This is a genomic window from Pseudoalteromonas obscura (assembly GCF_030135505.1).
Lineage (GTDB): Bacteria > Pseudomonadota > Gammaproteobacteria > Enterobacterales > Alteromonadaceae > Pseudoalteromonas > Pseudoalteromonas obscura.
In genome coordinates this window covers 1-109,500 of sequence record NZ_JASJUT010000015.1, presented here as the reverse complement: position 1 = coordinate 109,500, position 109,500 = coordinate 1, and the positions used below count along the sequence as shown (strand labels likewise).

The window sequence follows — 109,500 nt, the reverse complement described above, 5'->3', positions numbered from 1 at the left end:
CGTATACTTTTGCAAGTACGTTAGTGATTGCTGCAGTTAGAGTTGTTTTACCGTGGTCAACGTGGCCGATTGTACCTACGTTTACGTGCGGTTTCGAACGTTCAAACTTTTCTTTTGCCATGACGGAACCTATAAGTTTTTGTGTATCTAGATTACATATAAAAATAATCCACGCGCGCGCGGATTAGGTTTATTCTTTACAATTATAAATGTTTTTGTGACAAATCAAAGGAAGTATTTGGGAAGATCCGGAGACTGGTGCTGATAGGCAGATTTGAACTGCCGACCTCACCCTTACCAAGGGTGCGCTCTACCAACTGAGCTATATCAGCACACCAGAAATCTGGAGCGGGCAGCGGGAATCGAACCCGCATCATCAGCTTGGAAGGCTGAGGTAATAGCCATTATACGATGCCCGCTTTAGGAACCTGTTCTTAACTACCTCAGAACCGTCAAGAATAAAGTGGTGGAGGGAGCTGGATTCGAACCAGCGAAGGCTGAGCCGTCAGATTTACAGTCTGATCCCTTTGGCCGCTCGGGAACCCCTCCACATAAAAATTCTTTTCTAAAGCGTGTTCTAAATCTTTTAAAGATGGTGCCGACTATCCGAGTCGAACGGATGACCTACTGATTACAAGTCAGTTGCTCTACCAACTGAGCTAAGTCGGCACTGCTTTAGTACGGGGCGAGATATTAGAGCAACCGATGGCACTATGCAACAGTTAAATCAAAAAAAATCGCAATTTCTTGTTTAAATGCTCATATTTACGACAAAACATTCATTATTTAAACGTTTTGCTGATATTTGCGCCAAAACACCAGCCCTTGCATTACTAGATCATCAAAATAGATCCCAGATGGATCAAGATGTTGCTGTATCAACTCGCCGTATCCGCCCGCATAAATCAGCTGTACTTCATCACCCACTCGCTCAATTTGTTCCACAGCTTGTTTAGCCAGTGCCACGGTGGCACTTAATGCAGCATTTTTCACAGCATTAGGCGTGTTAGTTCCCAGCACGGTATCAAACGAAGTAGTTGAATCACTGAATACTTTTTGCGTATTGGCAACCAAGCTTTCAATCATCATGTCCAAGCCCGGTAAAATCCATCCGCCTTGATGCTGACCATCGGCTCCAAGAACATCTACTTTAGTTGCCGTGCCTGAGTCGACAATAATACAGGCTTTATTAGGAAATAAATGATAACTCGCCACCACAGTCAACCATCTATCGATCCCTAAATTTTTAAATTCAGGGTAAGCGCACTTGAGCGCCCCCAGCGAAGCTGAAACAGACGCAAAATAGTGAGGAATTTGGTGCAAGTGAGCATTGTGTAATATCGGTTCAAGACCTTCATTACCACCTACCTGAGCTATCAATACTTCCTCTATTTTCTGCCAAGGTATATGCGCTGCACTAATAACCGAGATATTACCACTGCGCTCTAACGCAACTTTTACTGCCGTATTACCGACATCCACCAGTAATCGCATTAGCCTTCCTTTCGCAGTGATAGTTCACCACCATAATAGGTTTTGCACTCACCATCTTGGCGCAATATCAATCCACCCTGATGATCAATTCCCTCACAGATCCCGCGCCATTGCCTTTGTCCAGTGCTCAAACTAACAGCCTGATCGCGAAATGCATTGAGCTCATTCCATTGCTCAACCATCTCACTTAGACCATTCTTTTGGTACATGTGGAGACGCTTTTGCAAACATAACGTCAGTACCACCACAAGCTGATTTTTATCAATGTCAGCGATGTGCTGGCTTAGGTCAGTCCATGCTTGGTCAATGTATTGCGCAGCGGTATTTGGCATCGCCACATTCAACCCAATACCAATCACTAAATGACATGGGCCCTCCATTTGGCCATCTAACTCCACCAGCACGCCTGCTAATTTGTGTTCACTAATATAGATATCATTAGGCCATTTTAACTGCACGTCCAATTCATACAGGGCTTTTAGAGCATCGTACACAGCTAGACCAACAGCAACCGACACCCCCATCGCTGCTTGCATACCCTCTTCAAAATGCCAGTAATAGCTGTAATACAAATTTGCCCCAAATGGCGACTGCCATTGCCTACCACGGCGACCCCGACCCGCCTGCTGCATTTCAGCAACGAGCACATGTCCCGAGTTTAAATCATCGACATTAGTTTGAATGCGGCGCATTAATTCGCTGTTGGTTGAGTCGATGATAGGTTGTACCTCTATACGACAAGGGCTGTCACTGAGCGCTTGCCAAATGGGCAAAATTTTATTCTGGTCTAACAGCGGTAAACTGTGATTGAGCCGATACCCTTTTCCCGATACCTTAAAAATATCGATGCCCATATCTTGTAATGACTTGATATGCTTAGAGACTGCTGCTCGGCTGATACCAAGCGCCTCACCCAATGCCTGACCTGAAATAAAATGGTCGCGACTTAATGCACTCAATATAGCAAGTTTATTGCCCACAGGTGCTTTAACCATAGTTGTCTCCTTGAACCCATTCACCTTGCTGGGCAACCAGCCTCACCTCAGGTATTAATGCAATGGCAAATTTCTCTGATACTGCCTGCTGAATGTACGCAATCATATTTAACAGTTCCGTCCCTCGCCCTTGTTGATCATTGACCAAAACCAGCGCTTGCTTGTCATAGACACGAATGCCTCCTATTCGATGTCCTTTCAATCCAGCTTGTTCAATGAGCCAACCCGCAGCGAGTTTAACCGTGAGCTCACTCACCGGATACACTGGCATATCTGCATACTGCTCACACAATTTGCGCGCAGTTTCTTTGCTAACCACAGGATTTTTGAAAAAACTCCCAGCATTGGCACATACGTTGGGGTCTGGTAATTTACTGCGTCGTATCTGCATTACCCGCTCAGCGACATCCTTTGCATTCACACTCTGTCCAACGAGATCTTTTAATGGTCCATAATTTAATACTGGTCGCCACTGTTTGGGTAATTTAAGTACCACTTGTGTAATAACAAAACGCCCTTGTAATGCCCCTTTGAAAGTCGAATCTCGATAGCCAAATTGACAAGCAACCTTGTCCAGTGTCTCAAATGCCTTTGTGTCTATGTTGTACCCCGTAAGAGAATCAAACACATCTGCCAATTCGACCCCATAAGCGCCTATATTTTGCACAGGAGCGGCCCCGACAGTTCCGGGGATCAAAGCAAGGTTTTCTAATCCACCAATGCCCATGTCCAGTAGTTTGAGCACCAATTGGTGCCAATTTTCTCCGGCACCTGCTTTCACTGTATAGTGCAGCTCGGTTTCTGTGACTTCAATGCCTCGATTGGCCACCAGCACTACCGTACCGTGAAAGTCTTCTAAAAAAATACAGTTACTGCCCTCTCCCAAAATGAAAAAGGGGGTGTCAAAATCAATGTGAGTTAACTGCTCTGGCACTTCTATGCGCACCAGTTCACGGCAGCGAGAGGGCAAAGCAAATGTATGTAAGGACTGTAAAGAGTGCACTGGCAGCGCCTATCTAAAATACCAACTATTTTCCTTAGTTTACCCGATTGATGTCTCCAACGCATCCGAGTGTCATTTATATACTGAAGTGGTATAACAGGGATAACTCTCAATCATGAGCAAGGATAAAAATGAAACTCTCAGCCTTAACATTTGGCCTCGCATTGGCGGGCCTCTCTCATACTGTTTTGGCGGCAAAAGCCGTCGATGAACACACTTTTGCCAACCTAGACGATGTAGTGAGCACACACTTACACCTGGATTTAGATGTTGACTTTGATGACAAGCAGCTAGAGGGGTTTGTCGAGCACACATTACAGTGGCAAAACAAACACGCCCGTACATTAGTGTTAGATACCCGCGATCTTGAAATTGACCGCGTTATGTACCAAACATCTCAGGGAAAATGGCACCCGGCCCAGTTCACGTTGGCGCCTCGCAATGGGGTAAAAGGCGCGAAGTTAACGATTAAGTTTAAACAACAGGCTACCAAAGCGCGTATTTACTACAATAGCTTGCCTCAAGCCTCTGGCTTACAGTGGTTGACACCGGTGCAAACTGCCAGCAAAACACACCCATTTATGTATAGCCAGTCCCAAGCAATCCATGCCAGAAGCTGGATCCCTGTGCAAGATACCCCAGCGATGCGCACCACTTATACCGCACGTATCCAAACACCCAATGATGTGCGCGCTGTAATGAGCGCTGATAATTCAGAGGCCTTCGTAAAAGACGGCGATTATTGGTTTGATATGCCCCAAGCCATCCCGCCTTACTTAATCGCCATTGGTGCCGGTAATCTCGAATACAAAGAAATGTCTCACCAAACAGCGATTTTCGCAGAGCCACAAATCCTCGAAGCATCTGTGGCCGAATTCAACGATACGCAGGCAATGATAGACAAAACCAATGCCATGTATGGTGAATATGCATGGGGCAGATATGACTTATTAATGTTACCACCGAGCTTCCCATTTGGCGGTATGGAAAACCCACGTTTATCTTTCATTACACCGACCGTTGTAGCTGGAGATAAAAGCTTAGTCAATTTGATCGCACATGAACTCGCCCACTCTTGGTCAGGTAACCTTGTTACCAATGCCACTTGGGAAGACTTGTGGCTCAATGAAGGCTTCACCTCTTACGTTGAAAACCGGATCATGGAAGAAGTATTTGGCCGTGACCGTGCTGTTATGGAACAAGCCTTAGATGCCGCAGGACTGCGCGCGCAGCTCATCAACATTCCAGCACCCGACACACGTCTAAACTTAAAGCTCAATGGCCGCGACCCTGATGATGCATTCAGCAAAGTGCCCTATATCAAAGGCCAGCTATTTCTCATTTACCTTGAAGAAAAGTTTGGCCGCGAAAAGTTCGACGTGTTTGTCAAAGGTTACTTTGATGCTTACGCTTTTAAATCACTGACTACCGCTGAGTTTGTGCAGTATTTAGATAAGCACTTATTGAAAAAACATCCGGGTATCGTATCTCTAGACAAAGCCAAAGAGTGGATATACCAGCCAGGCCTCCCTGCAGACGCCCCAACACCAACCTCTAATGCATTTAACCAAGTTGATGCGCATATGCAGGCTTGGCTAAGTGGAAGTAAACAACTCAATACTTTACCGACACAAAACTGGACAGTACATGAGTGGCTACACTTTTTAAATAATTTGCCAAGAGATCTGTCTTTGGACAAGATGCAGGCGCTGGACAAAGCGTTTAACCTAACAAATTCAAGCAATGCCGAATTAGCATTTGCTTGGTATATGCTCGCAGTCGGTAATGGCTACCAAGCTATCTACCCAGCGCTGGACAAGCACCTAACAGGAATTGGCCGACGCAAATTAATTGTTCCACTATATAAAGCATTGGCTAAGACGGATAAGCGAGATTGGGCTTATCGCGTCTATCAGAATGCTCGCCCAGGTTACCACCCACTGGCGCAGGGAACTGTTGACGCTATTTTTAAATAGACACGCCCTCAGAGATAAAGCACATTGCTTTATCTCTGACAAATTTCCACATTAGAACACACAATCAATGCTGTGCTTCGATGGAGGCTAAAAATGCCGCGCGTTGCTCCGGAGTAGCCTGCTGCCACCAAAATTCAAGCATTGATACTGCATCAGGTTTTCCTGCACTCGGCGCAGGCTTATCATTATCTATTTTTGCAGCAGATGTGTTATTTGGCACAGACACATGTACTGGCGCTGCAACCGACTTTGTCGCTTCGCTCACACGACTAGCCGACACTTTGTTACCTTGCTTAGCTTGTAGCCAAATAGTAGGTGACTTAGCAAAAGCACGAGCTTGCTCTACCGTTTCTATAGACTTAAAGCGTACTTGGTAATCACCGTCCTTAATGTCTACCTCCACCCAGAATGGCTTTGAGTCAACTACCTCATGTTCGTCGTAGTCCAGTTCAAATAAATCTGAATACTTCACCTTGATCCGGTGAACACCTGCCGGTAATTCTAACGTGCGCACTTTGTTAAAAAATGAATGCTCAATTTCTCGGTCATTAACTTGTAAAGGCAGCAATTCTTCTGGGAAATTAACTTCCCCAGCAACAGAAATACCACTATAAAGTGCTATAAAAATTCCAAATATACTATTTTTCTTCATATTTCCTCTTTATTTGATTGCTACCTTGGTGGGGTAAGGTATTTGTGCCAAATTTAGTTACAATTATGAATAAGCATGAATTGTAATTTCCCTTGTATCTTGTTGAGTCCGCGCTATGCTGAACAGCTAAACTAACGTATATAAGGATAAAAGTAATGAGCCAAGAGACGATTTTTACAAAAATAATTAATCGTGAAATACCTGCAGATATTGTGTACGAAGACGACAAGGCGCTTGCATTTAAGGATATTAGTCCACAGGCTCCATTTCATGTTTTGGTGATCCCAAAGCTGCCGATCGCAACAATTAACGACGTGAACGAAGAAAATGCGCACTTAGTTGGGCACTTACATCTAGTAGCAGCTAAACTTGCGAAAGAGCACGGATTTGCTGAGGATGGTTATCGCGTTGTTATGAATTGCAATAATGATGGTGGACAAACCGTATACCACATTCACTTACATGTTCTAGCTGGACTGGAAATGGGTTGGCCTCCGTACCAAAGTAGGAAAAAAGTAGTATCTTAAATTATTCTTTGTTAAAAAATGTAATTAACTAAGCTATTACTCTACGAAAAAAAATTTATAATTTAATCAACCAGTTGAAGCTTTATCTAAATTTGGTCGTTTACAAAATAGGCTATCGTGCCACACTTTATGTCGTAAACTTCTTTTTATTGATGAAATTTCTAATACAAAAGGTCTGATTCACGTGTTAGCATTGCGTTATCAGACAGAATGAGAGTGTTTTTCAAATGAGCAGTACTGCATTTTTATTGCTAGATAAAGAGCCTATCAACACGATAGGAATAAACGTTTTGCAACCCCTGTTAAAAACACAAGGGTTAGACGTCGTCACAGGGACTGATATTTCCGAAGTACCAGAAGATACTCGGTTGCTTTTTATTGAGACAGCAGTCAATGATGCATGGGGCAAGCTGAAAGAGCAGTTAGTTAACCTCAAAGTCAGTTGCGACATCGTGCTGTTCAACTTAGATGAAAACCCTGAATTGGCTAATCGTGCATTACTCAGCGGCATTCGCGGTGTATTTTATACCACAGATAACGCAGATGTATTAATGAAGGGCATCCGCTTACTGATGGAAGATCAGCTTTGGTATCGCCGAGAAATCATGTGTAATGCGTTAAATCGCATGCTGCAATTTAACAAAGATGCGCTTCACAAACTGACTGAAGGTGATATCGAGCCTGTAAAACTCACTAAACGTGAAAAAGCGATCATTTCTTTGATGAGTAAAGGCGCCAAAAATAAAGAAATCGCGGAAGATTTAAATATCAGCCCACATACGGTGAAAACCCATCTATATAGTGCATTTCGTAAAACTAAATGCCGTAACCGTATCGAACTTTTGTCATGGGCACAGCAAAATATCCCTGACGAGATACGTTAATTCACAACGTACACTTCCCTCTTCTGTCAAAAAGCATGCGATTAGCATGCTTTTTGTTTTTTAGACTTATCATGTAACGGTACGACAAGCCATCTCATTAATTTCTCGGTGCATCGCTTTACTGCGCTGAGTCTTCGCTCTATCCTAGGTACGTCTTTTAATTGTTAACAAAGCCCCTATGTTGGACCACAAAACCCTGTATGTAGCCAGTGCAGCAATGACGGCAATGATGACGCTCATTAATTATTTAACGTGGCGTGCAAATAAAAATACACCCGGTGTATTGCTGTATATTTTCTATCCATTAATTCTATTTGCCGCCATATCCATGTTCGCACTGCACAGCTTTCTCTCGCAGTGGCAAACCATCGGCATTGCCAACACCTTACTGTTTCTCGCTTCAATCATACATTGCTGGGCAATAAGTCAATTTCTTGGTCAGCGGGGCGTCGAATTTAGAACTTACCTTTTTGCTACCTTAGCACTACTGTCAGCACTGATCTATTATGCAATGGTGGATGACAATTTGCGCAAACGGATTTTAATCTCCGACCTTCAGCATATTGTAGAGGCAATCCTTCTCAGCTATTACTTTATTCGTTATGCCCGTAAACAATACCCCAACGGCAGTATTGTATATTTAATCGTACTGGGATTTATCTTTACTGCATTCATCGGTCGCACGGTATTTATGGGCGAGGTTGACCAAGTTTCTCTTTTTGATGACCCATGGTTTTCTATTGCCATATTTTTCAACGGTGTACTTGCTCCAATATTCTATGCAACCGGTATGGCGTTACTGTGTAATGAAAGACGCGAGCTCAACCTCAACAACCTCACAGAAAAAGCGCAAAAAGACCTCGAAATTCGCGGCTTGTTTTTATCTACCATCAGCCACGAGATCCGTACGCCACTCAATGGTATTCTAGGCAGTGCGCAATTGGTCCTAAACCGCAGCCATGATCAACACAGCAAAGCCTATTGTGAGGCAATCATTAATTCAGCTGAATCACTCAACTTATTGATTGATAAGGTACTAGACTATGCTAGTTTAGATCAGAGTGACGAAGTACTGTCGTCTGAAGACGTTGAGCTGAAAAGCTGGCTAGACAACTTGTGTTTATTGATGAGCCCACTGGCTGAGCAAAAGAAACTCACCTTTACCCTACTCTACGATTTGCCCGATCAAGTGTGCTACTACTGCGACCAACAAAAACTGCGGCAAATTTTACTCAACCTTGTCGGCAACGCCATTAAATTTACTGACAAAGGCGAAGTTAAACTACGTGTTGAACTGCTCGAAGAGGCCAATATGTCGCATATTGTCCGATTTAGCGTGGTCGACTCCGGTCCAGGTATTGAAGAGGAAGACATCGACAAACTGACCGAACCTTATGTGCAAAGTAACGCAGGTAAAACCAAAGGCGGAACAGGGCTTGGTTTAGCGATAACAGCGCGCCTTCTCAGCAAGCTGGGCAGCCAACTTGAAATCATCAGTGAACTGGGTAAAGGCAGCTCGTTTAGCTTTGACGTCAGCCTACCTGTCGGCGAGCTGAGCTTAGTTGAGCAGCGCCATCACAACCCAGAATACCCCACGGGGCTATCGGTACTGTTGGTCGAAGACTTAGACTTAAACCGCAAGATCGCCATCGAATTTATGGCTGCGGATGAGCATAAAATCAAATTGGCTTACGATGGTTCAAGTGCCATAGAGCACCTTAAAGAACATGTGTTTGACGTGGTATTGTTAGATATGAACTTGCCTGACTTTACCGGGCAAGAGGTACTTAGACATCTGCAAACCATAGAACACAAAAACAAGCGTACGCCATTTTTAGCCTTCACTGCGAGCTTAAGCCCTGAAGAGATTAAAGAATACCTCTCTCTAGGGATCAAAGATGTGGTGGGTAAGCCCATAAAACAAGAAAAACTACGGCAGGCGATCAGTGACTCCCAAAAAGCCCAAAAACCAGATATGCGCGTAGAGTTAAGCGACACTTTATATGATGATACCGCTGTTAATTCACTTAAAAGTGGCTTTAGTGAAGATGAAGTATCCTCAATTTACAATGAATTTGTCTTATCTGCCCGCAATAAGTTGATCCACATCCAACAGCTTCTAAGTGAAGATGAAGAACAATGTATTAAGTCTCTCCACCGCCAAGCCAGTACCGCTTTGCAATTAGGCTTTAACCGCTATGGCCTTGCTTTGAAAAAAATAGAACGTCGCCTGCTAGACGGAAAACAGTGCGACGATGATTTAACACAGGCGATGGCACTGTGGCAAAAAAGCTTAGAGGCCTATTTGCAATTCGTGCGCCAGCAAACATTGAGCTAACCGCAGTTATTGCAGCTCCCTTTGGGAGCTGCAATCTTGCCTAATTAACAAAGTTCTCTTTCTAATTGCTCAAGAATTAATACAAGTGCCTCAAGAGCAGTATAAAAATAATGCAAAGTTGCCGCAAATGAGCGCACTTTTATCGACACATTGTCGACTTTAGTTAAAAAATTCGCCATCCTACCCGGGTAAATAGAAAATAAGCTCACAACAAGACAAGAAACCAAAACTCAGCAACAGACTGAGACTTGGCTTGACAACACATAGGAATACACCATGGCACTATTTAAATCACCTATTGCCGCTGCGATAGGTGCCGCATTGATCGGACTAAGCACTCCTTCTCTTGCCGCCGCAGGCGCAGAAGAAAGCACCGCAAAATGGGATGTACTCAACCCACCAGGTGAAAAACAAACAATCACCATAGATACCAATGAAACAACTTGGAGTAACGTGGATGTTAGCCCTGATGGCCAACACGTGATCTTCGACATGCTAGGTGATATTTACGTGATGCCAATTTCAGGCGGTAAAGCAAAGGCCATTACCAATGACCGTGCTTGGAACTTCCAACCGAAGTTCTCACCTGATGGCAAACATATCGCGTTTATTTCCGATCGCGCGGGTGCTGAAAACCTGTGGGTAATGGATATTGATGGCAGCAATATGCGTCAAGTATCTGATGAGTCACACAATCTACTGCACAATCCATCATGGTCACCTGATGGTCAATATATCGCGGTAAAACAAGGGCAAGTAACTGGCCGTACTATCCCGGGTGGTTCTATTCGCATGTACCACATTTCAGGTGGTAAAGGCGTGCTAGTACGTGAGAGATTGCACGGAGCCAAATCACAAAAGAATATTGCAGAGCCTGCGTTCTCAACTGATGGCAAAAAAATATACTACTCAGTGGACGCCACACCTGGTGTACGCTGGCAATACAACAAGAATGCTCTTACTTCGGTATTTGAAGTTCGCTCTTGGGATCTAGCAACTGGCGAAGAAGAAACGGTTATTCGCGGTGCAGGTGGTGCGATCCGTCCAACGCCAAGCCCTGATGGCAAGTCTCTGGCGTTTGTAAAGCGTGAAGACAATGGCGAGAAGATGATCAGTGCACTGTATATCAAAGATTTAAAGTCTGGTATCGAAACACAGATCTTCACAGGCCTAGATCGAGATCTGCAAGAAGCCAATGGTGCACAAGGTAATACACCAGCGTTTGCCTATACACCAGATGGCAAAGCTTTAGTATTTTGGTCAGGTGGCGTATTCCACAAAGTGGATATTGCTACAAAACAAGCGCAAGTTATACCAACTCGCGTCGTAACGGAAAAAGAAATCACGCCGGCATTAAAATTTGCGGTTGATGTGGCGCCTGACAACTTTAAAGTCAAGCTGGCACGTTGGTCACAGATCTCACCAAACGGCGAAACAGCATTGTTCCAAGCTTTGGGTCACCTCTATGTCAAAGACATTGAATCTGGCAAAGTGCGTCGAGTGACCAAACAAAATGATCACTTTGAATTCTACCCAAGCTACTCACGCGATGGTAAATACATTGTCTATACGACATGGGATGATCAGGAACTAGGTAGCATCCGTGTTGTTTCAGCCAAAGGTGGTAAAGGCCGTGTCATTACCCAAGACCCAGGTCATTACATTTCACCGAGCTTCTCACCAGATGGTAAAAAGGTCTTGTTCAAGAAAGTAACTGGAGGTTACCTATTGAGCGGTGATTGGTCAATGCACCCGGGCATTTACCTAGTCGATGCCAAAGGTGGCGAAGCCAAGCGCGTTGTAAAAAGCGGTGACAACCCGCACTTTGGTGCCGATCCTAAGCGCATTTATTTCTCAGTTGCCAGCAGCGAAACCAGTCGAGAGCTAAAAAGTGTCGACTTAAACGGTCATGAAGAGCGCAGTCATTTCAAAGGCGAATACATCTTTGATTACAAGGTCTCTCCTGATGGCAACTATGTCGCTTTTATTGAGCACTTCAATACATTTGTTGCCCCATTTACTAGCACAGGTAAAACACTATCGATCAACAAAGGCGGTAAGTCTTTCCCTGTAAAGCAAGTATCTAAGTACTCTGGTGACTTCCTAAACTGGAAGGCAGACAGCAGTGCTCTGACTTGGGCATTTGGTCCAAACTTATACCAACGTAAACTGACTGATACTTTCTCTTTTGTAGAGAATGCTGCAGATAACTTAGATGAGTTAACCGCAGAAGGTATTGATTTAAGCTTCGAGCAACCTTCAGACAAGCCAAAAGGTTTGTTGGCATTGGTTGGTGGTAAAGTTGTAACGATGCGTGACGCAGAGAATCAACAAGAAGTGATCGAAGACGGTGTGGTACTTATCGAAGACAACCGCATTATCGCAGTGGGCGCTCGTGGCGATGTCACCATTCCGAACTCTGCAAAAGTGATGGATATCAAGGGTAAAACGGTTATTCCTGGTCTTGTTGATGCACACGCACACGGTAGCTACGGTAGTCGTGAGCTACAACCTGAGCAAAACTGGAACCAATTCTCAAATGTAAGCTTTGGTGTAACCACTATTCACGATCCATCTAACAACTCTAACGAAGTCTTCTCTATGGCTGAGCTACAGCGTGCTGGTTTAACCGTTGCTCCGCGTATTTACTCTGTGGGCCGTATTTTATACGCAGGTGAAGCCCCGGGTTATAAAACGCCAATCAACAATTTAGAAGACGCTCAATTCCATGTTAAGCGCCTCAAAGATGCTGGTGCAATCTCAGTTAAGAGTTACAACCACCCTCGCCGTGATACTCGCCAGCAAGTACTGGAAGCGGCAAAGCAAATGGAAATAATGGTGGTACCAGAGGGTGGTTCGAAGTTCCAGCAAAACATGAACATGATCATCGATGGTCATACTGGCCTTGAACATGCTCTGCCTATTCCGAATATCTATTCAGACGTCACACAGATGTGGAGTCAAACAGAAGCTGGATTCACACCAACTTTCAACGTAGCGTACGGCGGGATCAAGGGTGAAGACTATTTCTATAACACCACTAATGTTTGGGAAAACGAGCGACTAATGAGCTTTGTACCTGAATATGTGGTTAGACCTATGTCTATCCGTCGTGAAAAGGCACCTGAACACCACTACAACCATATCGATGCTGCAAAATCGGCAAAACAATTGCGCGACAAAGGTGTAACGGTTCATATTGGTGCACACGGTCAGCGAGAAGGTTTGGGCGCACATTGGGAGCTATGGTCAATGGCACAAGGTGGCTTCAGTGCATGGGAAGCGCTGCGCAGCGGTACCATTGATGGTGCCAGATACCTTGCGATGGACCACGACATTGGCACCATTGAAAAAGGCAAGCTTGCGGATTTAGTCATCATTGATGGCGATGTTCTAAACGACATTCGTGAATCAGAAAAAGTGACCTACACGATTTTAAATGGCCGCGTATATGACGCAGCAACCATGAACGAAATCGGTAACGACACGCGCAAACGTCAGCCATTCTTCTTTGAAAATGGTAACAAGACGCCAATGCACCCAGATACTGAAGCATACATGGAAGAGAAAGCACATAAGTATCATTGGAAGCACTAATCGTTAAACGATAAATCAGAAAAAAGGAAGCAGCATACGCTGCTTCTTTTTTATAAAAATAAAAAAGTCATCAAAAATTCACAACACAGTTCGCTCATCTCTCATTATTGCAATATTCAGAGTTACCAAGCTACGCATTCAACAATCAAAACTAGCAGCAATTTTTGCTACTCCCCAACGCTAGATCTTATCGGGAAGTGATCTACACTAACGTTAATTCTGTACGTTTATTAGCCACACTTTTTGTATGGTTTATGCTGGTTGAAAACCATTGATAAACAATCAGTAGGCAGAATCATGTAGCAACACTCGCGTCGTACAAATGCCAGAATACAAGGATCGGAGGGCCACTTATGTCTCGTATTCGTCACTTCTTAAAATCTCTCGATTTAGCAAAAAAGCTGATGATCGCTTTTTTACTGGTCGCCCTCATCCCCACAGCTGTCATTATTACCTTTTCGTTGATCCAAGCTTCTAACACGATCAGCGAACAGGTATATGCACAATTGGGTGCTGTCGGGAAGGTGAAAAAACGCGCCATCGAAAGACATTTTAAAACCGTCGAGGATAAACTCCAGGCATTAGCTATCAACCCTTATCTACTTGAAGCAACACAAGATTTGCTAGATGGGTTTGATGAAATAGAATCAACCGACAGCCTACCCAATAATTTACAACGCTTTTACCAGCAAGAGTTTCTGCCTCGTTTCGAGCAGCAAACTAATAGCAAAGTCGCGCTCAACTCACTATTAGATTCATTGTCAGGACAAGGGGTGACACTGCAAACCCGCTATATTGCCGACAACCCCAACCCCATCGGAAAAAAAGACACATTAAAAGCGACTGGTCATCTCGATGCTTATGACAAAGCCCATCAACGCCATCATGAATTTTTCCGAAAGCTCACTGAAGTTTACCAACTTTACGATATCTTCATCGTGGACAACTACAGCGGCAATATTGTCTATTCTGTGTTTAAAGAAGTGGATTTTGCAACCTCGCTTAAAACAGGTCCTTATGCCAATAGTAGCATCGCCGACGTATTCACTCGGGCGCTGATTGAGCAAGATCAAATGCTGTTTGCAGACTATGAACCTTATCTACCTTCTTACAATACTCCTGCCAGTTTTGTTGCTATGCCATTGGACTTCGGGGGTATTTCCCAAGCAACTTTAATATTTCAGCTTTCTATTGATGCCCTCAATGAAATCATGAGCGAACGTCATGGACTCGGCCAAAGTGGCGAAACATATTTAGTCGGCCCAGATGGTTTAATGCGCTCAGACTCATATTTAGATCCGGTCAATCACTCAGTAGAAGCATCTTTTGCAAACCCCACAAAAGGTGCCATAGCTACTGAATCATACAAACTGGCCATGCAGGGCCAGCAAGGGCAAAAGGTCGTTATCGACTACAATGGTAACCCCGTGCTATCCGCATACAGTGATCTTCAAGTCTTTGATGTACGTTGGGCACTGCTGGCCGAAATTGATGAGGCAGAGGCCTTTGCTCCCGTTGTATCACTGCGTCAAACGATGGCAATTGTTATGGTCATCAGTATTGTGGTGATTCTTTTTACAGCACTGTGGTTTGCCAGAAGCTTATCTCGCCCTGTCCATAATCTAGTTACTACCATGCGCGCAGTGCAATCTCGCGGCGACTTTTCGCTCCGCGCCGAGGTAAGCTCTAGAGACGAAATAGGACAAAGCGCTCAAGCATTCAATTCCTTACTCGATGCGCTGCAACTATCTATATCAGAAGCCAATCGCGTTTTAAATCAAATGGCCAAAGGGAGATTCAACGATCGTATCAGCGCGCCATGCAATGGCGAGCTCAAAGAACTAAAAGATGCCACAAACGAATGCGCTGGCTGCTTAGAAACTGCATTGGGCGAGATCAACTTTGTGATGAAAGCGATGGCAAAAGGACAATTTGATCAGCAGATCGAAGCTCAGTTAAGTGGCGACTTAAACACATTAAAATCCAATATTAACCGCTCAGTTACCTCCATTGATGAAACCATGAATGACATTGTGACCGTTATGACCTGTGTTGAGCAGGGCCAATTCAAAATGCAAGTAGAAGTCGCTGCCAGTGGCAGTCTGGCGCGGCTTAAAGATTGTGTGAATAATTCGATCCGCAGCTTAAGTGGTGCAATTGATGAACTCAGTTGTACCATGAGTGCCATTAGCAATGGGGACTTTTCCCAACGGATCACACACCCTTTATCAGGGCAATTGGCGCAACTCAAAGTCGACACGAATCAAAGTATGGACAACCTTGAAGCCATTATTCGAGATATCGGCAACACCATGGAGGCTGTCAGCGAAGGGGATTTTAAACATACTATCTCTACCCCAGCGCATGGCCAGCTCGGGCTGCTAAAAAGTAACATAAACCTCTCTATCTCCGGTTTAGACCAAGCCATCGGAGAAATTTCATCGGTCATGATGGCAATTAGCCATGGCCGCTTTGACCGCACTATAAACTCTCCACTTAAAGGACAGTTATCGACCTTAAAAAATGATATCAATAATACCGTCAATAACCTTGATCAGGTCATCGAGGAGCTTGTCAGTGTTATGGCAGCGATGAGTGAAGGCGACTTTTCTCACAAGATAGAGTCTTCATTACAAGGGCAGCTGCTGTGCTTGAAAAAGGATGTTAACAGCTCCATTGACGCAGTTTCAGACGCAATTCACGCCGTGACAGATAGCCTCAGTGCCATTGCAAAAGGTAACTTAAACAGCCACATTCAAGGCAACTATCAAGGTGTCTTTGCCACGCTACAACAAGACGTAAACACCACCACACAAAAGCTCACCCACGTGATCGAGAGTATTCAAAGTGCCGCCAGTTTGGTTGCTCACAGTACCGAAGAAATAGCAGCCAGCAATGCGGAGATAAGTCGACGCACCGAGGAGCAAGCGGCCAACTTGGAAGAGGCCAGCGCCAGCACAGGTCACATGTTAGAAGAACTCACTCTAGTCGTACAGCAATCAGAAACCGCCGTTGAAAAGTCTCACAATGCAGAGCACATTGCCAAAGAAGGTGGCACACTTTCACAAGATACTGTACGCGCCATTGATGAAGTAAACACCGCCAGCAAAGATATTAATGAAATCGTTTCTGTCATCGACGAACTCGCCTTTCAAACGAATCTCTTGGCCTTAAACGCAGCCGTGGAAGCTGCGCGTGCAGGTGAACACGGTAGAGGCTTCGCTGTGGTTGCCAATGAAGTACGAGAACTTGCCGGGCGCAGCGCGGCTTCAGCAAAGCAAATTAAAGACATTATCAGCAACAGTAACGATAAGGTCCAACAGGGCACCACTTTGGCCAACAGCTCAGGAGAAAAGCTGGAACATATTGTTCAAGCCGTGGCCGATGTAAACGACAATATTGTCAGTATTAATCGCTCGACGTTAACTCAGAAGCAAGCAATCGAAGAAGTAGACGTGGTCGTGCAGCGACTGACAGATTTAATTCAGGAAAACTCCGCAATCACCGAAGAAACCATGTCAGCAGCAAAACGAATGGCAACTCAGGCAATGGAGATGAAAAACTTGCTGAACTACTTTACGCTGGCTGATGAACCACGCACACAGTCACATGAAATGACAGAGCCCAATCAAGCATTGCTCGTACATCAATACAATGTTTAAACTCGGTGGAGCAGCATTGGCTGCTCCACTAACCCTTATAATGTAATCTCAAACCCATCAGCATCTAAATGTGCTGGGAATTGGCTTTTGTATTTAGCCAATTGACTTTTATCCAGTGTGACCGTCACAACGCCCATCTGATCGTCATTCACCTGCTCAATGGTCTGGCCCAAATAGTCCAGTGCTATGGTTCCCCCATTGTGGGCAATGCCATTGCCATCTGGACCTATTCGGTTTGTAGCCAATACAAAACACTGATTTTCGATAGCACGAGCACGCAACAGAGTATCCCAAGCGAAGCGCCTTGCTGATGGCCAGTTTGCAACATTTACCATCACATCATAATCGTTTTTACTGCGTTGAAAGACGGGAAATCGCAAGTCATAACACACTTGTGGTAAGAGCTTAAAACCATTGATTTCAAAAATTTTTCTTTCACTGCCTTGCGTCACATACTGGCCTTCATTGCCAAGACAAAACAAATGACGTTTATCGTATGCTTGCTGCGACCCATCAGGCCAAACCCAATAAAAGCGGTTCGCTTTCTTATCACCGTTGGGAACCAGTACTGAGCCAGCCACCACACATTGCAAACGCGCTGCAAGTTGCTGCATAAAACTCAGCGCTAGTGCAGCCTGTTCTGCGGTGGCTTGTTGAAGCGCAAAGCCAGTGGCAAAGGTTTCAGGTAACAGCAATAGATCACACCCTGTAGGTGCTGCTATCAGCTGATCAATAATGGAAAAATTTTGCTCTGGTGACAGCCAAGCAATGTCGTATTGCACCAAACTAACCGTTAAAGTTGACATAGTTTCTCCGCCGCCGCGATAAGCGTATCGGTCTCTTTTGCAAAACACAGACGAATAATTTTATCTTGCGTTGGGTTTTCATAAAATACACTTAACGGAATAGCGGCTACACCACTTTTCTCAACTAATTGCTGGCAAAATGTCACATCATCTAACGTTGAAATATCACTGTAATCTAGTAATAAAAAGTACGTGCCTTCACTGGGTAAAATGTTAAATCGACTTGGGGCGAGCGCTTGCACTAACACGTCGCGTTTTTGTTGATAAAAGTCAGATAACTCATCGACATGCTCAGGCGCGTCACGCAACATTTCAGCTAGAGCAAACTGTGCCGGCGTAAAACTAGAGAAGTTGACAAACTGGTGAATTTTTCTGAACTCACTCGACAGTGCGGGCGGAGCCACGCAATAGCCCATTTTCCATCCGGTACAATGGAAGGTTTTACCGAAACTCGAGATCACAAAAGCGCGTTCAGATAACGCGGGGTCACGCAATACACTCAGGTGCGATGCGCCATCAAATGTAATATGCTCGTAAACTTCATCACTGATAAGGTATATATCATGCTGACCCAAAAGCGCTTTCAGTGAGTCTAAATCAACTTGCTTGAGTGTTTTTGCACTGGGGTTGTGTGGAGAGTTTATGATAATCGCACGGGTTTTATCGGTAACCTTACTGCTAACCAACGTCCAATCTATCGCATAATCCGGCGCATTCAATGGAATGTGTACGGTTTTACCTCCCGCCAATTCTACAGCAGGTCGATAAGAGTCATAGGCGGGATCAAAGACGATAACTTCATCACCTTCGCGAACCAGCGCTTGAATGGCAACAAACAAAGCCTCTGTTGCACCCGCTGTCACTGTTACCTGTGCGGCTGCATCAATGTCTTGGTGATATCGACGTGCAACCAATGCTGCAATCTCTTGTTGTAGCGCAGGGATACCCGGAGAGGGAGCATATTGATTGTAGCCTGCTAGTGTTTGCTCAGCCAGCGCTTGCTTTAGCTTAGTCGGAGTATCAAACTCAGGAAATCCTTGCGACAAGTTAAGGGCACCATGTGCATTGGCAAGACCCGTCATCTTAGTGAAGATACTGGTACCGACATCTGGTAATTTACTTTCCATATTGTAACTCTTTTGGTTATGGCGTAGGCGATAAAGCGATGCTATCATTGCCAAAGATAGAAGTATAGCCGTCCAAACCTCTTAAGGTAGATCGAATATGCAAACAAAGGCAGCAAAACAAGCACTGATTGACGCTGGACGCTGGGTAAGCCAACAAGGTTGGGTCCCTGCAACAGGTGGTAATTTTTCGATGAAGACAGATGATGGCTTCGTCGTCACCGCCAGTGGCTTTGACAAAGGGTACCTAACCCCTGAGCAATTTTTAGAACTAGACCAACAAGGCAATATTGTTTCGGGTGATGGTAAGCCTTCCGCTGAAACAGCTTTACACTTAAAACTGTATGAGTTGCAACCTCAATCTGGTTGTATTTTACATACACATTCTGTTGCAGCTACAGTACTTTCGCGCTTTATACGTAGCGACAGTTTTGCGGTTACAGGTTATGAAATGCAAAAGTCTCTATCCGGTATTCACAGTCATCTGGATACGCTCTCCATCGCCATTTTTGACAATGATCAAGATATTCCTGCCTTGGCGGAACGCGTAGCCAAGCACCACCAAACACACCCCATTACCCACGGGGTCTTGATCCGTGGTCACGGCCTGTACGCGCTTGGCAACAGTATTTTTGAAACTCGCCGCCACATTGAAGGGTTAGAGTTTTTATTTGCTTGTGAGTTAGAGCGGATAAAACTAGAAGGAGCAGTAAAATGATTAAAGCCATACTCACAGATATTGAAGGCACTATTACCCGCATATCATTCGTGAAAGACATTCTTTTTCCTTATGCCGCAAAACACCTCGCCGACTTTGTCACAAGTGCGCAGCATGATGCGCAGGTAAGCGCTCAAATAGAGGCGGTCAGATCAGAGCTAAATCAACCGAATGCGAGCTTAGAAACCGTCATAGATACCTTGCTGAATTGGATTGAAGCCGATCAAAAAATCACCCCACTTAAACAACTTCAAGGCCTGATCTGGCAAAACGGCTATCAACAAGGCGACTTTACAGGCCATATCTATCCGGATGCATACACCTATTTAACCGAACAGCATCAGTCAGGAATCGTACTGTACGTCTATTCATCTGGTTCGGTCAAAGCGCAACAACTGCTTTTCGCGCATTCAGATTTTGGTGATATGCGACCGTTATTTAGCGACTATTTTGATACCCGGGTAGGCGCTAAGCAGCAAGCCCAGTCATATCACAACATCCTTCAAAGTGTCCCCTTTGCTGCACACGAAATCCTTTTTTTAAGTGATGTAGTCGCAGAGCTTGATGCAGCGAAAGAAGCGGGAATGCAGACATTACAGTTGTGGCGCGATGAGCAAACAAAAAGTCCTGAACATGACTTCATAACCGACTTTGAGCAAATAAAAGATGAGAAACCGTCATGAGTTACTTACATATCTACCAAGAACACCAGCCAAATACGGCCACGTTTCAAAGTGACGATGTTAAACAAATTACCCAGCAACTCGCAGAAGTGGGGGTACGCTTTGAACAGTGGCAAGCAACACAAATACTGGCACTCGATGCTTTAGAAGCAGACATCATAGAGGCATACCAGCAAGATATCACACGCTTAAAAGCACAGGGTGGATATCAAACTGTTGATGTGATCGCGCTGCAAAAAGGTAATCCGAATGCAGCACAATTACGCGAGAAATTTCTTTTTGAGCACACCCACAGCGAAGATGAAGTGCGCTTTTTTGTCGCAGGACAAGGTTTATTTTGCCTACATATTCAAGACAAAGTGTATCAAGTGCTGTGTCAACAAGGCGACTTGATCTCCGTGCCACAAAACACCCCACATTGGTTTGATATGGGCAGCGATCCTGAGTTTACGGCCATTCGTCTGTTCAATAATACCGAAGGCTGGGTTGCCAAAGAAACGGGGTCGAACATTGCAAAACAATTTCCAATGTTAGACTAAGAGCCAATCTCAAAGTGACACACAGGGCAAACATCACCCGCTGTGTCACTTCACATTACAGCGCTGAAAACGCCGGTCTGGTGTACACACCACTATCGAATACCCAGCCAGTTACCAGCTTTGCCGGTGTCACATCAAAAGCAGGATTATAAACATCAGCTTGCTTGGGTGCCCACTGACAGTCACCAAAACTGCCACTCACACCTGTCACTTCAAGTGCACTGCGCTGCTCTATTTCAATGTCTTGTCCACTGGCACACAGTGGATCGAAAGTCGTTTTTGGCGCCACCACATAAAAAGGTATCTGATGAAAATGTGCTAACACAGCTAGGTTATACGTGCCAACCTTATTTGCAAAATCACCATTTGCCGCCACCCTATCTGCACCGACAAATATTTTGTCCACCTTGCCAGCAGCCATCAAAGATGCTGCCATGCTGTCGCACAATAAAGTGTACGGGATCTGCCAGCGAGCAAGCTCATACGCAGTCAACCGCCCACCTTGTAATAAAGGGCGCGTTTCATCTACCCAGACATGAATATTGCCATGGCGCTGTGCTGCTTGATAAATCACGCCAAGTGCAGTGCCAATTCCCGCTGTAGCCAGTGCTCCTGTATTACAGTGGGTTAATATATTATCCCCGGTATTGACTAGCTCAACACCATGCTCCGCAATACGTTCACACAGCGCAATATCTTCTTCAAATAATTGTTCAGCGACGGCAACAACCGACTCAACATATCGCTCATCGTTTACGACCGCTCTCAATCTATCCATACAGTGTTTGAGATTCACCGCCGTTGGACGCGTAGCTTCTAAATCATCTATCGCCTGACCTAATTCTTGCTGTGATCCACCTTGCTCAGCCAGATATGCCACCAATAACGTTGCCGCTAGGCCAATTAAAGGCGCGCCTCGTACTTGAAGGTTATTGATCAGACCCTGCATCTCACTGACCGTTTGACATACATGCCAAACCTCTTGATGTGGCAATAAATATTGGTCAAGCACCTGCACTTTACCATCTTGATATTTCAAACTTTGAGCGATTAGGTCTTTCATTTTGTTTAAAGGATAGGCAGTTATTGTTGTTACTCATTCTACATAAAGATCTAAAGATGTATAGACATCTAAACATTTAAAAATATAGAATGCCAAAAGTTACTTTAATTTTTGGTGAATAACAGTGAGCAAATACGTTGCCTTTAATAACGACACCGCCTTAAGTTACGTCCAAGAACTGGGGCAATTCTTTCCTACAGACTCCGAGCTTTCATGCTACGAGTTTGGCGATGGGAATCTCAATTTGGTGTTCCGTATCCAAGATACAAACCAGCGAAGTATCATTTTGAAGCAAGCCCTGCCCTATGCACGTTGTGTCGGTGAAAGTTGGCCTCTCACCCTAGATAGAGCCAGGATTGAAGCAAGTGTTTTGCAAAAGCATGGTAAGGTCTGCCCTGCGTTAACAGTAAAGGTGCTCCACCACGATAGCGAACTGGCAGTGACTATTTTGGAAGATCTCGGCGATTTGGCTATTTTGCGTGGTGAGCTTAATCAGGGGCAAACATTTCGCCAGCTAGGCTCAGATGTCGCAACTTACCTTGCAAGAACGAGCTTTTACCACTCAGACTTTTATTTATCACCAGCAGATAAAAAAGCCTTGGTACAAGAGTTCACCAACCCAGAGCTTTGCTCTATCACTGAAGATTTATTTTTCGACGATCCCTACCGAGTACATGAGCGCAATAACTTTCCAGCAGAATTAACGGAACAAGTTCACCTACTGCGACAAAACAGCACATTGCTGATCAATATCGCTCGATTGAAAAGCAAATTCTTTTCTTCGCCTCAGACATTGCTGCATGGCGACGTTCATACCGGAAGTATCTTTGTGTCGCAAAACCAAACCAAGTTTATTGATCCTGAGTTTGGTTTTTTTGGGCCAATTGGTTTTGACCTAGGTTCCTTTATCGGAAACTTATTACTCAATTACTGTGCGCACAATGGTCGTGTTGCCGAGGCACCCAGACGTCGTGATTTGCACACCTACTTACTCAATACCATCTCTACTTGCCTACAAGTATTTGAGCAACAGTGGTTAGCACTGGCGAAAGAAGAAAGCCGCGATTTAGCGTTGCAAGCACCCGGTTTCAGCGAGCAATTTTTACAAGAAGTCCTGCAAGACGCTATGGGCTATTGTGGGACAGAGCTTATCCGCCGTACCATCGGATTGGCGCATGTTGCTGATATTGATGAAATCGAAGCTGCTGACAAGCGCTTAGCGGTTCAAAAACAAACTCTGTTGTTGGGGGAGCAATTAATCCTCAATGCAAAAAGCTGTCGCTCTACTGATGATTTTTATCAGCTCATTATCAGCTTTGTCCACTAATAAAAAAGCCGCCCAATGGCGGCCTTTTCACCGAGATTATTTTTGCAGTTGCGCCTGTTCAATATACTTGGCAATTTGTGCTTCAAGAACAAACAGGGGCACTGAACCATTTTTCAAGATTTGATGATGGAACTCGCGGATTTCAAACCGCTCACCTAGCGCTTGCTCTGCTTCAGCTCTAAGACGTCTAATTGTCAATTCACCCACCTTGTATGACAGGGCTTGACCAGGCCAAGAAATATAGCGATCAGTTTCTGTTTTCACGTTATGTAGCGACAATGCCGTGTTATCTTGCATGAACTGCATCGCTTGCTCACGACTCCAGCCAAACATATGCATTCCCGTATCGACAACCAAACGGGCTGCACGCCACATCTCATAGGTTAACCGACCAAAGTCACTGTAGGGATCTTGATAAAACCCGGCTTCAATACCGAGATACTCTGAATAAAGTCCCCACCCCTCACCAAATGCCGAAATATATTCACTTCGATATTCGGGTAATTGGGTTAACTCGTCATTCATGGAAATTTGTAAATGGTGCCCTGGCACGCCTTCATGAAGGGTCAACGCTTCTAATACATACAGAGGCCTTTTATCCAGTGCATAAGTATTTACCCAATAATAACCCGCGTCCGTTTCCGTTGATGGGCTGAGATAGCGACCCGTGGTGTACTTAGGTGCTAAGCTGTCTGGCACTGGCGCAACCCCATATGGCACCCGCGGCAACGTCGTTGTATAGAAGAACTTTGGTAACTGCGCATCCATCTTTTTCGCGATAAATGAAGCTTCTTTTAACAGCTCCTCAGGTGTCTTGGCATAAAATTGTGGATCTGTACGTAAAAATTCGACAAATTCCGCAAAAGTACCGTCAAAACCGACCTTTTCGATGATTTTGTCCATTTCAGTACGAATGCGCTTCACTTCTTGCAGCCCCAGCTCATGGATCTGCTTGGGTGTCATAGACGTTGTGGTGAAATGCTTAGCGCGATTTATATAAAATGCCTTGCCATTTGGAGAGGTAGACCAAGCAATATCATCCTTCGCAGCAGGTCGATACTCATTGACGAAAAAGTCATAGTAGGACTGATAAGCTGGATTTGCATATTGGAGAATGGCCGCTTTTGCTTGCTGCTGCAGTTGCTTAAATTCGGCATCAGGCAAACCCGCTTGGTTAACTTTAAATGGCGCATAAAATGGTGAACGCTCAACATCATCCACTGCTATATAAGCTGTTATAGAAGACTCAAACCCTTTCAACACCACTTTAGGTTGGGTTAAACCTATTTTCATACCTTCTCGCATCCATGCCATTTGCTGAGAAAAGTACCTTGGCAATTGTTTGATGCGTTCAATCAACAGCTGATAACCAAGTGCAGTGGTAAAGTCATGTTCTCTGATCTTAAACATCAGCGACGTGTGAAATCCAGATTCAGATAACAGCGGTACATAGTGGTGTTTAAAGTGATACAAATCGACTTTATTTTGTACCTGTGCCCGTAAAATCGCAAAGTTGATCTGATTTTCAGTACTTAGCTGAGACTCATCAATTGCATCGAACTGTGCTAGCAAAGCCAACCTGCGCTGATTTCTGTTGGCCAAGCCTTGTGCTGACATATCTTCCAGCAAAAATTCCGCGTCCAGCGACGTAATGGCAGAGCTATCTATCTCGGCACGAAACGCCATTACCTGTTCGGACAATGCCACAAAGGTTTGATCTGGGCTAGATGATGTCGTCTGACACGCTGACAGACTTAATGCCAGTGCAATGGCACTGAGTGGTTTAACAATGGCGTTCAACACAGGGGTTCCTTAACGTTCGCTGGGATAGCGCACCATAACGAAGGCTCCTATCTCGATGCAAGTATATTCGACCAAAGATCTGCAAATGCACTCACCAAAATCTCTCTACAGGGAGGATAGTATAAAGTTGTTGATAAAATCGCCTAAAGAACATAAACGGGTAACTTTTTACCGTTTAATAGGCAAATTTTACTTTCAAAAAGTCGCATTTACGATTAATGTAGCGGGGCTTCAGATAGGATGAAATCATGACTTGTGCCGAAGGACATTAAGGCTTAAAAAATAACTTTAATGTGTGGTGTATAAGTAGATGACGTTCCATGATCCAATGGCGATAGCCCAAGAAAAGATGACCAAAGTATGTCATTTTTTGGAGCTACATTCTCTACCGCCAACACCACTCAATTATCAAGTGGCCTATACCTTTATCAGTCGTAGCAATGAACCTCTCACCTCTCGTTTGGAGCGGGATCTACGCAACAGCACCACCATCGACACGGTATATATAGAGCAGCTATATTTCGAATTTATATACACCGAGCATCAAGAAGAACTCGCGGTACTCAAAGAAGTTGATAATGTCATTGATGAGCTATCCACATCCTCGGCGCGCGCTCAGCATAATATTTCGCAATTTACACAAAATATTCGCAAGTACACCAGCGAACTAGATACTCAAGATATCGCGAAAAGTAAACAAGTACTCGGTGAATTTGCCAATCAAACGGAACGTTTTCTCGAACAGCAACAGCGTTTCAAAAACGGCTTACAAAAAGCCAGAGCTTCGCAAAACCAGCAGTACATAGCACTCAATAGAATTCGAAAACAACGTTTGATCGACCCACATACAGGCTTGTATAAACGACACTATCTCAATCAAAAGACGCAGCTTTGGTTAGATCAAGATAAAACCTTGTGTGCTATTTCTATTCAAGTAGATAACCTCAGCGATTTTACAGCTAGGTTTGGGGATATGATTGGTGAAACTGTTTTGCAACGCGTTGCGAACAAAATCAAAAAATATGTCTTAGAAAGTGGCGTACCCGGGCGTACCGGTAAGCAAGAGTTCACCATTTTACTTGCAGATATTGAGCCCGAAACAGCCAAGGTCATTGCGGCTAAAATCCGCAAAGGCGTTGAAAAGCTAAAATTTATCAGCAATAAAGGCAATGTACAATTTCCAGAAGTCCAACTGGCAATTGGAATTGCAAAAAGGCAAGCTGAACGCGATTTTAATGAATTGGCAGGCCAAGCATCGTACGCAGCTCAAAAGGCACATGCTTTGGGCCGTGACTGCTATATTTCAGGCGCCATCTAAGCACTCTTTTTCTATAAAAATTTTGCGATTAGCTGCCACTATAAATTGCACCTAAGTGTCGCTATCAAGTACACTATACCCATCTAAACTGTGTCACCAAGGCCAACATGAAAGAAGAAAATCGCGATACCACACACTTTGGTTATAAAACTGTAGAGTCCAATCAAAAAGAGTCACTGGTTGCAGATGTTTTTCACTCTGTCGCAGCTAAATACGACATCATGAATGACTTTTTATCGTTTGGAATACACCGTCTATGGAAACGTCAAACCATTGCTTGCTCTGGTGTGCGCAAAGGCCATCGAGTGTTAGATCTTGCCGGTGGTACAGGTGATTTAACGGCCAAGTTTAGCCAATTAGTTGGCGATACAGGCCAAGTGATTCTGGGTGATATCAATGACTCAATGTTGAAAGTTGGCCGTGACAAACTGCGTGATCTAGGTTTAGTTAACAACATTGAATATGTGCAAATGAATGCTCAAGCGTTGCCTTTTCCAGATAACAGTCTCGACGTTATCACCATCGCCTTTGGACTGCGCAACGTAACAGATAAAGACGAAGCGCTGCGCTCGATGTATCGAGTACTCAAACCGGGTGGACGCCTGTTGGTTTTAGAGTTTTCAAAAACCGAGAGCGAAGCACTGTCAAAGCTATATGATTTCTATTCATTCAACATCCTGCCAAACGTTGGTAAGCTGGTCGCCAATGACAGCGAGTCTTACCGCTATTTGGCGGAATCAATCCGTATGCACCCGGACCAAGAAACCTTAAAAAGTATGATGGAAGATGCTGGTTTTGAACAAACTAGCTATCAAAACTTCACCGGCGGCATCGTTGCGCTGCATAGAGGATTCAAATACTAAAGGTTAGTAAGGATAAGTTTATGTGGGTTTCTGTTTTGACGGCTGTCGCCGAGCAAGCTGTTAATCGTCTTTTAACGCTTGAACCAAATCTTGCCAGCGATCTGCAAAGTACAGCACACAAAGTACTTGCTTTGACGCTAACTGACTTAAACTTATCCTGTGCTCTGCACTACAACGGCAAACATTGTTTTGTCTATGGTAATTACCACGACAGTGCAGATTGTCATATTACCACCTCTCTCGATTGCTTGGGTGAATTAAAGGACCCCAGTCAACTGACCCGTTTGATCCGCTCCGGTAAGCTAGACTTAGAAGGCGACCTTCACCTTGCACAGTCCTACAGTAAAGCGTTTGCCAATTTAAACATCGATTGGGCAGAACACCTGTCTCGTTATCTTGGTGATGCCGGCGCAGAGCATTTGGTGAGTAGCGTCAAACAGTGCGCTAACAGCGCACAACTACATTCAAAGTCTTGGCAACAGGTGATAACTCAGCTCTGTCAGGATGAATTAAATGTGACTGTCCACCCTATGGAATTACAACAATTTAAAGCTCAAACCAGAGCGCTTTCATCGCAACTGGCTGCGCTTGAACAACGCATTAATGCACTAACTGACTGACTTTAAGGAGCTGGAATTGTCCATCGCTCGCCTATATCAAATTGGTAAAACATTTCTAAACTACGGCCTAGATGAACTGCTACCTCAGCAACTACACCCTTGGTATGCAAAGCTCCTTAGAAAAAGCTTATTTTGGCTGCCAAACAAGCATCAAGATAAGTCGGCAGGCGCGCGGTTACGTCTTGCACTTCAAACTCTAGGGCCTGTATGGGTCAAATTTGGCCAAATGCTGTCAACGCGACGAGATCTATTACCTCACGACATGGCTCAAGAGTTAGCACAATTGCAAGATAACGTAGAGCCTTTTGATGGCGGTGAAGCACAAAAACTCATCGAGCAAGCGTTAGACCTAACCCATATCAGCACCTTGTTCGAACATTTCGAACAGCAACCACTGGCATCCGCATCCATTGCACAGGTACACACAGCGCAATTACAAACCGAACATGGCCTAAAAGATGTGGTGGTCAAAGTGATCCGTCCTGACATTGAAAAGCAAATATTGGCCGATCTTTCGTTAATGGAGCAATTTGCCAAAATTCTTGCTTGGCTCGTCAGTGAAGGGCGCAGGCTTCGCCCTGTTGAAGTTGTTCGTGAATACCGTAAAACACTGCTGGACGAACTTGATTTAATGCGCGAAGGGGCCAATGCCATTCAACTTAGACGCAACTTTGAAGGCTCGGAGGCACTGTATATTCCAGAAGTGTATAGTGAGTTTTCACGCCAAAATGTTTTAGTGATGGAGCGCATCTATGGTATTCCTGTATCTGATACCGATACTCTAGAAGCGCAAGGCACTGACATGAAACTGCTCGCTGAACGCGGTGTCGAAGTCTTTTTTACCCAAGTTTTCCGCGATAGTTTTTTCCACGCAGATATGCACCCAGGCAATATTTTTGTCTCGTATGAACACCCGGATAATCCACAATATATTGGTATTGACTGCGGTATCGTCGGCACCCTAAATCGCGAAGATAAGCGCTACTTGGCTGAAAACTTCATTGCCTTTTTCAACCGCGACTATCGCCAGGTTGCCCAGCTGCATGTCGATTCAGGCTGGGTTCCAGCTGATACCTGCGTAGAAGAATTTGAATTTGCCATTCGCACTGTGTGCGAGCCAATATTTAACAAACCGCTTGCCGAAATTTCGTTTGGTCATGTGCTCGTTAATCTATTTAATACTGCACGACGTTTTAACATGGAGGTTCAACCGCAATTAGTGCTACTGCAAAAAACGCTGTTATACGTTGAGGGGCTGGGCCGTCAGCTATACCCTCAACTGGACCTGTGGAAAACAGCCAAACCGTTTTTAGAGCATTGGGTTAAAGAGCAAGTGGGACCAATGGCGGTCGCGAAAAAGTTGTATCAAAACCTGCCTTTTTGGGCTGAAAAAATGCCCGAACTGCCAGATTTGATCTATCAAAACCTCAAACGCCAACACCACCGCCCTCAAGTAGCTTCACCAAGCTTCAATAAACAAACAATGCAGAGCATTTTACTCGGCATGGCGGCATCGACCTTTGCAATTATTGCCGGGCTTTGTTTTATCGCCGAACTCAGCGGCGCAAGCCTTGGTAGTGCTGTGTTGGCAAGCTTGCTATTTGTTTGCGCTTGGCGTAAAACAGGGTGATATTTTATACGCTAGGCGTATAATCAATTCAGTAAATACAAATAACACATAAATGGAGTCGTTATGGGATTAGGTGGAATCAGTATTTGGCAATTGTTGATTGTCCTTGCAATCATTGTTTTGCTTTTTGGCACGAAAAAATTACGCGGTATGGGTGGTGATCTCGGAAACGCAGTGAAAGGCTTTAAAAAAGCAATGTCTGATGAAGACAGTAAAGAAGCGGATAAACCAAAAGACGCGATCCAAAGCCAAACACAAACTAAATCTGCTAGCACCGAAACAGATAAAGAAAAGGTATAATTTACATGGGCATGTGGGAGCTCGTCGTCATTTTGATTGTCGGTTTAGTGGTGCTGGGGCCGGAACGCTTACCCGTGGCCATTCGAACAGTCAGTCGCTGGATACGTACCGTAAAATCAGTCGCTAACTCTGTAAAAGCTGAGGTGAATGAAGAACTCAGAGTTCATGAACTTCATGCCAATTTGAAAAAAGCTGAGCAACAAAACATGAATGACTTAGCACCGGAGTTACAGGAGTCCGTTGACGAACTCAAAAAGGCGGCAGAGTCTGTGCGCCACAGTTACCAGAGTGACTCCACAAAACAAACATCGAAGAAAGACTAGCCCCGTCAGAAGTAACAGGAATCCCCATGTCAGAATCGGAGAACAGTGGTTTTATAGGTCACCTCATTGAACTGAGGGACCGAATTATCAAAGCCCTGCTTAGCGTATTGGTTATCTTTTTATCTTTGGTTTATTTTGCCAACGATATCTATGCTTTTGTTGCCAACCCACTGGTATTGAGCTTACCAGAAAATGCCACAATGATAGCAACCGACGTGACAGCGCCGTTTTTTGCCCCTTTCAAACTCACTTTGTTTGTCTCTTTGTTTTTGGCGATACCCTTTATCTTGCATCAAGTCTGGGGGTTTTTAGCGCCGGGGTTATACCAACATGAAAAGCGCATGTTAATGCCGATATTGCTCTCTAGTATCGTGCTTTTTTATGCTGGAATTGCATTCTGTTACTTCGTTGTTATGCCAATTATTTTAGGCTTTTTTACCGCCGTTGGCCCAACAATGATGACACTGTCCCCAGATATTAGTAGTTACCTCGCTTTTATTCTGAAACTCTTTTTCGCTTTTGGCATTGCATTTGAAATTCCGGTCGCCATCATGTTGCTATGTTGGAGCGGTGTGACAACAACTCAAAGTTTAAGAGATAAACGTCCTTATATTGTCGTCGGCGTATTTGTCGTGGCAATGTTTTTGACACCGCCAGATGTACTGTCACAAACCTTACTTGCCGTGCCAATGCTATTATTATTTGAAATGGGCATTATACTCGCGGGTATATACAGCAAAAAATCTCAGCAACAGGAAATGAATAATGAATAATTGGTTTGCCTTAATGACCTTGTGTGCCTCTATTGCAGCGCATGCCCATGAGACGATTGATGCAAACCTAACAGCTTGCCAAAGTATTCAGCAAGATCAACAGCGACTGCAATGCTATGACCAAGCTATGAATCAATATCAGAGCAGACAAGTTGTCAAAAATAACCAAGCGAACACCGCATTACCACACCAACATAACGCAGTAGAACAAACAAATTCTCACCAGCCAGAGCGCTTTGGTTTAGAAAATAAAATCACACAGCAAAAAGACTACGTAGACAACATCACTGCAAAAGTTACCCAGGTGAACAAATCAGCGCATGGAGTACGCACATTTGAATTGTCAAATCAGCAAGTTTGGAAACAAATCGGCAGCGATGCGTTTTTTGCGAAACAAGGTGACTCTGTCACCATCAAACGAGGCTCGTTTAGCTCCTTTCTAATGAGTAAATCGGGTTCTAGCCGGACAATTCGCGTAAAAAGAATAAAATAAATGCACACAATGATCGACGCAGGGGTCAATTTAACCAGTGCGCAATTTGATAAAGATCGCGCCGATGTCATTCAAAGAGCCAAAGACGCAAAAATCAATAACATGCTCCTAATTGGCTGTGATTTAATCACTAGCCAAGAAAGTCTCGATTTGGCAAAAACTCACCAATTTGTGAGTACGGCGGGGATCCATCCACACGATGCGAAAGACGCTCCAGAAGATTATATAGCACAAATAACCCAGCTTGCACGTGCACCACAGGTAGTAGCCATTGGCGAATGTGGCCTCGACTTTAACCGTGATTTTTCACCACGTGACCAACAAGAAAAGATCTGTCGAGCCCAATTGGCGCTTGCACAGCAATTAAATATGCCAGCATACCTTCATGAGCGCGATGCCCATGAGCGCATGCGTGCTTTGCTCTTGGAACATCGCATCAAAGGGGTGCTGCACTGTTTTACAGGTGACCGCCAAGCGCTGAAGTTTTATCTCGATTATGGCTTGATGATCGGTGTGACTGGATGGGTATGCGACGAAAGACGAGGCCAGCAATTACGTGAATTGATTCAATATATTCCCAGTGATAGGCTGTTAATTGAAACTGATGCCCCGTATTTATTACCACGTACGCTGTCGCCTAAACCCAAATCTAGACGCAATGAGCCAGCTTATTTGCACGCTGTTGCCGAGCAAATCGCTTTACTAAAAAACACCGATGTCGATACCATTGCAGCCCATAGCCGTGATAACTTCAATGCGCTGTTTATGGCGCAAAAACAGAGTGCTCAATGATGAAGGTATGGTTACTGTTAGGTCTTCTTTTTAATGTTTATCAGGCGTTTGCCAGCATCGAGTTTAATCCCGAGACACAAGCGAACACCTACAAACTCCATGCTCAATTTATGCATGAAGCCTCAATGCCTTTCAGCTATACAGTAACCACAATTGACAATATTCAAGACTTACTCAACAGCCGTCCCAATTGGCAATATCATGATTCTGGGGCGCTTAACTTAGGCGAAGTCGAACAACAAGTATGGCTCAAAATAGTTCTTCGAAATGATAGCCTTATAGAATTGCCACTGCTGCTCAGCGTGAATAATAACCTACTGGACAATATCACGGCTTATATCATGCAGCCGAACCATGCCATATTGACGCTAGATCTGGGTGACAGTAGGCCCTTGATGCAACGCCCAATTAAGCACGAAGCACAGTTGATCCCCCTTGAGCTCCTCGGCAAGCGCCAGACAACGCTCTACCTCAAAGTCAAACACCATGGCGCCCTCAATATCCCACTCAGTTTGTGGCACCCGGTGGAATATTTAAAGTATAAAAGTAAGTTTAATCTTATTTACGGTATTTTAGCTGGTTTCTTGCTGGCAATGATCGCGACAAACTTTACCATGTACAGCTTTACACGCCGCAAGTACTTCCTTCATGGCACTTTGTTGCTCTCTAGTGTATGGCTGTTGTTGGTGCATTTGTATGGCTTTGGCTATAGGTACCTATATGCAGACTGGCAATGGATGCAACAATACGGACAAAGCATTCTAGTTCTCCTGTCAACATTAGCTATTATTCCTATTTTACGCAGCCGAATATTGCCGATTAGCACAGCTCCCAATGTAGATAGCTGGTTAAAATACCTGCTTGCGGGAGGCCTTGTTATCACTTTGTTGTGCACATTTTTACCCATCACCGTGGCGCTAAAAGTGGCTTATGCCTTTGCCATCACCTCGGTAGTATACTTTTTTGTGATCACCATCAAGTCGCCGTTACAAAAACTCAGTCAAAGAATACCTGCGGTAACTGTTTACCTAAGTTTGATGATATCTTTATGCTATCAATTTGGTTTTGAGCTAGGACTCCTTTCGGGCGCATTGCTTGAACGTCCAGTTACCTATGTGTGTTCACTCTTTGTGTGTATCTATATTAGTTATGCGTTGGCAAAGCAATATATTTTCGAACGTGAAAGCCATATCAAACAACAAGAGCAAAAATTGGCTAAAACACGTGCGGAAGATGCGCTTCTTAAAGAAAAACTGATGATCCATGAACAGGCACAACAAGACCTCGAAAGCAGTATTGATGAGCGCACATTTGAGCTTCAAGTCACACTGCGTGAATTGGAAGAAAAGAACCGAGAGCTTGAACGGCTCAATATGGAAGATCCATTAACCAAAGTGAAAAACCGCCGTTATTTCGATAAACGCCTAATGATGGAAGTCAGACGCTCTCGCCGAGAACAAACCACTTTAAGTGTGATTATGCTCGATATTGACCACTTTAAGCGAGTTAACGATGTATACGGTCACTTGGCTGGGGATCAAACCATTTGTGCCTTTGCCAATACCATTCAACAGTATTTGAAACGACCTCATGATGAAGTCTTTCGTTATGGCGGTGAAGAGTTTGTGATTTTATTACCGAATACTGATGCAACTGGCGCACAAGAGCTTGCTGAAAAAATTCGTCAGGCAACAGCAACTTGCACAGTCAATATTGCAGATCAAAGTATTCAGTTCACAGCCAGCGCGGGTCTTTACAGCGCCATCGCACAAGATACACAAAACCCGACCCTATTCACTGATTTCGCTGACAAAGCACTTTACGAAGCTAAACAACAAGGGCGCAATCAAGTTTGTATTTATCAACATAAGCAGGAGACTTAATGTGGCTCAATCAGGACTAGATCTATTTCCTTACACACGTATGCGACGTATGCGTCGAGACGACTTCTCTCGCCGTTTAATGTGTGAAAACACTTTAACCGTAGCCGATCTAATTTATCCTGTCTTCGTCTTAGAAGGGAAAAATCGCCGTGAAGCCATCCCCTCAATGCCGGGGATCGAGCGTTTGTCCATCGATTTACTCGTAGAAGAAGCAAAACAACTTCACACATTAGGCGTGCCAGCTATCGCTATCTTTCCGGTTACACCAGCAGATAAAAAGTCTCTCATGGCGGAAGAGGCATATAACCCAGAAGGCCTCGCACAGCGCACTATTCAAGCACTCAAGGCTGCCTGTCCTGAACTAGGTGTGATCACTGATGTAGCACTAGATCCATTCACAGTTCATGGCCAAGACGGCATCATAGATGACAGTGGGTATGTAATAAATGATGTCACGACTGAAATTTTAATTAAGCAAGCGCTTTCTCATGCAGAAGCTGGAGCGGATGTCGTGGCACCGTCAGACATGATGGATGGTCGTATCGGAGCCATCCGCGACGCCCTAGAAGAAGCTGGTCATATTCATACTCGTATCATGGCCTACTCAGCTAAGTATGCGTCAAGTTATTACGGCCCATTCAGAGATGCGGTTGGTTCAGCAGGCAATTTGAAAGGCGCTGACAAAAAAACCTATCAAATGGACCCCGCAAACTCTGATGAAGCACTGCGTGAAGTTGCCCTAGATCTGCAAGAAGGTGCTGACATGGTGATGGTAAAACCAGGTATGCCCTATCTCGATGTGGTCAGAAGAGTAAAAGACGAATTTGGTGTACCTACATTTGCCTATCAAGTCAGTGGTGAGTATGCAATGCATAAAGCGGCCATTGACAATGGTTGGCTCGCAGAAAAACCTGTCGTTATGGAATCTCTTTTAGCATTTAAGCGCGCTGGTGCTGATGGCATTTTGACCTATTTTGCTAAACAAGTCGCGATATGGCTCAATGAATAATTAAAAATTAAAGAATATTTTATAAAGGAGCAATAAATTGCTCCTTTTTTTATCTTGATTATTAACATTTATTCATTAATGTGTAACATACTCCCCGTAAGCTGTCGGCCCCTTTTGGGCCTAAATACACTACACGGGACAACTATGATAAAAACAAAACTAACACCACTGGCGATGCTAATCGCTGCAACAACCGCATCTGCACAAGCTCAAGTCATTATTTCAGAGTATATTGAGGGCAGCTCGAATAATAAGGCGATAGAGCTATATAACACATCTGATGAAGCGATTTCTCTGTCAGACTACACTTTGAGTTACTACTCTAACGGCAATACCAGTGCGTCTAACAATATCTCATTGAGTGGTTCAATCGCAGCCAAAGGTACTTTTGTCATTGCCAATAGCAATGCAGTGGCGCTAATCAAAGATAAAGCCGATTTAGATATCGGCGGCAGCTGGTTTAATGGTGATGATGCAGTCGTTCTGCATAAAGGAGATGCCATCGTTGACAGTTTCGGCCAGTTGGGTACAGATCCAGGCTCCAACTGGGAAGGCGGTGGTGTAATTACAAAAGATAAAACACTGCGTCGTAAACCAGAAGTCACTATCGGCCGAAGTACAGCTGATGCTGCTTTTGACCCGAGTGAACAATGGTTGCAATTCGACAAAGACGACTTTTCTGGGTTAGGTGTGCACGGCCAGAGCAATACAGACGACGGTGGTGAAGAGCCAATCGAGCCGCCAGCTGAGCCTTTAGTGTGTGGCGATCCGATCACCACAATCAATGCAATTCAAGGTAATGGTGAGATTAGTCCACTTAAAGATCAAGTCGTTGTCTTAGAAGGCGTTGTCACAGCTGATTTACAAGCAGACAACCAACTTAAGGGGTTCTTTGTACAATCACTATCTGCTCATATGGATACCGATCCAAGCACGTCTGAAGGTCTATTTATTTATGATGCAAATTCAGACGTAAACGTTGGTGATACCGTGCGTATTAAAGGCACAGTTCAGGAGTTCTACGATTCAACACAACTGGGCAATGTAGAGCAAGTTGAGATCTGTGGTAGTGCTGAATTTAGCGCAACCCAACTGACACTACCGGTCAGTGACCTCAATGATTTTGAAGCAATTGAAGGCATGTTGGTTACTATCAACCAGCCACTTTATATTACAGACAATTATGGTCTATCTCGCTATGGCGAACTCGGCCTTGCGTCTGAAAGGCTGTATCAAAGTACTCAAGTTGCTGAGCCAGGTGAAGCCGCCAATGCAGTGGAAGCCACCAATAAATTAAAAGCTATCACGCTTGATGATGGTTCCACAACGCAAAACCCAGAAACAGTTCCTTACCCTAGCACAGGCTTTGATGCATATAACACACTGCGTTTAGGTGACAGCACGAACAGCGTGACCGGTGTCGTAGCATATAGCTTTAGCAAATATCGTATTCACCCAACCATGACGCCCGAGTTCGTCAATACCAATCCCCGTACAGACGCCCCAGACCTAAGTGAAGAAGGCGATCTGCGTATTGCTAGTTTCAATGTATTAAATTACTTCAATGGTGATGGCCAAGGTGGTGGTTTCCCAACACCGCGTGGCGCAGACAACGAGGCTGAGCTACAGCGCCAGCAAGCCAAATTAGTATCGGCAATCACAGCATTGGATGCTGACGTACTAGGCTTAATGGAAGTAGAGAATGACGGCTTTGACGAACTCAGCGCAATTGCATCTTTGGTCAATGCACTTAATGCAGCAAACCCCAGTAATCAATATGCATTTGTGAACTTCAATGTAGACAAAATTGGTACAGACGCCATCACTTCAGCCATTATTTATCGTGCAGATAAAGTAGCTGAAGCAGGAATTGCAAGCTTCACCACTGCAGAGCCATTTGACTATGGGAACCGTCCACCAATTGCCCAAAGCTTCCGTGCTATCAGCACAGGCGAAGAGTTTACTTTTGCCGTAGGCCACCTGCGCTCTAAAGGAAGTTGTAGCAAAGCAGAGGGACTAGACAAAGACCAAAATGATGGCCAAGGCTGCTGGAACGCGACACGTACACAAGCTGCAACCCTTTTTACTGAGTGGTTAAACAGCAAGCCGACAGGCAATCAGGATGCAGATATCCTACTCGTTGGTGATATGAATGCCTATGCGAAAGAAGACCCAATCTCTGAGTTTGCTAACCAAGGCCTTCACAATGTGATCCACCATATTGATGGCAATACACACAGCTACTCATATAGCTACGGTGCCCGTATCGGGAGCTTAGACCATGCTCTAGCAAGTCAATCTCTACTTGATAAAGTGACCGATGCAACAGATTGGCATATCAGTGCAGATGAACCAATCGCGCTCGATTACAACACGGAATTCAAATCAGAGCACCATGTTGCAGCCTTATATGCTGAGCACATGTATCGTGCATCAGATCACGACCCAGTGATTGTTGAGTTTAAAACTCAACCACCGGTAGCGCCAGTCAACCCGGTTCCAGAGATCACGACGGGCCAAAGCTTCTCGGTCAAAGAAGACACCCCCATCAACTCTGTGATCGGCATACTTGACTTTATTGACAGAGATGCAGAAGAGACACCGGTTGAGAAATTCATTGTTTCTGGCAGCACTGCTGTGCGTATTAATGCCAATGGACAAATTGTCACCACAGGTGAACTCGATTATGAATTTGATAACCGCCTAAACTTATTAGTTCAAGCACAGGACTCTGCTGGGAACCTTTCTGAACAAGTTGAGGTCATTATCCATATTGAAAACGTAGATGACACCGATGAAGAGCAAAGCGGCAGCTTTGGCTGGTTAAGCCTACTTGCACTTCCCTTCGCTTTCAGACGTCGCATACATAAGTAACATGCAATAAAAAAGCGCCTTGCGGCGCTTTTTTATTAAGCTTTAACTTCTGAGAGCGACGCGCCTACTAGCGCACAATCAAACTGCTTAGCAGCCCTTAGCACCTCATCTTGATTAGCCATCCAGTACGGAAAAGAAGCCTGCTTATTTGACTGTAACTGCACTGAGAGTATATATGAACCAGCTATTTTAGTGACTTTTAGCGCTTTAATATCATCGGAGTGCAAATAACATGTTCTAGAAAAGGTCCGATAACTAAAACCAGCCTTATCAATGTGAACGTATTTCTTCCCAAAGATAACACTAACCACCGACAGCATAGTCGCAATACTACCCACACCACCGATCAATTTTGCCATCATTGAGAGATCAAGCTTCAAAAACATTACGTACAGTAGAATAAACACCATCAGCTGTAATGAATACACGTACCAGTTGATTTGTAAGTTGATTGTTTTCATGAGTACCTCCAAATTTTACTCAATTCACTCACCTAAAGACTACAAGCCGCACATGATAAATTCGCCATGTCCCTAAATCAAGTTCGCTTGATAGTTTTTTTCAACAATATGGTGTTAATTTAACCAGTAGAATCATGCTTCATATACCTGATCCGAAAAATATGCCAACTTAACCTATTGATAATTTGTTTTATTTCATGATAAAGGTGTATTTTTATAAAAAGGGAAAATCCAAAAGGATTGGAATTATTGCTTGACAATTGTTTACATTTTACAAATAAATAAATTCATTAAATAAGAATTGAAGATGCGAAGTGAATCAATTTACCGAGTAGGTTGATTGGCAGGCGCATAAAAAAACCGCCCTAAGGCGGTTTTTATAAAAAGAAAGGTGTTGGCTAATTACTTAGCAGCTTTCTTTTCTTTCTCAGCAGCGATTACCGCGTCAGCAACGTTTTGCGGACATGGTGCATAGTGAGAGAATTCCATTGAGAACTGACCACGACCAGACGTGATAGTACGTAGGTGACCAATGTATCCGAACATTTCAGATAGAGGTACTTCACCCTTGATACGAACGCCCATTGCGCCAGCTTCTTGGTCTTTGATCATACCACGACGACGGTTAAGGTCACCGATTACGTCACCTACGTTGTCATCTGGAGTGAACACGTCAACTTTCATGATTGGCTCAAGAAGTTGTGCACCCGCTTTAGGGATAGACTGACGGAAAGCGCCTTTAGCAGCGATTTCGAATGCGATTGCTGATGAGTCAACTGCGTGGAAACCACCGTCGAATAGCTCAACTTCAACGTCTAGTACAGGGAAGCCAGCTAGAACACCTTCTTCCATCATTGACGCGAAGCCTTTCTCAACTGCAGGCCAGAATTCTTTAGGTACGTTACCACCAACAACTGAAGATGAGAACGTGAAACCAGAACCAACTTCACCAGGCTTGATACGGTAGTCGATCTTACCGAACTGACCAGAACCACCAGACTGCTTCTTGTGCGTGTAGCTGTCTTCAACTTCTTGCGTGATAGTTTCACGGTAAGCAACCTGCGGCTGACCAACAACTAGCTCAACGCCGTAAGTACGCTTAAGGATGTCTACCTTAATGTCTAGGTGAAGCTCACCCATACCTTTAAGGATAGTTTCACCTGAATCTTCGTCAGTCTCAACCTGGAATGACGGATCTTCTGCAACCATCTTACCGATAGCGATACCCATCTTCTCGTTACCACCTTTATCTTTAGGTGCAACAGCGATAGAGATTACCGGATCAGGGAAGATCATCGCTTCTAGTGTACATTCGTGCTTAGGATCACATAGAGTGTGACCAGTTTGAACGTTCTTCATACCTACAACTGCGATGATGTCACCAGCTTGTGCTTCAGTAAGTTCGTTACGCTCGTCTGCTTGCATCTCAACCATACGGCCGATACGCTCAGTTTTACCAGTTGCAGAGTTAAGGATCGTGTCACCTTTTTTCATGCGACCAGCGTAGATACGGATGAACGTAAGTGCACCGAAACGGTCGTCCATGATTTTGAACGCAAGCGCTTTAAGTGGCTCGTCAGCGTCAACTGTCGCAACGTCACCAGTAGGCTCACCAGTTTCAGGATCAGTTAGAGGCTGAGGATCAACTTCAGTTGGAGAAGGTAGGTAATCAACAACTGCGTCTAGTACTAGCTGCATACCTTTGTTTTTGAATGCAGAACCACAGAAAGTTGGGAAGAAAGCAAGGTCACGTGTACCTTTACGGATACAAGCTTTGATTTGCTCTAGTGAAGGAGTTTCACCTTCCATGTATGCTTCCATTAGGTCGTCGTCTTGCTCAACAGCAGACTCAACTAGCATCTCATGGTACTCTTCAACTTTCTCAACCATGTCAGCTGGAACGTCAGTGATTTCATAGTTTTCTGGAAGGCCAGTCTCGTCCCAGATGTATGCTTTCTTTTCTAGTACGTCAACAACACCTGTGAACTGATCTTCGATACCGATAGGAAGAGTCATAACTAGTGGGTTTGCGCCAAGTACTTTCTCTACTTGACCTACTACGCGGTAGAAGTCTGCACCCATACGGTCTAGTTTGTTTACGAAGATACAACGTGCAACTTCTGATTCGTTTGCATAACGCCAGTTAGTTTCTGACTGAGGCTCAACACCACCAGAACCACAGAATACACCGATACCGCCGTCAAGAACTTTAAGTGAACGGTATACTTCAACTGTGAAGTCAACGTGTCCAGGAGTATCGATAACGTTTAAACGGTGGCCTTTCCACTCACAAGTAACAGCTGCTGACTGGATAGTAATACCACGCTCTGCTTCCTGTTCCATGAAGTCAGTAGTTGACTCACCATCGTGTACTTCACCAGTTTTGTGAATCTTACCAGTAAGCTTAAGAATACGCTCAGTGGTCGTAGTTTTACCCGCATCAACGTGCGCGAAAATACCAATGTTTCTGTATTTCGATAAATCTGCCATTGTTTTACTCTATTTAAAGTAGAAAAATTATTCGGCGGGAGTATATCACCTCTTTAGGCGAACATCATCCTTGAAGTCGATTAAAATGCAGCCAATTTGCAATTAAAACGCATTCGCTGCGATATTGCATTGTTGAACTGCATTAAATAAGCCGTGTTTAAGCTTAATCACCGTCAATAATATCGCCAACACTGCCTAACACGGAGCCTTCACCTTGCCTGCTGCCACCGTGTTTTGGCGCATGTTCAAGCACACGATCCGCCAACCTCGAGAATGGTAAACTTTGGATCCACACAGTGCCATGACCACGCAAAGTTGCCAAAAAGAGGCCCTCTCCTCCAAAGAACATACTTTTTAGACCTTTGACACGCTCGATATCAAACTCAATGCCTTCACTAAAGCCAACCACACAGCCGGTATCCACTCTGAGGGTTTCTCCATTGAGCTGCTTTTCCACAACTGTGCCACCGGCGTGGGCAAATGCCATTCCATCCCCTTGTAAGTGCTCCAAAATAAACCCTTCACCACCAAAAAAACCTGCGCCGAGTTTACGCTGAAATGCAATATCAACTTTGGTCCCTAGCGCCGCACATAAAAATGAATCTTTTTGTAAATACACTGACTTGCCTAGCTGTGCCATATCTAACGCGAGAATAGAACCCGGGAATGGCGCAGCAAAAGCCACGCGTTTTTTGCCACTGCCTTCATTGGTGAAATGCGTCATAAATAGCGACTCACCACTTATTAAACGCTTACCTGCACTGAATAACTTACCCATAAACCCTTGGTCGACATCCGAACCATCACCCATTTTGGCCTCAAAGCTAATGCCATCTTGCATATAGTTCATGGCGCCAGCTTCCGCTATAACCGTTTCATTTGGATCGAGCTCCACTTCAACCATTTGCATAGATTCGCCAATGATTTCGTAATCAATTTCATGACAATGCATATTTTTCTCCTTTTATGTGCTCTGTTTGCTGATTTGACTCAGCCCTTGTGTTTGTCAAAGTTAGTACAATGCAATTAATTTTGCATGACAACAGTCAAGCTACAGTACAACCTTGCGATTAAAACCAAATGAATAACCCAAGTATCAAGGCTACGCCCAACAAGGGAACGCATACTGTTAAGACTGCTAATGGCCAATAGGCGTCCTGATGCTTTTCGCCACAAATCGCGCGGACCGTTGTCACAACGTAGCCATTGTGTGGCAAGGTATCCAGTGCACCCGAACTAATCGCGACAACACGATGTAACTGGTTTTCATCGACTCCCAAATCTAAATAGTGCGGCGCAACTAACGGTAATGCAATTGCTTGCCCACCAGACGCTGATCCCGTCAATGCCGCAATAACACTGATCGCAATAGCGGCGCCAAGCAGCTCATTGCCAGGAATAGAGGTCATCAAAGCGACAGCTTCTTGAAATGCTGGTGTGCCTTTAGCCACAGCACCAAAACCCACCACTGCAGCGGTATTGCCGATCGCCACTAACGCCCCCGTGGTGCCCAGATTAATGGCTTTTGAGATGTCTTTAAAATATTTAAAATTGACTGCCAAGATCGTCAAAACACCACCCAGTAAGGCCACAATCAAAGCACTTTGCTGTAGTTTCTCATGCAGAAAAAATGACAAAGCCAGTACCACGAACAGCGGTACAAGACCGGTGATTGGGTGAGGGAGATGGCGGCTGTCTTCGATGGGATCATCATGCCTTGCAACAAATTGCTCACCATTTGCCACTGCTTTTTTAATCATTTTAACGAGTAAAAAGTAACCCAAAACAGCCATAAAGACTGCGACCACCAAGCTCTCCTGCCAGGCCGCATAGGGGGAAGTCCCCAAATACTTAATTGGGATCCAGTTTTGTATTTCGGGCGACCCCGCCGAAGTCATGGTAAAAGTGACCGAGCCAAATGCCAGCACTGCAGGAATAAACCGCCGAGGTAAGTTTGCATCTTTAAATAAGCTCAGTGCCATTGGATACACAGAGAAGGCCACAATAAATACACTGACACCACCATAGGTAAGTAGTGCGCAGGCCAGCACTATCGCAAAAACGGCATGTTTCATCCCTATTTTGTCAGTGATGTAACGCGCTATGGCATCCGCAGCCCCGGTGTCTTCCATAAATTTACCGAATAGTGACCCCAGTAAAAACATAAAAAACCAAGCTTGGATAAAACCGCCAAACCCCGACATATACAAGGAAACAAAATTGCCCCCTTCAGCGCCATTAAACAGCGCAATATTACTGCTAAGCGCCACCAACACAGCACACAAAGGCGCCGTAATAAACAGGTTCATTCCCCGTAATGTCAGCCAGATCAGCGCACCCAATGCAAAAATTAACCCCAAAGTACTGACCATGAAACCACCCCTATTGTTATTTTTATGTAACTTTTATACCTCGTTCTATAGATCAAATACAACCAAGCCCGATTGCAAAACCGGGCTTGGTTGTATTATTCACTGTACTTAAAATAACGATTTATCACTTTAAATAGCACATTTTCTGCGCAGCGAGGTTTGGTAATGTCCCTGTTTCGAACGTTGTGCACATCCAGTTCATTTTTGCCAAGGACTCCTCCAATAAATACTCCAATTCGCGAGAGGCTGGATTTGATTTATTCACCTCATAATGCACGGTGACAGTGTCAGTATTAAAATCAGCGATAAATGCCCACTTGCTAAATGGCGCACAATTGTGACCGTTAAATTTGCAAACCTTTGTCGGATATACTTGACCCATAGATCCGCGCCTTTCACCCCAGATCATGACCTGCGGCATGCCTGGGGTGTTATTGGTGCGATTAATAATTGACGAAGCAATAGCCCCTACATCGGTTAAACCAGCGGTCGTATCTACACCACCTGCAATATTGTCAGCGAAAGTTTTGTCCCGTGAATCTGTACTTGTATTGTGGTAACGACGATTGGTAGAACGCTGCGGCGATATTACGGCTTCAAGCGTTTCTTCATTTAGGGCATCAATTGGAGGGCTCATTGGTGTGCAATCATCCCACGGGTTAAAGCAAGGTTCTTCTTCGATATAATAACGGCCGTAAAATGTATTATTTTGCGAAGCACGCACAAAATCTTCCATCAAACGTTGAGTAAACCAAGTTTGAGAGCACTCATAAGAACACTCAACGAACAGTTGCATATATTTCGCTTCTGATCCCCGATGCTGAGTTATAAAGTCCACTTTGACTTCTTTACCTTGAGACATAAAGTACATAAACGGTTCGTAAACACGTTCAAACGCCACACTAGTCATGCTACAACACAACAAACTCAGCGCAGCAAATAAAGAGGCTAAATTACGCATATAATCTCCTTTTAATGTTAGCTCTTGTATTTATCCATTCACAAAACAAACTAGCAAAATAATTTTAACATAAATTCAAACACAAGCGATATTCGGAACAGCCACGGCCCCAAAAATAAATGAGAATTATTTGCAAATAAGTGTTGACACCACGACAAATGTTATTGATAATCAATCTCAACAAAGTAAGTGACGGTTTATTTTGTTGAAGTACTCTAATTTTGTTTCTCGACCCTGAAACACGTTGAGCGAACGTAACACGCTAGGTAATAACGCGTTGCTTTACGCCCCTAAAGCAACCTGTAAAGACCGACTATTTTACTTGCTACATTGCTCATATCAGTGACGGTAGATATGAACACAAAAAGCCCGCTTGACCCGCGGGCTTTTCTATTTTCAGAATGTGATCAACGCACGCCGCTTTGCCCAACTTTAGTGCACAATGCACAACTTCACCTACTCGCGCTGAATACACTAATCAAGATCTTCAACCAAACAATACAAATGAGAATTATTTTCAAAAACATATTGACATAGATCAAAATACAATTGATAATCAATCTCAACAAAGTGAGTAGACGGCTCATTTTGTTAAGTACGCTAAATTGTTTCAAGACCCTGAAACACGTGGTGCACACGTAAAATGCATAGGTTGCATGTGCTTTATCTTAACGCCCCTTAAGTAGAGCACACCCAACCCACTTACTATTTTACTTGCTACATTGCTCATATCGGTGACGGTAGATATGAACCTAAAAGGCCCTTACAGGGCCTTTTTTATTGCTCGTAAAAAACAGCTGTAATCTGGTGTAATGGATTGGTTTCATCCTGACTGCTACAGTCTCGGCCTCTTTGTTCCAATATCTAGTGCAATGACTAACACACGATACCGATATAACTGCATATTGACGGTGCTTTTATTAGCTGGGTTTATATTTACCAGCTGGTTTAGTTTGCTCATTGCAAAACAGTCTTTGTTTCGCGGTATTGAAAATGATGCGCTGCCATTGACCAGCCACCTTATCCATACCGACTTGCAAAAGCAGTTGCAAGCACCGATCATTATCTCCTCTCAAATGGCCAACAATACTTTTTTGCACACTTGGTTAGCCAACCCTGATAAAAAACCGGACGTTTTATTTCAATATTTACGCCAAACACGCAGTGACTTTGACGCGGTGACCAGCTTTTTGGTTACCAGTGATGACAAAACCTACTACCGCTATGATGGTAAATACACCACACTTGATGCACAAGATGAGTGGTACCAAGAAACCATGGACAACGCAGCACCTTACACCCTCAATGTTGACTTAGACCCAAGAGACGACCATCAGGCGACAATATTCGTGAACCACAAAATTATGGTCGACAATACAGTGAAAGGGATCACAGGTGTTGGCATTAAGCTAGATCATTTGAAGCGTTTAATTGATAAGTATCAGCATACCTACGATAGAAAAATTTATTTTATCGATCACAAAGGTCGCCTGTTGTTTTATAACGACACAACCTTTACCCACTACTCCCTCGCTGATAAGTTTGGTCACCACGGCGCTAAGTTGTTGGACAATAAAACCTATAAGTTGCGCCTAGAACAAGAAAATACGACATTATTTATTAACTCTCGCTATTTAGAGCACTTCGGTTGGTATCTTATTGTCGAACAATCACTGGATCAGGATAACTCAGTCTCAGACAGCCTATATATCAACTTACTGATGGGCATAGTCATAACCAGCGTCATTTTATTTAGTGCTCAACTCACTTTTAATCATTACCAAAAACGTCTTGAAAAAATGGCGACCTATGACAAGCTGACGAGTACGTACAACCGTCAAGCTTTTGAGCCAAAGCTGCAACTTGAATTGCAAAAAGCACGTAACCAGTTTTCACCCTTAGTGATGATGATGCTGGATATTGATCACTTTAAACAGGTCAATGACCGCCATGGCCACCTTGTCGGAGACAAAGTACTTGAGCACGTTGCACATATCTGTAAAACAGTTATAGGTGAAAGAGGTACAGTATGTCGTTGGGGTGGTGAGGAATTTGTTGTCTTGTTACCAAAAACAGATTTGGCTCAAGGGCGAGAAATCGGCGATGCTATCCATCAGGAGCTCAAAGTGAGCAGCTGTGAAGTCAAGGTCACCGCCAGTATCGGCATTGCACAATATCATATTGACGAATCAGAAGATGGTCTACTCAAACGCGCTGATGCCGCTTTGTATCACGCAAAAAGCACTGGACGAAATCGCTCAGTGCTGGCTGAGGCCGCTTAATTAGCGGCGGTTTTTTCTCGCTCGTGCGCGGCGTTGTCGCTTCTCTTCTTCACGCGCAGCTTTTTTAGCTTCAGCTGCGGCGCGGATCTCAGCGACCATCTGTTCTTCTTCTTCACGCATTTGCGGTGTTTCCATTGTCACATGGCCCAGTACAGCATCGCGCAGTTCGTTGATGAGGATCTCTGACATTTTATGGGTATCCACCTGATTACCACCGCGAATACAGCCGCGTTTGCGTCCGGCCATTTCAATAAACGTCCAATCACAGTCTGGCAGCTCATCTATTTTATAGCGGCTCTTTAATAATTCAGGGTATGCCTTAAGTAGATACTCAGCGGTATAACTCGCCACTTCTTCATAGTTAATGGCGGTATCACGAATGGCACCCGTTGCGGCTAGACGATAGCCCGAGTTTTCGTTTTCTACTTTTGGCCACAACATGCCCGGCGTGTCATACAGCATGATACCGTCTTCTAAGCGAATGCGTTGCTGCGCTTTGGTCACCGCCGGCTCGTTGCCTGTTTTGGCTACTATACGTCCAGCTAAAATGTTGATAAGTGTAGATTTACCAACATTCGGGATCCCCATAATCATCGCTTTCAACTGTTTATCTTGGCCCACTTTATGTGGCGCCAGCTTTTTACATAGCGCATTAATACGATGTACTTCAGCCGCTTTATCATGGCCAAATGATAAGGTTTTCACCCCATCTTCTTGCTCAAAATATGCCATCCAAGCTTTGGTCATTTCCGGATCAGCTAAGTCCGCTTTGTTTAAGATTTTGATGACCGGCTTGTCACCGCGTAATTGCGCAACCATGGGGTTTTCACTGCTATACGGAATACGCGCATCAAGTACTTCAATAATGACATCCATTTGCGGCATGATCTCTTTGATCTCATTGCGCGCCTTATTCATATGTCCAGGAAACCATTGGATGGCCATAAAAATCTCTCCAAAACTAAAATCTGTGACTATTTTAACGTAAAACGCACCAGATAGATAAATCTTGATATACTGGGCCTTTAAAAACTCTCAGCATATTAACATGGCCCTAAAATCTACAATTCTAAAAGCACACCTAAATATCAGTGATATGGATAGGCATGTCTATACCGATAAGTCACTTACTTTGGCACAGCACCCCTCTGAAAATGAACAGCGATTGATGGTGCGTTTACTTGCCTATATTTTGCAGTACACCGAAGAGTTGAGCTTTACCAAGGGGCTGTGTGTAGATGATGAGCCTGCAGCATGGCAGAAAAACCTGACCGATGATATTGAGCTGTGGATTGATGTTGGCTTACCTGATGAGAAGCGTCTTAAAAAAGCGGCTGTGCGTTCACAGCAAGTGGTGCTATACACCTATGGCGAGAATACCCAAGAGATTTGGTGGAAGAAAAATCAATCAGCTGCAAATCAATATAGTAATTTGACCGTATACAGCTTGCCTTATTCTGCGACTTCACAAATGACTGAGCTGTTCGCCCGCTCCATGGATTTGACAGCCACCATTCAAGATGGCGAAATATGGCTCAGCGACTCATCTCATAGTGTGCAAATAGTGCCACAACAACTTAAGTAAGGTTCAATATGAAAATAAAGCGGATCGTCGTCCTTCACGGGCTCTATATGTCAGGTTTTGTGATGCAGCCGCTTTGTACTCGGTTAGAAAAAACCGGGTGTGAGATTCTAAACTTAAGTTACAACACGCTCGACCCAAACAGACAGGCAATCTTCAATCAAATAGATCAGTTTATCGGTGATAAACCCACTGCTTTTGTCTGCCATTCAATGGGGGGCTTGGTAGCCAGAGATTACTTGACCAACGCGTCCCAGCAAAGTCAGCACGTCGAAAAAGTCATCACGCTTGGCACGCCACATAAGGGCAGCGCCATTGCAAAACATATGCATGACAAAGGCCTTGATGGCTTGCTAAAAAATAGTGTCGAATATTTGTTGAGTGAGACCAATACCTGGCCATTTTCTGCACGCCTTTATAGCATTGCAGGCGATCTGCCGCTCGGCTTAATGCCATTGTTACAAAAAGGCAGTCGCTCAGATGGCACTGTTTTATTGGATGAAACCAAATTAAAAGGTATGGCCGAGCACAAAATCTTCCACCGCAGCCATACCACGTTAATCTACTCTCGCAGCGTGATGGACTATATTATTGAGGTCATCAGTCGCGATACTTAAACTATTTATCGGCTTTTTGTGCCACTTTATATGCAACTAGGGCAATGATACCTGTGATCAGTGGTACAGGTGCCGCCAAGTATCCAAAGCTGTCAGAGTTGGCATAACTTGCACCAGCCAAATGACCTACCAACCCGACCACAAAAGTCACCAGCGCAATGACAACCACGGTAAGCTCACCTTTATGTTGTGATTCTGTTTTACCTTTCATAGTGCTCTCCTTAAAAATAACGCCCTGAAAATGGCTCAAATAAAACAAAATGGGCGCTTTGCACAATCATTATGGCTTGAATAAAAGTATGATTTTTGACCTACATCAAGCAGTAAAATCACTCTAAATAGACACTAAATTGAGTTTGTTGTGGATCAAAAAATTGATGAATGATTAAACACATTGGCAAGGTTTAAGCAGGCTCAACCCGCTTTTTCGATGGCGATAATCGGTTTTAATCGTTAGTCTTTTACCTGTCATTCAGCCACACTGTAAAGCATACAAGGTCACACAGTGACACACTTTTTAAAGCGCCGTGAAGTTCACGGATTAATAATACAAGGTAGCAAATTATGACGAACAGTATCGGTTTAGATGAACAAAAAAGTGAACAACTGGTTGCAGCATTAAACATATTATTGAGCAGCTACCAGATCCAATATATGAATGCCCGCAGCTTTCATTGGAATATCAAAGGCCGTGAATTTTTTGAACTACATGTGAAGTTTGAAGAAATTTATAATCAATTGCTGTTGAAAGTGGATGAGTTAGCGGAGCGTATTCTCACCATTGAAGGTACGCCATTACATGCTTTTAGCGACTACTTAAGCGCCAGTGAAATTGTTGAAGCAAAAGATATCCAAAATGGCCCAGAAGCGGTTGCAACACTCCTTGCTGGTTTTACACAATTGATTAAGTCACAGCGTCAAATTCTGGCTCAAGCCGCAGATGCAGAAGACGAGGGCACAGCCTCTTTGATGAGTGATTACATTACCGAACAAGAAAAACTGGTGTGGATGCTCAAAGCCTACCTAGGTTAGTCCAACCAAGGCGCAGCACCTCGGTATGCCGGGTGCTGACTCAGATATGCTGCAACATCAAGGTATAGCTGTATCTTAATGTTGCTGTCAGTCCACAGCTCACGGATGACTTTACGTGACAATGCATCGATACCTATGTAGTCAATCCTGCGATAGCCACGCATTTCCATATCTTTACAATATGTTTTGAGGGCCGACATACTATCGAGCGTCGTCATTTCAAAATCACTTAAATTGACCACTGCGCATTGTAATTGACCCGGTTTAAATGCTTGCCAACGCTTAAGTGCGTCCTGCTCTAACGCTATCACCCCTTCACAGTTAAATGCGCCAACTAAATTGACAAATACCGTAGGCGGCGCAATATCAATTTGCCATTGACCGTGTGCTGAAAACATCCTCCCTCCTAAACCAAGGTCGCGATGCCTACGCAACGCAATGGTTAATTAGTCAGTTGGTTGTGGCAGCAAAGAGATGAAAAACGCCATTTCTAACGCTTTTTCATGTAAGCTCTTAAATCTGCCTGAAGCACCACCGTGCCCCGCATCCATATCTGTTTTAAATACCAATACGTTGTCGTCAGTTTTCAGTTCTCTGAGCTTGGCAACCCATTTCATTGGCTCCCAGTATTGGACTTGCGAGTCATGCAGACCAGTAGTGACTAAAGTATTAGGATAGTCCTTCGCCGCTAAATTGTCATAGGGAGAATAGGATAAAATTGTCTCGTAATCGGCTAACTGATTAGGATTGCCCCACTCGTCATATTCATTGGTCGTTAAAGGAATAGATTCATCAAGCATGGTGGTCAATACATCCAAAAATGGCACATGACATCCAACACCTAAATACAGCTCTGGCGCCTGATTCATCACTGCGCCCATTAATAATCCACCTGCACTGCCACCAGATGCGAAGATCTTATCTGTCGCGCCGTACTGTTGCGTGATTAAAGCGCGCGTCACATCCACAAAGTCATTAAAGCTATTTTCTTTATTGGCCTTTTTGCCATTTTCATACCACTGGCGACCAAGCATTTCCGAGCCGCGAATATGTGCAATTACGTAAACAAATCCTCTATCTAATAAACTCAACGTCGAGCTGGAAAACACCGGATCGATTGTATAACCGTAGGCGCCATAACCATATTGCAACAACGGGTTGGTGCCATCTTTATTGAAAAGAGATTTACGATACACAATAGAAACAGGTACTTTTTCGCCATCGCGGGCTGTGATATGTATACGCTCAGATGCATAGTCCTGTGGCTTAAAGTCTCCTAGCACTTTGACTTGCTTCTTCAGCGTTTTTTGTCCCGTTGCCAAATCACACTCATAAACGCTGCTTGGCGTAGTTAGGCTTGAGTAAGTAATACGCACCGACGTTGAACTCGGCTCCGGATTATACCCTAAGCCAGCAAAGTAACATTCATCGGCAAAGCCTAGCTGATAACTCGCACCTGAATAATCGTGGATCACAAAACGGATCTGACCCATTTCCCGTTCCGTGATCACAAAGTGCGAATCAAACAGCTCTAGACCTTCCAATAACACATTTTTACGGTGTGCGATTAGCTCCTGCCACTGGCTTGGGTCATTTACCGCATCCAATGCAACACGTACCATGCGAAAATTTTTCGCATCACTATTAGTCAGTAGATAGTAATACTCGCCAAACTTATCTAAACCATACTCATGGCCCTCTTGACGTGCTAGCAGTCGCTGGAAATCGCCCATCGGCTGCTCAGCATCAAGATAAAGGACATCACTGGTTTCTGTCGCAGATAAATATATAAAGATTTGGCTGTCGTCGCGGCTTTTGCCTAGGCCCATGTAATATTGACTGTCTTGCTCTTCGTAAACGAGTACATCTTCACTTTGCGGCGTACCTAGAACATGACGATAGACTTGAAACCCAAGTAGCGTTTGAAGGTCTTTTTTCACGTAAAATACAGTGCGATTGTCATTGGCCCAGATCACTTCACCTTCCGTTTCAAGGAGGCAATCTTCCAACATTTGACCTGTGGTTAAATCTTTAAACTTCACGGTATAAATGCGGCGGCCATCGGTGTCTTCGCTATACGCCAGTAAGTTATCATTTGGACTTACTGTCAAGTCTGCCAATTCGTAGTATTCAAATTCATTGGCTAACTCATTCACATCGAGCAATAAGCTTTTGTCATCCATCGCTTCATTCAACGCACGATAGTGACGGCCATACTCTTCCTCACCGCTTACCTCATTGGTATACCAATAGCGACCATCTTTTACTGGCACGGATGAATCATCTTTGACGATACGCCCTTTCATTTCTTCAAACAGCTGGTCTTGAAGACTTTTTTGCGGTGTCATCACCGCTTCACAGTAATCATTTTCAGCTTTTAAGTGGGCTAATATCTCGTCATTTTGACGCTTATCATCACGCATCCAGTAATAATTATCTGTCCTTTTATGCCCATGAATTTCCATTTCATGTGGTACTTTTTTAGCCACTGGCGGGGTAAGCGCTTTGGTCATATAGTTGTTCCTGATTTGTTATTATTCATCCAGTTTAACATAGCCATGTGTGAGGTACAGCTTTGTACCATAACCTACATTAGTATCTTAATAATGCCTCAATAGTCTACACACATACGTTGATTATCTGGATTTATTAAAAGCCTGATTACTGAGCAAGACGAATTACGAAAGTGTTACTTTATAACTTTAAAGTTGACAACACCACCGCACCTAGCTTTACAAAATAAAAACAAAAAACCCAGCACTAGGCTGGGCTTTTTTTGATACATTTTAATTATTTATGCAATTTTCTGAGCAGAGCCTTTCTTAAAGCCCTTACGCTTGCTCTTCAACTTTGAAAACACACTCTTAATATCGACCAGAATAATGTACAAACATGGTACCAATACTAAGGTGATCAACGTTGCAAACAGCACTGCAAAACCAAGTGAAATCGCCATTGGGATCACAAACTTAGCCTGCAAGCTGGTTTCAAAGATAATAGGGGTTACACCCGCAAATGTAGTGATAGACGTCAAAGTGATCGCTCTAAAGCGCGCACACCCAGCCTCAATAACCGCATCCTTCAAAGCCACGCCTTCTTTTCGCACTTGGTTGACATAATCGGTCATGACGAGCGAGTCATTGATCACAACCCCTGCAGCCGCAATTAAACCAAAGGTCGACATCATGCTCATATCCAAGCCATTTAGCCAATGCCCCCAAACGGCACCGATCAAGCTAAATGGAATAACCGACATAATGATCAGAGGCTGAGAATAACTCTTCAAAGGCACAGCCAGTAAAATGTAAACTATCATCATACCTGCAGCAAAGAACATAACCTGTTCATCTGCTTGAGCCTGTGTTTCCTCAACCGAGCCACCCAACTCTGTTTTCACCTCTGGAAATTGCTCCGTCAGTCTAGGTAATAAGTCCTCTCGGATATTTTCGACAACTTGCGATGGCTCAATGGTTTGCTCATCGATACTACCGTACACGTACACAGTACGATAGCCGCCTTCACGACGAATGTAACTAACGCCAGGTTTCTCGGTAAATTCAACCACATCGCCAAGCACGACCTCACGGCCGTCCGGTGTTTTGATCAGTGCATACTTGAGCGAGGCAACCGCCTCTCGATCCAGCTCTGGGTAACGAACCATCACACGGATTTCTTCACCATCTCGGATCAATCGCTGTGCTTCACCACCATAAAAGCTATCTCCTATTTGGTTCGCAACATCAGCCAAATTCAAGCCTAGGTCATAAGCAACAGGTTTAAGCGAAAGTTGCACTTCTTTGCTTGGTGGATCGATCGTAGAGCTGATATCAAACAAGCCTTTTTCTTGTTGCAGCATTGCGATGAACTGTCTGCCCGCAGCATTCAAAGTATCAACATCTGGACCATATAGCAGATAACCAAATTCACCATCACCACTGCCTTCATCGTTTACATCGTCAATCACCAAGAGCGACTTCACACCAGCAACAGAAGGCATGGCCTCACGCCAGCGACGAGATAATTCAAACGCATCAAATGGACGCAAATCTTCATCTACCAATACAGCTAATACACTGCCTTCCGTGCGGCCTTCATTCCACACTAAAATGTCTCGGATCATTTTCTGGCCATGCTCGCGTTCAATGTCTTTATCAACCTCAAGCATCATGCTTTCTATTTGCTGTAACGCCGACATAGTCTGCTCATCTGACACATTATCATTGAGCATTATCTTCACCATTGGGAAGTCGTGAGGTACTTTTGGCAGCGGTACAAAGCGCACTTGATTCGATGTTATCAAAGACATACTCACTAAAAATACTGCGATAAAGCCACAAAATACCGACCAGCGCCATGCAACCGCTTTTTCAATAAAGTTTCGATAAGGGCCATTTACAAAAGCAAAGAAATGTTTGTTAAAACGTGCACGTCTGCTGTTTTCACGTAGTGGCTTAAATTTGGTATGACCAATATGGGCTGGTAAGATCCACTTTGATTCAATCAAACTGAATACTAAGCATAAGATCACCACAATGGATATCGATTTGAAAAAGGCGCCTTGCGGTCCACTCGACATCACCATAGGTGCAAATACAGCCATGGTTGTCAAAACACCAAAGGTCGCAGGTGTCGCTACTCGCTTTGCACCTCTTACTACACTGTCAACACTGGGGCCACTGCGTTCAACTTCGGTATAGGCAGCCTCCCCAATCACTATGGCATCATCGACAACAATCCCCAGCACCATGATGAAAGCGAACAAGGACACAATATTAATGCTGATCCCAAACGCTGGCATCAACATAATCGCACCAAGGAAACACACAGGTAAACCTATCATTACCCACAGTGCCAACTTAAAGCGTAAGAAGATCGACAGCATTATGGCAACCAAAATTGCCCCTTGCAGCATGTTTTTCTTCATCATTTCAAGACGCGCATCAAGATAGTACGTCATATCAACGATAGGCGTTAACGTTACCCCTTCAGGTAATGTGGTGTTTTTTGCCTCGATGTATGCGTGCACAGTCTTAGCAACCGGGATCATATTTTGCTCTTTGGTCGCTTTTACTGATAGAAACGCCGCATTGATGCCGTTTTGTTTGAAGTAGAACTCACCTTCTACAAATTCATCTTTGATCACCGCGACATCTTGTAGATAAATTTTGGCGCCATTGCTCCCCACTTTAACAGGGATACGTTTAAACTCGTCACCTCGGTACTTCTGATTTTCGACACGCACAGAGATAATCCCGGCTTCTGTACGGATTTCACCTGCAGAAATATTAGTTGAATAGCGACGAATTGAATTACTTACATCGCTAATGGTTAAGCCATAACGGCGTAATGTGTCAGGATCAATTTCAATGGCAATTTCATAGGCTGGAGTACTCCGTTCAACCAAGGACACATTAGAAAGCTGCAGAAGCTCATCTTCCACCTCTTTCGCCAGCGGCTTAAGCTCTTTGAGCGGAATGTCAGCAGCCAGTGCCATTTGGATCACATCTTGGCGAAATTCAACTTGCTGTACCCTGATAGGTTCCATCGCAGCGGGAAAGGTCGCGATCCCATCAACACGCGTCCGCACTTTTTCCACCACATCGCTTAAATCGGCATCCGTATCAATTTCCAACTGAACGCTGCCGCTTCCGCGACGTGCACGATATACACCTTTATCAACCTCAGTGACATCTTTGAGTGCCTCTTCAATTTTGATCAAGATGCTCTCTTCAATTTCTTGTGGAGACGCCCCTGGGTAACTCGCATTGATGCTAACAAAATTCAGCTCAATGCTAGGAAACATTTGTCGCTGAATAGTGAAATAGCTCACTATACCCATGATCAGAATAAAGACCATCATAAGGTTTGCTGCGACAGAGTTATGCGCAAAATATGCGATTAACCCTTTTTGGGAAGTTCTTATTTGCTCACTCATAGTTCATTCCCTGCTGTTACAGCTTTCCCACGTTATCAGAATCTCCATCTGCATCTTCAGAGCCGGCAACCTTGACAGCCATGCCGCGCTGCGGGTATTCCGGTAAGGTTACAACAACTTTATCGTTGTTAGATAACCCTTCTCCGACCAAGTAATACCTGCCTTCTTCACGGATCACTTGTACCGGGCGAGGCTCGAGCTCCGCTTCTTCATTTAATAGCCATACCGTTTGGTTGTTCACGAGCTCTTGAGGAAGACGATAGATTTGACGAAGGGTTTTGCCCTCAAACTGCACTTGTACATAAGTACCAAATTTAATCGCTGGTGCATTGCTTATCAGCCCATATGGGTCTTCAATTCTAACCACTAAGCTACTCATGCGCGTTTGCTGATCAACGATACCTAAGTCACGATGAATGACGGCGTCGCGAGTAAATCCATTAACACCTCTTTGCGTTAAAGTCGCCTTTAGCCCAGAAACTTGTTCAGGTAGAAAAATAGAGTCAAACCCTGCGATAGGAATAACAATTTCTGCTTGCTCAATATTATTTAATTGTGCAACAGGACTACCCGTACTGACAAACTGACCAAGACCCACTTCTCTCGACACAATCAATGCATTGAATGGTGCGACAACTTCACAGTTATCAAGGTCACGTTGCGCCCTTTTAAGTGCCGCTTTCGCTGATTTCACCGCGGCTTTAGCACTCATTAGCTGAGGCTTTCGCAAGAATAAATCAGTATGCTTTTTATTAGGGAAGCGCTTTGCCTCATCCGCGGCAACATCAGCCAGCGCTTGCTCCTCAATCAATTGAGCCTGTGCACTCGACAATGATGCTTCCGCTTGCAGTACCGCAGCCTGATAATTGTCCTTTTCAATGCGCAGTAGAACATCACCTTTGTTTACCACACCACCTGTGACAAAGTTAGAGTGCCAATATTCAATTTCACCAGAGACTTGTACGGAAAGCATGGTTTGCTCTAGCGGTGTGACTTCACCATAACTATTGATTAAAACCTGATGGTCTTGCGCTTGCAGCGCTTCGACTTCTACAATGGGACGAGTATCCACTGCATCAGAAGCATCGTCGTTTTTGGCCACGGCATTAATGCCCTTAAACCCAATGATCCCTATACCCAACGCGACGAAGGGTATTATCCACTTCAGTATTCTTGCTTGCATGACTGTACCTATTGATAATTTCCTAGCGCTATATTATCAAGATTTCTCTTCCCTAGGGTGTGACATTTGTAAGAATCTGTTACAACTTCTCAATAATTTTTCAACTGTCCAGAAAGGTGATAAATATCTATAGTAAACAACACCATAAATAAGACAAATACAGAAAATAAGTAACAGAACAACAAGGTGTAGGTCACACTGGGTAATAAACTTACCAAACCTAGGATTACACATGTTGCGATTAAAAGCGCACCAGTAAAATGAGCTAGCCTGAATCGAACTTGCTCCTTTATCAGTTGCTTTCGTGTGGCACCTACTTGCTGCTTAATCAGTAATAGTGGCTTTTGCATTAACGCGATGTTACCCAGAAGCCCGTACAGCCCCACCAGCACTTGCATCGTCATTAAAAAGCTTAGTCCAAGGCCGCAATAAAAGCTTAAGACTGCCGCTTTATTCAATTGTGCCAAATCCACATCCAAATACGTCATATCTTGAATTCTTTGTGTACTCGCTTGCTGTTGTAATAGTTCGTTCAACTCCTGCTTATCCACTGTTTGCGCAGGCTTAAACTTGATCACCATATTGCACTCGTAAAAATCGTGGGGGTAATAAATGGTTGCGGGGGCGCCCAGAGCATGGCTGTAGATGTTTTCCACGATACCCACCAACTTAACTGCCTGAGCGTCTCGCCCGTACAGAGTCATGCCTATATCATCTAGACCGATCCCTAACTTAGTTGCCGCCTGTCGATTAATGATGACCGATTGACGGGCGTCGCTATCGGCAGATACAAATGCGCTCCCCGCCAACAAATGCAAACCCAAAAGTGAAAAGTAATCTTCTCCTACCAGCTGAGATTGCATCGTGTGTTGCACCTCAGCGCCCGGTTGAGTACCTATCACAGCCAAATAGCTTGTATCCAATGGGCTGATACTACTTAAAGACACTGATGCAATTTTTGGGTGTGCTAAGAGTGCTTGCTTATTAGATAAGAAAAGCTGTTTGCGAGCTAAAACAGCCTGTTCATCATGCTGCCAAGAGGTTTGATGGCGAGTAACAAAGACCACTTCTTCAGCATTTATACCTGACGGTACGCTCAGTTTGTTGCCAAAATATATCGCAGTCCACAGGCCAATACATAAGACAACCAGCCCGACACTAAGCTGGGCGATCAAAACCGAGGTGCTGAACCACTGTGGAAGTTGTTTCGCTTGACCTTTACCTGAGTTTTGTAAATTTTGATAGAGGCTGGAAAATGATAGCTGTTTAAATCCAAACACTGCAAACCCTCTGGCAAATAGCAGCGCAATTCCTGCAACCATTAAATAATGCACAACTTGCAGCTCTAACCAATCAAGGTGTGCCACTTCCTGTTTGCCAAAGTGGTGAATAGCTGTCACTCCCAACTCAGCTAAAACCAGTGCGAACATTGCCGCCAAGAGAAAGAGCACACTCACTTGCCAGCGGTGCGCAGTGCGTAAGGTATCCAATGGCGCTCCCAACACCGTTTTCAACACCCATTGCGCCTGCTGCTTCTTTATATCTAGCAAGTAAAAGGTCAGTAAGTTGACCAGAGTGATCAACAAAAAGGCCGCACCACTTAGCAACAACCATCGACTAGTCTGTTGCAAATCTCCTTTGAGGTATTGTTGTAATGGTATGTACTCAAAGTGTAATTGATTGCGGATCGAACTACCAAAATCTGTAATACCAGCGCTAAATTGCTCATTCAAATACGCTGAAATATCCGCTGGCACCCCAGCAGCAAGGGATTCGCTTCTAGTTCGACCAACCAAAAAAGTGTTGTAGCGCACCGTTATATGTTCTCGTAATACATTTGTGTTATCAATCACATGTGCAAATGACACAAATACATCTGTCTGGCGATTTGGCATATACAATTGCGGCTCTGTACGCTCACATGCCACAACCCCAACAACGCGAAAGACTCGCTGATCAAGCTCCATGCTATATGACGGACTTGACGCCAGTGCGCTCTGAGCTAATAGCGCTGGCATATAACGCTCGGCAAAACATTGACTAACTACCACTTCAGGCGCTGTTACACCATCTTGCTGCTGCTCGCTAAAATATCTTCCCTGTATCAGTGTTTGCCCAAATAAGGAAAAAAACTCGTGAGAGGTGTAAGTCATATTAAGTTGAGGTTGCTGCACATGATCCATATATAGCGCTTCCCCATAGTAAACTGGAGCGGCCATAGAAAGAGAGGAGTCCTGGCTAGCTATATACTGTGCCGCAATGTTAGACAGCGCATTGCTCATCACTTGCTCATCTTTTTGATTCGTCATGCTGCCACGCAACCACACCAATGATTCATCTTGTGGGTAGGGTAACGGGGCATAAGCATGCCAAGTAATCAAGCTAACAATGGTGCCGCCTGCCAACGCACTTGCCAACAACACCACAAACAACACTGTAAATTTTGTCTTTTTAAACAGCTCTGAAATCGAGCTGAAGTTTTCTTTTCGCATCAACGTCGTTCCCGTTACAAAGGCCTATACATGTTTATCTCAGCCTTTGGCGCTGTATAACCACAACCTAGTAGTTCACCATCAAACAGCTTCACTTGACGTGACGCCATATCAGCGTAACGTGGATCGTGGGTGACCATGCAAATGGTGGTGCCCTGTTGATGTAGCTCGCCAATTAACCCCATCACAGCATCACCACTCTTTGAGTCCAAATTTCCAGTTGCCTCATCAACCAATAAAATACTAGGTTGTGTCACAAGTGCACGCGCAATGGCCACTCTTTGTTGTTGACCACCAGACAATTGGCCGGGGAGATGCTGCACGCGATGAGAAAGGCCCACCTTTTCTAAACATAACATGACTCTTTGTTGGGATTCCTGCGCGCTGAGCTTGGGCACACGGTAACGCAACGGTAGCGCCACATTATCAAATACCGACATCGCATCTACGAGGTTAAAAGATTGAAATATAAACCCAATATGTAAATTCCTTAACGCAGCAGCTTGGTCAAATGTTAAGTTGTCTACCGACTGGCCTGCCAACCAGTAGCGCCCTGTCGACGCAGGCTCTAGCAAGCCCATAATCGACAATAAGGTAGACTTCCCACACCCAGAAGGACCTGATATGGATACAAACTCACCTTGCTCTATTGAAATATTGATATTTCTCAAAGCATGGGTTTGGAAATCCTGTGTTTCAAACACCTTTCCAATTCCCTGCATTTCAATCATGTTTTGCATATTCACTCCTATTGAATAACCACTGCTTGCGCTTGTTGCGCGTAACTACTGAGATCAGATATGACAATAGAGTCTCCGACCTTTAACCCACCTTTTACTTCAATGTAGCGGCCACTTTTTTGACCGAATTGAACATCAACTAATTCGGTTTTTCCTCCATCTAAAACGCGGTACAAAGTTGCCATTTTAGCAGCCTCTCCAACGGGGTTTTGCACGTAGAAGGCATCGTCTATGGTATCGACGACAATGGACGCTCTAATACTTTGCTTTGGCCTCAGCTCGATATCACTCAGTAATGGTAAGCTGACCTCTACTATCACATGATGTGCAGTAATGACGGGATCGATACGTGTTACTTTGCCGCGTATCACTTGCGCAGCTGAAAACACCTTAACCAACTGACCAACTTGTACATTTGCGGCCTGAGATTGATTCACTTTTAGTTCAGCCTTCAAAGCATGCTGGCTGCCAATTGTTACGACGTGCGCACCTCGTTCAACTCGTGCACCCAACTCAAGCGGCATTACTTCTATTACTCCCTGCTCGGCTGCAACAATGTCAAGTTGCGCAACCTTTTCAGCCAATAACGCCTGCTCCTGTTTTGCGAGCTCAATCTTTTCTAGCGCAAGTGCAGTGGCACTCAAATGTAGTCCCTGCAATTGCTCAATACGTGCTTTTGCATGCGAGACTCGCGTTTCCAAGCTACCCAGCTGCGCCTGAGTTTCAAGAAAAGATAACTCTGAAATAATACCGCGATCCACCAAATTTTTTTGCGCCTGAAATCGAAAAGTTAAGGTCGCCAACTCACCTTCCAACTGACCCAGCACAGACTGCTCTAACAAGCGCTCGCGCTGCTGCCGCAAATTCAGTTGCAATTCGTCTGCTTTGGCTTCAATTAGTCGCTGCTGCGAACGTTTCAACTCCAGTGTGAGATCCGGATTTTCCAACTTTGCAATCAACGTACCCGCTTCGACTATACTGCCAGCTTTGTTAACTACCTCAGTGACGATACCGGCACTAGTCGTAGTAATGATGTGTTGCTGTTCACTTTGCAACTCGCCAAATGCATCCACTTCAATGTTCAATACACCTTGCTTTACTGTTGCAATCATTATGTCACTCTTTGGTAACTGTGTTGCCAGCCCTATATCCAACTGCACTAACAACCAGATCACCAATAAACAGACGATAACTCCTAATCCCCTATGGCGTTTAAAGAAAGGTTGTCTGACTGGCTTTGGTACTTGAATATCCATCTACTCTTCTCGTTACTTATTACTTTTTCGTATCAAAAATGACACGGGCCTCCCCCCAGTGAGCGAAAAACATGCCAATCAGATAAAAGCTTAATAATCATAAGCTTGAAAATTTATGATGAATGGAATTAACCAGTATCGGATAAATTTTGTGTCAATTCCGGAATCGGAATACAAGGCTATTGCGTTTAATAATGATAATTTGGGTATTTTTCATAATGACACAGTGTTGCCATGGATGGCGTCATTGCATTCAGCCATTAACAATTAAATATCACTAACCATTGATGTGTAGCTACTTCGGAATGTTCACTATTTAGATAAGCCAGTTAAAAATATAAACTATTTAAAATCATGGTCTTGATATATTATTTACGACAAAAACCCAAGCATCTAAAACTGTTTCAGGTGCAAAATAGTTAACAACAGCAAGAAACAAGCTTGGTACTAAACAGCATTTATCCAATGCAGTGTTAAATTGTTTTGAATAACCAAAAAGTCACTCAAGCGGACAAAAATTAAACATTGTAAAATATTTAATTATCAATTTCTTTACAATTACGTTATATGCGATTACCTTGTTTCTTGTTGTTTAAATTTTACTCAACACAAAACTAACAAGGAACATAAATGAAAACTCGTTATATATTACCAGCACTAGGACTTGTCTCAGCAAGCTGTTTTGCGCAGACCACTGCGCTCACAGAAGCACAAATGATGCAATATACTAGCAAAACAAGTATGGCCACAATTGGTAAACGCGCTGAGCTGAACCTTGTGATTCAACCTCAAGCAATGGCAGCATTCTCAGCCGACAATGCCAGCAATATCATCACACAAACTGTGACACACCCCAATGCCAGCTATATAAAACTGCATTTTAAAAACATTAACTTAGCCGGTGGTGGCAAACTTGTGGTACGTTCAGAAGATGGCAGCGAACGCTATGAGTACACTGAACACAACATGCGTGCGGCAACACTTAGCCAAAGTGATGATGGCGTAACAAGCTTCTCTGCCATGTCTATTTCTGCTGAAACAGCAGTAGTAGAATACACACCTGGCAGCCAAGTTAGTGCAAGCCAAAATGCCATCATAGACTATTATGATCACGGCACTGAAAATGAATTACAAATGGCACCAGCTACGGATGTTGGGATCAGCTCTACTTGTGGCGCGATGGAACGAAAAGACGTACAGTGCTGGGCAAACAGCAACCCCACTGAGTTTGAACGCAGCCGTCCAGTTGCACGCCTACTTATGAATGGTAGTGGACTATGTACTGGCTGGCGTGTTGGTCCTGATAACCGCATGTTTACTAATAACCACTGCGTAGAAACTGCGTCTGAATTATCCAACACAGAAGTATGGTTTAACTACCAACACACTTCGTGTAATGGCTCTACCTTAGAGACCGTAGTAAAAGTTACTGGTAAAGACTTCCTTTCAACAGATTATACCCTTGATTACACGCTATTCACGATTAACGATTTCGCTAAAGCCCAACCATTTGGCTACTTTGGGTTAGATGTCCGAGATGCAACTCAAGGTGAGCGTATCTATATCCCACAGCACGGCTCAGGCAATCCAAAAGAGTTGTCCATTGAGTCGGATCGCGACACGGATGGATTGTGCTCAGTCAACAACGCGAACGCCAATGGTAGAGGCACAGGTACAGATCTGGGCTACTACTGTGACACCATAGGTGGTTCATCTGGCTCTCCTGTACTAGCGGCATCTAGCAATAAGGTCATCGCACTACATCACTTGGGTGGCTGTCACAACAAAGGGGCAAAAGTCAGCTTAATTTGGCCAAAAGTAGCAAGCCATTTCAACAATCAAATCCCAGATGGCGATAACAACAGCGATCCACTGCCAGTCGCGCAATTCACAGCTTCATGCACAGCGTTAAGCTGTAGCTTTGATGGAAGCGCTTCGAGCTCACCTAACGGGTCTATCAGCCAATACGAATGGAGCTATGGAGATGCTTCTAGCAATGGTTTTGGTGCCAACGTAACCCATAGCTATGCAGCTTATGGTTCATACAACGTATCACTGACAGTCACAGATGCCAGCGGCGCATCAGCAACGACAACAAAACAAGTTCTGTTGACCGATCCAAACGAAGATCCAGCCACGCTCATCAACGGTGTGGCGAAAGAAGGACTGCAGGGCGATAGATTAGAGACTACATTTTACTATTTAGACTTACCAGCAGGTGCCTCGAATGTCCAAGTAAGTATTTCTGGCGGTTCAGGTGATGCGGATCTATATGTGAGAAAAGGCAGCAAGCCAACAACTTCGACTTATGACTGCCGTCCTTACAGATGGGGAAATAGTGAGTCGTGTAACATCACTGGTGGCGCAGGCAAGTACTGGGTCATGTTACGCGGTTATAGCGCATACTCTAACGTGACTCTGGTTGCGACCTATACTGAATAAGATCCAATTTTTATCAAACCAACCAATTGCACAAGGCGAGTGACCACTCGCCTTTTTCCTCAAAAGCACAAATTTACCAAGGGTGCCAAAGCCCAAACCAAGTGCGCCATTCATCTTCCTGAGTGTCACGAGAAAGACGGGAAAACCCCACATCCAGATGCATATTGGAGATCCCTGCCGGTGCGTATTTAGCCGCACTGCCAAGCACTTTTTGACTTAAGTTCATTTGCCATTTTATGCCCCAACTCTTTGCAAAGTTTTGACTGTCCATTTGGTGACGTGCATAAAATAAACGCGGTTGCCCTGCACGCCAGCTCGTTGCAAACTCATAACCTAAGTAATGGGCACCCGATTTAAACATAAAGGGTAACTCAGCGACATGCTGCTGATCCCCACCAACACCACTGTATATACTGTTGGTCGCAAACCCACCAACGCTAAGCGCCTGCTCGGTACGGTAACGGTTACTCACATTGATGTACATAGGCCATTGCCACAACGTCACTGCCCCCTTGAACATCACCTCATGGCCGGCGTTGTACCCCCATATTTTCGCGCCATCCATAGTAACATCCACAGAATATTGCTGCTGATCATGGTGATAAGACACCTGATTGCCCGCCCAATAGCTGTGCTCAAGACCTTGATACCGTTGTTCGACCATATGCCAACCAACATAGGGACGCCAGCGCCACTTTTGGCTGTGCTGTGCAAATGAAACCTCCAACGTATTGGACCAAGCTTTTTGCACTGCTTGAAAACCACCCAACTCATCTCGCTGTACAGAAGTATCTAATTCACTCACCTTTAGTTCGTTGCGAACGTCAAACTCCCCCCATCGATATGCCATATCCAGATACCCGCCTTGCAACACGTCATCGAAAAGTGATTGGCTCATCCCCGCCTGCCAACTCCAATGCTTGAGTATATCTGCACCAGTGATGCCCACACTGAGCACTTCTGTGCTTGCTAAAGCGCCCTGCACCGACACTGCCAAAGACCAATCTTGCAAGGTTGGGTCGTAATCCGCCACAGTTTGTGCAAAGCCAATGGGTAGGGCCTGTGTCTTTTGCTTGTTGTCATTTTGAACTATCCCTTGGGTATCAAATACCGCAACTTGCTGCGCGTGTGTGTGCCAGTTAGAGATCGCCATGAGCTTCGAGCCATATGGCGTACTCTCTAAAAAGAGTAACTGGTTGTTAACCTCGCCTAATATCTCTTCAAATACATGCTCCGCATCACTTATTTGTTTTAATTCATCCCTTTGCAGATGATAGTGATAGATACCCAAGGCTCCTTTGCGCCCCATCACAAAATAGATGCCTACTCCAGTTTTGTCCCAGCGTGGCGAAGCGACGTATTGGCTGTCATCAAGTAATGGGACTTCCTTGCCCACCAAGGTCGAGTCAGCCAAATCAGTAACATATAAACGCCAACCACGACCTTGAGCTGCTTTTAAATAAGCCAATTGCTTACCACTTGGGCTGATCACAGGATGATCGTAAACGGAGTTTAAGTCTCTCGAAAACAAAGGTATAACTTGCTGATCGGATAGACTAATCTGAACCAATTGAGAAAAGCCATGCTCGGTACGCTCTGCTATCACTAGAAACTCATTGATAATACTAAAACGCCGGATCCCAATGCTGTTAGATAAACGCGTGACCTTGTCGGTGGGAATATGCCATTTGAAGAGCGCATTTGCCCAACCATGCTCGACCCTTTGCCGCGCGACAAAATAAACGGTTTCCTCATCTAACCATTGCGGATGGTAAATCCCGTTGAAATCCATAGCTTCCAAAGTTGCTAACTTTTTATGTCGGAATGACGCCGGGTGTGTGTCTGGTATATCGTCGGGGTCTCGGGCCAAAATAGCCGCTTGGCGCTGCTCAAATTGCTCAACCGCTTTGTGGTTTTTTTCACTGGCATAAACAACCAGTGATACTTGACCAGACTGAGTAGTCTCCACAGCCAAAAACTGCTTTTTGTCTGATGACAGCTGTATATCTCGGGCAGCAAAAGCAAATTGCATAAATTCATATTGCTCAAGCTCTGTGCGCTGAGAAGCTGATTGAATAGCTTGATGGGTATACTCGGCAATAAAGCGTCGATATAGCTGTATTGCCGATTTGCCAAAAGCGCCGTGAAATGCCACCTCAAAGTTTCGACTCTCCACCGCGTTTACTCTTGTCCATACAGCATCTAAAGTAGCCTCGTCATATTCCTGCTCAAGCCAAGCCAAAAACCTTGCCCCTAATAAATACGCCATCGCACTGGCACGAAGGCTACCATCTCCATGACTTAAGGCGTGATAAGGCAACAAAGCACCTTGGCGAGCAAAAGTTTGCAATAACGCTTCGGAGTAATTGTCATAAAGTCGGCCCTGACCAGTCAGCTTAGATTCCTGTAATGTCGCGTAACCCTCTGCAACCCAGCGCGGCAGTACAGCATTTGCCAAATCAAAACTATCGCTCATATCTCGCAACCACTGTCGGGCGCGATACCTGCTTGGCTGAGACAAGTGTACTAAGTGAATATATTCATGCAGTACTAACAGCTTTAACCAGCTAGGGTTATGCGCTATTGCCGTATCTGATTGTGGAGGTGTGACATACAAGGCCATAAATGGACTATCAGAACTTGGCAAGGCAAACCCATTTGGCAAATTGAAGGGGTCGATCACTATGGCGTCAATAATGGCCTCGAGCGCTCGACCTTGCTGACTTAAAACCTGACTGCGAACTCGTTCCAGTTCCTTTACTGACGCTTCAGCCCAAACTTTGTAAGGGCGCTGATAGTGAACTCGAAAATGAGGGCTTTGAATGGTCTTCCAATCACTTTTTTCCGCCTGAGATGGCGTCGCAAAGAGCCACACAAACGTCATTAAAATAAGCTGTATTCTGGCGCGCATTAAATATCCTTGGTACTACCATATTGATAGTAAACCTTATGCCAATTTTTGGCGTCAAGGAAGGGCTAATCATGACGCGCCATCGCCCCTAATGAAGTGAATAAGGTCAAAATTGCACCCACAACAACAAATGCAATCATTGAAAATGGTGCGCTCAGCCCCAGAGCAAATTTAGCACTTGCCATCGCCGCAGCGACAGCCCATACGCTCAACCGACTCAACCAACGCTTGGTATGACTAGGCAATTGAATATGCTTTAGGGCAAAACTCATCACAAGAAAAGCGATAAACGGATATAACACCAACACAATACACTCCTCGCTGAATACTTAAGTCAAATTCAGAAACTTCCCGGTTAGAATGTCACTGACTCTCGTTGAGTGTTAATTATATGGTAATGATAATTATTATCAACTAGGCAGGGAAATTTTCACTTCTGCTCCGTGTAAACCATTGCTTACTGTCAGGCTCCCTTCATGCTGCTCGATAACACGTCGGCTTAGTGTTAAGCCAATCCCTTGCCCTGTGCTCTTGGTGGTGTAAAACGGCGTCATGGCATTTTCTATGTTGGCAAACCCACCTCCCTGATCTGTAATGGTAATCACAACATGGGATGCCTGATAGCCAGCCTTAATGCTGACAGTTTTACCTTGTGGGCTTTGTTTTGCGTTTGCCTCGGCGGCATTACTCAGTAAATTAATTAACACTTGTTCTAATAACTGAGGATCGCACTGACAAACACGCACAGTGCAATCCAATAGTAGGGTTTGATCTTGATATATCTGTGCGATAAGTGCATTGACAGACATCAATAAATCTTTGAGCACCACCTGTTTTGGGTGAACTTCAAGTGGCTTGGAGAGTTCACTAAAGCGACCAACAAATTGCTGTAAGTGATGACAGCGTTGTTCAATAACCGATAGCGCATGCTGATCCCTTGGTAAGACCACTTTGCTCTGTAAGCTCTGTGCTAACGAGCTAACTGGCGTCAAGGTGTTATTAATTTCGTGGCTGATAACCCTAATCAAGTTCTGCCATGCTGTCAGCTCTTGGTGGCGCAGTACTTTTCTAATATCCGTGGCAATAAGCAAGCTATAACGCTTTCCCTGCTCATAAAATTCACTGCTGCTTAAGGTCCAACTTGTGTGTAATTTTCGATTTAAAAACTGCCAGCGTTCGTTATCTCGAGCTAGCTCTAGTACCTCAGCGTCACGCCCTTTATCTAACTGCCAAGGTCTGTGATATATCGCCTCAAAGGCGGGATTTGCATAACTAAGTTTATTGTCTTCGTCAAACACCAAAATAGGACAAGGCAGCTTATCTATCAACTGATAAATAACATAAATATGGCTATTGTAGCGCGCTTTTTGGCTGTGCAATTCATCGCTCAATGCCACTAATTCACGTTCAAATTTCGCCACTTCACCACTGCGATAATGCGGCTTAATTTGATAGGTAAAATCAGCCTGTTGCAGTGCTTCTAATTGAATACTTGCCCGCTTAAAGACGCCGCTAAGACGCCCCAAATATAAATTGGACAAAGCCTGAAGGCAGACAAATATAATTAATGCAACTAGGATGGTGGCCCACGACGCAAAGAGCCATTCTTTGACCACAAAGCTACTAAGCCCACTCACTAGCCCATTGAGCAACAGCAAATACAGAGCTAGCACTCGCTCAAAATTAGCTGACATCTTTTAGACCATATTTGTCCAAGCGGCGATATAGCGAAGACTTAGTTAAGCCTAATCGCTGTGCCGCTTGACTGATCACGCCACACTCTTCTTCTAACACTTGCATGATCAGACTTTTTTCCATATCAGCCAAAGTGCACGAGCTATCTTCTAACCGAGTCTGAACACGCGTTGCCACGGCAGGCTGCTTTGCCAATCGTAATTGACAGTCCTCTAAGCAGATCTGTGGTCCTTCACTCATCAGTAACGCGCGTTCCATTACATGGCTAAGCTCGCGAATATTGCCTGGCCAAGGGTAGGCTTTCAGTGCATTTTCGACCTCCATTGATAACCCTTTATCCGTGATCCCATAACGCTTTGCATGCTGTGCAAGCAAATGTTTAGCCAATGGAACAATATCCGATTCTCGATCACGCAAAGGAGGCAACTCAAACATCAAGGTATTAATGCGGTAGAACAAGTCTCTGCGAAAGGTGCCTTGTTCTATACAGGTGGGTAAATGAGCATTGGTTGCACAAATTAAACGGATGTCACTGCGGATCGTTTGGCTGCTTCCCAACGCCTCGTACTCACCCGTTTCTAACACCCGCAGTAATTTTGCTTGTAAAGGCAAAGACAAAGTCGCCACTTCATCCATAAAGAGCGTACCACCTGACGCCTTGGTAAAACGACCTGTGCGATTCTGCTTCGCGTCAGTAAACGCTCCTTTCACATGGCCAAACAGCTCACTTTCGAACAATGACTCGGCCAATGCGCCCATATTCACACTGACGAGTGGCCCTTGTGCTCGCTGGGAATGTTGATGAAGCCAGGAAACAAAGTGGCTTTTACCCACGCCACTTTCGCCACAAAGTAGTATACTGGCATCAGATACCACCACCTTTTCAAGCTTTTTTTGCAATGCGCGCATACTCGCAGATTGCCAAACAAATTCGGTTGCAGGCTGCGACGTTTGGGTTTGTTGGCTAGCAATATAAGATAGCTGGTTTTGCTGTCGAGTTTGTAGCTTGAGCTGCTGCTGAATTGAGGTTAGAAGTGCTGTGTTTTGCCACGGCTTCTCTATAAAGTCACAGGCCCCGAGCTGCAATGCCCTAACCGCAAGGTTGATGTTTCCCCAACCAGTAATACACAGCACCGCAGGTGTATTATTTCGCTCTTTCAACCAAGCCAAAAAGTCCAACCCCTCCTGCCCTGAGGTTGTATCCTTAGAAAAGTTCATATCAAGCAAGATAATGGCAATTGCTTTTACACTGAGCAGCTGTTTAGCTTCGTCTGGGGAAGCGGCTTCCAATACTTTGAAGCCCTGATCTTCAAGAAAGTAAGCTGCGCTTAGTCGCACCTCAATATTATCATCGATGATCAAAATGGTTGGCACTGACATAAATGTACCCTAACGTTTACTTCACGTTAGGATACGTCAATCAATCTCATTGGAAAAGTTTAACGCCAGCGTATTGTTGTAGTTAACGTATGACTTTGACCTGGTTCGACAGTTGCAACGTCCTCCAGTACATTGGCTGCTTCTAAACACAGCATACTCAAGTACTCTTCGTCTTGAAAATTGCTCAGGCGTTTTGATTTATCAATCCAAGGATTCCACAGCACGCAAGATGTCGAGTTTTCACGGCCAACCTCAATGGTGCCATCTGGCGTATGGATATTCTGAACTGGCGCAGCTTGCGTATAAACCATATCAGTTTCACGTGCAAAACCAACCAGCTCTGATTGGTCAAAAGGACCTTGACCAAACTCGATATATTTTGCCCCTTGCAAACCATCAACTGTGGTGTCTTTAATATTAGAAGTTGGAAAATAGGTATGTAGCGCTTGTGTCAGTGAAAAAGGTGATTGACCTAGGTTCGTGTTAGTAAGCCTCACCTCTAATTGTTCACTCAAAATAAACTCGACTTCCAATTTAGATTCATGCGGCCAATATTGCTTATCAACTTGCATCATGGGTAACGACAGTGAAATACGTACAGCTTCCGATGTTTCAGTCACTTTCTCCGCACGCCACACAATCTTTCGCGCAAACCCATGAGCGGGCCATTCTGGGTTTTCATGCACACCAAACCAAGGCCAACAAATTGGGATACCGCCGCGTACCGACTTTCCTTCTTGATAATCTTCATCTGCCGACACCCACAGTAAGTCGCTTTTACCATTAGGGATAAACTCTGTAATTTGCGCACCTTGTAAAAAAATTTTCGCCTGACACAGGGGGCTGTTAACCTCAAAATATTCTAGCCCTGTATCAGTTCTTGCTAATTTTACTGAGTCGGAAAATTCCATGATCCACCTTTAAATTTTATTTAACTGTCCTTACATTACCGAGCCGTCTCCACAGAGTAAACATGATTTGCTCACTATGAATGATCTTCAACAATTTTGTACAAAATAACAGCACGTTAGCATAATTTATCAACTAAACTTTAAACTTGCCAACCAACTCCGTGAGCTGCTTTGAAAGGCCTGTCATTTTATCACCATTGTCACAGGTATCGCTGGCTATCACAGAGACGCTGTCAGCTGCGTTTTTAATTTCGACCACATTGCGGTTGATATCTTCCGCTACATGCTGTTGCTCTTCCGCAGCAGTCGCAATCTGGGTATTGAGATCACTGATATTTTGGATAGATTGCGTAATTTCAATGAATTGATTTTGTGCAGAGTGAGTCAGCTCAACTGTTTTTTCAGTTCTTTCTAGGCTATTTGTCATGTCTGTCGACACGCCTTCTGTCATTTTACGCAGTTTATCCAACTGAGATGCGATTTCCTCCGTTGATTCAGAAGTGCGCTGCGACAATGCCCTTACCTCATCTGCAACCACGGCGAAACCACGCCCATGCTCTCCTGCCCTTGCCGCCTCAATCGCCGCATTTAATGCCAACAAGTTTGTCTGCTCTGCTATCCCACGTATCACACTCAAAATCGACATAATATTTTCACTTTCACTATCGAGTTTTGTGATATCTGAGGTCGCGCGGTTTATTACACCGGATAACTCAGCGACACTGTCCACCGTTTCCGTAATCACGGTTTGACCGAGCTCGGAAGCGTGCTGAGTTTGTGTAGCCAACTCGGCAGCATTGGCGCAACTTGATGCGACTTCATTGGCCGTTGCCGCCATCTCATTGATGGCGGTTGCTGCCATTTCCAATGACTGCTGCTGGGCACTGGTTGATCCTGTCAATTCATCCGCCTGTCCCGCGGTTGCCAACGCAGTTTGATTCACTTGCTGCGCACAGTGATTGATTTGCTGTACCAGTTGCGCAATTAAGTTTAAAAACTGGTTAAAGCTCTCTGCTAATTTTCCGGTCTCATCTTGCGTGGTCACTTCCAAGCGCTTAGTCAGATCCCCCCCACCTTGGGAGATCGCAGTCAGACCGTCACTCACATTGACAATTGGCCCTGACAGTAAGTTGGCAATATAGGTTGCTAGGGCAATAAAAATTGCCACCAAGATCCCGCTGATCACCAAAATGGTTACCTTCATTTTATTGGCTGTGCTCATCACCTCTTGCTGTTCAACAAATGCGATAAACTTCCACCCAAGTGTTTTCGAGGTATAGATATTGGAAAAGAAATCAACTCCGTCGATGGTGATCTCAAATAATCCATCAGGGGCGCGGTTTAGTTCGGTGTAGAGACCATTTTCAACCTCATCAATATGCTTGAAAGTATATTCCGGATGTTTAGCATTGACCAAAATAGTACCGCTATCCTCTTCCAACATAAGATAGCCTGTTTCACCTAACCGAATACTCTTGATTATGTCTGTTAAGCCTTTGAGTGAAACATCCATTCCTTGTACACCAATTAACTCCCCGCCCGCTTGCACAGCCTTAACGGTTGAAATGATTGCCGTGTCATCTGGTTCCCAATAATAAGCTTTCGTCAGTGCGGTCTGACCACCGTTGGCTTTACCTGTGGTGTACCAAGGCCGCACTCGAGGGTCATATCTTGCACTCACTTGGCCTTTTGGCCACTGAATATACCCACCTTGAGGATTGCCAAAATAAATATAGGAAATGCCCGGATGTGAAGAGCCAAATTGCCTGTAGAGCTCATATAAGCGACGCTCCACCGGAGTTCCTGTATCCGGAGACATCTGCTCAGCACTGCTATTTTCTATATAAATCGACACTTGCTCACGACCTTGCAGTACATCAGGGTGACTGGCCAAGTAGGCTACATTTTTGGCCACTTCCTCAAAAAACATGCTGATCCCATTATCAATCTGCTGAGCTTCTCGGCTGCTCATTTCTACAAATTTATCCACTGCAAGCTGTCTTGTTTGAGAAATAACGATGACGGCAATAATCAGCAGTGGCACCACAATCGCGGTGATGAATGCAAGGCGTAACTTTTGAGAGATAGTCATAATGAAACTTCCTGTGGGCATTCAAAAAATATAGTTGTTGATCTTCAACTATACAAAAAGATTAAAAAATTCCTGCCACGTTACATACCAAGGCAATGGACAGCATCAAATACTCAACTACGCTTTATGTCAGATACGCCTGCTTTTAAGGATATATCCCAATGCCGCTCACAAACTGTAAACGCCTTGCTGCTACCTGTCTTGTTCTGCTGACGCCAGCACTGGCCACAGCGTCCGACACAGAACTGGCCGAGCTCAAGCAACAGCTACTAAAGCTGCAAAAGAAAATAGAGAAATTGGAAGCACAACAAAAGCGCAAAACAAAAGAGACAAAGCCAGCGTCCACTATCAAGGTTGGCGGTGCAGTGAGGACCACGCTCAGCCACACCTCCTATGACGATGACAATAAGAATCGCGGAGGCGATTTCGAACTTGATGTATTTCGCCTGAATTTTTCTGGCAATATAGGCGGGTTCGGACTCAATGCGGAGTGGCGATATTTTGATTACATGACCGCAGTGAAGTATGCCTATTTATATTATGACTTTGCAAAAGATTGGCAGGCTCAAGTGGGCATGACTAAAGTGCCATTTGGGAATTGGCCATATAATTCACACAGCTGGTTTTTTGGTACAACGTATTATGTCGGCTTAGAAGACGATCATGACATGGGCATACTCTTCAAACGTAAGCTGGCCGACAATTGGCAACTGGATGTAGGCTTTTTCAAAAATGATGAACTCGGTGGCGTTGATGGCTATGTTGAGTCACGAAGCGATCGCTACTCCTATGATATCGTGGGTGCCAGAGACACCAGTGACGGGATCTACGATGATCCAACTCAGCCTCTGGGCGAGTACAATACGTTTTCAGGTAGGTATGGCTATCATTTTAAGCATAAAGGCGGCACAACAGAGCTAGGTGTCTCAGGCCTGATGGGCGATTTACACAACGGAATTGAAAAAGCGGGAGAATATCAAGCATGGGCGCTGCACCTGAATGCCAGCATTGGTAAATGGAATCTGCAAATGCAGCATGGAGAATACGAGTATGATATCGCAGGTATCGACCGCATTGCCGTGGGTGCTTATGCGTTTTACGACTCCATTGCAGCTGAGGCAACCATGTCTAACTTTAATGTCGCATATAACATGAAAGTAAAGCTAGGCCCGATAAATGCGCTGCAGTTTTACAATGATTTCGGCATCATCTACGATAAATCAGACAATAGTAGTGATACTTGGATGAATGTAACTGGAGTGTCCATGTCCGCTGGGGCATTTTTTTCTTATCTAGATTTTGTTAATGCCAAAAATCAACCCTTTGTCGGCGGTTCTATTGCCGGGGACAGTGACGATACGGAGCGTCGCTTTAACCTCAATTTTGGATACTACTTCTAGATAGTCATTTATGGCGTGGCCAAATAACTCTATTTGGCCAAAAAAATCATAAAAATTGATTTTTTTAAATGTGGAAAACACACCTAGTGCAATATTGACCACTTATTTACAAAAAAACACCAATACATTGATAAACAAACTAAAAGTTGTGAATTAACTTAATCTAAAACGTTCTAAATGGACCCTAAACATAACAAAATTTAAGCAATAACCTGACAATCCTCAATCCTTTTTACCACTGCGATACAATCCGATTACAAACCATAAAAGTTTGCAATTTCCACCAATTTGCACACATAAATATTGTGGGTTAGTCTTGCGCCTTTGTTAATTCTCACCCTCTGGATAGTCTAATCAATGTCAAGAAGTACTGGACAAGTAATCGCCTTAGGTGGCGCGCTATTGTTGACCGCGCCTCATGCAATTTCGGCCAATAGTGAACTGTCAGCGTTGAAACAACAGCTCGCTCAATTAGAGCAAAAAATACAACAACTGGAAAACAATCAAGCAGCTGAAAAGGAAGCTAAAGACAGTTCAGAGTCAGGTATCAAAGTTGGCGGCGCTATCCGCGTCAACTACTCAACAAACTCATATGATGAGGATACTAAAAACCGCGGTGGAGATTTAGACTTTGATGTATTTCGCTTTAACGTGTCTGGTGAGATTGCCGACATTGGCGTCAATGCGGAAATTCGCTTCTTTGACTATATGAGCGTCGTTAAATATGCCTACCTTGATTACGACATCACTCCTCAATGGCAAACACAACTCGGTTTAACACAAGTGCCATTTGGCAATGATCCCTACAACTCTCACAGTTTTTTTATGAGTCCAAATTATTATTTGGGCCTTGAAGATGACTATGACATGGGTCTCGTCATGCGAAGAAAAGTAACCGATAACTGGCAGCTTGACTTAGGCTTTTTCAAAAATGATGAGCTTGGAGGCATTGACGGTTATGTGGAAGACCGCAAAGACAGATACTCTATCGACATTGTCGGTATTCGTGCCGACGATGAAGGTACCTATGACGCTCCGGCCTCGAAACTAGCTGAGCAAAATACCTTTGTTGCGCGCTACGCATATCATCTAGAACACCCAACAGGCTCAACGGCAATTGGGGTCTCTGCTTTATCGGGAGGCTTACACGACGGTAATTATAGTGCAGGTGATTATCAAGCGTGGGCAGTACACCTTAACAGCAACCTTGGCAATTGGAATCTGCAATTGCAACATGGTCAATACGACTATCAGATTGATGCAACGCAACGTATTGCGATAGCAGCCAACGCGACCTATGACACCATGCCAACCGAAGCAACATCGAGCAGTGTAAATATCGCCTACAACTTATCAGTTAACTATGGCCCTATCACACACCTTCAGCTATATAACGACTTTGGCACCATCTACAATAAGTCAGATGCATCAAATAATTCATGGATGAATGTGACTGGCGTCGCGGTCACCGCAGGCCCTATATTTTCTTACGTTGACTTGGTTCACGCTAAAAACCAACCTTTTGTGGGCGGTACACTTTCAGGGCAAAGTGACGATGTTGAAAGACGCTTTAACATCAACATTGGTTACTACTTCTAAAGTACCTTCAAAGGCCATGAAAACAAACGCTATTTTTATGGCCTGCCAAAAAGGAATTCTCTTTTAATTAGGATAATTAACTACGTTTTTCGTCTATAATGGAGAGACGTCTGCTGTTAAAATACTGCATAACCACTTCGGTATTTAGTCAATCAGGCCGAATATTGTTTTAATATCGGCGTATACAACCAAGGAGAAACAGCTATTTATGAAGAAGCTTTTTAACCGCTGTTTCTGGTTGCATGCAGCAGGCATCATCTTTGTAGGGTTGGGGTTTATAGGTATGGCCTTGCCCGTGATGCCTACCACCATCTTTTTTATCCTAGCACTTGCTTGCTTTTCACGCTCATCACCAAAATTCGAAAACTGGTTGCTAACGCATCCCAAATTTGGTCCCTCCCTTGTCGCATGGCGAGAATATCAAGTAGTCCCTCCTAAGGGGAAATGGGGAGCTGGTATCGGTATGCTGATAGGCTATATTGCACTGTGTTTTAGTGCCGCTCCTTGGTATGTGTTGATAATAGTGGCCGTCATTGAAATACTGGCTTTGACCTACATTCTCACACGTCCCTCACAGCCACCTATTACCAGCAATTAAATACTCCGTGTTGAATCCGCCTCAAAAGGTATCGGCAAACTTCAATTTAGAAGGTGTAGTTCAAGGTCAATTTGTAGTTTCGCCCTAATTCTCTAGGCCGTTCGCTTCCCCTACAGTGCTCTTACAAAACGCTCATCTGTCACATTGTCGATAACTGCACGGACAAGCAGATCAGAGAAATGACCTGTGACTTGGTATTTTGCAGTCAAGTTATACACTTGGTAGGGTTCTATGTCATAGCCAAATAACTAAAAGTGATAAAAGCCAGTACCACTTACCTAGTAAGTGAGTGCGCTTACTGTTCCAATGTGATGCGCTTTGTCGTAACTTATTGTTCCGTATAAAACATTTGAATTAAGGAAAAGATATGAAAACGGGTGTAATTCTGGCCACAATGGCCTGCGCTTCAATGTTTAGCCAATTGGCAATCGGCAAAACTTATAACGGCGGTGCAGACAAAAGTAAATTGGTGTCCATTTCTCAGTTACTGAGTGAAGCACAAAGATATACAACTCAAACGTCTACAATCCAAGGCACTATTACGAGAGTCTGTAAAAAACGTGGCTGCTGGATGCAACTTGCAAGCGATAAAAAGTTTCAATCTTTAAGAGTAAAAGTGCGCGATGGAGACATGGTTTTCCCAATGACAGCACAAGGAAAAACAGCCTATGCTACGGGTACATTGAAAATAAAACCACTGACACTGGAACAAACCAACCAAAAGCGCACGGCACAAAACCTAAGCCCAGTTGATACCCCAGAGGTATTACACCTTTTCATTCCTACTGCCGTGACCATTGAGGACTAATCAGCACAATGTCATGGTTTCAACTCAATCGCAGCTTGCATAGAGATATTGGCTATTTCTGTATTGGCATGACGCTCGTATTTGCTATCTCAGGAATAGCACTTAATCATATTCATCAATTTAATTCTAACTACCAAGTTTCGCGCATAACTCACTCTGTGCAGCTAGAGAACTTAGATTTAGAGACACCGTATTTTGAAAACCAATTGCTGCAAAAATTGGCACTGGACGACACCATCAAAGCCCGTTTCTGGCCAGATCAGACAACATATAAGTTGTTTTTACAAACGTCTACTTTATACCTTTACCCGAGCCAAAATAAGGTGATCGTTGAGCAAGTCGAGCCACGTTTTTTACTTCGCCAACTCAATGCATTACACCTCAATGAGGCTCGTGCCGCTTGGATGTGGTTTTCGGATTTTTATGCAATCTTGCTCATTTATTTAGCTCTGTCGTCTTTATTTATGATCAAAGGTAAACGAGGAGTGCTAGGACCTCGGGGATGGTTGGTGATTGCAGGGTTTGCCGCGCCCGCTGCATTTATCTATGTTTACTCGCTTTAAGTTTGTAAATACACACTTACATAATTAGTACTGTAATTATCTGTAATGGCATAAACTCACCGCTCAATCTAGAGTAACAATAATTGAATAGACTGCAGCAATATGTGCAGCAGTCTAGATAATAAACTCGGTCAAGGGGCAGGCATGCTGTCAACATCTTGCGGTATTAACGGACTTTTTCTTGCCAATTATATACTTGGCTATGATTCGGCTAAGCCGATTTGCCAAATCTCGCTGCTTGTTTACGTAGGAGATAAAACCATTTCTGGGCGCGCTAAAGTACACCTTAAACAAAGTGGTTATACCAACCTCATGTTTCACCTCAATGGTGAATTTCACTATCAGCAGTCGTCAGGTTCACCCTGTATCGCTATCACCTTACTTGGCCAGCAACCTCAAATGTGTACACCACGCCACGGCGTATCATGCCATTATATCAAACTGGACATGCTACTGAACGACAACTGGCGAGCTGGCCAAGCTAGTTTTAGTTACAAAGATCTCAGCAGCCGCGCATGGTGCCATTTAAACCCACTCAAAGTTAAGCAGGTTTATAACAACAACATTTCTGATCTAGCCCAGCTGTCATTGCAAGTTAAAGGTTGAGACCTATCGCAACACGATTCCAATTATTAATTTGCAATGCTAAACCAATAATCGCCAACTGCTGTGATTCGCTCACACAATGTTGCAAGTATTTATCAAGCTCACAGGAGGAGGCCGAAGTCACTCTATGTGCCAAAAATAATGCTGCTTGGTCAAAAGGCTCTAGAGACGATAAATCTTCATTTGCTAACGCCGCCTTGTATCGCTCATACAATTTCGAAGATGCACTTGTTTTGAGTGCCTCGTCATGCATTGCTTGGCAAAATTGACACCCATTGATGTTCGATACATAGAGTCGAATTAGGTGAACGGTAGCTTCAGGAAGAGACTGTTCAGCAGGCTCCCCAAGCTGGGCTAGCGCGGTGTGAATAAATGGATAGTTAGAATATAGCTGTGTACGTGAAATCATCGTTTGCTCCTTATTTTTCGACAAAGAGAGCTTACGATGAAACAACAATGCAAAAATTGGACATTTACGACAGTGAAAAAGAGATGACTTCGATGCGCTCAAGTATCATTTTAGCTGCGCAGATTGGAAGGGGGTGCACAATATAATCATCATCGCACCAACCAAAATAACAACATCAGCGATGTTAAAAATTCCCGTGCGAATAGATCCAACTCCCAGATTTATAAAGTCAATCACGGCACCGTGATTAAAAATACGGTCAAGCAAGTTACCAATACCACCAGCAAAAATTAAAGATAAAGAGGTTAATTGCAACTTGGACAGATCTCGACTTTTGACCATATAACTCAGTAATGCCAGTAAAAATAGACCGACTACACCAATAAATAGCACCATTCTCTGCCCAGGAGATAAACCAGCGCCTACCGACAAAAAGACACCAAGATTTTCGGTGTAACCAATGCGCACCATATCGCCCAAGTAACTGGTCATTTGCCAAGCCACAAGGTTGTCGCTGGCCCACCACTTTGAACCTTGATCTAGTAGTAAACAAACGATGCATACCAATGCAATATGGCCCGCTTTGCTGTCATTCATTGTTCAAATTCCTACATTGTTTTTTTCACTATAAAAAGCACTTGGTGAACATAAAATGACAAATCGATAAATTTTCCTGCTTAGTCGGTTACAAAGCGATTAAAATTGGTGTGCAAGTCAATATTCCGCTTGGCAATATTGTGATTCGCATCGGCGGTTTCACTTGCTCCCTGCGCGGTTTCCTTTGCCAATTCATTGATATTGTTTATATTTTTATCAATATCAACCGCCACCATAGATTGCTGCTCAGTTGCAGTGGCAATTTGAGTATTTAAATCGTTGATTTGCTCTATTGCATCTGAAGCTGAGTCTAACATTTGCTGGGTCTGCTCACTTTTTTGATAGCAGTTATGAGCACTCGTTTTTCCTTTTTCCATACTGCTCACCACTTTATTGGCTTCTGTTTTGAGTCGTTCAAGTAAATCTTGAATGTCGGCTGTTGATGACTGAGTGCGTGTTGCCAAGGTCCGTACTTCATCCGCAACGACCGCGAATCCACGCCCCGTTTCACCCGCCCTTGCAGCTTCAATCGCTGCGTTAAGTGCCAATAAGTTGGTTTGCTCTGAAATACTTTGTATCGCTTCTAACACCGAGCTTATGTTGTTGGTCTCTTCGACTAACTCACCAATGTCATCGGAAGCTAAATTGAGCTCAGTCACGAGATTCTCAATAATTTGATTGGTCTGAGTGGCAATGCCCTTACCGGCATTCACTTTTTCACGCACTTTTGCTGTTGCTTCAGCGGCATGCGCCGTGCTTTTTGACATATCTTGGGTGGTCGTGGTCATTTCGTATACAGCTGCGGCAACCATCTCTGTTTGCTGCTTTTGCTCAGTGACACTTTGCTCAGTTTGACGCATCACATTCATTGCCAGCTCCGATGAGCTACCCAAGCTTTTCACCACTTCATTGGTACTTTGAATGGTTTCCCTTAGACCTGAGACAAATTTGTTAAACTCTTTGGCCATAACGCCAGTCTCATCTTTTGCAGAGTCATCCAACATCACGGTCAGATCGCCGTCACCGCTGGCAATTGACTTTAATCTTACAATCAATGCTGCTAGCGGCTGCGTGATAGAGCGACCTATTAGCTGTGCGGAGGCAATAGCCACAACAATGGCAAATACAGCCGCTACAGAAATTAATTTAATCGCCAAGATTTCGTCGTGCTCCGCTTGCAGCGTCGCTTTTTGAGTGAACTCCTGAACATCTGCCAACACGGCTATCAATTCATCTTTTAACTGATCTTCTTCTGCCTCGATTTGTTTCACCAAAGGCATAATTTCAATCAAAGGCTGCTGTGTTAGCTGTTGCATTAACGCAGTTATATCTCTGCTCGCTTGCGCATAATGTGCGCTTATAACATCCAGCTCCTGCTGTACCTGCTGAAACTTCTTGGCCGCTTCTTGTGAGTGCGCCAAAGTAATTGCTTTGGTGGCAAAGGCCCGTGTATCTTTAATTTCTTGACCGACTTTTTCCACGGAATCAGACAATTTTAATGACAATTGCTGAACTTTTGTGTCATACCCTGGGTGATTGGCATCAGCCAAAGATTTATATAACAACATGCGCTCTAATAAAATGGCCTGCTCTAATTGATGTTCCGTTATCTGCGTAAGGAAGTTATTTAAGGGGATGTCTTCCTCCGCTATATCAATTAGCTCATAGCCAATTTTAGCCATTTGCACTAAAGCGATTACACTCACCAGCAACAACATCGCAAGCTGAATAGCACTCATTAAATATATTCTATGTGCAATTTTTAGTTGATTCATAATCAACACCTTTTAGTTTGTTAAGCAATATCAGCCTCATCAACACTGTTTAAAATAGTGGAGTAACTGAATAGAAAACTCGGGGTTATGCTGTAAATAACCGTAACTGTCTTGTTGAACCAAAAACTCTGACATGCCTTCGTGTTTATCAATGTCACAGCTTTCAACACACCTGAAACCCATTTGCCACTGCGCAAACAGACGCTGCTCAACATACTGCTCATGTAACTTGTTTACTCTTTCATGGCGTGGATCTCGGCAAATACGAGCGTATAATGCGCTCACAGACTCGGCCTCCCCCTCCAATAATTGGACAAACGTACCTTTGCCGTCATACAGCAGTAACCCAGTAATACCATTGCTTGCATTGCGTTGACGAAACTGAGTCATCATCTGCAACAGCTCCTGTTCCGTAAATCGCTTTTTCGCCTTACTGATGTAGACAAGTTGAAACATGTTAGCTGTCTCTCCAAACCGAATAAGACTCGCAAGCGCAGCCATCTTTTTGCACTCACAGACTCAAAAATGACTAACGCACTTTAAAAAAGCCGATAGCGCTGCGCATACCTGCCGATAGCGCATCCAGCTTTTGTGTCGCATCTCGATTGGTCTCAGTCACTTCAATCGCATTGTCAGACATCGCCGCGATGGAATTCATCGCCTCCGAGACTTCCGAGATTGCGCCCACTTGCTCGGTGCTTGCTTGCACGACTTCTCGCACTCGTTGTAATGAATCGCTGGCTTGGGCATCAATGCTTTGCAACAGCTCAGTAGCTTGCTGGATCAAGGCTTTACCATTTTCGACTTGAGGCTGGGTCTGCTCCATGGCTTCAACAGAAGCTGATGTTTCTTTTTGGATTTCACCTATCATTGCCTCTATTTGTGCCGTTGCTTCCCCGGTACGTTTGGCCAACTGTCTGACTTCATCAGCCACCACAGCAAAACCACGTCCTGATTCTCCGGCACGCGCAGCTTCAATGGCCGCATTGAGTGCCAATAAGTTGGTTTGTTCTGAAATACCACTGATCACATTGGCGATACCGCCAATTTGTTCTGTATTGGCCTCTAGTTTTTTAATTTGCGCAACAGTGCCATTGACCGTTTCAGCAATCTTCACAATCTCCGCAGCACTCGCGGCTATCGCATCACGACCTTTGTCTGCAAATTCAACGGTCGACTCCGAGTTTTCTTCTGTTTTTGTCGTTAATTCGCTGACATGATCGATGCTGCTACGCAAATTATCTAGCCGCACAACCGTTTGTTGTGTCAATGACGCTTGCTGCTGCGCCGCAGCATAAATATTGTCAGACCCCGCAGAAACTACTTTGGCTTGCTCTGCTAAGTCGGTCGACCCTCCTACAATTTTTGATACGATTTCCGTCAATTGTAATTTCATATCAAACAATTTAGACAGCATACTGTTTGGGTAATCCGTCGACATGCTCTGAGTAAGATCACCTTGCGAAATCGCAGAGAGTGCCTTTTCAGCCTGACGCACCTCTCCCCCAAGCGCCTCTCGAATACTTTTAGCAATCATTAAGCCAATAAACACACTCACGGCGATCGCCAATAAAGTAGCCCCTATCATAAACTGACCAAAGCCCCCGGCGACTGCACGCGCTTCTGGAGTTGCAATTTGATTGGCCTCTTCTTGATAATCAATAAACTCATTGATACGTGCAAGCCAGGTTATAAAAGCGGGGCGCGCTTGCTGTAAAACCACCTCATCAACATTGTCACCCGCACGTTTGTCAGCAATAATTTGCGCAACCAAAGGGCGTGTCGTAACCTTTATATCTGCGATACTTTTTAATATGCGCCGTTCATTATCGTTAAATGGCACACCTTTAGATTTCATCTGTGCCATGTTGTTTTCCGCTTCAACATAAAAGCGCTCGAGTTCTGCGATTTCTCGTTCAAACTGGCTTAATTCAGCATCGGAGTTAGTAATAGCCACATCGCGAATGGCAATTGCCGTATCGTGCACACTGCCTCTAAAATTAATTGCATAACGTTGCTTCACCGAATTGACATCGGTCATTTGTGCCAAGGTATCATCAATAAAATTGACATCCTTAATACCTATCCCAGTCAGTATTATCATCAAACATAAAATCGCGCCATACCCAACTGAAAGTCGCTGTCGTATCGTCAGCCCCGCTAAAAAGTTCATTCATTCACCTTTTCGTCACATCCGCTTAGTAAATTTAGGGCTTAAATTGTGCCAGCGCCAATTTAAGTCCAGTAAAAAATACGGTTTTTTCTGTTTTTATGCTTATCTAGACCTACAAAAGAACATTCTAATCACAACAATAAAAATAAATTATTGCTTGCAGTCTAAAGTGATAAAAGCTTAATATAAATGATAATCATTATCATACATAAAATAACAACACGTGAATTACCTGAATCCTTCTCTCTTAGCCACGCTACTGCTAAGCAGTCCGATAGCTCTAGCAAAATCAACAGCTCAAAACACACTTGAACACATCGAAGTGCAGGGCGTTCAAGCTCGCCTTCAATCACGTGGCGTGTTGAAAGACAGTATCGCGAAAACAGAATTGATTGATGCTAAGCAATTAAAAAATATGCAAGCTTCAAATTTAACGGAAGCAATAGATAAGGCGCTTGGGATCAGGGTTTCGAACGAATGTTCAATGTGTGGCGCAAAGCGCGTTATGATCAACGGAATGAAAGGCGAACACACCAATGTTCTTATCGATGGCGTCCCCATGCATACCATGCTATCTGGTTTTTACGGTATGGACAGTGTTGCTACGGCTGGGATTGGTACCATTGAAATCGCGCGAGGCGCAGGTGCATCGCTCACCGCACCTGAAGCGATAGGTGGCACAGTCAATTTAGTCTCGCAAAAGCCCAATAAAAATGCAGCTGAACTGGAAATGGCAACAGGTAATCAGGGATATAGAAAAGTTTCCATGGTCGCAATGGGCGTCAGTGAAGATGAACGTAGTACCATCAGTGCCATTGCTCAGCAGGACACTCGCGATCAATTTGATGGAGACAATAATGGCGTCAGCGAATCACCAATGCTCGACAATCAATCTATCGCCATTACCCTAAGCCATGATCTGTCTTTAGACACTTCTGTCAAAATCCGCTATGGGCGCAGTATCTCCGAAGTTTTTGGCGGCCCTGTGCTTGGCGATACCACCAGCTCAATTGCAGAAACATTGGCCAGCGTAAATCGCGGTGAAGCAGCAAGCCTATTCTCTGACAATACCGTGGATGGCCGATATACTGGCCACCCTTGGGAAACTGCTGAGTGGGTCGATACGCAAAGAGAAGAGTGGCTGTTTTCCATTTTACACAGCATCAATGATGAGCTGACACTGGATATCAGCTATGCCAACGTTGAACACATCCAAGATTCTTTCTATGAAAGCATCGATTATTGGGCCAAAGATGATATGCAGTTTGTCACGGCAAAATTATACTACGCCCTAAACGATCAGCACCTTATCACCATAGGTATGGATCATCGAGATGAGCAGATGCGTAGCCACAGTGCCGCGCTCGCAGATAATCCACTTTATATGTCTGATAGTTTCGATTACACCGTGTCTGGTTTGTACATCCAAGAGACATACACTCCCTCCATTGATTTTGAGCTGGCGCTAGCAGTTAGGTTTGATCGCATCACAGCAGATTTTATCGCCAACCGAGCCAACGATGACGAAATAGATGAAACGCTGGTTTCACCGCGTATCGATATGCGCTGGTTTCATCACGAAAACTGGACCTCGCGCTTGTCTGTAGGTCAAGGCTATCGCGCTCCTTTGTCGTTCTTTGAAAGTGATCATGGAATTTTAGATGCCGAAAAAGGATACCTAGTGGATGTACACGATGTTGAACGCTCAATTGGCTACAACTATTCACTCAACCACAGCGCAAATAAGATCAACGCGACTCTGTCTATAGCATATACCCAAGTAGATAACTTGGCATCACTCTCCCACAATGAAGCGGGCACACCTGTGCTTGGACAGCTGACGGAACAAGCGGATGTGTGGGCTTGGGATCTCGCTGTAAATTATCAATTACTGGAGCAACTGCAACTGGGCGCCAGTATTGAAAACTACCGTTACAATGGCGTCTTTAAGTCTTCTTTTGGCATTGCGCCGACAGAAAAACGCGCCAGCGTGAACCTTGAATTTGCACAGGCAAATTGGACTGTGAACGCAAACTACCTTTTTGTACCGAGTCGCGATTTGAGTGATTATGGGTATGAAGGGTTTAACGATACACAAGCACAACAAGCTAAAAAGACTGACGTATCAAGCTACGGCATATTGGACTTTAAAGTCAGCTATGCACTCTCAGATGACATTAAGCTTTATGTTGGTATGAACAATGCGCTTGACTGCAGTCAAGCAGCCGACGAAGAGTCTCCGCTTTTGTTTGATAGTGAAGGAGGTTATGACGTCACTTTTATCTACGCACCGCTGCGAGGTCGGCTTGCGTATTTAGGGTTTGACTATGACTTTTAAACACGTTTGTGTGTTGATGATATTGCTATTGGCGCCGATGGGTGCCATGGCATCAAGCCCTTTCTATCAGCTTAAGCTCACACCGATAACACCGGACGCGCCTTCAACCCTCGCGGCATATCGCGGTCAAGTTTTAGCACTTTTACTTGTTCAACCTCAGTGCAGCTGGTGTAAAAAACAGCACAAGCTACTCGCTCGCATGATTAAGCAACAACCAAAACACTGTCAGAAGCTCATAGCTATGATGATGGCAACTGGCGGTGACAAACATGTACTGAAAAGAGAAATGAAGCGTTACCAGAGCCCATTTGCCATAACCACTTTTCCAAATAGACTTTCTCAGTCTCTGGCGGTAAAAAGTACACCCCAACTATTTATTTTAGATAGCGAAGGAACGCTCGAGACTTATCATATTGGCTTTATGCCTGAAACCGCTTTGCGAGAAACCATAAACGGCTTATTGGAAAAAACGCAATGCCAACAAAGCAAGGATATGCTGGGTTAGTTCGCGCTACCCAGCCAGTTTAGAAAGCCTTTTGCATCGGCAGAATTGGCAAAATCAATATAGCTCAAGCCATCTTGATGTTTAACCGCCATGCGGCATTTATTCATAGAAATTGAATGGACTGGTAACGTGATCGCTACCTGCTGTCCTTGGTATAAGTAAGACATAATAAAACGCTCATTTTTAACTTTAATATCTCATTGCAGAGTATTACTGCACGGATATTTATTTACATGATGCCTTATTAAGGTCTGCTGAATCGTTGCCCCACTTCGTGGCGGCATTTATAACCATGGTATTGCATGGTTGCACATTTGATAATTTCAAAACAGACGCAGTAAGGCGCTAACTTTAAAACTATGACTGACTGGATCAAGGTAAGACATATTACTGCTTATGTTTGTGAGTTTCATAAGCAAGTTGGTCAGCATACTTTAATATAGCTCACTGTACAAGAGAAAAATGATATTTATATGGCAGTTTTACGCAAATTTCCTTGTAAACAGCCAACATGCAATATATTGATGTAAAACCCGGTCTCCCTGTATATTAAACATGCAATAGTCACGCAGCCAAATTATGTTGTGACTATACTAGTAGTAGCAACTAGTCTAACTTTGGAGGGGCCTTGTGCACAGACTAGAAAAGGAACTGTACGCAAAGCTACAAAAGCATCCAGAAATTTTCAATTTTGTGGCGGGATCAGCTCTGGATGGCTTTTGGTATTGGGACCTTGAAAACCCGGAAGAAGAATGGATGAGCCCAAAGCTTTGGCAAACCTTGGGGTATGACCCGAAGACCAAAAAACATGAAGTATCTGAATGGCAAAATATCATCAACCAAGACGACCTAAAGTTAGCACTTGAAAACTTCGAAAAACACAAAGCCGATCCAAGCTACCCCTACGATCAAGTCGTTCGTTATACACATGCAACAGGAAAAACAATTTGGATCCGTTGCCGTGGCCTGATCATTCGAGATGACAACAACCACCCGATTAGAATGATTGGGGCGCATATTGATATCACGGAAATTAAAGAAAGTGAGCGCCGTGCAATTGAAGCACTTGAAGCCAGAGAACAGTTCTTTGCTCGTATGTCTCACGAGATCCGCACTCCGCTGTTTGGCATTTTAGGTATCGCAGGCACCCTCAAAAGTGCAGTTAACAATGAAAAAATAGCGCAAGATATTAGCACCATATTAAGCTGTGGTGAGCAATTACAATCCTTGCTCAATGACATTTTAACACTGGCAAAACTAGATGCTGAAAAGCTCTCAACAAGTATAGAAAAAGTCGCTTTAGATAACGTATTTAGTCATATCCGTGAGTTATACGATGCAGCGGCCAAAGAGAAAAGCCTAACACTGGAAATCGATACCAATAATGCCCAACATGTCTTTGTAAAAACGGACAAAGTGCGCCTGACACAGGTTTTGAGCAATTTGGTCAGCAACGCTATCAAGTACACCAAATCTGGGTCAGTGACGCTAAGTGCCACACTCAAAGCACATACTTGCACAATTTCCGTCATTGATACCGGAATCGGTATCAAAGATGTCGACACTATTTTTCAAGCATACAAGCAAGAAGTGAGCTCTTATGAAGGAATGGTCAGTGGCAGCGGATTAGGGCTTGAAGTCGTCGCGCAATTGTGTGAGCTACTAAACTATCAACTCAAATTTGAGTCTCAGCTGGGCGTGGGCACGCAAGTAAATATAACCATGCCAGCTGATAAATTGCCGCCACAGCACGGGCCTGAACCCACACAGTCAGAGTTGAATATGCCCACGATTGAACGGGTACTTGTGGTCGATGACAATGCGCTAAACTTGGTCATTACCAACAAGATGCTTGCCGCGTTCTGCACCACAATTGAGCAAGCTTCCGATGGCTATGAAGCGCTTCAAGTAATTAATACATCTGAACAATTCGACTTAATTTTACTAGATATTAATATGCCAAAAATGAATGGTTATGAAGTGCTCGCCTTGCTAAATACCATGTCGCTCACCAATTCAACTCGGATCATCATGCTGTCCGCTGATGCGTACGAAGCCACTCAGCAAAAATGCCTTGAATTAGGCGCTGATGGGTATTTAACCAAACCGTTTACGCAACAAGACCTAATGGCAGCACTCACTGCAACCAACCCAAACACATAGCGTATTTAACTTATGATGCAAATCAAGCGACTAACACGCCCTTTGATCCTCGTTATTTTAGTCTATTTTGCAAGCGGCCATATGAGCTATGCGCAAACATTGACGATCACCATAGGTGAGTACCCGCCTTATTCAGGAGTTCAACTTGTCGAACAAGGTCTGGTTCCGCAAATCATTCGTAAAGCGTTTGCGCAGCAGGGGATCAAAGTGAAGTTTGTATTTATGCCTTGGGCGCGCAGCTTCAAAGAGTCAGAAAAGGTGCGCTATGACGCTTCTGCGTATTGGTACTGCACCACTGAAAGGCAACGCGACTACTTGTGCAGTACTGCTCTGTATGAAGAAACAGCGGTGTTTTTTTACAACAAAAATAATCCAATACCGCCATGGCAAAGCCTAGAAGAGTTAGACAAATACCGCATAGGTGCTACTCGAGGGTACAGCTATACTCAAGAGTTTTGGCAGCTTGCCAGTACTGGACTACTCAATATAAGCATCATGACACGCGATGAGCAAAATCTGTCAATGCTGATAAAAGGCAGAATTGACCTGTTTCCAATGGGCCTGCTCCCAGCTAATTATTTGCTGGAACAAGAGTATCCCAATGATAAACACGTGCTCAGTTATCATTCCACCCCGCTAATGACTGGAACGCTACATTTGCTGTTTCCTAGAACTAAGCCGACCTCTGAAAAGCTCCTGAAGATCTTTAACGATGGCATGCAAAAAATAATACACAGCGGCGAATATCAAACGATATTGAATGGCACAAAAACGAAGTAAGCGAACCGGTTAAGTATTTAAATCTACATAACTTAACCCCCAAGCAGCACTTCCGTTTTCGCTTGGATATGATCAAAAAACGCGGCAAGGGCCGCGTTTTATCGGTTTATATCGCCTTTATTTAACAAAAGATATGGCAAATGAAGTGTTTGGCACCATTGTAGGCATCTTTGGCAGTATCTTCAGCCTTATCTTTGGCGGTATCAAATGCCGTTCCAGCAAAGTCTCCTGCCTTCGCGCCATAGTTATTGACGGCGTCATCAACACTGATAATGCCGCTAAATACAGCTTGCTGCGCAGAGACACCATACTGCCCCATCGCTTGATCAAGTGGCAACATATTGGTCTGTACAAAACGAATAGCTGGCACGTAATATTGCGTAACAGCTTGGTCCACAGTAAGCATATTGGAGTTCACAGCTTCTAGGCCCCCAATGACACCATTGCCAACTAAATCAGCCGTATCTGCCACCGAGTTGGTATCAATGACCACGTTGACATCCACATCAAGGCCTATCAATACCGCTAGTTCGCCTGACACCCCTACGGTTAACTCACCGTCTTCATATCCTGCGGTTGCTCCTGCGTTGATCCCAACACCAAGGCCGGCTTCTACACCCCCTTCAGCGTTACCGCCAACCCCAGCTAAAGAGCCGCTTGCATAGCCAGAAGCAGTGGCCATTATCCCAGCTTCCGCGCCAGCAGAACCAGAAATTCCATAACACCCATCGCCGTAACAAAGTTGGCTATCGCCTTCAACATTTGCATAGGCCGTCAATGCTGCAGTCCCTTCAGTCGTCGCACTTGTTCCCGGCACAAAATCCACCTCGACTTCTAGTGTACTTGTGGCTGATACTGTTGCCTGTGTGCCCAATTTAACATGTTGAGAGATCTGGGTTTTATCAATCGTTAATTGCGCTTCAATTTCTGCATCAACCGTGACTTCTGCGCTGTATTCTTGCGACGCTGAACCCACTCCGTCAACTTCAACAGAACCACCAGCTGTCGCAACCGCGCCAGCACCAATATAGCTCCTTGCTTCTGCATTTACACCATCGGGCCCCACTGAAAATGACAGTTCTGCATCCGCTTCAGCATATGCTTTTGCATTTGCATAGCCATTAATACGCGCACCACCAATCAACTCCTTACTAACAGAGGTTTCAGCAGTCACCCCCACTTTCAGCTCAACCGCTTTGTCCACCTCAACTGTTGGAAAATCAATTGAAAAAGCGCCGGATTGGATTTCATCACCCATTAATGCAAAGACTCCGTTACCCATAGCAACTGAGTTATTCACTACAGCTCCAGCAGGCACACCCGCTATCATCACAATATTGCCAGGGCTAGTGTTAACAGATGCAGGTAGCTGGTAAGTTTTATAATAGTCTGCGATGGCCACCACGTTGTCGGTAAAACGAATGTAGTCGACATCGGTCATCAATAAGCGTGTCACACGAGTAGGGTCGTAACGGTACGTCAGCACCAGTGAGTTACCCACTCTCTCAACTGTATAGTTATTTCTGCTGTCCGCTACTTGGAAAACAGTCCCGCCACTGACACTGCGCTCTAACTCTGCATCATCTATAAAAACCTTTTGCTGTGTCGATATTGGGTTGCCGTCATAGCGTGTATTTAGCTCAACATTGACATAAAAATCGTGATGGGCGTTCGTCACATCTAACTTTAGACCTGTTGCATCATCCGCACTCAAATCTATACTGCCGCCCTGAATTAAATACTGATTATTTTTATCCAGCAAAACCACATCGTGAGGTAGTCCAGAAATGGTCACCGTCGCATCTTTGCGTACTTTTGGATTGATGATTACATTCAGCGGAACGGCCTTACCAACACCAAAGCTGCTCTTGATATCACGGTATTTTCCTTGCACTAGGTACCAAGGCTGCTCTGCGCTACCTCTCACATAGCGGTCATTTTTTTCAGTAACAACCCATACCCGACCATCGTTATCAACGGCTATCTCTTTCGCTTTAGCACTTAACTCATATTCGCCACCATAACTGGGAATAAAGTTCGGATCATTTACTGGTACGGCTTTACTCGTGTCGCCAAATACATCGGTTGTAGGATCAAAAGGTACGTTGTCATCGAATGATTTTACTTTTTTGGGATCAATCGCATCCGAAGGCGTAAAGTACCATGGAGCCGAGATACCAAAACGATTTTTTACGTATCCAGCGGCATCAATTCCCCAAACCTGGCCATCTGCGCCAACGGCCAACTTTCTCATAAAGCCATCTTGCGTCAACCAGTCCCCGGACGATTTTTTGCCATGTAACTTAATTTCACCTTTAAGGCCATTTCTTACATAGACTTCTCCATTTTGATTGGTTGCCGCAGCCCATACATAGCCATTCGGCTGTACTGCCAACTGTGGGAAAAAGCCATCAACTTGTTGCCATGGTGAATCGAAACGGTCTCGAAAGTATACTCTGCCATCATCCGTGCCCGCCCAAATACCCCCGTCTTTGTCACTGCCGATACTGACAAACCGCATCCCTTGATCAACGTCTGTATCTACTTTCCATTCGGTATTTTTGGCACGACTATAAACGACGCCGCGTTTGTTAATTCCCCAGTAGATATCACTATGATGCGTTACTTGTTCAATTGGCTCACCAAAGTCGATACTGCCACTTTTGGCAAACAGTAAGTCATCGTCTTTTGGCGGTACAATGTAAACAAAATCATACTGCTGAACAGGTTTCACTGCGTAGGGACTTATGCTGCCTGCGTGGACTTCCACCTGTAGTGAGAATTTACCGAAAAAACCTTGTGGAATGTTGAGTAACAATGCCCCATTTTTCAATGCATTTAAATCGACTACCTGCATATAGGTACCATTTTTATTTTTCTTAGGTAGCAAAGCATTACCTTTAATGCTCACCCCTTTTGGCAATCCAGATACAGTGACTGCGCGATAGTCTTGTGGCACGCTTAGCTGTGGTACGGTAAATGGATAATCTGCTGACGTAGAGCGAGCAGTGCCAGCTTGCGCACCGTGCAGGTGCAGGTAATCTCCACCCGTTGCATGATCTCGCACACTACCGCCCATTATATCGCTAATATTTAACGGATAATTAGCAATCAACCCCTGAGTACCAGCCTCAAATACAGCGCGGTTATTTGCGATAATTTGTTTTTGACTACGTGCTACATTCCACATCCTAAAGTCATGTATCGCACCTTTAAATAACGCATCTCCATTCCAAGCACTGCGCCCTATATAACGATGTCGACGCATTTGTGAGCTCGGTATATTCATATTGTTATTGGTGGCGACCAGCGCCCCATTAATGTATAAATTGGCTGTTTTTGTATCACGCTCAAAGGTTGCAGCCAGATGCGTCCAATGACCAATTGATATTGCCCTGGGTGAATCAACAACTGTTTCATGGCCATCGCGATAAATACTAAAACGAGGCTTGCCCGTTTTAGCAATAGACGTCGCAAAAATTATATTGTCGCTACCAGTTTGATTAAAAAAGTCCAGCAATCGCGCAAAATGCGTTACTTTGTCAACCTTTACCCAAGCTTCAATTGTAAAACTGCCGCCAAAGTCGACATTTTTGTCACTTACCAGCTCTGCATAGTCATCTTGTCCATCGAAAACAACGGATGATGCAACGTCGCGCTCTAATACACGATACTCGTCAGCTGCAATCGTTTGCGAAAATATGCCTAACAATATAACAACCGCATATTGAGTGAACTGCCCAATACAGTGTTTTAACATTATCAATTACCCTTTCTTTATTTATGCGCTTCAATCACAGGAATTGATTAGCACAGTCGAGATATGCAATACCTAATCACCAAAATACCTAGAATTAAATATTCTGAAGAGTGGGAGGTTATCACGTTAATCAACATAAAGTGGTGTGAAGAGCGCACAAAAACCAGACTAAAGGAGGGTTTTTAGAGAAGTTATTTGATTTAGCGAAATTTTTCACCTTTCAAAAACGATGGTTAAAGCACCTGAAGGACTCTTAAAATCTATTTTTTCAAAAAATATTGAAATATATATGTATGGCATGCGGTCTTTAAGGCTAATCAATTTTCCTGGAGTTCGTATGCAACATAAAATGATTCTTAATATAGTGACTGGATTAACCGCATTCAGTCTGTTTGTTTTTGGACTGTCTATGATGCTCGGTGGGAATGACCGCTATGTGCACGCTTTACTGCAATTTTATACTTTGGATATTGCGATTTCCGATATGCTTTCAGCGCAACTGCTAGGCGGAATTATTGTTATCACCAGCGCCTTGGTCATTCTTCAACAACCGGTACTAAAAAAAGCAGCGCTGATCAGCATTGTGACTATCGCAATTGCCTTTTTAGTCACTCTTTTTGGTGAAGCGAGATGGATCCAAGCTCATGGTGGATTTCCAGTAATCGGCTCAGGGCAAGGGATCATTAAATACTTTGCTTTGTTACCTATCGTAGCCTACTTATTCTGCCGTGAGAGATTCAGTGCAACTCAACACATCTGGCTTAACTTCTTTCCTGTTGCACTCGTTTTACTTTGGATAGGCGGTATGAAGTTTATGGAGTTAGAAGCCAAAGGCATTGAGCCGCTAGTCAGTAACTCGCCATTTATGTCGTGGATGTATCAACTTTTTTCGGTACAAATGGCCTCTAACTTAATCGGCATTTATGACATACTTTTTGTGGTATTACTCATGGCGGCCATCATTCTACGCCACACCTTGCTATTAAAAGTTGCGGTACTTGGCTGTGGTACAGTGTTCTTAATGACGCAAACCTTCTTGTTTACAACACCCGGCGCACTAAGCGCGACCACGATACTCACAGGTACTGGGCAGTTCGTCATAAAAGATATTTGGTTCCTTTGTAACCTATTGATATTGAGTTTTTTAGTGTTATCTCAGTCAAACAAACCTTCTATTCAACCGCACTCATTGACACAGGCGGTGGACTAGGCTTAACAAGGTTAATTACTTTAGCGCAATTGCGGCCAGTTTCTTTGGCCGTATACATTGCCCTATCAGCATGAGTTAGCAACACCTCTTCACTTTCACCATTACTAGGGCGCATAACACATGCACCAACGCTCACAGAGACATATTTATACACCGACGACCCTTGATGACGTAACTTGAGCGCCTGAACCACAGCTAAGCACTTGTCGCAAAACCCATCAACTCTTTCCGTATCAGGTAAAATAAACACAAACTCCTCGCCTCCTACACGGGCGAATACGTCACACGGTCGCTGTGCTAGCTCGTTTAGTGCTTGCGCTACACTCCGTAAACATTCATCCCCCATCACATGACCATAGTGATCGTTGTATTCTTTGAAATAATCAATATCGATCACCAACAAACTAATTGGGCTGGCAATACGCGCAGCACGGCGCCACTCTTTCTGTAGCTGTAAGTCAAAATAGCGGCGATTGGACACCTGTGTCAGGCCATCAATTTGAGTCAACACCTGCAATTGTGCATTGGCTTTGTCTAGTTCATACGTTTTGACCCTCACAGCACGCTGAATGGCGAGTTGTCTTCGATATAACAAACGTACATATAGGAAAGTCAGTGCAGTCAAGAAAAAACCAATTACGATAACAATGTATGGCAACGCAGAGGTTCTGTTTTGGATAAATTGAGCCGAAGGCACTGCGCTGATAGCCCAGTCTCGGCCCCACACTTGTAACCATATAGTGTTTGGGACAAGTTGTGTTTGCATTTGACCATGGCGATGCAGCTCCTGTGGCTCTGTGGCAATTGTCACATCCTCCAGCACAAACTCTATATCACCTTCGCTTTTGCCCAGTTTCGAGTTCGAAACCAGTGTTTGTATTTTAAATACACCGACCACAAACCCCAAAATATGCTCGCGTTTTTCCAAGACAGTGACTGGCTGGTTTAGATATACAGGCCGCATGGCCAAAAAAGCACTATGGCCTTTAGGATCTTGCACTAGCTTAATCCCCGATGTTGCCAAAGGCAGAGCTAAATCTCTTGACGCTTCAAGTATCGCTTGTCGACGGCTATCAGATAGCAAGTCAAAGCCAAGCGCAATTTCATTGCCATACAACGGTTCAACAAACTGCACTGGATAGTACTCGACCCGCTGCTGTGCGCGTTGCATCACTCCTGATTGCTCGCGCTCGGTTACTGAAAAGTGAGAGTAATGACTTAAGCCTTGCTGTTCAAATGCGGCGCGATCTTGGTGCAGCACGCGTGGTGCCCACTCTAAAGCTTGGATACCCGGATGATTAATAAGTAGACCAGCAGATACTTGTCTGAATAACGATTTATTTACCTGTGTTTGGGTTTCAAATAAGATAGCCAGACTATGCAAGGTCGCTAATCTGCTCAGTACACTTTGTTTGAATGAATCAACACGCAATAAATATTCTTTGTTAAACTCTTGGGCAATTAACCTTTGTTGTTCAGCATAGAGCATAAAGCCCAATACCCCAGTAAATCCAAAGCCAAAAAAAACAACTAACCCTTGAAGTAGTTTAGCGGAGTGACGATGTGCTAAATCCATACTTACCCCCTCTCATCCTTGTCACATGAAAGTATAGATAAAAGTCACAAAACCGCTGCGTTCTAATAAGAAAAGAATGTAATGACTTACTTGGCACAGCCAATAATTCATTCGGCAGAAAACCACAACTCTGCTATGATCGCTCTCTCATGGTGTCACTATCGCCTCAAACTAGTCAAAGCTAAGGTCGAGCAGTATCCCGACCAAAAAGAAGAGAACTTGCATGAATTTTTCCCAACTTGGGCTATCTCAAGTATTGCTAAATACACTCCAATCAAAAGGTTACCAATCACCAACCCCTATTCAGCAGCAAGCAATTCCAGCAATTCTTGCGGGGAAGGATGTGATGGCTGCGGCACAGACGGGTACTGGTAAAACCGCTGCATTCACCTTACCGCTTATCGAACAGCTACTTGAGGCGCAACAACCCCACGCAAACCAAGCACGCATATTGGTATTGGCACCCACTCGAGAGCTCGCGATTCAAATTGCAGAAAACGTAGAAACATACAGCACTGGAACACGAATTCGCAGCACCGTTGTCTACGGTGGTGTGAAAATAAACCCACAGATGATGCGCCTTAGAAAAGGGGTTGATATTTTAATTGCCACCCCTGGAAGACTTCTTGATCTGTACCAGCAAAATGCAATCAAATTTACTGAGCTAAGCGCTTTGGTACTAGATGAAGCCGATCGCATGCTAGATATGGGTTTTATTCACGATTTAAAAAAAATCATCAGCCTGTTACCTAAAAAGCGCCAAAATTTACTGTTCTCTGCGACTTTCTCAGAACCAATTCGAGCACTCGCGAAAGGGCTTTTTTCCGCCCCAGTTGAAATTTCTGTCGCTGCTGAAAATACTGCCGCAAAGAGTGTCAATCAAAGCGCCTATGCGTTAGATAAGTCTCAAAAGAATAAACTGCTTAGCCATTTCATATTAAATAAGCAATGGCGGCAAGTGTTGGTTTTTTGCCGAACAAAGCACGGTGCAAACCGATTGGTCACATATCTAGAGAAAAACCATATCAGCGCGGCCGCGATACATGGAAATAAATCACAAGGAGCAAGGGTTAAAGCGCTAAACGGTTTCAAAAGTGGTGACGTCAATGTCTTGGTCGCCACCGATATTGTTGCCCGAGGATTAGATATCAGTGAACTCCCGTATGTTGTCAATTATGACTTACCGAATACCTACGAGGACTATGTGCACCGTATTGGTCGAACGGGTCGTGCCGGCAGCGAAGGGGTTGCAGTTTCTTTTGTGACTTCAGCTGATGCTGATGATTTATATGGTATTGAGCGCTTTATTGGGGCACTGATCCCGCGAGCTGAAGAGCCAGGCTTTGCACCACAAAATCCGGTGCCAGAAAAGGCGCTAGATACGCGCCCAATTAAACCCAAAAAACCTAAAAAGCCGAAAAAAAAGCAGCAACCACAAACTGACTTGGCGCAAGAAACTACAACCGATAAAGAACCTAAAAAGGGAAAGAAACCACAAAGAAAACAGCATGCTACAAAGAGGCATGAAAATCGTAACGGCAAGCCTGCATCGAGGCCAAATAGGAAGCGACATTCAGCTCACGGCAAGCCCAAAAGCAGTGACCATAGCAAGCCTAGCTAATCACACTCACTGTTTACTGTGAGGTGCAAGTTACATTGGTACTTCACAGTAAGCCCCCTTTCGCATGATGCAGAGCTCGCAACCGTCATTTCCTTATAGCAGCGCCACTTACCACGTTTTAACCACCAGCAAAACAGATGCCCTTGGTACTTTTGGCGCTACGACGTACGATCTCTTTCGCGCCATAATTTCAATTCACTCAGGGCAGATTGACTCTCTCAGGCCTGCCAAAAATATTTATGGATATCCACATCACATCTCGTTGTGCATTACTTTTGATAGCTATCACAGCTGTAGGCTGTTTTTTTGGGCTTTTATTGTGAATAAAGATGTTTTTCATATATGCAAAAAATTACACAGTATAGAGCTATTACTTTGTTTATTATCCACATACTTATAAAAGATGGTAACAGAGGGGGTATTTATGAAATCGGCTAGTAAAAAGAATAAAAGCCAGTACTGCACTCCTTGCAGTTATTTGACAACCCCTTTAAAAAAGGAATAACACAAATTCGGCAGCCTTCCTTGAATTAGCAAACATCCCCAGATTCAACTCTCAGTAACACCCTGTTAGGAATAACTGTCTTCTCTCGTGCTTGTGAGAAGGGAAATAAACTTTTCTCGTTTTAAGCTGGCTTTTTCTTTTATTTCTACTCGCTTTCGAGGCTTTTGCCTTTTTAGCTAAACTACAACATATCAGGCCCTAAGGTATATTTACGACCTTTCAGCATCCTAGCTGACTCTTTTCAGCATCCTGGCTGACTCTTTTCAGCATCCTGGCTGACTCACTTCAGCATCCTGGCTGACTCACTTCAGCATCCTGGCTGACTCTTTTCAGCATCCTGGCTGACTCATTTCAGCATCCTGGCTGACTCATTTCAGCATCCTGGCTGACTCATTTCAGCATCCTGGCTGACTCATTTCAGCGTCCTGGCTGACTCATTTCAGCGTCCTGGCTGACTCACTTCAGCATCCTGGCTGACTCACTTCAGCATCCTGGCTGACTCACTTCAGCATCCTGGCTGACTCACTTCAGCATCCTGGCTGACTCACTTCAGCATCCTGGCTGACTCACTTCAGCGTCCTGGCTGACTCACTTCAGCGTCCTGGCTGACTCACTTCAGCGTCCTGGCTGACTCACTTCAGCGTCCTGGCTGACTCACTTCAGCGTCCTGGCTGACTCACTTCAGCGTCCTGGCTGATTCACTTCAGCGTCCTGGCTGATTCACTTCAGCGTCCTGGCTGATTCACTTCAGCATCCTGGCTGACTATGGCTTTAACTCTTCACTGGCTGACTACAGCTTCCTTGCTGACTTAAGAGAGTTTAGCGATTCAGCCTCCAATAAAGTTTTGCATCCTTACAAAGCATTGGAGGCGAATCACACTACCAAGTGCCCACTCCTTGCTGCGGTACCCAAGTTATTGAAATACGTATCAAACACCAACAACTAAACGATTGTTTTTTTATAACTTAAATAATAAGCTTATTTATCATAAAGTTAAGAAACTTATTATTGTGATTATTTCAATCGTGTAAGTGAGAATATGACTTGGTAAACCAGTTCAGAAAGAGGGGGAAGCTGACACTCCATAAGCTTAAAAATATATAAAAAGGTAATTACTCACCTTTTCCATAAGGATCACTGCACTCTTTGCCTATATGACAAAACTCAGGTGAAGTCGAGTTCAATACATACAATGGGCCTAAGGTAAGCGCTGCAATAAAGGCAAAGCTCAACAGTTTATTGATGTTCATAATAGTTCTCTTCTTTAGTTAAAAGTTACTTTCTAGAAAAAGCATTGTAAGGTTACTCAAAATACAACTGCTGTATTGCGGAGTTGTTTATCTGAACGGATAGATACACAATGTGTTCGCCCAAATGATCTGTAGAAGTTCTTGGGTACATACTCAAAAACAAATCCTCAATGACAGAATGCTTTTTCGTTACTAAATCCACATGGTGCACATAACTTTTTAAATAATCATAATCTGACCAGATGACAGAATTTTGTTTAACATGCCAACGAGTAATTAACTGAAGACCGATGCGATGTTCCATTGCCTCTAAAACTTTTAGGTCTGAGTCTAAATGGTAAAGGTCACCACTGCCGTCCGCAGCTACAAACCCATTTTTTGAAGATCGGATAGACATATACCCTCGTAGAAATACATCTATCGTAGAAGTGGAAATATTGAACCTTTGTATCTCCCACTCACCTGCCACTTGAACACCAAACAAAACCTCTTCGCCATTGCGAATGAATACGCCATCACTGCTTAAACCTGAATCTGCGGTTAAATAATGAATGTGGTTATTTTCAACAGAAAATATTGCGAGCCTATGACCTTCTTTGACGAGTAAATACTTGTTGTTCGGTGCTGAATCTAGAAGTTCAAGCCGCTTCTTCGTTTCGTAGTGTATAGTCTGCTGCTCGGTGTTGATATTGAGGTGGGCGATATAATTGATGTTATTTTTTTTAATTCGTACCCATCTCATATTTTCATTTTCAGGGTCAAACATCATGGATGTAACTTCCGGTGCAGTATCAATGACCCGGCTTACTGCACCCGCATCAGCAAAAGAGCGTTCAATGTACAACCTATCAGCCCGAACTTGCGACTTTTTAATCGCAACCACACCACCATTATTATCAACAGCTATATCCGTGATTAAGTCGCCTTGATTTTGCAAAACAACTTGCATAGCTCCGGTGTGAACATCAACAATATTTAGAGCGTCCCTATCTAGCATAAGGATTTGTTCATCATTCAACCAAACAGCACCATGAACCTGTGCACTTGTTTCACTGAGAACTCGCTCTTGTTGTGATTCAAAGTTTAATATCACAAGCTGATAGCTATCCGGTTTCATCACTATTGTCATCAACTTTTTTTTATCTGGTGAGACCGTGCCTCCCCAGATATATTGATCCGAATGACTTGGGGCTACAAGCCGAGTTTTTTGCAAAGTTTCAAGGTCGACTGCATATATCATCAATCTTGATTCAGCTTTATTCGCAAGCTGTACAATAACTTCCGATGGAACTCTCCCCGGTTGAATACCACTAATAAGGTATTGCTCATCAAACAGGGTGATCATGGCACTTTCGGGATCTGATACCGTTAACGGTAATAACTTGAGAGAAGATGCGCCTGTTATGGTGTCGCTAAAGAGCAAAACTTTATCATTCTGTGCAAAACTCACAAATCGCGCATTGATTGCCTTAGTAGTCAACTGTCGGACTGAGTCATCTTGCTTATCCAACAAGTATACTTGGCTTAATTCATTTTCTAGGTTTCGACCTGTAAATGCCACGAAACGACCATCCGACGACACGGCTACAGATTTTTTCTCCCCTTTGTACTCTGTCAGCAATTTCTCGCCAATAAAATCGAGGCGACTAGAGGATTGTTGAATAACAATATATATACATGTCACTACTATGATGACAGCGCAGGTTAACCAAATCGTATAGCGTTGCTTGTTGCTTTTTGGTTGGGTTGTACGCTCTGATATTGACGGTGCCGCTTCAGGCTCTTCAATTGTGGGAGTTAACGTCTCGTCGCGCGACTCATCCAGTATAGAAGACTCACAAATTAACTTATAGCCACGTTTTGCGACCGACTTTATATATTTAGGATTATGTAAATCGTCATCTTTAAGGGCTACCCGTAGCTTTTTCACTGTACCACGCACGGCGGTATCCGTTACCACGCGATCTGCCCAGACATGCTCATGCAACTCCTCGACCGTGACATAGCGACCACGGCAATGATAGAGGTACAGCAGCAACTCCATGACTTTAGGTTCTACCGAGATTTCTTCGCCGTTTAGAAAGAGCAAGCCTTGCTCCAAATCCACGACAAACTCCCCAAGTGAAGCTCTATTACTATCCTTTTGCAACAAACTATTCCCAACTAAAGTTTTACGCACAAGATGGACTAAAACCAACGCCAATAATGCTAAATATGTAAATATTCATAAAAATATCGACACATCAAGTGTACCAAGGAAATCCTTGACAATTCAACCAAAACAGTTTCACCACAAGTTGAAAATCTCTTTATAAATATATAGTTATATTCATAATCACCCGTATTTTACTACCTCAACGATATAAATTAGTACTTAATAAACATTCACTTAAGATATTTTTTAATGAGTGATACGCATCAAAATTATGAAACGAGAGGACAAATTTGTATTGACACTTTTTCACAATCTAAACCCTATGACGTCCTATGCGACCAGAATTGTACGTCATTCATATGCGAAAAAAGGAATAATTAGAGGTTTACTATAATAAAAAAGTGTCAAGCTGTTCAGCATGTACTGCACAGGGTAGGTCATTATTTTCCGTATAACTCTACTAGCCCCTCAGTGAGCAACAAAGCAAACACACTAAAATGCGAGGTATTGGGGATCACTTTGTATTGGTAATCAAAGTTTTTGTACTGGCGTTTATCTAAAATACCAACAAAAGTTTTCAGATCCGTCACCATTTTCCCTTCTTTGCCACCAATATAGTAACGGACAGTGGCCGGTAAAGCGCTGTTATACTTTGCATAGCGCTGCTCCATCTCGAATATAACTTTATTGTCATACCATAGAGATGGACTGCCTAATATATATGACTCGAACAAGCTTGGCTGATGTAAAATAATGTATGTGCCAAGCAATCCACCATAAGAGTGGCCCACAAAGGTTTTTCGTGTTTTATCAACACGGAATTGACTAGCTATTAGTGGCAGCACTTGGTTGTCTATAAATTTCACATAATTGTTTGCTTGTCCGGATACTTGTTGAGCCGCTTTTGAATGCCCTTGTGTCTCTTTCGGTGCAAACGTAGGCGTGTAGTCCCGAGTCCGGCTAAATAGCGGGTTGGTTCCTTTAGAGTAAGAGATACCGACGAGAATGACTTCTTCAATGTCTCTACCTTCCATTAAGTGTAATATCCCACTGGCTGTGGCAATGGAATAACTTGTATCATTGATCAAGACAAGCGGATAATTGCGTGTTGACTTTTTATACCCCTTGGGTAGCCGCACATACAGCTCATAACTTTGTTTGTTAAATTCAGATGTAATTTGCAACGTCTGTGTATTTTGAATAACAAACTGCTCGCTGGCACTTACTTGCGTAAAAAACGTCAATAAGATTGCATTCAGTGTAAAAAAAAGCGGCTTATACATTAGTGTTGATGCTCCTTGAGGGTCTGATTAAAAACGAGTTGTGACGGCTCATTTCTTTTTGCATAACTGTGTTCTAATTGCGCATCAATACGCGCAACGGTTTTAGAAAAGTCCTCCAATTTAGCACCAGCAAGTTTGCGTGCAGTATATCGATGGGTCTTAAGCGTCAAAGGATTGATAGCACGCCCATCTTTGTGAACTTCAAAGTGTAGATGTGGCGCTTGAGACAGGCCTGTACTGCCCAGATAACCGATTACCTCCCCCTGTCTCACCTCATTCCCAGCTTTTATTCCCGTAGCAAACCCTTGCAAGTGGGCATACAACGACTGGTATCCATTTGCATGCCTAATCACAATGCGATTACCAAAACTGCCGCCCCAATTGGCTTTAAGCACCTTGCCGTCTCCGGCAGAAAAAATGGGCGTGCCGATTGCAGCACCAAAGTCCAGCCCCTTGTGGAGTCTTGAGTAACCTAATATTGGGTGTTTTCTGCGCCCAAACGTAGACGATAACCTAGCCCCATTAAGTGGTGTTTTAAGCAAAAAACTCTGCACTGGTCGTCCATCGGCATAGTAAAACCGATGTTGCGATTCGCCTGTTGCTCTATAGCGGTATAAAGGATGAGGTACACCTGATACTGTCAACTTGATAAAGTTTACTTTGTCCACTTCACTTTTTTTGGATAGTGGGTGTGTATCGATTAGCTGAGTAGACTGATAGAACACTTCAAATACATCCGTATCTTGGAGCGATCTTTGAAAGTCCACTCGATGAGAAAGAACAGCAATAGCCCTTTGAATGACATCCACTGCAACGCCTGTGTCTAACGCACTGTTGTAAAGACTGCGACCAACATTAATTCGAATATGCTCGTCTACCAACTCAGACTCCAGAGTTGACTCTCTTACTTGCCAATCTCCATCTTCTAAAGTCGCCGTTAAGATTGTCGCAAAACGTACACCTATCGAAAACGCGATTAATGAGCCTCGCTGGTTGAGCGTTAGTTGGATTGCTTTTCCCGTCGTCAGCTTATTCAGATCCAACCACGGCTGTACTTCACGTATCAGAGTCATCACTTGCTGCGTATTTACGTCATAGCGGCGCAATACACCTATCAAGTTCTCTCCAGCAGCTAACCTCAAGGTTATAATTGAGCTTTTCGTGATATTTTTAAGCTTCTTAGCCTCATTAGTACCAATATTAACGTCAGCCAGCGCCCCACCAACTGTTGAGCGAAGTTTAGACTCTTCAGGCTCTGATGTTGCGGTCACTACTTTTTCACAGGTGCAAGCAACCCCTACAACTAAAGCTGCAGCCATTAATAAACCGTTTTTTATCATGATTATTCTAGTGCTAAAATTGCCAAAGGGTTGATCCGCTGCTCTTGATATAGCAACTCAAAATGAAGGTGTGCTCCTGTAACACGGCCTGTCGCGCCTAACGTCCCAACTTTACCGCCTCCTTGTATCCTAGTCCCCCTCTCTACCTCAATTGTATCTAAGTGGGCGTATAGGCTTTGATAACCATTTTCATGCTGCACGAGCACCACATTCCCATACCGTGACGGTAAGGTTTTCGCATCAGCAATAACAACCGTACCGCTGGACACAGCCATTACTGGCGCACCAACAGGTGCAACCAAATCAATGCCACCATGCGCCTTTGAGTTTCGAAACTCAGAGATATGCCCATAGTGCGAACTCACCCAAAAGTTATCTAATGGGTTGTGCCAATGACTGGTATTTACGTGTAGCGCGGGCGCGGCTTTTATATTCACCAAGCCGAGTAAAGTCGTGAGCAGCAAGAGCAAAATAATTAGATAAACAGGTTTATTGGATTGAGGCTGAATAATTTCCTGTAACCTGAGTTTGTAATCGGCCAAGCTCAAGGCACCGGATGAAAAATTAGCTGCACTTGCAAAAGAATGGGTGTTCACAGAGTGTTTAAGTGCAGTCACCAAGGTTGCAGCATAGTGTTTTTTATTTAATTCAAAATGTGTCACCGTAAACTGATCACACCTTAGCTCTAAAGCATGGACAAAGCTCTTTTCCATTCGCTTTACAAAAGGGTTAAACCAAAGAATGCAACCGAGGATGCTCCATGCCACTAAAGCCAAATGATCTTTATTACGTATATGAGTCACTTCGTGACACAGTAAACTATATTGCTGTTCGCTATCCAATTTAGAAAAGTAATTGGGCAATACAATTTTGCAGTTAGTAATACCGAAAACAAAAGGAGAACAATTAATAGGAAGCTGAATGCATGGCACCGAAGTAACGGACTGCTTGAAAGGCTCAGATGTACCTAATAGTTTATTTATGCTCCGCCAGCTGATAAACAATGTATACAGCTTGCGAATGGCCACAACCAAATAAAGCGCAATCACACCATAAAATAAAGTATCAGCAAATAAAAGTGTACTTTGTTCTAAATTACGTGGTAATTGACTCTGTTGCTGTTCAATATAGCCTCCGAGCTCTAAGAGTACTTTTGGTATATGTACTAATTCAGAACTAGACCCAAATGGTAAAATAGGTATCGCCGACAATACTAATATTGCCCACCAGACTGTCGGAGAAGATGGATACCTACGAACTATCAAATTACCCACATTCAACAGTAGATAACTCGTTAATAGCCATAAAGCTAACATCATGATGGGGCTTACTAATGTCCAATCCATGCCATTGTGCCTTATTCTTTGCTCTTCCCATTTAGCTCATCAAGCAGAGATTCAAGCTCATCTAACTCTTCAGCTTCAATAAGACGACTATCCGCAAACATCGCAACAGGTAGTGGCCCATCCAACTCAAAAACAGATTGAGCAAACTCTTGTGCACAAACAGCAAGTGTAGGTACCTTCTCAACTGCCGCGGTAAATATTTTTTTGTTTCCTTGCTCTCCTACATTGAGCAGCCCTTTATCTGCCATGCGTTCAAGCGTTTTCCTAGTTGACGAGTAGCTCCAAGAAAACTCTGTCTCAATTTCATCATGAATTTCCCTGGCCGTTCTTGGCTCACGCTTCCAAAGTAATTTTAGAATCACTAACTCTGTGTTGTTTGGCTTTAACATACTTCCTCCTGTGACATATGTCGCACTTTAACACACGAGAAAGTGCGACACAAGTCGCACCCTATCAAGTAAGGACGCTATAAAATAGAGGGAATTGGCTTACAGGAGGTTAAGTTGCGCTTTGGCAGTACGCATATAAGTCTGAGAAACAGGCACTTCCAGCCCATTGGATAGTATTAAAACTAGTTTCCTCCCATCTTTTTTAGTGGAATCAACGGCTTCTTTGGCAACCCACCAAGAGCGGTGAGTTTGAAAACCCGGAAACTCGTGGAGTTGCAACAAGGCGTCTTTGAAACGCATCAACAATAAGTGCTCCCCCTTATCAGTGATGACTTTCAAGTAATGGTCGTCCATTTGTAAACACAACAGCGAACCGCGCTTTTCAATAGGGAGTTTATTTATGAATTCAATTGAATTACGCTCCTTCAGTTCACCTACTTGTGCTTGTTCTGTGTCAATTTTTGCTTGCTGCTCAATGATCACTTGGCGCTGCAATTTAACATATGTTTTGACTGCGCTTGCCGCCGTAATAATCCCACCTATAAACACACTGGCAATAATTGATGAAACAACAGATCCCCAATAGCCTGATGACATAGAAAAGAAAGCCGAGACAATAAACGGTGCGATCAACCCCATTACTAGGCTTGCTAAAAAGGTTGAAAGAGCCAGCGTTATCAGTTTGTGGCGTGCCCAGATCGGTAAATAGGCATCAAATATCCGGTCTCCTACCCTTATTGCTGGCGCATACAAAGCATAACCGAAAAAACACATTGTCAGCCAAAAGCCAAGGGCATAAACAAAGCTCACACTATCCATACCAAATGGCTTTAAATAAGCTAAAAAAGTGGCAAACACAAATACAACTACGCAATCAGAGAAAAAATCTCGGAGCGTCCAATATTTTGTTAAACTTTGATTTGATTGAATATTTTTATCATTTTCACGATTCGCCAATTTGACACCTTATAAATCAGACCGTTTCACGAAGTAATTGTCACCCCCCGCGAAATCCAGATTGCTCACAGGGTATCCGCATTTTATCTTGTTTAACGACAAGCGCAATTACGCATCAGAAAATAACAACAGCAGAGGGTAAAAAATGAAAGCCTTACTAGTGACACTTAGTCTATTAAGCACTCCAATAATGGCAAATGAATTAGAACTACGAATTGCTGATATCAATAGCAGTGAAGGAAAGATTTACATTGAGCTGTTTAAAGGTGAGCAAAACTATAAAGAGGGTCAAAGTTACACCGCAAGTATTATTAAAGCTCAAAAAGGGCAGACCACAGCCCACTTCAGCAATTTAGAAGCCGGTGAGTATGTTGTTCGTTTTTTTCACGACATCAACAATAATGCAAAGTTGGATAGTAATTTATTTGGTATTCCTACAGAAGGCGTAGGGTTTTCAAATAATGCAACCGTCCAATTCGGCCCTCCTAGCTACCGAGATATGGTTATCGCCATAAACTCAGGTCGCAATATAGAAAACACCACTATCCACTATTAAGGAGCCGACGATGGAACGCCGACAATTGTTAAAAGGTATGCTAGCAGCGCCATTGGCACATGCCGCAATTTCTAATCCGTGTTTAGCGAGTAACTTTCTTGCCACGGAAGACATAATGACAATAAACCAAAAACGCTTTACGGCCGCATTGGAAAAACGCCCAGAGCTTATCGGTGTGGTCGGTGTCGATTCCAATTACAGACCACAAAAATTATTATTGGAGGGCAAATTACCTGCTGATTTAACCGGATCATTTTACCGTAATGGTCCAGGCCTTCACCAAAGAGCCGGGCAGCGCTATACACACCTGTTCGAAGGTGACGGCATGGTGCATCAATTCCATATCGGCAATGGTACGGTTCACCACCAAGGAAAGTTCATTCGAACCGATAAGTTTAAACAAGAAGAAAAAGCTGGAAAATTTTTATACTCAGGTCCAGACAGTAAGTTGCAAAACAGCCAATCAATTGCGAACCCAGATTCGATAAACACTGCCAATACAAACGTCATACCGGTGAACGGTGAGCTTTGGGCACTCTGGGAAGCTGGCTCTGCGACAGCTCTAAACAGCCAATCTTTAGATACGCTAGGGCGGGTCAACATTGGTAAAAATACACAGTATGAACAAAGCCTAAAAGGGCTTCCTTTTTCTGCACATCCAAAGCTGGAAAAAGATGGGACTATTTGGAATTTTGGCTACGCGCAAAGTGGGCATATTGTGCTGTATCATTTAAGCTCCGCAGGAGCTCTTAAAAACGTCGCGTTGATAAACAGTGGCTTTAAAGGTGGGATGGTACATGATTTCCTTATCACCAAAAACCACATACTGCTGGTTCTCCCTTCGCTGAAACGAGACTTAAGCACAGAGGGGTTATTTTCATCTATTCAGTTTCACCCGCAACAGCCGATGGAAGTATTAGTGATCAGTAAAAATACGTTAAAGATCACAAAACGCTATGAGTTAGATCCTGGTTTTGTTTTCCACTTTGGCAATGCTTGGGAAGACCAGCAAGAAAATATTCATTTTGATATGAGTCTATACCCAAATAGTACAGTTTTACATCACATGGCATCTATGATGAGAGGAGAGGTTAATATTCCCGTTTCACCGGCACAAACCGTGTTATTTTCTCTAATGTCTAACGGAAAAACCAAATCGCATAAAATTGATGGAATAAGTGAATTTCCACGGGTATATAGCCATTTGACAGGGTATAGAAATCGCGACTTGTTCACACTCTCATCAGTTGAAAGTGATGTGTGGAGTGACAGTGTAAGACGCATTAACCTAGATACTGACAGCCAAGATCTATACACCTATGGGAAGGACTTTTTAGTTGAAGAACACGTATTGGTAGATCAAAACCAAAACGCAAAGGGTGGCTATCTAATTGGCACTGCGTTGCATATTCCAAGCAAGCGGACTTGCTTAAACATTTTTCGAGCACAGCATGTCGCTGATGGACCAATTTGTAGAGCTTGGCTGAACAATGCAATCCCACTGGGTTTTCATGGAAATTTTTTGCCTAGCTAATTTATCAATGGATACTGATAGCCCCAATAACAGCCAGCGGCAGTATGCTCACATCCATGCCACCAAATCGATAAGGCGACACAATCGTCGCCTTAAAAGTTTAATTCGGGTTATGGCAAAGCCCGTTAAACGAATAACAGTCTCGCCCCGTGACACAGCCTAAATAGACAGCTGTGTCACACCCATAGCTACACATACCGTAAGTCTCGAAATTTCCGCCACCTACTTCTGCCGTTTGCTTGGCTGCTAGCTCATTTGATGTCTTAGATAAATTTTTTACGCGTTTCTTATTCAATTTTATTTTCATAATTATATCCTTTAACTTATTATTGCTGCCCAATTAACAGCCTTACCATTTTTACCGTTTTTAGTGAGTCTGGCAAATAAAGACTGTCTCTTTTCTGTAACCAAATAAGATAAACCTACCTAGCATCAAAAACATAGATCCTGAAACGAGTTCAGGATGACATCGTGCAAAATGTAACGACAGTGAGCGAAGCGAGTACGTTCAATTTGCGCAAGTAAAGTGTAAAAGGTTAGCGACAACGAGCGAAGTGAGTACGCTTCTTTTGCGCAAGGTGAAATGAGCCGTTTTAACCACTGCTGAGGGACTTAAACGAAAAAAGCCCGGCTCTTTCGAATCGGGCTTTCTTTTATTTGGCGCTTGGCGATGTCCTATTTTCACATGGGAAAGCCACCGCTGGCCGCCCCACACACTATCATCGGTCGGGGCCGACCCTTCGGCTATGTCGTTTCACTACTGAGTTCCGCATAGGCGGGGTGGCCTTCCACGGGGCTGC

General features: G+C 44.0%; 86 protein-coding genes and 4 tRNA genes. 41 read left to right on the top strand and 49 right to left on the bottom strand.

The window, feature by feature from the left end:
• The 8 genes from QNM18_RS24830 to murB form a co-directional block, all read right to left on the bottom strand.
• Positions 1-121: GTP-binding protein (locus QNM18_RS24830; RefSeq protein ID WP_284023005.1), on the bottom strand; the 121-nt coding region annotated here is incomplete at its 3' end.
• 135 nt (positions 122-256) lie between these two features.
• Positions 257-332 (bottom strand) — tRNA-Thr (locus QNM18_RS24825).
• A gap of 12 nt (positions 333-344) precedes the next feature.
• Positions 345-419: transfer RNA gene (locus QNM18_RS24820), tRNA-Gly, on the bottom strand.
• Between the two features lie 45 nt (positions 420-464).
• Positions 465-549, bottom strand: a tRNA-Tyr gene (locus QNM18_RS24815).
• Between the two features lie 44 nt (positions 550-593).
• Positions 594-669 (bottom strand) — tRNA-Thr (locus tag QNM18_RS24810).
• A 117-nt stretch (positions 670-786) separates the two neighbouring features.
• On the bottom strand, positions 787-1,494 hold the full coding sequence (locus QNM18_RS24805) for a type III pantothenate kinase (RefSeq protein ID WP_284138723.1): 708 nt from the start codon (positions 1,492-1,494) through the stop codon (positions 787-789).
• Positions 1,494-2,489 (bottom strand): bifunctional biotin--[acetyl-CoA-carboxylase] ligase/biotin operon repressor BirA, encoded by a 996-nt coding sequence (gene birA, locus QNM18_RS24800; protein WP_284138722.1) that lies wholly within the window; start codon positions 2,487-2,489, stop codon positions 1,494-1,496. The genes QNM18_RS24805 and birA overlap by 1 nt, the downstream gene beginning before the upstream one ends.
• Positions 2,482-3,492, bottom strand: a complete 1,011-nt coding sequence (murB, locus tag QNM18_RS24795; protein WP_284138721.1) for a UDP-N-acetylmuramate dehydrogenase — start codon at positions 3,490-3,492, stop codon at positions 2,482-2,484. The genes birA and murB overlap by 8 nt, the downstream gene beginning before the upstream one ends.
• A 131-nt stretch (positions 3,493-3,623) precedes the next feature.
• Here murB and QNM18_RS24790 point away from each other — a divergent pair, with 131 nt between their 5' ends.
• Entirely contained in the window at positions 3,624-5,468 is a 1,845-nt protein-coding gene (locus QNM18_RS24790) for a M1 family metallopeptidase (protein ID WP_284138720.1), read from the top strand.
• Between the two features lie 64 nt (positions 5,469-5,532).
• On the opposite strand, the gene QNM18_RS24785 is transcribed toward QNM18_RS24790, so the two are convergent.
• Positions 5,533-6,120 (bottom strand): DUF2057 domain-containing protein, encoded by a 588-nt coding sequence (locus QNM18_RS24785; RefSeq protein ID WP_284138719.1) that lies wholly within the window; start codon positions 6,118-6,120, stop codon positions 5,533-5,535.
• Positions 6,121-6,275: 155 nt separating this feature from the next.
• Here QNM18_RS24785 and QNM18_RS24780 point away from each other — a divergent pair, with 155 nt between their 5' ends.
• The 5 genes from QNM18_RS24780 to QNM18_RS24760 all read left to right on the top strand — a co-directional run bounded on the left by QNM18_RS24780 (position 6,276) and on the right by QNM18_RS24760 (position 17,128).
• Entirely contained in the window at positions 6,276-6,647 is a 372-nt protein-coding gene (locus QNM18_RS24780; protein ID WP_211013162.1) for a histidine triad nucleotide-binding protein, read from the top strand.
• 227 nt (positions 6,648-6,874) lie between these two features.
• Positions 6,875-7,531: a helix-turn-helix transcriptional regulator gene (locus QNM18_RS24775; RefSeq protein ID WP_023400213.1), complete on the top strand. Its 657-nt coding sequence runs from the start codon at positions 6,875-6,877 to the stop codon at positions 7,529-7,531.
• A gap of 178 nt (positions 7,532-7,709) precedes the next feature.
• Positions 7,710-9,869, top strand: coding sequence for an ATP-binding protein (locus QNM18_RS24770; RefSeq protein WP_211013163.1), 2,160 nt, complete (start codon positions 7,710-7,712; stop codon positions 9,867-9,869).
• A 276-nt stretch (positions 9,870-10,145) separates the two neighbouring features.
• The gene (locus QNM18_RS24765) at positions 10,146-13,466 is read left to right on the top strand and encodes an amidohydrolase family protein (protein ID WP_284138718.1); all 3,321 of its coding nucleotides are present in this window, start codon (positions 10,146-10,148) and stop codon (positions 13,464-13,466) included.
• 353 nt (positions 13,467-13,819) lie between these two features.
• Positions 13,820-17,128, top strand: coding sequence for a methyl-accepting chemotaxis protein (locus tag QNM18_RS24760; RefSeq protein ID WP_284138717.1), 3,309 nt, complete (start codon positions 13,820-13,822; stop codon positions 17,126-17,128).
• 35 nt (positions 17,129-17,163) lie between these two features.
• Here QNM18_RS24760 and QNM18_RS24755 read toward each other — a convergent pair whose 3' ends face one another.
• On the bottom strand, positions 17,164-17,934 hold the full coding sequence (locus QNM18_RS24755; protein ID WP_284138716.1) for a nitrilase-related carbon-nitrogen hydrolase: 771 nt from the start codon (positions 17,932-17,934) through the stop codon (positions 17,164-17,166).
• Entirely contained in the window at positions 17,922-19,061 is a 1,140-nt protein-coding gene (locus tag QNM18_RS24750; RefSeq protein ID WP_284138715.1) for a methionine aminotransferase, read from the bottom strand. Before QNM18_RS24750 ends, QNM18_RS24755 begins: the two co-directional genes overlap by 13 nt.
• Before the next feature lie 97 nt (positions 19,062-19,158).
• On the opposite strand from QNM18_RS24750, the gene QNM18_RS24745 reads away from it, so the two are divergent.
• Genes QNM18_RS24745 through QNM18_RS24735 form a run of 3 tightly spaced genes read left to right on the top strand, consistent with a single transcriptional unit; the run spans position 19,159 to position 20,998 of the window.
• Positions 19,159-19,776 (top strand): methylthioribulose 1-phosphate dehydratase, encoded by a 618-nt coding sequence (locus QNM18_RS24745; RefSeq protein WP_211013168.1) that lies wholly within the window; start codon positions 19,159-19,161, stop codon positions 19,774-19,776.
• On the top strand, positions 19,773-20,459 hold the full coding sequence (gene mtnC / locus QNM18_RS24740; RefSeq protein ID WP_284138714.1) for an acireductone synthase: 687 nt from the start codon (positions 19,773-19,775) through the stop codon (positions 20,457-20,459). The genes QNM18_RS24745 and mtnC overlap by 4 nt, the downstream gene beginning before the upstream one ends.
• Positions 20,456-20,998, top strand: coding sequence for a 1,2-dihydroxy-3-keto-5-methylthiopentene dioxygenase (locus QNM18_RS24735; protein WP_284138713.1), 543 nt, complete (start codon positions 20,456-20,458; stop codon positions 20,996-20,998). The genes mtnC and QNM18_RS24735 overlap by 4 nt, the downstream gene beginning before the upstream one ends.
• 55 nt (positions 20,999-21,053) lie before the next feature.
• Here QNM18_RS24735 and mtnA read toward each other — a convergent pair whose 3' ends face one another.
• Positions 21,054-22,061: an S-methyl-5-thioribose-1-phosphate isomerase gene (mtnA, locus tag QNM18_RS24730; RefSeq protein WP_284138712.1), complete on the bottom strand. Its 1,008-nt coding sequence runs from the start codon at positions 22,059-22,061 to the stop codon at positions 21,054-21,056.
• Positions 22,062-22,185: 124 nt separating this feature from the next.
• On the opposite strand from mtnA, the gene mtnK reads away from it, so the two are divergent.
• A complete protein-coding gene (gene mtnK / locus QNM18_RS24725) occupies positions 22,186-23,388 on the top strand; it encodes an S-methyl-5-thioribose kinase (protein ID WP_284138711.1) in 1,203 nt (400 codons plus the stop codon).
• A gap of 36 nt (positions 23,389-23,424) precedes the next feature.
• Here mtnK and QNM18_RS24720 read toward each other — a convergent pair whose 3' ends face one another.
• Positions 23,425-25,191: a DUF885 domain-containing protein gene (locus QNM18_RS24720; protein WP_417714867.1), complete on the bottom strand. Its 1,767-nt coding sequence runs from the start codon at positions 25,189-25,191 to the stop codon at positions 23,425-23,427.
• 310 nt (positions 25,192-25,501) lie between these two features.
• Here QNM18_RS24720 and QNM18_RS24715 point away from each other — a divergent pair, with 310 nt between their 5' ends.
• The 12 genes from QNM18_RS24715 to QNM18_RS24660 all read left to right on the top strand — a co-directional run bounded on the left by QNM18_RS24715 (position 25,502) and on the right by QNM18_RS24660 (position 38,069).
• A complete protein-coding gene (locus tag QNM18_RS24715; protein ID WP_211013173.1) occupies positions 25,502-26,509 on the top strand; it encodes a GGDEF domain-containing protein in 1,008 nt (335 codons plus the stop codon).
• A gap of 107 nt (positions 26,510-26,616) precedes the next feature.
• Complete coding sequence (gene ubiE, locus QNM18_RS24710) at positions 26,617-27,372, top strand: bifunctional demethylmenaquinone methyltransferase/2-methoxy-6-polyprenyl-1,4-benzoquinol methylase UbiE (RefSeq protein WP_023400226.1); 756 nt, start codon at positions 26,617-26,619, stop codon at positions 27,370-27,372.
• Positions 27,373-27,392: 20 nt separating this feature from the next.
• Positions 27,393-27,992, top strand: coding sequence for a ubiquinone biosynthesis accessory factor UbiJ (locus QNM18_RS24705; RefSeq protein ID WP_284138710.1), 600 nt, complete (start codon positions 27,393-27,395; stop codon positions 27,990-27,992).
• A 16-nt stretch (positions 27,993-28,008) separates the two neighbouring features.
• Positions 28,009-29,622, top strand: coding sequence for a ubiquinone biosynthesis regulatory protein kinase UbiB (ubiB, locus tag QNM18_RS24700; RefSeq protein ID WP_211013175.1), 1,614 nt, complete (start codon positions 28,009-28,011; stop codon positions 29,620-29,622).
• A 63-nt stretch (positions 29,623-29,685) separates the two neighbouring features.
• Complete coding sequence (gene tatA, locus QNM18_RS24695; RefSeq protein WP_211013176.1) at positions 29,686-29,922, top strand: Sec-independent protein translocase subunit TatA; 237 nt, start codon at positions 29,686-29,688, stop codon at positions 29,920-29,922.
• 5 nt (positions 29,923-29,927) lie between these two features.
• Positions 29,928-30,245, top strand: coding sequence for a Sec-independent protein translocase protein TatB (gene tatB / locus QNM18_RS24690; protein WP_211013177.1), 318 nt, complete (start codon positions 29,928-29,930; stop codon positions 30,243-30,245).
• A gap of 26 nt (positions 30,246-30,271) precedes the next feature.
• Positions 30,272-31,018: a twin-arginine translocase subunit TatC gene (gene tatC, locus QNM18_RS24685; protein WP_211013178.1), complete on the top strand. Its 747-nt coding sequence runs from the start codon at positions 30,272-30,274 to the stop codon at positions 31,016-31,018.
• Positions 31,011-31,511 carry a type VI secretion system-associated protein TagO gene (locus QNM18_RS24680; RefSeq protein ID WP_211013179.1) on the top strand — a complete coding sequence of 167 codons (501 nt, stop codon included), beginning with the start codon at positions 31,011-31,013 and terminating at the stop codon, positions 31,509-31,511. Before tatC ends, QNM18_RS24680 begins: the two co-directional genes overlap by 8 nt.
• Entirely contained in the window at positions 31,512-32,303 is a 792-nt protein-coding gene (locus QNM18_RS24675) for a TatD family hydrolase (protein WP_211013180.1), read from the top strand.
• The gene (locus QNM18_RS24670; RefSeq protein ID WP_284138709.1) at positions 32,300-34,186 is read left to right on the top strand and encodes a sensor domain-containing diguanylate cyclase; all 1,887 of its coding nucleotides are present in this window, start codon (positions 32,300-32,302) and stop codon (positions 34,184-34,186) included. The genes QNM18_RS24675 and QNM18_RS24670 overlap by 4 nt, the downstream gene beginning before the upstream one ends.
• 1 nt (position 34,187) lies before the next feature.
• A complete protein-coding gene (gene hemB, locus QNM18_RS24665; protein ID WP_284138708.1) occupies positions 34,188-35,195 on the top strand; it encodes a porphobilinogen synthase in 1,008 nt (335 codons plus the stop codon).
• 144 nt (positions 35,196-35,339) lie between these two features.
• On the top strand, positions 35,340-38,069 hold the full coding sequence (locus QNM18_RS24660) for an ExeM/NucH family extracellular endonuclease (RefSeq protein WP_284138707.1): 2,730 nt from the start codon (positions 35,340-35,342) through the stop codon (positions 38,067-38,069).
• A 35-nt stretch (positions 38,070-38,104) separates the two neighbouring features.
• On the opposite strand, the gene QNM18_RS24655 is transcribed toward QNM18_RS24660, so the two are convergent.
• The 5 genes from QNM18_RS24655 to QNM18_RS24635 form a co-directional block, all read right to left on the bottom strand.
• The gene (locus tag QNM18_RS24655; RefSeq protein WP_211013184.1) at positions 38,105-38,530 is read right to left on the bottom strand and encodes a hypothetical protein; all 426 of its coding nucleotides are present in this window, start codon (positions 38,528-38,530) and stop codon (positions 38,105-38,107) included.
• A gap of 402 nt (positions 38,531-38,932) precedes the next feature.
• Entirely contained in the window at positions 38,933-41,020 is a 2,088-nt protein-coding gene (gene fusA, locus QNM18_RS24650) for an elongation factor G (protein ID WP_211013185.1), read from the bottom strand.
• A gap of 163 nt (positions 41,021-41,183) precedes the next feature.
• Complete coding sequence (locus tag QNM18_RS24645; RefSeq protein WP_284138706.1) at positions 41,184-41,972, bottom strand: TIGR00266 family protein; 789 nt, start codon at positions 41,970-41,972, stop codon at positions 41,184-41,186.
• A gap of 118 nt (positions 41,973-42,090) precedes the next feature.
• Positions 42,091-43,392: a GntP family permease gene (locus QNM18_RS24640; RefSeq protein WP_211013187.1), complete on the bottom strand. Its 1,302-nt coding sequence runs from the start codon at positions 43,390-43,392 to the stop codon at positions 42,091-42,093.
• A gap of 124 nt (positions 43,393-43,516) precedes the next feature.
• Positions 43,517-44,353 carry a hypothetical protein gene (locus QNM18_RS24635; protein WP_284138705.1) on the bottom strand — a complete coding sequence of 279 codons (837 nt, stop codon included), beginning with the start codon at positions 44,351-44,353 and terminating at the stop codon, positions 43,517-43,519.
• An 872-nt stretch (positions 44,354-45,225) separates the two neighbouring features.
• Between QNM18_RS24635 and QNM18_RS24630 the strand changes: the two genes are divergently transcribed.
• A complete protein-coding gene (locus QNM18_RS24630) occupies positions 45,226-46,635 on the top strand; it encodes a sensor domain-containing diguanylate cyclase (RefSeq protein ID WP_284138704.1) in 1,410 nt (469 codons plus the stop codon).
• Here the strand turns inward: QNM18_RS24630 and ylqF are convergent, their stop codons facing one another.
• Positions 46,636-47,580, bottom strand: a complete 945-nt coding sequence (ylqF, locus tag QNM18_RS24625) for a ribosome biogenesis GTPase YlqF (RefSeq protein ID WP_046354279.1) — start codon at positions 47,578-47,580, stop codon at positions 46,636-46,638. It lies immediately after the preceding gene.
• 103 nt (positions 47,581-47,683) lie between these two features.
• Here ylqF and QNM18_RS24620 point away from each other — a divergent pair, with 103 nt between their 5' ends.
• Both QNM18_RS24620 and QNM18_RS24615 read left to right on the top strand, forming a co-directional pair.
• Positions 47,684-48,220 (top strand): YaeQ family protein, encoded by a 537-nt coding sequence (locus QNM18_RS24620; RefSeq protein WP_023400243.1) that lies wholly within the window; start codon positions 47,684-47,686, stop codon positions 48,218-48,220.
• 8 nt (positions 48,221-48,228) lie between these two features.
• Positions 48,229-48,834 (top strand): PGAP1-like alpha/beta domain-containing protein, encoded by a 606-nt coding sequence (locus QNM18_RS24615; RefSeq protein ID WP_211013190.1) that lies wholly within the window; start codon positions 48,229-48,231, stop codon positions 48,832-48,834.
• A gap of 1 nt (position 48,835) precedes the next feature.
• Here QNM18_RS24615 and QNM18_RS24610 read toward each other — a convergent pair whose 3' ends face one another.
• Positions 48,836-49,045: a hypothetical protein gene (locus QNM18_RS24610; RefSeq protein WP_023400245.1), complete on the bottom strand. Its 210-nt coding sequence runs from the start codon at positions 49,043-49,045 to the stop codon at positions 48,836-48,838.
• Between the two features lie 353 nt (positions 49,046-49,398).
• Between QNM18_RS24610 and QNM18_RS24605 the strand changes: the two genes are divergently transcribed.
• The gene (locus QNM18_RS24605) at positions 49,399-49,866 is read left to right on the top strand and encodes a Dps family protein (protein ID WP_023400246.1); all 468 of its coding nucleotides are present in this window, start codon (positions 49,399-49,401) and stop codon (positions 49,864-49,866) included.
• On the opposite strand, the gene QNM18_RS24600 is transcribed toward QNM18_RS24605, so the two are convergent.
• The 7 genes from QNM18_RS24600 to QNM18_RS24570 form a co-directional block, all read right to left on the bottom strand.
• Complete coding sequence (locus QNM18_RS24600; protein ID WP_211013191.1) at positions 49,863-50,264, bottom strand: hypothetical protein; 402 nt, start codon at positions 50,262-50,264, stop codon at positions 49,863-49,865. The two genes, QNM18_RS24605 and QNM18_RS24600, sit on opposite strands and share 4 nt — an antisense overlap.
• Positions 50,265-50,312: 48 nt before the next feature.
• Positions 50,313-52,379, bottom strand: coding sequence for a S9 family peptidase (locus QNM18_RS24595; protein ID WP_284138703.1), 2,067 nt, complete (start codon positions 52,377-52,379; stop codon positions 50,313-50,315).
• 281 nt (positions 52,380-52,660) lie between these two features.
• The gene (locus QNM18_RS24590; protein ID WP_284138702.1) at positions 52,661-55,801 is read right to left on the bottom strand and encodes an efflux RND transporter permease subunit; all 3,141 of its coding nucleotides are present in this window, start codon (positions 55,799-55,801) and stop codon (positions 52,661-52,663) included.
• A gap of 16 nt (positions 55,802-55,817) precedes the next feature.
• Positions 55,818-56,984 (bottom strand): efflux RND transporter periplasmic adaptor subunit, encoded by a 1,167-nt coding sequence (locus QNM18_RS24585; protein ID WP_284138701.1) that lies wholly within the window; start codon positions 56,982-56,984, stop codon positions 55,818-55,820.
• An 89-nt stretch (positions 56,985-57,073) separates the two neighbouring features.
• Positions 57,074-59,476 carry an ABC transporter permease gene (locus QNM18_RS24580; protein ID WP_284138700.1) on the bottom strand — a complete coding sequence of 801 codons (2,403 nt, stop codon included), beginning with the start codon at positions 59,474-59,476 and terminating at the stop codon, positions 57,074-57,076.
• A 14-nt stretch (positions 59,477-59,490) separates the two neighbouring features.
• The gene (locus QNM18_RS24575) at positions 59,491-60,207 is read right to left on the bottom strand and encodes an ABC transporter ATP-binding protein (RefSeq protein ID WP_284138724.1); all 717 of its coding nucleotides are present in this window, start codon (positions 60,205-60,207) and stop codon (positions 59,491-59,493) included.
• A 17-nt stretch (positions 60,208-60,224) separates the two neighbouring features.
• On the bottom strand, positions 60,225-61,472 hold the full coding sequence (locus tag QNM18_RS24570) for an efflux RND transporter periplasmic adaptor subunit (protein ID WP_284138699.1): 1,248 nt from the start codon (positions 61,470-61,472) through the stop codon (positions 60,225-60,227).
• A 630-nt stretch (positions 61,473-62,102) separates the two neighbouring features.
• Between QNM18_RS24570 and QNM18_RS24565 the strand changes: the two genes are divergently transcribed.
• On the top strand, positions 62,103-63,914 hold the full coding sequence (locus QNM18_RS24565; RefSeq protein ID WP_284138698.1) for a PKD domain-containing protein: 1,812 nt from the start codon (positions 62,103-62,105) through the stop codon (positions 63,912-63,914).
• Positions 63,915-63,987: 73 nt separating this feature from the next.
• Here QNM18_RS24565 and QNM18_RS24560 read toward each other — a convergent pair whose 3' ends face one another.
• From QNM18_RS24560 to QNM18_RS24535, 6 genes are all read right to left on the bottom strand, one after another.
• A complete protein-coding gene (locus QNM18_RS24560; RefSeq protein WP_284138697.1) occupies positions 63,988-66,825 on the bottom strand; it encodes a TolB family protein in 2,838 nt (945 codons plus the stop codon).
• Between the two features lie 65 nt (positions 66,826-66,890).
• Positions 66,891-67,133 carry a hypothetical protein gene (locus tag QNM18_RS24555; RefSeq protein ID WP_211013199.1) on the bottom strand — a complete coding sequence of 81 codons (243 nt, stop codon included), beginning with the start codon at positions 67,131-67,133 and terminating at the stop codon, positions 66,891-66,893.
• A gap of 102 nt (positions 67,134-67,235) precedes the next feature.
• On the bottom strand, positions 67,236-68,519 hold the full coding sequence (locus tag QNM18_RS24550) for a sensor histidine kinase (protein WP_211013200.1): 1,284 nt from the start codon (positions 68,517-68,519) through the stop codon (positions 67,236-67,238).
• A complete protein-coding gene (locus QNM18_RS24545) occupies positions 68,509-69,900 on the bottom strand; it encodes a sigma-54-dependent transcriptional regulator (protein ID WP_284138696.1) in 1,392 nt (463 codons plus the stop codon). The genes QNM18_RS24550 and QNM18_RS24545 overlap by 11 nt, the downstream gene beginning before the upstream one ends.
• Positions 69,901-69,959: 59 nt before the next feature.
• Positions 69,960-70,811, bottom strand: coding sequence for a D-hexose-6-phosphate mutarotase (locus QNM18_RS24540; RefSeq protein ID WP_211013202.1), 852 nt, complete (start codon positions 70,809-70,811; stop codon positions 69,960-69,962).
• Positions 70,812-70,944: 133 nt separating this feature from the next.
• Positions 70,945-72,903 carry a methyl-accepting chemotaxis protein gene (locus QNM18_RS24535; protein ID WP_284138695.1) on the bottom strand — a complete coding sequence of 653 codons (1,959 nt, stop codon included), beginning with the start codon at positions 72,901-72,903 and terminating at the stop codon, positions 70,945-70,947.
• Positions 72,904-73,064: 161 nt separating this feature from the next.
• Here QNM18_RS24535 and QNM18_RS24530 point away from each other — a divergent pair, with 161 nt between their 5' ends.
• From QNM18_RS24530 to QNM18_RS24505, 6 genes are all read left to right on the top strand, one after another.
• The gene (locus QNM18_RS24530) at positions 73,065-74,303 is read left to right on the top strand and encodes an OprO/OprP family phosphate-selective porin (protein ID WP_247687564.1); all 1,239 of its coding nucleotides are present in this window, start codon (positions 73,065-73,067) and stop codon (positions 74,301-74,303) included.
• Between the two features lie 357 nt (positions 74,304-74,660).
• The gene (locus tag QNM18_RS24525; RefSeq protein ID WP_284138694.1) at positions 74,661-75,902 is read left to right on the top strand and encodes a carbohydrate porin; all 1,242 of its coding nucleotides are present in this window, start codon (positions 74,661-74,663) and stop codon (positions 75,900-75,902) included.
• Positions 75,903-76,110: 208 nt separating this feature from the next.
• Positions 76,111-76,500, top strand: coding sequence for a YbaN family protein (locus QNM18_RS24520; RefSeq protein ID WP_211013205.1), 390 nt, complete (start codon positions 76,111-76,113; stop codon positions 76,498-76,500).
• A 367-nt stretch (positions 76,501-76,867) separates the two neighbouring features.
• Positions 76,868-77,308, top strand: a complete 441-nt coding sequence (locus tag QNM18_RS24515) for a DUF4920 domain-containing protein (protein WP_284138693.1) — start codon at positions 76,868-76,870, stop codon at positions 77,306-77,308.
• An 8-nt stretch (positions 77,309-77,316) separates the two neighbouring features.
• The gene (locus tag QNM18_RS24510; RefSeq protein WP_211013206.1) at positions 77,317-77,871 is read left to right on the top strand and encodes a PepSY-associated TM helix domain-containing protein; all 555 of its coding nucleotides are present in this window, start codon (positions 77,317-77,319) and stop codon (positions 77,869-77,871) included.
• A 144-nt stretch (positions 77,872-78,015) separates the two neighbouring features.
• Positions 78,016-78,477, top strand: a complete 462-nt coding sequence (locus QNM18_RS24505) for a DUF1842 domain-containing protein (protein WP_284138692.1) — start codon at positions 78,016-78,018, stop codon at positions 78,475-78,477.
• On the opposite strand, the gene QNM18_RS24500 is transcribed toward QNM18_RS24505, so the two are convergent.
• The 5 genes from QNM18_RS24500 to QNM18_RS24480 form a co-directional block, all read right to left on the bottom strand.
• Positions 78,467-78,886, bottom strand: coding sequence for a carboxymuconolactone decarboxylase family protein (locus QNM18_RS24500; RefSeq protein ID WP_284138691.1), 420 nt, complete (start codon positions 78,884-78,886; stop codon positions 78,467-78,469). The genes QNM18_RS24505 and QNM18_RS24500 overlap by 11 nt on opposite strands.
• 105 nt (positions 78,887-78,991) lie before the next feature.
• Positions 78,992-79,483 (bottom strand): signal peptidase II, encoded by a 492-nt coding sequence (gene lspA / locus QNM18_RS24495; RefSeq protein WP_284138690.1) that lies wholly within the window; start codon positions 79,481-79,483, stop codon positions 78,992-78,994.
• An 80-nt stretch (positions 79,484-79,563) separates the two neighbouring features.
• Complete coding sequence (locus tag QNM18_RS24490; RefSeq protein WP_284138689.1) at positions 79,564-81,258, bottom strand: methyl-accepting chemotaxis protein; 1,695 nt, start codon at positions 81,256-81,258, stop codon at positions 79,564-79,566.
• 39 nt (positions 81,259-81,297) lie between these two features.
• Positions 81,298-81,714 (bottom strand): BLUF domain-containing protein, encoded by a 417-nt coding sequence (locus QNM18_RS24485; RefSeq protein WP_284138688.1) that lies wholly within the window; start codon positions 81,712-81,714, stop codon positions 81,298-81,300.
• Positions 81,715-81,787: 73 nt separating this feature from the next.
• Positions 81,788-83,431: a methyl-accepting chemotaxis protein gene (locus tag QNM18_RS24480; protein ID WP_211013212.1), complete on the bottom strand. Its 1,644-nt coding sequence runs from the start codon at positions 83,429-83,431 to the stop codon at positions 81,788-81,790.
• A gap of 223 nt (positions 83,432-83,654) precedes the next feature.
• On the opposite strand from QNM18_RS24480, the gene QNM18_RS24475 reads away from it, so the two are divergent.
• Both QNM18_RS24475 and QNM18_RS24470 read left to right on the top strand, forming a co-directional pair.
• Positions 83,655-85,769: a TonB-dependent receptor plug domain-containing protein gene (locus tag QNM18_RS24475; RefSeq protein WP_284138687.1), complete on the top strand. Its 2,115-nt coding sequence runs from the start codon at positions 83,655-83,657 to the stop codon at positions 85,767-85,769.
• Positions 85,759-86,274: a TlpA family protein disulfide reductase gene (locus QNM18_RS24470; RefSeq protein WP_284138686.1), complete on the top strand. Its 516-nt coding sequence runs from the start codon at positions 85,759-85,761 to the stop codon at positions 86,272-86,274. The genes QNM18_RS24475 and QNM18_RS24470 overlap by 11 nt, the downstream gene beginning before the upstream one ends.
• Here QNM18_RS24470 and QNM18_RS24465 read toward each other — a convergent pair.
• Positions 86,271-86,441, bottom strand: coding sequence for a hypothetical protein (locus QNM18_RS24465; protein ID WP_023400276.1), 171 nt, complete (start codon positions 86,439-86,441; stop codon positions 86,271-86,273). The genes QNM18_RS24470 and QNM18_RS24465 overlap by 4 nt on opposite strands.
• Positions 86,442-86,904: 463 nt before the next feature.
• Between QNM18_RS24465 and QNM18_RS24460 the strand changes: the two genes are divergently transcribed.
• Together QNM18_RS24460 and QNM18_RS24455 are read left to right on the top strand one after the other, a co-directional pair.
• Positions 86,905-88,437 (top strand): hybrid sensor histidine kinase/response regulator, encoded by a 1,533-nt coding sequence (locus QNM18_RS24460; RefSeq protein WP_211013214.1) that lies wholly within the window; start codon positions 86,905-86,907, stop codon positions 88,435-88,437.
• A gap of 12 nt (positions 88,438-88,449) precedes the next feature.
• Positions 88,450-89,217: a substrate-binding periplasmic protein gene (locus tag QNM18_RS24455; protein WP_284138685.1), complete on the top strand. Its 768-nt coding sequence runs from the start codon at positions 88,450-88,452 to the stop codon at positions 89,215-89,217.
• A 121-nt stretch (positions 89,218-89,338) separates the two neighbouring features.
• Here the strand turns inward: QNM18_RS24455 and QNM18_RS24450 are convergent, their stop codons facing one another.
• On the bottom strand, positions 89,339-92,977 hold the full coding sequence (locus QNM18_RS24450) for a LamG-like jellyroll fold domain-containing protein (RefSeq protein WP_284138684.1): 3,639 nt from the start codon (positions 92,975-92,977) through the stop codon (positions 89,339-89,341).
• 337 nt (positions 92,978-93,314) lie between these two features.
• Here QNM18_RS24450 and QNM18_RS24445 point away from each other — a divergent pair, with 337 nt between their 5' ends.
• A complete protein-coding gene (locus QNM18_RS24445) occupies positions 93,315-94,187 on the top strand; it encodes a DUF417 family protein (protein ID WP_284138683.1) in 873 nt (290 codons plus the stop codon).
• On the opposite strand, the gene QNM18_RS24440 is transcribed toward QNM18_RS24445, so the two are convergent.
• Positions 94,150-95,763 carry a diguanylate cyclase domain-containing protein gene (locus QNM18_RS24440; protein WP_284138682.1) on the bottom strand — a complete coding sequence of 538 codons (1,614 nt, stop codon included), beginning with the start codon at positions 95,761-95,763 and terminating at the stop codon, positions 94,150-94,152. The two genes, QNM18_RS24445 and QNM18_RS24440, sit on opposite strands and share 38 nt — an antisense overlap.
• Positions 95,764-95,986: 223 nt before the next feature.
• On the opposite strand from QNM18_RS24440, the gene QNM18_RS24435 reads away from it, so the two are divergent.
• On the top strand, positions 95,987-97,384 hold the full coding sequence (locus QNM18_RS24435) for a DEAD/DEAH box helicase (protein WP_284138681.1): 1,398 nt from the start codon (positions 95,987-95,989) through the stop codon (positions 97,382-97,384).
• A gap of 1,618 nt (positions 97,385-99,002) precedes the next feature.
• Here the strand turns inward: QNM18_RS24435 and QNM18_RS24430 are convergent.
• The 7 genes from QNM18_RS24430 to QNM18_RS24400 all read right to left on the bottom strand — a co-directional run bounded on the left by QNM18_RS24430 (position 99,003) and on the right by QNM18_RS24400 (position 106,610).
• Positions 99,003-99,140 (bottom strand): hypothetical protein, encoded by a 138-nt coding sequence (locus QNM18_RS24430; RefSeq protein ID WP_211013569.1) that lies wholly within the window; start codon positions 99,138-99,140, stop codon positions 99,003-99,005.
• 52 nt (positions 99,141-99,192) lie between these two features.
• Positions 99,193-101,319, bottom strand: a complete 2,127-nt coding sequence (locus QNM18_RS24425) for a winged helix-turn-helix domain-containing protein (protein WP_284138680.1) — start codon at positions 101,317-101,319, stop codon at positions 99,193-99,195.
• A gap of 416 nt (positions 101,320-101,735) precedes the next feature.
• Positions 101,736-102,578, bottom strand: a complete 843-nt coding sequence (locus tag QNM18_RS24420; protein ID WP_211013571.1) for an alpha/beta hydrolase — start codon at positions 102,576-102,578, stop codon at positions 101,736-101,738.
• Complete coding sequence (locus QNM18_RS24415; protein ID WP_284138679.1) at positions 102,578-103,918, bottom strand: M23 family metallopeptidase; 1,341 nt, start codon at positions 103,916-103,918, stop codon at positions 102,578-102,580. The genes QNM18_RS24420 and QNM18_RS24415 overlap by 1 nt, the downstream gene beginning before the upstream one ends.
• A 2-nt stretch (positions 103,919-103,920) precedes the next feature.
• Positions 103,921-105,264 (bottom strand): M23/M56 family metallopeptidase, encoded by a 1,344-nt coding sequence (locus QNM18_RS24410; RefSeq protein ID WP_284138678.1) that lies wholly within the window; start codon positions 105,262-105,264, stop codon positions 103,921-103,923.
• Positions 105,265-105,275: 11 nt separating this feature from the next.
• Complete coding sequence (locus tag QNM18_RS24405) at positions 105,276-105,653, bottom strand: BlaI/MecI/CopY family transcriptional regulator (protein ID WP_284138677.1); 378 nt, start codon at positions 105,651-105,653, stop codon at positions 105,276-105,278.
• Positions 105,654-105,752: 99 nt separating this feature from the next.
• The gene (locus tag QNM18_RS24400; protein ID WP_284138676.1) at positions 105,753-106,610 is read right to left on the bottom strand and encodes a LytTR family DNA-binding domain-containing protein; all 858 of its coding nucleotides are present in this window, start codon (positions 106,608-106,610) and stop codon (positions 105,753-105,755) included.
• A gap of 145 nt (positions 106,611-106,755) precedes the next feature.
• Between QNM18_RS24400 and QNM18_RS24395 the strand changes: the two genes are divergently transcribed.
• The gene (locus QNM18_RS24395) at positions 106,756-107,166 is read left to right on the top strand and encodes a DUF2141 domain-containing protein (RefSeq protein WP_211013576.1); all 411 of its coding nucleotides are present in this window, start codon (positions 106,756-106,758) and stop codon (positions 107,164-107,166) included.
• Between the two features lie 10 nt (positions 107,167-107,176).
• Positions 107,177-108,700 (top strand): carotenoid oxygenase family protein, encoded by a 1,524-nt coding sequence (locus QNM18_RS24390; protein ID WP_284138675.1) that lies wholly within the window; start codon positions 107,177-107,179, stop codon positions 108,698-108,700.
• 100 nt (positions 108,701-108,800) lie between these two features.
• On the opposite strand, the gene QNM18_RS24385 is transcribed toward QNM18_RS24390, so the two are convergent.
• A complete protein-coding gene (locus QNM18_RS24385; RefSeq protein ID WP_211013578.1) occupies positions 108,801-109,007 on the bottom strand; it encodes a hypothetical protein in 207 nt (68 codons plus the stop codon).
• Positions 109,008-109,500 lie beyond the last annotated feature (493 nt).

Coding starts and splice junctions, on each gene's coding strand:
- QNM18_RS24805 (WP_284138723.1), bottom strand. CDS start 1,494: ATGCGATTACTGGTGGATGTCGGTAATACGGCAGTAAAAGTTGCGTTA.
- birA (WP_284138722.1), bottom strand. CDS start 2,489: ATGGTTAAAGCACCTGTGGGCAATAAACTTGCTATATTGAGTGCATTA.
- QNM18_RS24790 (WP_284138720.1), top strand. CDS start 3,624: ATGAAACTCTCAGCCTTAACATTTGGCCTCGCATTGGCGGGCCTCTCT.
- QNM18_RS24785 (WP_284138719.1), bottom strand. CDS start 6,120: ATGAAGAAAAATAGTATATTTGGAATTTTTATAGCACTTTATAGTGGT.
- QNM18_RS24780 (WP_211013162.1), top strand. CDS start 6,276: ATGAGCCAAGAGACGATTTTTACAAAAATAATTAATCGTGAAATACCT.
- QNM18_RS24775 (WP_023400213.1), top strand. CDS start 6,875: ATGAGCAGTACTGCATTTTTATTGCTAGATAAAGAGCCTATCAACACG.
- QNM18_RS24770 (WP_211013163.1), top strand. CDS start 7,710: ATGTTGGACCACAAAACCCTGTATGTAGCCAGTGCAGCAATGACGGCA.
- QNM18_RS24765 (WP_284138718.1), top strand. CDS start 10,146: ATGGCACTATTTAAATCACCTATTGCCGCTGCGATAGGTGCCGCATTG.
- QNM18_RS24760 (WP_284138717.1), top strand. CDS start 13,820: ATGTCTCGTATTCGTCACTTCTTAAAATCTCTCGATTTAGCAAAAAAG.
- QNM18_RS24755 (WP_284138716.1), bottom strand. CDS start 17,934: ATGTCAACTTTAACGGTTAGTTTGGTGCAATACGACATTGCTTGGCTG.
- QNM18_RS24750 (WP_284138715.1), bottom strand. CDS start 19,061: ATGGAAAGTAAATTACCAGATGTCGGTACCAGTATCTTCACTAAGATG.
- QNM18_RS24745 (WP_211013168.1), top strand. CDS start 19,159: ATGCAAACAAAGGCAGCAAAACAAGCACTGATTGACGCTGGACGCTGG.
- mtnC (WP_284138714.1), top strand. CDS start 19,773: ATGATTAAAGCCATACTCACAGATATTGAAGGCACTATTACCCGCATA.
- QNM18_RS24735 (WP_284138713.1), top strand. CDS start 20,456: ATGAGTTACTTACATATCTACCAAGAACACCAGCCAAATACGGCCACG.
- mtnA (WP_284138712.1), bottom strand. CDS start 22,061: ATGAAAGACCTAATCGCTCAAAGTTTGAAATATCAAGATGGTAAAGTG.
- QNM18_RS24715 (WP_211013173.1), top strand. CDS start 25,502: ATGACGTTCCATGATCCAATGGCGATAGCCCAAGAAAAGATGACCAAA.
- ubiE (WP_023400226.1), top strand. CDS start 26,617: ATGAAAGAAGAAAATCGCGATACCACACACTTTGGTTATAAAACTGTA.
- QNM18_RS24705 (WP_284138710.1), top strand. CDS start 27,393: ATGTGGGTTTCTGTTTTGACGGCTGTCGCCGAGCAAGCTGTTAATCGT.
- tatA (WP_211013176.1), top strand. CDS start 29,686: ATGGGATTAGGTGGAATCAGTATTTGGCAATTGTTGATTGTCCTTGCA.
- tatB (WP_211013177.1), top strand. CDS start 29,928: ATGGGCATGTGGGAGCTCGTCGTCATTTTGATTGTCGGTTTAGTGGTG.
- tatC (WP_211013178.1), top strand. CDS start 30,272: ATGTCAGAATCGGAGAACAGTGGTTTTATAGGTCACCTCATTGAACTG.
- QNM18_RS24680 (WP_211013179.1), top strand. CDS start 31,011: ATGAATAATTGGTTTGCCTTAATGACCTTGTGTGCCTCTATTGCAGCG.
- QNM18_RS24675 (WP_211013180.1), top strand. CDS start 31,512: ATGCACACAATGATCGACGCAGGGGTCAATTTAACCAGTGCGCAATTT.
- QNM18_RS24670 (WP_284138709.1), top strand. CDS start 32,300: ATGATGAAGGTATGGTTACTGTTAGGTCTTCTTTTTAATGTTTATCAG.
- QNM18_RS24660 (WP_284138707.1), top strand. CDS start 35,340: ATGATAAAAACAAAACTAACACCACTGGCGATGCTAATCGCTGCAACA.
- QNM18_RS24655 (WP_211013184.1), bottom strand. CDS start 38,530: ATGAAAACAATCAACTTACAAATCAACTGGTACGTGTATTCATTACAG.
- fusA (WP_211013185.1), bottom strand. CDS start 41,020: ATGGCAGATTTATCGAAATACAGAAACATTGGTATTTTCGCGCACGTT.
- QNM18_RS24645 (WP_284138706.1), bottom strand. CDS start 41,972: ATGCATTGTCATGAAATTGATTACGAAATCATTGGCGAATCTATGCAA.
- QNM18_RS24640 (WP_211013187.1), bottom strand. CDS start 43,392: ATGGTCAGTACTTTGGGGTTAATTTTTGCATTGGGTGCGCTGATCTGG.
- QNM18_RS24635 (WP_284138705.1), bottom strand. CDS start 44,353: ATGCGTAATTTAGCCTCTTTATTTGCTGCGCTGAGTTTGTTGTGTTGT.
- QNM18_RS24630 (WP_284138704.1), top strand. CDS start 45,226: ATGACTAACACACGATACCGATATAACTGCATATTGACGGTGCTTTTA.
- ylqF (WP_046354279.1), bottom strand. CDS start 47,580: ATGGCCATCCAATGGTTTCCTGGACATATGAATAAGGCGCGCAATGAG.
- QNM18_RS24620 (WP_023400243.1), top strand. CDS start 47,684: ATGGCCCTAAAATCTACAATTCTAAAAGCACACCTAAATATCAGTGAT.
- QNM18_RS24615 (WP_211013190.1), top strand. CDS start 48,229: ATGAAAATAAAGCGGATCGTCGTCCTTCACGGGCTCTATATGTCAGGT.
- QNM18_RS24610 (WP_023400245.1), bottom strand. CDS start 49,045: ATGAAAGGTAAAACAGAATCACAACATAAAGGTGAGCTTACCGTGGTT.
- QNM18_RS24605 (WP_023400246.1), top strand. CDS start 49,399: ATGACGAACAGTATCGGTTTAGATGAACAAAAAAGTGAACAACTGGTT.
- QNM18_RS24600 (WP_211013191.1), bottom strand. CDS start 50,264: ATGTTTTCAGCACACGGTCAATGGCAAATTGATATTGCGCCGCCTACG.
- QNM18_RS24595 (WP_284138703.1), bottom strand. CDS start 52,379: ATGACCAAAGCGCTTACCCCGCCAGTGGCTAAAAAAGTACCACATGAA.
- QNM18_RS24590 (WP_284138702.1), bottom strand. CDS start 55,801: ATGAGTGAGCAAATAAGAACTTCCCAAAAAGGGTTAATCGCATATTTT.
- QNM18_RS24585 (WP_284138701.1), bottom strand. CDS start 56,984: ATGCAAGCAAGAATACTGAAGTGGATAATACCCTTCGTCGCGTTGGGT.
- QNM18_RS24580 (WP_284138700.1), bottom strand. CDS start 59,476: ATGCGAAAAGAAAACTTCAGCTCGATTTCAGAGCTGTTTAAAAAGACA.
- QNM18_RS24575 (WP_284138724.1), bottom strand. CDS start 60,207: ATGATTGAAATGCAGGGAATTGGAAAGGTGTTTGAAACACAGGATTTC.
- QNM18_RS24570 (WP_284138699.1), bottom strand. CDS start 61,472: ATGGATATTCAAGTACCAAAGCCAGTCAGACAACCTTTCTTTAAACGC.
- QNM18_RS24565 (WP_284138698.1), top strand. CDS start 62,103: ATGAAAACTCGTTATATATTACCAGCACTAGGACTTGTCTCAGCAAGC.
- QNM18_RS24560 (WP_284138697.1), bottom strand. CDS start 66,825: ATGCGCGCCAGAATACAGCTTATTTTAATGACGTTTGTGTGGCTCTTT.
- QNM18_RS24550 (WP_211013200.1), bottom strand. CDS start 68,519: ATGTCAGCTAATTTTGAGCGAGTGCTAGCTCTGTATTTGCTGTTGCTC.
- QNM18_RS24545 (WP_284138696.1), bottom strand. CDS start 69,900: ATGTCAGTGCCAACCATTTTGATCATCGATGATAATATTGAGGTGCGA.
- QNM18_RS24540 (WP_211013202.1), bottom strand. CDS start 70,811: ATGGAATTTTCCGACTCAGTAAAATTAGCAAGAACTGATACAGGGCTA.
- QNM18_RS24535 (WP_284138695.1), bottom strand. CDS start 72,903: ATGACTATCTCTCAAAAGTTACGCCTTGCATTCATCACCGCGATTGTG.
- QNM18_RS24530 (WP_247687564.1), top strand. CDS start 73,065: ATGCCGCTCACAAACTGTAAACGCCTTGCTGCTACCTGTCTTGTTCTG.
- QNM18_RS24525 (WP_284138694.1), top strand. CDS start 74,661: ATGTCAAGAAGTACTGGACAAGTAATCGCCTTAGGTGGCGCGCTATTG.
- QNM18_RS24520 (WP_211013205.1), top strand. CDS start 76,111: ATGAAGAAGCTTTTTAACCGCTGTTTCTGGTTGCATGCAGCAGGCATC.
- QNM18_RS24515 (WP_284138693.1), top strand. CDS start 76,868: ATGAAAACGGGTGTAATTCTGGCCACAATGGCCTGCGCTTCAATGTTT.
- QNM18_RS24510 (WP_211013206.1), top strand. CDS start 77,317: ATGTCATGGTTTCAACTCAATCGCAGCTTGCATAGAGATATTGGCTAT.
- QNM18_RS24505 (WP_284138692.1), top strand. CDS start 78,016: ATGCTGTCAACATCTTGCGGTATTAACGGACTTTTTCTTGCCAATTAT.
- QNM18_RS24500 (WP_284138691.1), bottom strand. CDS start 78,886: ATGATTTCACGTACACAGCTATATTCTAACTATCCATTTATTCACACC.
- lspA (WP_284138690.1), bottom strand. CDS start 79,483: ATGAATGACAGCAAAGCGGGCCATATTGCATTGGTATGCATCGTTTGT.
- QNM18_RS24490 (WP_284138689.1), bottom strand. CDS start 81,258: ATGAATCAACTAAAAATTGCACATAGAATATATTTAATGAGTGCTATT.
- QNM18_RS24485 (WP_284138688.1), bottom strand. CDS start 81,714: ATGTTTCAACTTGTCTACATCAGTAAGGCGAAAAAGCGATTTACGGAA.
- QNM18_RS24480 (WP_211013212.1), bottom strand. CDS start 83,431: ATGAACTTTTTAGCGGGGCTGACGATACGACAGCGACTTTCAGTTGGG.
- QNM18_RS24470 (WP_284138686.1), top strand. CDS start 85,759: ATGACTTTTAAACACGTTTGTGTGTTGATGATATTGCTATTGGCGCCG.
- QNM18_RS24465 (WP_023400276.1), bottom strand. CDS start 86,441: ATGTCTTACTTATACCAAGGACAGCAGGTAGCGATCACGTTACCAGTC.
- QNM18_RS24455 (WP_284138685.1), top strand. CDS start 88,450: ATGATGCAAATCAAGCGACTAACACGCCCTTTGATCCTCGTTATTTTA.
- QNM18_RS24450 (WP_284138684.1), bottom strand. CDS start 92,977: ATGTTAAAACACTGTATTGGGCAGTTCACTCAATATGCGGTTGTTATA.
- QNM18_RS24445 (WP_284138683.1), top strand. CDS start 93,315: ATGCAACATAAAATGATTCTTAATATAGTGACTGGATTAACCGCATTC.
- QNM18_RS24440 (WP_284138682.1), bottom strand. CDS start 95,763: ATGGATTTAGCACATCGTCACTCCGCTAAACTACTTCAAGGGTTAGTT.
- QNM18_RS24435 (WP_284138681.1), top strand. CDS start 95,987: ATGAATTTTTCCCAACTTGGGCTATCTCAAGTATTGCTAAATACACTC.
- QNM18_RS24430 (WP_211013569.1), bottom strand. CDS start 99,140: ATGAACATCAATAAACTGTTGAGCTTTGCCTTTATTGCAGCGCTTACC.
- QNM18_RS24420 (WP_211013571.1), bottom strand. CDS start 102,578: ATGTATAAGCCGCTTTTTTTTACACTGAATGCAATCTTATTGACGTTT.
- QNM18_RS24415 (WP_284138679.1), bottom strand. CDS start 103,918: ATGATAAAAAACGGTTTATTAATGGCTGCAGCTTTAGTTGTAGGGGTT.
- QNM18_RS24410 (WP_284138678.1), bottom strand. CDS start 105,264: ATGGATTGGACATTAGTAAGCCCCATCATGATGTTAGCTTTATGGCTA.
- QNM18_RS24405 (WP_284138677.1), bottom strand. CDS start 105,653: ATGTTAAAGCCAAACAACACAGAGTTAGTGATTCTAAAATTACTTTGG.
- QNM18_RS24395 (WP_211013576.1), top strand. CDS start 106,756: ATGAAAGCCTTACTAGTGACACTTAGTCTATTAAGCACTCCAATAATG.
- QNM18_RS24390 (WP_284138675.1), top strand. CDS start 107,177: ATGGAACGCCGACAATTGTTAAAAGGTATGCTAGCAGCGCCATTGGCA.
- QNM18_RS24385 (WP_211013578.1), bottom strand. CDS start 109,007: ATGAAAATAAAATTGAATAAGAAACGCGTAAAAAATTTATCTAAGACA.